The organism is Bacteroides caecigallinarum, from assembly GCF_021531075.1.
In the GTDB taxonomy this organism is placed as follows: Bacteria; Bacteroidota; Bacteroidia; order Bacteroidales; family Bacteroidaceae; genus Phocaeicola; species Phocaeicola caecigallinarum_B.
The window spans coordinates 1-115,343 of the sequence record NZ_JADYTJ010000003.1 but is presented as its reverse complement, the minus strand read 5'-3'; the positions used below and the strand labels follow the sequence as shown (position 1 = coordinate 115,343).

The following is a 115,343-nucleotide window of genomic DNA, read 5'->3' as shown; positions in this document are numbered from 1 at the left end:
ACTGTCTGCCGAATTGAGTTCGCTAACTCTGAAATTCTCGCAAAACCATCTGAAGGAAACAAACAAGTTTGAGTTACATATCACGGACAGCACAGAATTGGAAGGGCTACCGGAAAGTGCTGTAGAAGCAGCCGCTCATACTGCAAAGGAGAAAAACAAGGAAGGATGGATTTTCACTCTTCATGCTCCAAGCTATGTGCCTTTCATGAAATACAGCAATTGCCGCGAACTGAGAAAGCAGATGTATATGGCATACAACACTCAGTGTACACACGGCGACGAGCTGGACAATAAGGAAATTGTGAAGCAACTGGTGAACAAACGCATGGAACTGGCACAACTTCTTGGTTTCGATACATATGCCGATTATGTACTGAAAAAAAGAATGGCAGAAAATAGTGAAAATGTATACAAACTTCTGAATGACCTTCTGGATGCCTATTCGCCTACCGCACACAAGGAAATAGAAGAGATTGAACATCTGGCCAAGGAGACTGAAGGAGACGACTTCATGCTGATGCCCTGGGATTTCTCATATTATGCCGAGAAACTGAAAAACAGGAAATACAGCCTTGACGAAGAAGCTCTGCGCCCATACTTCGAACTTGAGAAGCTTAAGGAAGGAGTGTTCGGACTTGCTACAAGACTGTACGGAATAACATTCCGAGAAAACAAGGACATACCGGTTTATCATCCTGACGTACAGGCTTTCGAGGTGTTTGATATGGATGGAACATTCCTTGCCGTACTTTACACAGATTTCCATCCAAGGGAAGGAAAACGTTCGGGAGCATGGATGACAAGCTACAAGGAGCAATGGATAGATGACGACGGAACGAACAGTCGCCCACACGTATCGGTGACAATGAACTTTACCAAACCTACTGCCGACAAGCCTGCACTGCTTACATTCTCGGAAGTCAACACATTCCTGCATGAATTCGGACATGCATTGCACGGCATTTTTGCAAATACCAGATTCCAGTGCATGAGCGGAACAAACGTGTATTGGGATTTTGTAGAGCTGCCATCGCAAATAATGGAAAACTTTGCTGTGGAAAAGGATTTTCTGAATACTTTTGCACAGCATTACATTACAGGCGAAGCTATTCCTGAAAGCCTTATAAAGAGTATAGTAGACTCGCAAAACTTCAATGTGGCATATGCATGTCTGCGACAGTTAAGTTTCGGTCTGCTGGACATGGCATGGTATACCAGAAAAGAAACGTTCGACAGTGATGTAAAAGAATATGAAAAGAAAGCCTGGGAAAAGACACAGCTTCTGCCACAGGTGGAGGATACTTGCATGAGTGTACAGTTCGGACATATAATGTCGGGCGGATATTCAGCCGGATACTACAGCTATAAATGGGCCGAAGTGCTTGATGCCGATGCTTTTTCCGTTTTCAAGGAAAAAGGGATTTTCAGCCGCGAAGTGGCACAGTCATTCAGAGACAATATACTATCAAAAGGAGGGACAGAGCATCCTATGACTCTGTACAAGCGTTTTCGTGGTCAGGAACCGGGAATAGATGCGTTACTTAGAAGAAACGGTATAAAATAATATATCAAAACTGATGAAGAAGATTATATCATATATATTTGTGCTTATTGCATTGCCACTGGTTTTCTGCGGATGCAATCAGGAAGACGATGTGTTCGAGATTTTTGCTAGCGGGACATGGCGTGTAAACAACTATTACACAGACTGCAACTGGAACAATCTGGCATATAAACCGGGAAATCCGGTTTTCACAAATGAAAATGACCTGAAGATAGTAAACTCTTTCACCGTGGTTTTCGAGAAAGATGGAACTATGAAGGGCGAAATAGACGGAGGAACATTCACAGCCCAATGGCACGCCGAACCTAAAGACAGGAGTTTCAGCATAACTAATATTAATGCCAACATAAATCTGTCCGGAAAGAATGCAGAATTCATCACAAGGCTGAAAAATGTGAAATTCTATCAGGGAGACAGCAAGACAATGCAGCTTGCGCCACAGGAAAAAACTACTTATATACAGTTCAATCACAGATAATTATTATATGGAACAGGAAAACAAACAAGAGATATTAGACATCAGATATATGCGTATGGCGCGTATATGGGCCGAGAACTCATATTGTAAGCGCAGACAGGTTGGTGCACTTATAGTGAAGGACAAGATGATTATATCGGACGGCTACAACGGTACTCCTTCGGGGTTCAGCAATGTATGTGAAGACGAAAACGGACTGACAATTCCATACGTACTACATGCCGAAGCCAATGCCATAACAAAAATAGCACGTTCGAACAACAGTAGCGAAGGGGCAACAATGTATGTCACAACATCGCCATGCATAGAGTGTGCCAAGCTGATAATACAGGCAGGAATAAAAAGACTTGTTTACGGAGAAAAATACAGACTTGAAGACGGTCTTAACCTACTGAGGAAAGCAGGAATAGAAGTGGTATTTCTGGAAATCAAAGAATAAAATCTGTGTAACATAAAATCTATACATATATGGACAATAAGTACAAACGTTTCATGCCGATACTTCTGGCTGTAGGCATAGTAATAGGTATAGCAATAGGAGTTTTCTATACAAACCTTTACTCGGGAAACAAACTTGGGGTTATAAAAGGATCGTCTAACAAAATCAATGCACTGCTAAGAATAGTAAACGACTCTTATGTAGACACCGTAAAAATGACGGACCTGGTAGAAAAAACCATGCCGTTGATACTTTCTGAACTTGACCCTCATTCATCGTATATCCCGGCCAAAAGACTGGAAGAAGTGAATTCCGAACTTAAAGGACACTTCAGCGGAATAGGTATACAGTTCACCATAAAGGACGACACAATACACGTGAACAGCGTCATACCGGGAGGACCATCGGAAAAAGTTGGACTTATGGCAGGCGACCGCATCATAGAGGTGGACGACTCGGCGTTTGTAGGCAAGAAGGTTACAAACAGCGAGGCAATGAAAAGACTGAAAGGAGAAAAAGGAAGTAAGGTTAAACTGGGTATATTCCGTCCGGGAGAAACAGAGACTCTGTATTTTACTATCATAAGAGGTGACATACCGGTTAAAAGTGTTGACGCAGCCTATCTTATCGACGGCAAATGGGGTTACGTAAAGGTGAACAAATTTGGAGAAACCACCTACCCTGAACTGCTCTTTGCCCTTGCCAAACTTAACCAGGAAAATATGCAGGGACTGATAGTTGACCTCAGAGGAAATACCGGAGGATATATGGCAGCTGCCATCCAGATGGTAAACGAATTTCTTCCTGCCAACAAACTGATTGTATATACCGAAGGAAGAAAATATCCTAGAGAAAACTATACATCGAACGGTACTGGAAGCAACCAGAGCCTGCCTATAGTAGTATTGGTGGACGAGGGTTCGGCTTCGGCCAGTGAGATATTTGCCGGCGCCATTCAGGACAATGACAGAGGAACTATCATAGGAAGACGCTCATTTGGAAAGGGACTGGTACAGCAACCAATAGAATTTAGCGACGGTTCGGCCATCAGGCTGACAATAGCCAGATATCACACTCCTTCGGACAGATGTATCCAAAAGCCTTACGAACAGGGTAACGGAGCTGAATACGAAATGGACATTCTGACCAGATATGAACACGGTGAATTCTTCTCGGCCGACAGTATCAAGCAGAATACAGATGAGATATTCTACACCGGACTGGGAAGACCTGTTTATGGAGGAGGAGGTATAATGCCTGACATTTTCGTACCGCACGACACCATAGGAATGACTTCTTACTTCAGAATGGCAGCCAATCAGGGACTGATAATAAGATATGCATTCGACTATACTGACCAGAACAGAAACAAACTAATGGAATACAAGACTGGCGACGAGCTTACGGACTATCTGAAGAAACAGAACCTGCTTGTGAACTTCTCAAGATGGGCAGAAAAGAAAGGGCTGAAGAGAAGAAACAATATGCTTATCACATCGAAAGAACTTTTCGAAATAGGTATATATGGAAACATAGTCTACAACATGCTTGGCATGGAAGAATATATAAAATACCTGAACCACACAGACAAGACTGTAATAAAAGCGGTAGAAGTGCTTGAAAAAGGTGAGTCTGTTCCTAAAGCACCGGAAAATAATCCTGACACAGAAAAGGAAAAAGAAGCATAATGGAAGAAAAGACTGATATAAGAAAACGTATAGCTGACTTAAAAAGACAGCACACTGAGGAGGAACTGAAAACCTTATCATCGGCAGTGATGGGAAAAGTGGAAGAAAACGTAATACTGAAATGCGCAAAAACAGTATTGATGTACTACTCACTGCCAGATGAGGTACATACTCACGACTTTGTGGAAAAGTGGTGCAAGGAGAAAACTATCCTTCTGCCGGTAGTGGTCGGGGACGACCTTGAACTAAGAGTATACTCCGGAAAGGAATGTCTGACTAAAGGAAGTTATGGGATTATGGAACCTCAGGGAGAAGTTTTCAATGACCTTACCTCAATTGATGCTGCAATAATACCGGGAGTATCGTTCGACAGGCACGGAAACAGACTGGGCAGAGGAAAGGGATATTACGACCGATTCCTGAAAAAAATAAATACATTCAAGATTGGCGTCTGTTTTGAGTTCCAGCTAAGCGAAGAAATACCGCATGGAGAACACGACGTGTCAATGGATGAGGTATGGACGGAAAACGGATATGTCAGCAGAAAATAATATCAACAATGACCTGGGCTCCCACACGGGAGTTCAGGTTTTTTATTAATAATTCGCGTCCCATCTGCAATTCCTGACGTATGACCGACGATGACAGCTGTACATACAGAGTCTGATTTTTTATATATATATTTGTGGTATGTCGGAATATAACCGGACCCACCACATCCTTCCACGAATCAATAAGACGGTACTGATTAAGCGGAGTTTCCAGCCCTTCCTGACGTAATAGCTGCTTTATCACATCACCCAGTTTTTCTGTGTTATTCCTCTTCATCTTCTGTCTCCTTTCTCTCTGTTACATTACCGTTTTCTACTTCGAACAGTTTATAGTCGCCGTCTATTTTTTTCAGTATCTTGTCCAGGTGATCGCGATTGGTATCGGTTATGAAAATCTGACCGAAACTGTCGCCTGCCACAAGTTTTACTATCTGCTCTACCCTATGGGCATCAAGCTTGTCGAAAATATCGTCTAGCAATACTATCGGGGTGGTACGGCTGCCGGTACGTTTAAGGAACTCGAATTGCGCCAGTTTCAACGCTATAAGATAAGTTTTGTTCTGACCCTGCGAACCTTCGCGCTTGATAGGGAAATCGCCCAATTTCATTATAAGATCATCCTTATGTATTCCTTTCAGAGAATAGCCCATAATGAGATCGCGCTGACGGCTGTCGCGGATTATACTTAAAAGATCACCCTGCGATGCATGCGACTCGTAATCCAGACTCACTGTCTCCATATCCTCGGATATGAATGAATAATATGACTGGAATACTTTTACAAACTCGTCTATAAACTGACGGCGTTTTCTATACACCACTTCTCCGGTGGAGGCCATCATTTCCTCCCATACATTCATCAGTTCCGGCTCAGGTTCTACATCGGACTTCAACAATGTGTTACGCTGGAGCATTGCCTTGTTGTAGCGTATAAGTGCATCAAGATATTCGCGGTCGAACTGTGATATCACAACATCGATAAACCTGCGCCGTTCCTCACTACCACCTGAAATGAGTACGGAATCGGCAGGAGAAACCATGACAAGTGGTATCAGACCTATGTGGTCCGACAAACGGGTATATTCTTTCTTATTGCGTTTGAACTGTTTCTTCTGTTTGCGTTTCAGACCGCAGTACACTTCTTCCGGTTCGCATGTATCAGTCTGATAAAAACCCTGAACGACAAAAAACTCACGGTCGTGAAGTATGTTCTGTGTGTCAATGGGATTTGTGGCACTCTTGCAGAACGATAAATAATATACAGCATCCATAAGGTTGGTTTTACCCATACCGTTACGGCCTAGTATACAATTCATCTTATGTGAAAAAGAGAGTTCAGCCTGCTCTATGTTTTTGTAATTTAGTATGGAAATGCGTTTGAGCCACATAATTAAGTCCTGTTTTAGGCACAAAATTAACAATAAAAGCATGATTGATAAAAAAAGATGCCGACAAATTTCGTTTATAAACATAAATAAATTACTTTTGCTGTCCGAAATACACATTGAAATAATAATAAAAATAATATAACAATGAGTCAACAAAAAAACACAAATGATTTGCTGAACATGGAAGAAACTATCAGCAATTCTGAAGAATTCCTTATCAAAAACAAGAATTTGTTATTGGGTGCAGTTATTGCCTTGGTAGTTATAGTAGGTGGATACATGGCTTACAAGAAATTTGTATCTGAACCAAAAGAGCTGAAAGCTTCGGAAGCTATATTCAAAGGGGAACAGTATTTCGGTGCAGACAATTATGAAGCTGCATTAAACGGAGACAGCCTTGGATTTGCCGGTTTCGTGAAATTGGCTGACGAATTCAGCGGTACAAAAGCAGAAAACCTTGCAAACGCTTATGCTGGTATATGCTATGCCCAATTAGGAAAATATGAAGATGCTGAGAAATATTTGAGCAAATTCGACGGTGACGATCAGCTTGTAGCTCCTGCAGTTCTTGGTACTATGGGTAACTGCTATGCACAGATGGGACAGTTGGACAAAGCTGCTGCAACTCTTATTAAAGCTGCTAAACGTGCAAACAGCCTTTCATTAAGCCCAATCTACCTGATTCAGGCTGGACAGATTCTGGAAAAGCAAGGCAAGAACTCTGAAGCAGTTGAAGCATATAAGACTGTCAAGAAGGATTATGCCAACTCTTACCAGGCTATGGATATTGACAAATATATAGAACGCGCTTCTATAAAATAATTAATTTATACTGACAGGCACGGAGTTCCGGCATGATATATGCACAAAAAGGAGTTCCGTGCTTGTTTTTTATTTTATAATAACTAAAAATCTGAATTAAAATGGCAACAGCATACCACAACCTATCGGACTATGATTTCAATTCTGTACCAGACGCATCGGCTATGAGATTCGGCATAGTAGTGTCTGAATGGAACAGCAACATTACAGGTGCATTACTTGAAGGTGCAGTTAAAACCCTGAAAAAACACGGTGCTAAAGATGAAAACATACACGTACAAACCGTACCGGGCAGTTTTGAACTTACATATGGGGCTGCACAAATGATAAAGAGCAACAAATTTGATGCTATAATAGCTATTGGATGTGTTGTGAGAGGTGATACTCCTCACTTTGACTATGTTTGCGCCGGAACTACTCAGGGCATAGCACATCTGAATGCAACAACAGATACACCTGTAATCTACGGGCTGATTACTACCAATACAATGGAACAGGCAGAAGACAGAGCAGGAGGAAAATTAGGCAATAAAGGTGATGAATGTGCAATTACAGCAATAAAAATGATCAACTTTTCTTGTGAATTAAAAAAATAGTTGTATCTTTGCATCGCAATTGAAAAAAGCAGCATTACTTGCTGATGAATCAATAGCTAAAGGGCAAATACCAGAGTGGCCAAATGGGGCAGACTGTAAATCTGCTGGCTTACGCCTTCGGTGGTTCGAATCCATCTTTGCCCACAAAAATAGAGATGCGGAAGTAGCTCAGTTGATAGAGCATTAGCCTTCCAAGCTGAGGGTCGCGGGTTTGAGTCCCGTCTTCCGCTCTCATTATTGAAACAGTGTCTCGAAGGGCAAGTACCAGAGTGGCCAAATGGGGCAGACTGTAAATCTGCTGGCTTATGCCTTCGGTGGTTCGAATCCATCCTTGCCCACGAAATAGAGATGCGGAAGTAGCTCAGTTGATAGAGCATTAGCCTTCCAAGCTGAGGGTCGCGGGTTTGAGCCCCGTCTTCCGCTCTCATTATTGAAACAGTGTTTCGAAGGGCAAATACCAGAGTGGCCAAATGGGGCAGACTGTAAATCTGCTGGCTTACGCCTTCGGTGGTTCGAATCCATCTTTGCCCACAAAAAATAAAGATGCGGAAGTAGCTCAGTTGATAGAGCATTAGCCTTCCAAGCTGAGGGTCGCGGGTTTGAGCCCCGTCTTCCGCTCTATAAGAGTCCTGATATCAGGGCTCTTTTTTTATACTCTTCCCCACCCGGTCCATACAAACTGACGGAAATAAAAAAGACCATCCTTAAAAGATGGTCTCTTATATAATATCAGATAATAAACTTATTCTGCCTTTTTTTCTACAAACTCTGTTATACCATTTGATATCAAAAGATTATACCACTGTATGAGTTTCTTAATATCGCTAAGGTGTACTCTGTCTCTGTCATAGTTTGGAAGAACAGCTGCCATAAATTCGCCAAGTTCTTCTGCTGTAGCCTTCTTATAGTCAAGAGATGTTTCTTTTCCTTCTTCTTTTGTCTTTACAGATTCCAATACCTCAGACAATGGAACTTCATCAGCATCGGTATACATTGCAATATCACCCAATGAAATAACTTTATCAGAAGCATATATAGGTGAACGTTTCTTGTCTGCGCTTACAGATTCAACTATAAGCATATTCTTTCCTTGTGAAATCAGCTTATATAATCCTGGTTTTCCGGATATAGCCAAAATTGTTTTCAACATGTTTCTATCGTTTTTTAATTATTAATATTGGACAAAAATACAACTACCAATCGAATTACACAAGATATTGAATATCTTTTATAATCTACAATTCTGAAATAAGCTTGTCTATCTGATCATCAAGCGGCACAAGGCCGTCATTCTCAATTACAAAGTCTGATTTAAGCATTTTCTGGTCATCTGGCATCTGCAACTTGATTCTTTCCATTACTTTGTCTTTTGAAGTATTGTCGCGCGCCATAACCCGGGAAATTCTTATATCCAAAGGAGCATGTATCATCACTACCTTATCGACTATATCATTGAATCCGGCTTCGAACAAAATTGCACTTTCAATGGCCACAATATTGTGCCCCATTGAAAAACATTCGTCCGCCCACTCAAGGAAAGCTTTCTTAACCCTGGGATGAACTATAGAATTGACTTTTAAAGCATTTTCGGGCGAACTGAAAACATAAGAAGCAAGAAGCTGTTTATTCAGGTTTCCGGAAATGTATACCTGTTCTCCAAGCAACTCCTTTAATGAAGAAACTATGTTTTCGTCTTCCAACATTAACTTCTTTGCTTCCGAATCCGAATCATAAACAGGTAGTCCACGCAATCTTAGAGAGGATGAGAAATACGATTTTCCACTTCCTATACCTCCTGTAATGCCTAATGTTACACGAAGTGCTTTCATCTTATAAAATTAATAGTTTCCTCAATCAAATAGTCTACTTTCGAAGGGTTCAGTCTGATATTGGACACCGCCGGATTTGAAGAAGTAACCACCAAATCTATCTGGTCTTTGTCGGAATTAATCAAATCCTTATAATTCACTCCAATGGTAAAATCAGAGGATGTTATTGAAGAATAATCGGACAATCCCACTTTAAAAGTTAGATTAACCTTGGAAGGAAAGGTACGCAGTGTTTTATTAGGAGGAAAATCCAAACCTATAATTGGTACCTCGACTGTTTTCTCCGAATATATATCCACCGATATATCTATATTGCAATATTGCGGTTCATACTTAACACCATCAATTTTTCTTAATGAGGTGCGTAACGAAGTATTTTCTGAAAGATTTTCACATTCTACAGGCATGGTATAGGCTGTCTGCATATTTGATAGAATCTCAGAAGGCGCATATACTATTACAGAATCAGGAGTAACATTTATATTTGAAATATAATATTGCATGGCAGGAGTAATTTTTCCTGATACAGACACAGGTACTTTTTTATATATGCCACGCGAATAAACAAACCCTATGGAATCGGGATATACAGACAATAACTTTGTTGTAGGATTTAATTGAGATGCAATTCTTTTCCGTAATTCCTCTTGAGGCAAGAGTACCTTGGAAGAACTATTGTCATAATCATCAAAATCAATAGATATAGGCAAGAAGGACCTTCCAAGCATATAATTAAGCAAAACAGTACCTCTGTCTTCTACCTTTACCTTTATCTCATCCTGAAGTTCAGAAGTTATTATAACATCCTTTGGAACGGATTTAAGTCTTAGAGGAATACTGAACTCTGTTTGGAAAAGCCCATCCAGAGTCTGCAACATCCAAAAACCGAACGAAATAGCTACGAAAAAAGAAAAAATCAGAAACTCCCTGAACTTTTCTGTAAGCAGGAAGTTTCTGATTTTCTCAAATGTTTCGTTAAAAATATCTTTGATGTTCTTTTTACCGAACAACATATCAAATTATTTTTTATTTGTTTGTCTGAGCCTGAGCATCAGCATAAATTGAATTTCTGTCAACTTTTATTTTTACACTTGGAGCTATTTCTACAATTACTGCGTTATCCTCCAGTTCCTTTACTTTGCCATAGATACCTCCGGCAGTAATAACAGACTGTCCAACTTCAAGATTCTTACGGAAATTAGCTATTTCTTTCTGTTTTTTGTTCTGCGGGCGAATCATGAAAAAATACATAATGGCAAAAATAGCTACCATCATTATCAGGAAAGAATAATCTGCTCCACCCTGAGCCTGCAGCATTACTGTCAATAAATTCATAGTTTCTTGTTTTATTTTGATTAATATTAGTTACGCCAGCAAATATATTATTATTTTGTCAGCTTATTCTCCTTTTTTAATTTGTTAACTATAGCATCCAACGTTCCGTTAATGAAACCACCACTCTTTGGAGTACTATACAATTTGGCTATTTCCACGTATTCATTCAATGAGACATTAACCGGAATGTTCGGGAAACTGAGGATTTCTGCAAGAGCAATCTGCATTATGACAACATCCATCAATGCTACTCTATTCAAATCCCAATTCTTCGATGTTTCACCTATCAGATGACGATAGTATTCCGAATTCATCAATGCGCGACGGAACAAACGGCGTGCAAAATCCTGATCCTCTTCATCCTTAAACTCTGGCAACAATTCCTGTTTTGCTCCATTTTTAGGATCAAAACGTTTTATAGTCTTAAGAACGAATGTATCTACTATTTCTTTATCGTCATTCCAATACAAGCTTTGATCTTCCAGAACTTCGTCAAGCTCAAAATTATTGAAAATTATATTCTTGTAGATTTTTCTCCAGAACTCACGGTCATCATCATACGAGGTAGTTTCTGCAGCCATATATTCTGCATAAATTTCGCTCTGCTGGATTTTTTCATAAAGAGATTTCACAAAATCCTCTTCGTTGTCCCATGTTTTCTTTTGGGCTACAACGAATGCATTAAGTTCATTATTTGTCTCTAGCTGAGCAATGAACTTGTTTTCCACAAACCTCATGTTAGGTGACAAATCTTCTTTTGTAGGTGCCAGTTTGTTCTTTGCTGCATCGATTTTTTTACTTGCATAACGCGTTACAGCAACCATAAGAAGTAAAAGATAATTGTACAAATCGTACGCTTTGGATAGACTGAAGAACAACTCTTTCTCTGCAGTATCCAAGTTTTTTCCGCCATTCTGGTAATAAGCGTAAATAATCTGAACTATTTTCAGACGAATAAGAACTCTGTTTATCATATTAATAAGATGAAATTTCAAGGCACAAAAGTAAGCATTTTATTCTTTTCCGGCAACATAACTACGTATTTTTCTATTTTTTTTCACTTTTCGAATAAATTCTATACATAGTTTCTTTGAACATAAAAAAAAAATATCCAACTTTGGGCACGATTTATTTATTATATATAGTGACTATGGAAGATTTAAAAAAGAAAGCTATGACTGAAACAGACAAAGAAATTGTATTCTCAAAAGCTATTAAAGCAGGAAAAAGAATTTACTACGTTGATGTAAGAAAAAATAAAAAGGACGATATGTTCCTTGCAATAACTGAAAGTAAAAAAGTTGTTTCCGGTGAGGGGAATTCTCCTGTAGTTAACTTTGAAAAACATAAAATATTCTTATACAAAGAGGATTTTGAGAAATTTTTATGTGGACTACAAGAAGCCATTAAATTCATAGACGACAACAATCAGCAAAATAATAATATTTTGCCAGAAAATAATGAAGAAAATAACTCTACAGACTTCAAAATTGATATTGACTTCTGATAGAGCATTTTAATCAAATAAGAACTATATTATATAAATAAAAAAGAAAAGCGGTGCATAATTTGTCTGTTTGGAATAAAAGACATATCTTTGCACCGCTTTTTTAAATTCATCGTGTGTATACCACATCGTGTGATGGCGAATTAAGCAATTTATTATTCAACTTAATTTAGAGTAACACAAAATTTTAAGAAAAATGAAATCAATTGAAATCAAAGGTTCTTTGAGAACTGAAACAGGTAAGAAAGCAACTCGCGAACTTCGTAAGTGCGACAGTGTTCCATGTGTATTGTACGGAATCAACAAAGACGAAAACGGTAATCAGGTAGCAACTCATTTCACTGTTACAAACGACGGTTTACGTAATTTGGTATATACACCACATATTTACGTAGTAGACTTGAACATTGATGGCAAAGTTGTTACTGCTATCATGAAAGATATCCAGTTCCACCCTGTAACAGACAGAATTCTTCACGTAGACTTCTTGCAGATTGACGAAACTAACCCAATTGTTATGGAAGTTCCTGTTAAATTGGAAGGTCTTGCAGAAGGTGTTAAAGCCGGTGGTAAATTGGCATTGCAGGTTCGTAAGCTTAAAGTTAAAGCTTTGTACAACGTTATACCAGAAAGACTTATCGTAGATGTTACTAATTTGGGTCTTGGTAAGACTATCAAAGTTGGTGAGTTGAGCTACGAAGGATTGCAGCTTTTGAACGCAAAAGAAGCAGTTGTATGTGCAGTTAAATTGACTCGTGCAGCTCGTGGTGCTCAGGCAGCAGCAGCTTCTGGTAAGAAATAAGTAATAGTTTAAAAACTAATACAAAACAACAAATCCATATTTAATGAAATATCTGATAGTAGGATTGGGAAATATCGGTGATGAATACCGTAACACCCGTCACAATATAGGATTTATGGTATTGGACGCCCTTGCTAAGGCGTCCAATATTGTTTTTAGCGATAAGCGATATGGAGCTATAGCAAACATGTCTTTGAAAGGACGACAATTGCTCTTGCTAAAACCATCCACATACATGAATTTTAGTGGAAATGCAGTACGATACTGGATGCAACAGGAAAAAATTCCACTTGAGAATGTACTCATAATAGTTGACGATTTGGCACTGCCGTTAGGAACTCTGCGACTGAAAGGAAAAGGAAGTGATGCCGGACATAATGGTTTGAAACACATTGCAGCAACATTGGGTACACAAAACTATTCACGTCTAAGGTTCGGTATAGGCAATGACTTTCCTAAAGGTGGACAAATAGACTTTGTACTTGGCCAGTTTGATGATGAAGCTCAAAAGATTCTTCCTGAAAGGATAGAACTGGCAGGTGAAATCATTAAAAGTTTCTGCCTGGCAGGATTGAACAATACAATGAACCAATATAACAACAAATAAGTATGTCAGAAGCCAGAATCGATAAATGGTTATGGGCCGCAAGGATATTCAAAACCAGAACCATAGCTGCTGATGCTTGTAAAAAAGGCAGAATTAGTATAAACGGTGCTCAAGTAAAACCGTCAAGAATGATTAAACCTGGAGACATTATCAACGTAAAGAAATCTCCAATTACATATTCATTTAAAGTATTGCAAGCCATAGAAAAACGTGTCGGTGCAAAACTTGTACCGGAAATAATGGAGAATGTCACAACACCTGAGCAATACGAACTTCTTGAAATGAGCAAAATAAGCGGATTTATAGATCGGGCAAGAGGTACAGGAAGACCAACCAAAAAAGACAGACGTAGTCTGGATGAATTTTTCACCCCCGAATATTTCGATGATTTTGACTTTGATTTCGAAGACGATGATGAAGGCAATGATCAGGAAGAAAATGATTAACCATAAAATAAACAAAAGCCGTATCAATAATATCCATGAGCTAAGATATTAAGATACGGCTTTCTAGCGATTAAAGATATAGAATGAAAATATATGGGTGTTTTGTGTTGTTTTTTCTTACAATGCAAAGATACATATCTTCTTCTTATCAGGTAAAAAACAAGATGTACAAGAATTAATATCAAACAGTTGATTATCAACATATTGATAATTTACATGATGTACAAATCAGAAAACACCCCCATCAAAAATCAGCAATAAACTCATCAAAACTAACATTCTCAATACCCATTTTTTCTTTTAGTCTCATTTTACGTCTGGAGATGCTGGCCTTTGCAATATGATATATTTCAGAGAGCAAAGACATGGACAATTCCATTTTAACCAGACAGCAGAAGCGGATTTCATCTTCCGTCAGTTGTGGACAATACTCCTTCAGTCTATGCGAAAACATATCAAAACATGCATCAGCATTACCTATAATAATATTCCAGTCGTCATCCGAAAGATGAAGTGCCCCCTGCGCATTTTGCCTTCTCATTATAATGGGCAGAGTTACATTATTCAGCTGCTTGTAATAATCAATATTACGGTTAAGTTTTTCTATTTCCTGCTGTCTTAATTCTTCCTGCTTGCGGGCAAGAGAAATCTCTACATCCCTTCGTTTTATAGTTTCTTCCATTTTAAGGCAAGTCTCTTCCCTCAAACGTTCGGTAAGTTTCCGTTTGTTGGAACGGTAATGATGCAATAATACAGAAAGAATCATTATCAAAATTAAAGCGATAAGAACAAAATTCGAGAACATCAACTGACTGGATGCTGCTTGCATTTCCGCCTTATTAGCACGGTCCTTCTGGATATTATATTCATGAATGCCATGCATCTTTTCCAGAAATTCGTCTCTCCTGTCCAATATTATGGAATCGAGTACATCTTTATATTTTATCAGATATTCATGAGCTTGTGGGAGCATACCAAGCCTGTCATACGTTTCTGATATAGTACGATATGCCCTTACACGAAAAGTCATATCAACATTATATATATTAGGACCGATATAATACTTTGCCGAATCCAAGACACCTTCTTTGGCATAAGCCAGACCTTTCAACATCAGGAATTCATTTTTTAACTTTGGAACAGTACATATCTCTATCCCTTTGTCTGCAAAATATGCTACACTGTCCGAATTGCCTGTTTGCATATATGCACGCGCTAGATGTTTATATATATCGCATTTTGTATTATTATTCTCATGCAGAATCCCCAGGGCCTTCCGTAAGGTAGAAAATACACTAACCATATCTTTTTTATTCAGATAATGTAATGCCTGTTCATGTAAAAACTCTATATTGGCCGACGAATCGTGCAATGAGTTAAGCAGCCGTTCGGCAGAATTCATATATTTCTCTTCCATCTCAAGCCTCATCTTGAAACGGTATATCCTGGCCAGTTCCAGATTTATCTTAAAATGCAACAGACTGTCGGCACCAGCAAATTTACCAGCCATTACGTAACTGTCTATAGCTCTTAACAGATAAAAATTCCTACGCTGAATTTCACCTTGATAGAAATAAGACATTGCAAGACAGGAATCCATTTCTTCTCTGGAAAAGACCTTGATAGAAAAATTCAATATCGAATCATTTTTGGGGAAACTGTCCTTTTCACATAGTTCCTTTACCATAGAAAGTGTTTCTACGGCATGTCTCACTTCTTTATTATTACTATGTGAGCAAGATAATAAGAAAAATACCAAAAGAAAGGGGAATATCAGATATCTGAAAAAACTGTATGACGACATAAAACGTATATAAGGTTAATATTATTACGAAGATACAAAACCGTATCAATATTAATATAATATACAGAATTTTCAGATATCTTTTTTTACTCTTTTAAGGGTTATATACAGGAATAAACTATCAGGAGGCAAATAAGCTATTAAGGGCCGATTCCTCCCCTACCACCCATACTATATCCCCAACATGCAATTCCGCATCCACGTCAGGCTGATGTAAAGAAATATCGTCCGATGACTCCACTCCTACCACAAGGCAGTGATACTTGTTTCTTATTCCACTTTCACGAATAGACTTTCCTGCGAATTTTGAATTTTCAGTTACAACAAACTGTTTGAGCAACATCTCTCTTTTCTCAAAATCGTCGTCAACACAGCCTTCGGATATTGCTTCCGCATGTTCGGCAAAAGCAGACAACTGTGAGTCGGAGCCTATCACCTGGATAGTATCACCCGGGAATATCCTTGTCTGTCCTCCCGGGATATTTATTCTGTGCGTACCTCTGATTATTGATGCCACATGAACTCCGAATCTTTTTCCCAGGTTCAGTTCCATAAGCGTAAGTCCGGCCCATAATGAATCTGCCGAAATCTTTATGTCCGTCAGGTGTATATCTCTGTCAAGCAGTCGTCCTGCATATTCAGGTTTCTTGTTTCCCCTATAAATCATAAACATATCCTTCGACCTCATGTTCTGGACAAAGGTTCTCTCCATCAGGATGGACTGTTTCTTCAGGAAACGCGAGAATATCATAGTAAGGACAACTACTATAGCAACCCCAACAACAATAGCCACAGACGCCTGGAACAAATGATTAATAATGTAGATAACAAATATCACCCCTATCACTATTCTGAGGATAACTACCGAGATAAGCGGAGCATGATTAAACCTGCTGTCTTTCCACAGAGCCTTAAACTCGATTGAATGATTCTTCTTCATAATCATGGCACGCAAGAAAGGAGATATAAGAATTATCGTAATTGCAGCACCAGCCCATCGTCCCCACTTGTCGCCCAGAGCCTCTGTAAGTAAAGGGAGGATAAAACTGAAAGATATAATAATAGCCGCCACCGTCAATACCGAATAAATCACCGTAATTCTTATTATGGCATAAATCAGCGACTTCCAGTTACTCTGGTAATTAGCCGGCTGGCTTGAACCAGAATATCTTTCTATCATATTCCTCCACTTCGGAGGCATACGCTTATCTACGAAATTATATGCCGGTACAGACAGACGTATCATATAAGGTGTCAGGAATGTAGTTATCACAGACACGGCCACAACTATAGGATACAGGAAATTGCTTGTCACGTTCAGACTCACACCCAACGACGCAATGATAAATGCAAACTCACCTATCTGTGTCAAACTGAAACCACACTGCATTGACGTCTTGAGCGACTGTCCGGAAAGCAGCACGCCACCAGTGCCGAATATAGTCTGCCCTAGCAGGATAGCCACTATTATAGCTATAATCGGCCATATATATTCAACTATAAGATTAGGGTCGACCATCATACCTACTGACACGAAGAATATGGCTCCAAACAAGTCTTTCACCGGAGCCACAAGCTTTTCTATACGTTCCGAATCAAGAGTTTCGGCAAGTATGGAACCCATAATGAAAGCCCCAAATGCCGGAGAGAAACCAACCTTGGAGGCAAGAACCACCATTCCGAAACACATTCCAAGAGAGAATATCAGAAGCGTCTCGTCACTCATCAGTTTGCGTGAGCGCTTCAGGAAAGTAGGAATGAGATACATACCAACCACAAACCACAATATGAGGAAGAACACCAGTTTCAGTATACTTCCCACCATCTCCATTCCTTCAAAATTCTTGCTCACAGCCATTGTGGAAAGCATAACCATAAGTACGATGGCAAGAATATCCTCTAAAATAAGAATACTCAGTACAAGCCCCGTAAACTTCTGCTGCCTGATACCCAAATCGTCGAAAGCCTTATATATAATGGTAGTGGACGACATGGCAAGCATACCTCCCAGATAGATGCAGTCCATCTGTTTCCATCCGAATATCCACCCCACAAAAATACCTACAACTATCATACACAGGATGATAGTACATGCCGATATCACCGCCGAACCTCCTACCTTCATCAATTTCTTGAAACTGAAATCCAGTCCAAGAGCAAACAAAAGGAATATCACACCTATATCCGACCACGTTTTAATACTGTCGGCATCTGTTACTGAAGGAGTAAAAGTGAAATGCGGACTGGCCAGAAATCCGGCAACAATATAACCAAGCACCAATGGCTGTTTCAGTTTCTTGAATACAAGAGTCATTATACCGGCACATATCAATATCAAGGCCAAATCGCTTATTAAAGGAGCCAAATGAGACATAATCGTTATAAATAGTTATTACAACTGCAAAATTACTAAATAAAATAATAGCAAAAGCGGAAATCTATGCAAAATATCACATAAACTTCCGCTTTATCATATCAAAAAGACAATACTTTTATTTCCTGAAAGGTGGTTTAACTACTACAGCCTTAAGTTTTCTTCCACGATTGTCCAGACATATTTCCGTTCCCGGTTTGGAGAATTCAGTCTTGACATATCCCATACCTATACCAATCTTGCGTGTAGGCGACATGGTTCCTGAGGTAACGTTTCCTATTACATTTCCATCCATATCAGTAAGAGAATAACCATGCCTTGGAATACCTCTGTCTATCATCTCGAAACCTACAAGTTTGCGTGAAACACCCTCCGCCTTCTGTTTCTCCAGTGCTGCACGGTTAGTAAAGTTCTTACCGTCTACAAACTTGGTTATCCATCCCAGTCCGGCTTCTATAGGCGAAGTAGTATCATCAATATCGTTGCCATACAGGCAGAATCCCATTTCAAGTCGCAGTGTGTCGCGTGCACCCAGTCCTATAGGTTTTATGCCGAACTCCTCGCCTGCCTCGAACACTGCATTCCAGATTTTTTCTGCGTCCTGCGGATAAAAATAAAGTTCAAAACCTCCCGCACCCGTATATCCTGTGTTTGATATAATGACATTCCCTACTCCTGCCAGTTCGCCAACCTTAAAAGTATAGTATGGAATATCAGCCAATGTAACATCTGTAAGTTTCTGAAGCGTGTCAATAGCTTTCGGTCCCTGAATGGCCAACTGCCCGATATTGTCCGACGAATTTTCAAGCTCCGCTCCTACCGTGTTATGAGAAACACACCAGTTCCAGTCTTTCTCTATATTAGCAGCATTCACCACCAGCATATACTTTTCAGGTTCGTACGTATACACCAGCAAATCGTCCACTATCCCGCCATCCTCGTTCGGGAAACAAGTATACTGTATTTTTCCCGGAGTAAGTACCGCCGCATTGTTCGATGTAACCTGCTGAATAAATTCCAGAGCCGACGGACCTTTAACCCAGAACTCTCCCATATGCGAAACATCAAATACACCCACACCCTGACATACAGTGAGATGTTCTTCTATGATTCCGGAATATTCAATAGGCATATTGTAACCTGCAAATTCATGCATCTTAGCTCCGAGTGCTATATGCTTCTCAGTAAATGGAGTAATTTTCATAAGTATAAGTTTTAAGTTTGTGAGTTTTCAGATTTGTGGTTCACGTTATTAATCAGGTTGATAAGGTTTCGTCTTTAATCAGAAACCTTATCAACCAAAAAGAGTTTAATATCTGTTTGCAGTGAGTTCTGCAATCTTTACTATCACCTTTACAGCCTTCTCTATAGACTGGACAGGAACAAACTCATATCTTCCGTGGAAGTTCAATCCTCCTGCAAAGATATTCGGGCAAGGCAATCCCTTGAACGACAGTTGTGCACCGTCAGTACCACCACGAATGGCCTTAACCTTAGGGTCAACTCCGGCCTCCTTCATCGCACCGAAGGCTATATCAATAATATGCATCAGCGGTTCAACTTCCTGACGCATGTTATAATACTGGTCTTTAATTTCCACAGCTACAATTTCACTGCCATATTTAGCATTGATCTTGCTTGCACAATCTGCCACGAAAGCCTTTCTGCTTTCGAATTTATCCCTGTCATGGTCGCGGATGATATATGCAAGTTCCGACTGTTCCACTTCACCCTTCATACCTACCAGGTGATAGAATCCCTCGTATCCTTCTGTAGTGGCAGGAGTTTCATTTGCCGGAAGCATAGACATAAACTCATTGGCTACGAGCATTGAGTTTATCATCTTGTTTTTCGCATATCCCGGATGCACGTTTCTTCCTTTTATCATCACCTTGGCAGCCGCAGCATTGAAATTCTCGAATTCCAGTTCGCCCACTTCGCCACCATCCATAGTATAAGCCCATTTGGCACCAAATTTCTCCACATTGAATTTGTGTGCACCCAGACCGATTTCTTCATCAGGGTTGAAACCAATTCTTATTTTTCCATGCTTTATTTCCGGATGTTCCTTCAGATAAGCCACCGCCGATATTATTTCAGCAATACCCGCCTTATCGTCGGCACCAAGAAGCGTATGTCCATCAGTCACGATAAGATCCTCCCCCTTGTGGTCCAGAAGTTCTGGAAACTGTGAAGGAGAAAAAACAATATTATCCTTGCTGCAAAGAACAATATCCGTACCGTCATAGTTCTCCACTATACGAGGTTTTACATTTGCTCCGCTCATATCCGGACTTGTGTCCATATGTGCTATAAACCCTATCACCGGTACAGGTCTGTCCACATTTGCAGGCAAAGTGGCAAACAGGTAACCGTTCTCATCAAGAGAGATTTCCTCAAGGCCTAGTTCCTGAAGCTCCTGCTGCAAGTATTTTGCAAAAACCATCTGTTTTGCAGTGCTTGGAGTAACGCCTGTATTCTCATCCGATTGGGTATCAAAAGTCACATACTTTAAAAATCTGTCTATTGCTGTCATGTTTTTTATATGTTAATTGTTGATTGACGTAAAGTTAAATAAATGCTTTAAAATAACAAAGTGACATATCTCTTTTTTGTTAATTTTTCAGACTAGGAAACTCATTTAAAAGAAATACATCATAAAAACCCAAAAGTATTATCAAAAGAACACCAAACTATTGAGTAAGTTTCGTACTTTTGTACCAAAATATATATAGGATGAAATTATATACTACATTATTACTAATAGCATGTTTAGTCATGCTTCCGGTGAGAATACTTGGTCAAGAAGCTAAAACCATAAAGCAGGAAGGATCTGCCATAAGCGATACTACAGCCGTTCTCAGCAAAAAAGAACTCAAGAAACAAAAGAAAGCGAGCAGAAACGTACATTACAATATACTTGGAGGTCCCAGTTATACACCGGACTTCGGGTTGCTGGTAGGTGGTAGTGCATTGGTCACCTTCAGTATAAATCCCAAGGACAGTACCATGAAACGTTCTGTAGTACCGGCCTCAATAGCATTGATGTTCAGCGGCGGACTGAATATAGTGGTAAAGCCTCAACTTTTTTTCAAGAACGACAAGTTCCGCATTTTCGGACAATTCATTTACAAGAACACTCAGGAAAACTATTATGGCGTAGGATATACAACCAACAAAAACTATATCCGCGGCAAAGAAACCAGCCAATATAAATATAGCGGAGTACAGATTAACCCGTGGTTCCTTTTCCGGGTAAAAGAAAGCAATTTCTTTGCCGGTCCGCAAATCGACTTGAACTATGACCATATGATGAATGTGGCACCAGGCATAACACAGGACAAGGACTATATAAAGGCAGGAGGTACTGCCGAAGGGTACAGTAATTTCAGTTCCGGCCTTGGTTTCCTGTTAAGCTACGACACACGCGACATCCCAGCCAATCCGTATAAAGGTCTGTATTTCGATTTCCGCGGAATAATGTACCAGAAATGGCTAGGTAGCGACGACAACTATTATCGTCTGGAGTTCGACTACCGCCAGTACAAGTCTGTAGGCAAAAGAAAAGTCCTTGCATGGACAGTGCAGAGCAAGAACGTGTTCGGCAATAATATTCCTTTGAACAAGTATGTGCTTAGTGGTACACCGTTCGACCTCAGAGGGTACTACATGGGGCAGTTCCGAGATAAGTCGTCGCACATTGCAATGCTGGAATACAGGCAGATGTTCAATACCGACAAGAGTAACTGGTGGAAGAAAATAGCCAACCGTTTAGGATATGTGGTATGGGGAGGCGCAGGTTTCATGGGACCTAACCCAGGCAAGATTGAAGGAGTTCTGCCCAACGCCGGAATAGGCCTGCGAGTGGAAGTCCAACCACGTATGAACTTCCGCCTTGACATAGGCAGGGACTTCGTAAACAAGCAGAACCTGTTCTATGTAAATATGACAGAAGCATTCTGATAAAACATTTCATATACACGAAAAAACTCCGCAAGGTACGATGACCTGCGGAGTTTTTTATTTTATATATCTTTCTGTAATTTATCAGAAACAGCTTGAGCCGTCGAAACAGTGTGTACAAACCTTACATTTAGGAAGTCCGATAGCCTCAATAAGAGTTTCAAGAGTATTGAACTTAAGCGAAGTCAGTCCGAAACGCGATCTTATGCGTTCCACCAGCTCCTTGTACTCAGGCGAATCAGTAGTAGCATACTTATCGAGTTTTGCATTCTCGTCGCCTTCTATTTCCTTGATAATACGACGTGTGATAAGCTCCATATCGCTCTTCGACGACGTAAACCCTATGAACGGACATCCGTAGATAAGCGGCGGACAAGCTATACGCATATGTACCTCCTTTGCCCCGTAATCATAAAGGATATTCACATTATCACGAAGCTGAGTACCACGTACTATGGAATCATCACAGAACAGAAGTCTCTTTCCCTGAAGCATAGAGCGGTTAGGGATAAGCTTCATCTTAGCCACCAGCGAACGTATACTCTGATTGCTAGGAGTAAAGCTCCGCGGCCATGTAGGAGTATATTTCGCTATTGCACGATGATAAGGTATACCCTTTCCTTCGGCATAACCCAGCGCCATACCCACACCCGAGTCAGGAATACCGCATGCGCAGTCCACTTCCGAGTCGTCTGTCTGTCCCATCTTGTAGCCTGACATGAATCGCACTTCCTCAACGTTTCTACCCTCGTACGAAGAAACCGGGAAGCCATAGTAAACCCACAAAAAAGAGCAGATCTGCATTTTATCATTAGGTTTGCGCATCTGCTCCAGTCCATCGGCGCGCATACGGATGATTTCTCCCGGGCCGACATATTTTTCTATTTCAAAATCAAGGTTAGGCAAACTGCTCGACTCGCTTGTAGCAGCATATGCCCCGTTCTTCTTACCGATGATAATCGGAGTACGTCCCCATTTGTCGCGTGCAACGATAATACCATCTTCAGTAAGAATAAGCATTGAACAGGAACCTTTTATCTTATTGAATACATTCTCTATACCATCCACGAAATCCTTTCCCTGGACAATAAGCAATGCTACCAGTTCCGTCTGGTTTGTTTTACACATACTCATTTCAGACAGGTGCATGTTCGATGCCAGAAGTTCTTCCACCAACTCCTCTTCATTATTGATTTTTGCCACTGTCACTATAGCAAACTTGCCCAAGTGAGAGTTTATCATTATAGGCTGCGGATCAGTGTCACTTATCACTCCAATACCTGCATTTCCCTTAAATTGTGGTAACTCTGATTCGAACTTGGTGCGGAAATAAGAACTTTCCAAACTGTGTATAGCGCGCATGAACCCCTCACCGGCAGAGTAAGTAGCCATTCCGGCACGTTTAGTACCGAGGTGAGAATTATAGTCTGTGCCGTAAAACAAATCGGTCACACATTCAGCCTTAGAGACTGTACCAAAAAAACCTCCCATTCTTTTTAAGCAATTAAATTAGTTTAAGCGGAACAAAAGTACAAAAAATTCAGAAAATATACATAAGCATGGAGATATAAAGGTTACAAAAAAATCGTTCAAACTACAATCAGAAGACAAAAAAGCAGATTTTACTTTGGATAAAACCCATAAAGCATTACCTTTACACAAAATATAAACTTATTATGCAGAAAACTTACAAGGCTTATCTTTTCGATTTCGACTATACACTGGCCGACTCATCGCGCGGCATAGTGATGTGTTTCAGAAACGTACTCGCCATGCACGGACATGACGGCATCAGTGATGAATCGATAAAGCGTACCATAGGAAAAACTCTTGAAGAATCATTCACCATACTTACCGGCATAGATGATAAAGAAACTTTAGCAGCCTACCGCAAAGAATATGTGGCGCAGGCCGACAGACTTATGACTGCCAACACCGTACTATTTCCGGAAACACTTGATGTACTGTCACGTCTTAAGGAAAGAGGAGCAAGAATAGGGATAATCTCCACAAAGTACAGATACAGAATCATGGAGCTTTTAGGAAAGAAACTTCCCGAAGGATTTCTTGACATAATAGTAGGTGGAGAAGATGTAAAGACCCCTAAGCCATCGCCCGAAGGACTGACGTTTGCCATAAGCCATTTAGGATTAGAAACAGCCGATGTTCTGTATTGCGGCGACAGCACCGTGGATGCGGAAACGGCACGCAACGCCGGAGTCGATTTTGCAGGAGTGCTGCACGGAATGACTACACGCGAGGAACTTGAGGCATATCCTCATGCAGGAATTGTGACTTCACTTGATGGTATACTATAAAGCCTCCGGCAACCGCCGAAGGCTCCTGTTTCTTTATTCTTATATCTCACTTTTCTATAACAATTATCGCTTTATCCAGTTCTCAAAGCCTGATACCAGAGAAGTTCTTGAAGTCATGGACGTTTTCTGTCACCATCACCAAATCGTAAACAATGGCGGTACATCCTATTAGCAGATCGAAATTGTCATCGGCAGGCGTACCCGCCAAACGCAGGCGCGCTTTCTCTTTAGCAAAGAGATCGAGTGTTTCGCCAATTGGCAGCACATGCATTGAATCTATAAATTCTTCCAAGTTCTGCGTTCGGCGTGTCAGCCCTTGTCTGCTCCCCAATTCGGCACCGTATTTTAGTTCGGCCACGGTGATTTCGGAGATATAACAATTCTCAATACCAACTTGGTCTATCTTCTTATCCACATCGTATTTACCACGCAGCAGGAAGATGCAAATGTTTGTGTCAAGCAGATACTTTTCCATATCGTCAGAATGCAGTTATGTCGTCCTTAAACTTCCTATCCATTCTGACTTTTGCCGCCAAACAATCGGCATCCATACTGTCATCATCATTCCACACACCATAAAAACGGCTGGCTGATATATGTTCCGTCTTATTCTTTTTACGCATAGAATTGCTCAACCTTGCAATCAAGTCCAGCTTCATTTCATCGCTCAGATCTTTCAACAGATTCCAGTAACGGTCTGCATTGCCAACAGATAGTTCCATATTATCTTTCAATTAAAGTTCCGAAAGCGAATATAAAAAAAATATCCGATTTGCAGTATGAATTTAACACTTTATTTTAAATTATAAGGTTCATCCACACCTATTTGTTTCATAAAGCACGAAGCCCCCGGCACTGCCGAGGACTCCTATTTTTATTCTCTTATCTCACTTTTTCAATATCCGCCAATCCTACTTCCATAAGTCCATCCTTAAAAATTACCATCCCATGTTTTTTCTGATGTTAGCGCATACCGTATCAAATCTGTCAATAAGCTGCAGCCATCCTGGTACATCCCTGTTCATCCACCCCATTACTACTATCATTTCACGGTGAATATCCTCCACCCGATTCAGATTCCAGCAGATGGATTCATTTCAAAAAATGCTTTGTTATGTTCCATATCTTTTGTACTTTTGTATCGCAGTCCCGGGCGTTCCTCTCCCAGCTTTCAGTTACTGGTGATGAATCCGGTTTTTTTATGCGTGTACGTAAAGATACAATTATTTCTTTTCCCATCAAATTCTTTAGTTTAGCATTTTTGAGTTAATTGCTTTTTTCTATTTCCTAACGCTATATGTGCAAACACACTAAGCCCCCGGCAAAATAAATCTGCCGAAGGCTCCTGTTTTTTTATTCTCTTATCTCGCTTTTCAATAACCTCCAACACAACCTTTCTCACAATCGGCATGTTCCTGACGGAAGCCGGAAGACAAATGGCTGGGCATTGCAGACGGCTTTAATATATGGATAGAAGAAGACCGCGAACAGCTGAAAGGAAAGGGAAAGGATAAGGATATACTGCGAAACCTGCAATTCACCCGGCGGTATATTAAAGGCAAGAATGTTGTCCTGCCGGATGATGTACTCACTACCGGAGAAAGTTTCAGGCAGCTGAAACGAAAAATGGAACAACTGGGAGCATTGTCCGTTGTCGGGGTGTTTCTGGGAAAGACAGTGTAATATTTTGATTCTTTTGTTTATTTCTTGTCTTTTTAGTCTAATGATTGCCCCTTCTTATTCTTCCACTTCACCGGCAACTAACAGAAATCCCATACTTACAGCATATTGTTTTTTTTCAATATGGCACGGGTTATTTTCAATCCAAAAGACCTGTTCCACCTTCCCCTTTTATCAAGAGAAGCGGGACAGGAAACCTTCTATGTAACGTAAGTTACAGCATGGCGGCATACTTGCGTACCTGCTTCAGACGCTCCATAAAAGAGGGATTGGCAGCGACCTGCCACATGTTATATTTCAACTGCAGACGCATTAGTGAATCCGCAGGTACATTCAGAGCTGCCTCGAAGAGCATTGCTGTCTGTGCCGTAACAGGACGACGACAGTTCAGAATGTCATTCAACATTTTATAGGAGATTCCCATCTGCTCTGATAACTTACGCTGCGAAATCTTGCGGTATTCAATCTCTTCTTTCAGGACTTCACCAGGGTGGGTAGGATATGCCGGAGTGAGGTTGTTGGCAATCATCGTAGGATCTATTCCTTGTTTCTCAATCATAAGCCGTCTGTTATTTATAATGGTTCGACAAATCTGTAATATTGCATATCGTTGCGATTGTTTCGCCTTCTCTTGTTCGTTCTTCGAACTCAATGCGGTACTTGTCGTTCACTCGCACGGACGAAAGTCCGGCTTTATCGCCTTTCAGCTTTTCGTAATTCAGCGAGTTGTATCTTTGAAGCCCCTGTACGTTCGAAGTCTCTATCATTATGTCAATGACGCGGATATATTTACGCACCACCTGCTGTTGATATCGGTGTTTCTTATCCGTCTGTCCGGTAACATACATTTCCTTCAAATACTTTTCGTTGAATATGATTTCCATGCAATTCTATATTGTTCACATGCCAAAGATAATAGATTATCCGTAATAATCCACTATATAAGTGGAAGTATTTTATATAACAGCCATCAGTTTCACCAATCATGGATAAATCCACTACCTTTATATATACCTCGTGTACATCCTTGCGGAGACTTCCTATTTTGTAGGTAGTAGCTTCCAATTCCTGTTGTCTGTTCTGTTCATTGAGCCCAATATAGACGATGCCGAAAATGACGAATAGTATCAGCACATATCCTGCCGCTATCTTGATGCGCAGGTGTCTGGTTGCTATTGTTTTCTGTTTCATGCGGTATACCTCATTTTTTATATTATTCTTTTCTCCTTATTAAAATGCAGCCCACTGACCTTGCGGTAGCGGGCTGCGGTGTCTGTATGATGTTACCGGGCAGAATGCTCCCGCCAGGAATGGGAGTTCTTTTCTTTTGGGGTTATACTTCGGTTATCTTCCGTTGCGGGCGGAACTTTTCCCGCCAGACGGTTTACTATTTCTTCAATGTTGGCAATGCTCCGTCGAGTGAGTACTGCCAGCCTGCGCTCTGCAGGGCGGCGTTCATCTGTGTAACGGCATTTGTCCAGTTACCGTCCGTCACTTGGTGGTTTCGATAGTGGTTCCTCCCTGATTGTAGCCGATGCCTGCGTCGGGATTGCTTCCCCAGTAGCAGGCGGTCAGGGTGCAGTTCAGCGAGAGGTCACCCTGTGAGGCTTCGTTCCATGCCAGCAGGCCGTCGGCGTTGTAAACCTCGTAGGTATTGCCATCAGCAGACAGGTTATATCCCTTGTCCTTATTCAGCGTGATGTTGTAGAACTTGCCCACCTCGGGGGTGATGGCGGTAGAGAGGGGGCGTTCTTTGTTGTCGTGATTTGCCATCAGCTTGGTTATCGTGTAGCCGGACACCACGTTCGCCTCCCAGCAGGTGATGGTGGCGCCGTTCTCGGTGTGTTCGCACTGCTTCATCTCTATCCAGACCTCGTTCGTGCCCTGTGCACGACTTTGCCTTTTTCGTAGGTACACTGTGTGTAAGTATAGAGCTGAAGGCTTTGCATCTCGCCGAGTGCATCGTCCGAAGGCGTGATGCATACCTTCGCCAAAGCGTGGGTGAAGTTCAGCGTGACCGGAATCTCATAGTTGCCACTGCCTGTGCTGTACAGCAGATAAGCAAGACTTTGACTCTGGTTACCGAGGTCGATGGTGCCGTCCGTGGCGGGGTACCAAGAATTAACGGTGTTGTCGTTGCGGTCGCTCCAGTATAGGGGCGTTTCGGCTTGACGGTGTTGTCGTCCTGCACGGTGTAGGTGCCGCCCTCTTCCTCGCCGTCAATCTGCACGGCGAACAGGTCGCCTGCGTCGAACACGCTGCCCGTGCCGTCCGCAATCTCGCTGACGCGTGTCTGCGGTGCGCTCCAGGGCTGCGCCTCGCCGCCCTCCACGCTGATGGTGATGCTGGCTATCTCAAGGGGATTTTGTCCTTTGGGCAGACGGTTGCCGTCCGCCAGCTCGTCCATCGTGCAGGCAGCCGTGGCAAGGAGCAGCGCGGCTGCTGCAAGAAGCAGATGGATGGAATGTATTTTTTTCATATCGGGTTGTTTTTTATTTGTTTTCGTTTTGTGCTGCCGCCTGCGAAGGCGGCCGTCGCACCATTCTGTCTATGGACAGCTCCGGCTTGACGCTTGCGCCGGGGCAGCTGTATGTGAAACTTACAGCGTGGTACTTGCATCGTTCGAATCTCCGGATTTCCACGGGGTAATCTCCGATTCTTCCACCGTAATACCCTTGTTATTGAGCGTTATGTCGTAGGTGTAGGCATAGCCTGCGGAGAACTGATTTGCTTCGGGCTTGGATGGATTCGGCAGTGTGGTTGTATAGTCCAGTCCGTTGAAAGACACTTTAAGGTCAAGAGAGGAGGTCACTCCTTGTGGGAGAATAATGACTTGCGAAGTGGTGGCACCGTTAAGCTGCATGGTAATCAGCGATTCGGAGGCTGCGGTTACGGCAGTCGTGCCCGTAGGTTCCGTTTCGCTGAACCTGAGGCCGTCGCCTGCCTTGAATGTGAACTTGATGAGACTCATGCTGTGGTGGAAAGAGTTGTCTGCGCCGCCTTCAGCCGTTTTGTCGGTGAAGCTCACCTTCGGGTTGTGTGTGTCGCCTGTGGATCCCGAGGCAAAGAGGAGGTCGATGCCCGTGCCCTGTTTGTCGGCTGCGGTGCTGACGGTCACCGTTCCGCCGTCAGCCTGATACGGATAGTAGGCATTGAAAGTCTTAGTTTCGTTGTCATTGAAATAGATGGTCGTACCCTCGGGCACGAACAGGCCTCTCTCTCTCACGTAGGGCACGTTGGTAAAGCCTGCGCCGGTGACGCCGATGCGGTCGCCGTCGGTCCAGTCGGTTCCTTCCGAATTGACTCGGGTAGCGGGCGTAATGTCGGCAATAAACTGAGCGGCTACCGGGCCGTCATTCAGGCTCTCGTTGTCGTTGTTACAGGCGGCAAGTGTCAATGCCAGCGCTACGAAAGCAAAAAATCTTGTCTTCATTATATTTATAGTTTTTAATTGTTAAATTGCATAGTTCCCGTTACATTTCCGCACTGGCATCGCCACCTTCCACCGTTTCCCTTCCGGTAATTTTGCCCTTGCCTTCTTCCATGCCGACGAGGGTCTCCAGCGTTCCGGTTATGCGATAGACGGTAATCATGTCACCGTAAAAGTTGGCGAGAGCTTCGGTCAAATCCACCTCGGTGTGTTGTGTGCGTCCGCCATCGGTAAAGACGATGTCCAGCACCAGTGTCTGAACGGCTCCCATCGTACCCAGCAGGTGGGCGTCGGCCGTGAGCTTGCTGCCTTCACGGGTGAAGGAGAAGACCGTGGAGGTCGGTTCGCCGATGGTCTGTCCCTTCTCCATATCAAAAATTCCGGCTATGCCGCTGAGGGTGGCGGTAACGCTCTGTATCAGTTCGGGGCGTCCCTGTGTCACTTCCAGTTCCAGTTGCAGGTCACGTACGCGCTGCTGCGGAACAGGACTGACACGCAGCGTGTCGTCAGCAGTTACGGTTATCTCCTGACTGACGGTCTTCAGATAGCCCGGAAGTGGGATTACGGATGCACCGTCCGCACAGCTCTTGCCATCGGGGGCATTGACCCGTGCCATCCGTCCGTTGAAAGTGAAACCTTCCGCACGGTTATAGATTACCATACTGTGTGTTCCCGGATTGAGCAGGTCAGGATTGGTGAATGGCGAACCTGTAATGTCGGCCACCTTCCCGTCCATGTCGAGTACATAGTTATCGTCTGCCGACAGTCCCGTCAGGCTGATGGTGACAGCTACCTTGTCGGAATGCGGCGTGTCATAAAGCGTATCTTTCACACAAGAGGCAAGCAGCAGTGCAGTCAGCAAGACTGACGCAAATTTGACTTTTTCCCCGAAAAGGTGAAAATTCGTTTTACGAACGACTAATATTCTTGATAAACGATATCTGTATTTTGTCTGTTCCATAAAATTCCTCCTTCCTTAGAATAATTTCCATACCAATGTCACACCGGCATTGATGGGACCCCACCAGTCCTGAGTCCCCGTGCCGCGGCGTACTCGCACACCGTCGATGACCTCATATTTCTCATAGTCGGCATTCAGGTAGCCCAAGCCGAGGTTGAAATCAATAGCCAGTGTCTTGTTCAGCCGCAGCTGGTAGCCGGCGGTAATGCCGCCACCCATCAGGTCGCCTTGCTTGCCTGTTTCGGAGAGTTTGTTGTTGAACTGTCCGGCCTTGAACATTGCGCCTACATACCAGTATTTCTTCTCACCCATGTAGTAACGCACTTCCGGAGCCACTTCCCAGAGTGCATAGCGGCGGTCTTTGTCGTTCCACGTCCAAGAAGTCCACGAGCCGTTTACGGCAATGCCACACGACGGGCAGATGCGCCATTCAAGTCCTAAATCGGGTGTCAGGGTAGCCCAGCGCAACAGGTTGGCACGCAGGGAGAGATGATAATCATTTGTGATTTTGGTTTCTGACGGAGTGTCGGCAAGTGTATTTTGTTGAACCTCTTTCTCGGCTTCCGCTTTTTCAGCGGCAAGTCGGGCTTCTTCCGCCTTGCGCTGCTCTTCGGCAAGACGTTCCTGTTCGGCACGCTTCTCGGCTGCCAGTCGTTAGGCTTCCGCTTTGCGTCGGGCTTCCGCATCCGTATCCATTACGGCTGTCTCTTTTACCTGTACCGTCAGGCGTACGGTGACAAAATCACCCTCAGTTGCATGGTTGCGGGTGATGAAATTCTCCTCTTTTATATCCGCACGTGTAATCAGTTCGGATTTCACACGATTGGCACGGATCTTTGCCGTAGCAAGATTTTCGGCTTCACTGCCCCGCGAGTTGCAGTAGTCATCAACATAAAGCGGCAGCTTGCCGTCAAGAATTGTGGTTTTGTTGCTTTCGATACATTCCAACAGACGGGCAAGTTCCGTGTCATTGCCGTTCCAAGGCACGTAAAACATGTCCTTCTGCGGAACGAAGCGGAAGGTGTAGGTCGTGTCTGCTTTCTGTTGCGCAATGACAGGAAAAGTTACCGTCATCAGCCACAGAAACAGGGTAAGAAAAGTGATTTTTCTACTCATATTTTATATGTATTTGATATTCACAATGAATTACGACATATAAAATAAATTTAAAAATTCCATTAGTATATTATCAGAATCTATAAAAATTGTATTAATTGTCAAAATCGCTTTTTTTGCTGTTTAGACTATTCGTTTTTTGTAGAATAGGATATTTTTATGACAACAGTCTATTGCATCCTTGTTTTCCTCCATCTGGCAGGAGAACACCCCTCTCTTTCCCTGAACAGACGTATGAAATGGCTTGGAGACTGAAAACCTGATTTCGAGGATATATCGGCTATTGTCATCTCCGGATTATTGCCGAGAAAATATTTTGCATACTCTATCCTCATACCGGTAATCCAGTCACGGAAGGAAACGTTATATTTTGATTTGATATATCCGGAAAGATAAGTACGGTTTGTCTGCAAAGTTTCGGAAAGTTCCTTGATTGTAAGTCCGGGACATACATAACCGTCGGCCTGAATCCATGCGGCTATCTTCTCTGATATCTCGGCATAATGAGACGGAGCCCCGACATCTTTTGGCTCTTCCGGAAAGACATCAGTAACGACTACAGAAGACATTTCCGACTCGAATACTCTTTCCACCTGCTCATAAAACAGCAGATAGTTCATATACGAACAGAAAAGATATATATAGAAAGGAACTGACGAGAGAATCCATATAAACACATAATCATCGGGCAGAAAAGTTAACAGGCCACACCCCACACCGAATATAACAGCCCACCATGTGAAAACCGAAAGCCACCTGATATAGGTTCCTATATCGTCGGAATGGGTATCCTCGAACAGAATGACGGCACGTTTATAGGCCTTTATAAGACGCAATGCGAGAACTATGCCATAGACAACAAGCCAAAGAGCCAGACACAAAAGCCCGACATTCTGCATTGTTCCGTCCGGAAGGAAAAGCAATACTACGGATGAAAGGGCTGTAAACAATATCCACAGAAACAGATGGACAGTAAATCTGCGGCGTGTGATATAGAAACGGTCGAGCAAAGTAGTAAGGGCAGAACTGAAGAGCCAGTAGCACAGAAAATATGTGGAAAGGTTCATCGTTATGGCGGCATTAACGTCAAGAAATCTTATTCCGAAAAAGAAATGTACGGAATAATTGACGGCAAGCATAAGAAGAGCTGTACCCATAATGCGACGCGAACGAAGATAATTACCGAAAATAGCTTGTCGGGAGTTCTGCCGAAAAGTAAATAAAAACCGAAGAAAAGCATCAGGGGTAATGCTATGCAAAGTGAATAGCTGTATATAGAATGTTCCATATTCTATTGATTTAAAGTGATTTCACAAACAAATTTAAATATAAATCTTTATTTATGTATAAAACAGCGACAAAAAATTACATCCAGCATACGGAATCACCTGATTTGAGCCGGCAACAGCTTTAAGCGTACATTTTTAGTGTGACACGTTCGTGTAACGCGTGCAACACATTCGTGTGACTCGTGTGACACGTTCGTGCAACGAGCGTAACACGTACGTGTAACGCTAATCTTAACGGCTTGTTTTATTAAACAAACTTGCATACAATTTTCCCTGATAATCAATCATAAGATATACACATTATATATATAGCATGCAAAAGCCTAATAAAGAGGGTAAAAACGCTATATAAAGAAGTCAGTATTACAAAAAGTGTCAAAACAACACTTTTAATGTTGTAAAACATATAAATATTCAAACGAGTTAAGAAAAAAAGTGTTATTTTTACACCGTAAAAAAGAAAACACCATAAATAACATATAATGAGAAACATGAAGAAGTCATTTTTAAGCGTCGGTGCCGCAGTAATCCTGTTAAGCGGATGCGCATCACAAGAGAAAAAAACAGAACTTACACTGTCTGGACTAAATCCTAGTAACTTTGAAACAACAATCGACGGCAGTAAGAAAACAGCTCTTTACAAGCTTACAAACAAAAACGGAATGGAAGTTTGTGTTACAAACTTCGGAGGTAGAATAGTATCTGTAATGGTACCGGACAAAAACGGCAAAATGACAGACGTTGTGCTTGGATTCGACAACATCAATGATTATCAGAATATACCAAGTGATTTCGGAGCAAGCATAGGAAGATACGCCAATCGTATCAATAAAGGAAAGATAAATATCGACGGACAGGAAATACAGCTCCCTACCAACAATTTCGGACACTGTCTGCACGGCGGACCTACAGGATGGCAGTATCAGGTGTACGAAGCTAATCAAACTAACGACAGCACTATCGTTCTTACAATGAAGTCGGCCGACGGCGACAATAATTTTCCGGGAAATGTTACCGCAAATGTTACTTATACATTGACTCCGGACAATGCCATTGACATAAAATATGATGCAACTACTGATAAGACTACAATTATCAACATGACAAACCATTCATATTTTAACCTCAGCGGAGACATGTCTAAACCAGCTACAGACCATATCCTATATGTAGCTTCGGACAGCATCACTCCGGTAGACAGCACTTATATGACAACAGGCGAAATGATGGCCGTTAAAGACACTCCTTTCGACTTCAACACGCCTAAAACAATTGCTCCGGACGTAACAGCTTTTGACAATGAGCAGGTTAAGTTTGGAAACGGTTTCGACCACAACTGGGTATTGTCAACCAAAGGTGACGATACAAAGGTTGCAGCCAAACTTACAAGCCCAACAAGCGGCATAACACTTGAAGTTTATACCAACGAACCGGGAATTCAGGTATACACCGGAAACTTCCTGACAGGCAAGGTAAAAGGCAAACATGGTGTAGCATATCCACAACGTGCTTCAGTATGTCTTGAATCGCAACATTATCCAGACAGTCCTAACAAGACTCAATGGCCTTCTGTAATCCTCAAACCTGGAGAAAAATACTACAGCCACTGCGTTTTCAAATTCGGAGTTGAAAAATAACATATAGTATAATATCATAAAAACACTTTTATCATGAATTGGAGTTCAAAAGAATTTATTTGGTTGGACTGGGCTGTTCTGGTCATAGGTATTTTGGGAGTGGCTTGGGCAGTTTGGCGCGCAGTACGCAAGGACAAACTTGCAATGCAGGGAGCCGACAGTCAGGATTATTTGTTTGGAAAAGGTGAACCTTGGTACGTTATCGGTGCTGCAATCTTTGCAGCCAACATCGGTTCGGAACACTTGGTAGGACTTGCAGGTACAGGAGCAAAAGACGGTGTAGGTATGGCACACTGGGAAATGCAGGGTTGGATGATTCTTATTTTGGGATGGTTGTTTGTTCCATTCTATCAGTTGTTGAACAACAAAATGGGCAAGATTATCACTATGCCTGACTTCCTGAAATACCGTTATACTCAGAGAACAGGCTCATGGTTGAGTATCATCACTCTTATCGCCTATATTCTGACAAAAGTGAGTGTAACAGCATTCACCGGTGGTATCTTCTTCGAATACTTGTTCGGACTTCCATTCTGGTGGGGAGCTCTAGGACTGATTGCAATCACTGCTGTATTTACTGTTTTGGGAGGTATGAAAGGTGTGATGACAATGTCTGCCATACAGACTCCTATATTAATTATTGGTTCGTTCCTGGTACTCTTCCTGGGACTTTCGGCTCTTGGACAGGGAAGCATTGCCGATGGATGGGGCAATATGATGGAATATGCACGTTCTGCCCACGAAGGATATGGTATCAACCATATGTTCCACTGGGACGAAGGAGATCCAATGTACTCTAAGTTCCCTGGATTTGCTGTATTCATCGGTGCTTCTATCATCGGTTTCTGGTATTGGTGTACAGACCAGCATATCGTTCAGCGTGTACTCGGACAGCAAAAAGGCGAATCTGATGATGTAGTAATGAAACGTGCACGCCGCGGTACTATCGCAGCCGGTTATTTCAAGATTCTTCCTGTATTCATGTTCCTTATCCCTGGTATGGTAGCAGTAGCATTGGCACAGGATCCTAACAGCGGTATCGTAATGGATCTTACAAACCAGCATGATACTGACGGCGCTTTCGCCATGATGGTTAAGAACATTCTTCCTGCCGGAGTGAAAGGATTGGTAACAATCGGTTTCATCTGCGCACTGGTAACTTCACTTGCTGCATTCTTCAACAGTTGTGCAACTCTGTTTACAGAAGACTTCTACAAACCTATGCGTCAGGGCAAGAGCGAAGCACACTATGTATTCGTAGGCCGTGTGGCAACGGTGGTGGTCGTTATCCTTGGTTTGCTCTGGTTGCCTATCATGATGAACATGGACAATCTGTACAGCTATCTGCAGGACATCCAGTCACTGTTGGCACCTGCTATGGTAGCGGTATTCACATTGGGTATTTTCTCTAAGAAAATCACTCCAAAGGCAGGCGAATGGGGACTTATCGGTGGTTTCATCATCGGTATGGTAAGACTCGTGACAAACGTAATAACAAAGAGTGGTACAGCCAATATGGAAGGAGCATTCTGGGATGCTACAGCATGGTTCTGGCAGACTAACTGGTTGATTTTCGAAATATGGTTACTTGTATTCCTTATGATAATGATGGCAGTAGTGTCTTGCTTCACTCCGAAACCAACAGCACAACAGATTGAAGCAATCACATTCACCAGCAGCTATAAGGAACTTATCAGAAAGAGCTGGAACAAGTGGGACGTAATTGCAACACTTGGTGTTGTGGTTCTCTGCGGATTATTCTACGCCTATTTCTGGTAAAAAACTTAAATATTGTTCTACATTTGCAACAAAATAATGTAGAACAATATAAAATCTGTATTACATGACAGCATACTACAAACAAAATCCAAAATTCTATGTTGGCATTGACTGTATTATATTCGGTTTCGAAAAAGGCGAACTGAATCTGCTCCTTCTAAAGAGAAATTTTGAACCGGCTAAGGGAAAATGGTCTCTTATGGGAGGATTTATACAAGAAAACGAAAGTGCAGACGATGCAGCAAAACGCGTACTTAGCGAACTGACAGGACTTGAGGACGTATATATGGAACAGATTGGTGCATTTGGTGCCGTAGACAGAGACCCGGGAGAAAGGGTAATCTCGCTGGCATACTACGCACTGATTAACATAAACGAATACGACCGTGAACTGGTTCAGCAGCACAATGCACACTGGGTGAACATAAACGAAGTGCCAGACCTGATTTTCGACCATTCGGAAATGGTTACGAAAGCAAGAGAGATGATGAAGGAAAAGGCATCGAACAAACCTATAGGGTTCAATCTTCTTCCGGAACTGTTCACACTGACACAGGTGCAAAACCTGTACGAAGCTATATACGGAGAAACAATGGACAAAAGAAATTTCCGTAAGCGTATAGCTGAAATGGATTTTATAGAACAAACAGACAAAATAGACAAGACAGGATCAAAAAGAGGTGCACGTCTTTACAAATTCAACGACAAGGTATACGAAAAAGATCCTAAATTCAAAATCTGATTTTTTAAATAACTCGAATATGTTAGAAGCATTAAAAGAAAAAGTATTCCATGCTAATCTGGATCTGGTGAAACATGGACTTGTAATCTTCACATGGGGCAATGTTTCGGCAATAGACCGCGAAACCGGACTTGTAGTGATAAAGCCAAGCGGAGTATCATATGATGAGATGAAAGCTGATGATATGGTGGTAGTAGACCTTGAAGGCAATGTAGTGGAAGGTTCTCTTCGTCCGTCGAGCGACACCCCTACCCATCTGGTACTTTATAAGGCATTCCCTGAAATCGGTGGTGTGGTTCACACTCATTCCACTTATGCCACTGCGTGGGCTCAGGCTGGACTTGACATTCCAAACATAGGAACAACTCATGCGGACTATTTCCACGAAGCTATTCCTTGCACAGCAGATATGACTGAGGCTGAAGTGAAAGGCGAATATGAAAAGGAAACAGGCAACGTGATAGTGAAACGTTTCGAAGGTATGAATCCTGTACACACTCCAGGAGTTTTGGTAAAAAATCATGGTCCTTTCTCATGGGGTAAGGATGCAAACGATGCTGTCCACAATGCAGTGGTTATGGAACAAGTGGCAAAAATGGCAAGCATTGCTTATGCTGCAAATCCTAACCTTACAATGAACCCTCTGCTGGTAGAAAAACATTTCAACCGCAAGCATGGTCCTAACGCCTATTACGGACAGAAAAAATAAATAAATAAGTAAATAAAGGAGGTAGAGGAGATAAAGGAGATAAAGTAGGTAGACAAGATAAAGTAAGAGGCATTACTTCTTAACTTCATTAACTTCTATAAATTCTTAACTTCTATGACTTCATACTTCCACAACTTCCAATAAAATTAATAAACCCTTTAATAAAATCAAAAATTATGAACGCATTCAGTCAGTATGAAGTATGGTTCGTAACCGGAGCTCAGCTCCTTTACGGAGGCGACGCTGTAATAGCAGTCGATGCACACAGTAACGAAATGGTAGCAGGTCTTAACGAAAGTGGAAAACTTCCTGTTAAGGTAGTATATAAAGGCACTGCAAACTCTTCAAAAGAAGTAGAAGCAGTATTCAAAGCAGCAAACAATGATGAAAAATGTGTCGGTGTAATCACATGGATGCACACATTCTCTCCTGCCAAGATGTGGATTCACGGACTTCAGCAGTTGAAGAAACCTTTACTGCATCTTCACACTCAGTTCAACAAGGAAATTCCTTGGGACACTATGGACATGGATTTCATGAACCTGAACCAAAGTGCACACGGCGACCGCGAATTCGGTCATATCTGCACTCGTATGCGTGTACGCCGCAAAGTAGTTGTAGGCTACTGGAAAGATGAAGAAACTCTCAGCAAGATTGCTGTATGGATGAGAGTATGTGCTGCATGGGCTGACTCACAGGATATGCTTATCTTGCGTTTCGGCGACCAGATGAACAATGTAGCCGTAACAGATGGTGACAAGGTAGAAGCTGAACAGCGCATGGGTTACCACGTAGACTACTGCCCGGTAAGCGAACTGATGGAATACCACAAGAATATCAAGGACGAAGAAGTTGAAGCTTTGGTAAAAACTTACTTCAGCGAATACGACCACGATGCAGAACTTGAAGACAAATCTACTGAAGCATACCAGAAAGTATGGAATGCAGCAAAAGCAGAACTTGCTCTTCGCGCTATCCTGAAAGCTAAAGGTGCAAAAGGATTCACTACAAACTTCGATGACCTTGGTCAGACAGACGGTAGCTACTTCGACCAGATTCCTGGACTTGCATCACAGCGCTTGATGGCAGAAGGTTACGGATTTGGCGCTGAAGGTGACTGGAAATCTGCAGCTCTCTACCGTACAGTATGGGTAATGAACCAGGGACTCGCAAACGGTTGCTCATTCCTTGAAGACTATACTTTGAACTTCGACGGAAAGAACAGCTCAATTCTTCAGGCACACATGTTGGAAGTTTGTCCGTTGATCGCTGCCAAGAAACCTCGTCTGGAAGTTCACTTCCTCGGTATCGGTGTACGCAAGAGCCAGACTGCACGCCTTGTATTTACTTCTAAAGTTGGTACAGGATGTACAGCTACTGTTGTTGACCTAGGAAACCGTTTCCGCCTCATCGTAAACGATGTAGAATGTATCGAACCAAAACCATTGCCTAAACTTCCTGTTGCTTCTGCACTTTGGAAACCAATGCCTGACTTCGAGGTTGGTGCAGGTGCATGGATTCTTGCAGGTGGTACTCACCACTCTTGCTTCTCATACGACTTGACAGCTGAATACTGGGAAGACTATGCAGAAATCGCAGGTATCGAAATGGTTCATATCAACAAAGATACTACTATCAGTGAGTTCAAGAAAGAGCTTCGTATGAACGAAGTTTACTACATGCTGAACAAAGCTCTTTGCTAATTCATAAGTTATATATAACCCTAATTAAAAGTGCTCGGCGAGCAATCGTTTGAAGCACTTTTAATTTTTTAAAACTTAAGAGTTCAAAAACTTAGAAACTCGTAAACTTAAAAACTTAAAATCTATGAGTCTTAATGCAAAATCAACAATAGAAAGCGGAAAAGCCATATTAGGTATTGAATTCGGTTCTACAAGAATCAAAGCCGTACTGATTGACGAAGAAAACAAGCCTATCGCCCAAGGAAGCCACACATGGGAAAACCAACTTGAAAACGGTTTGTGGACATACAGCATCGATGCTATCTGGAACGGAGTACAAGATTGTTATGCTGACCTCCGCACAAACGTAAATAAAGAATACGGTATCGAAATTGAAAATCTTGCTGCAATCGGTGTAAGTGCAATGATGCACGGATATATGGCTTTCAACGACAAAGAAGAAATTCTCGTTCCTTTCCGTACATGGAGAAATACTAATACAGGTAAGGCCGCTGCCGAATTGTCTGAACTGTTCGTCTATAATATTCCTTTGAGATGGAGTATCTCGCATCTTTATCAGGCAATACTAAACAAAGAAGAACACGTAAAAGACATAACGTTCCTTACTACACTGGCAGGATATGTTCACTGGCAGATAACAGGAGAAAAGGTTCTTGGTATAGGCGACGCATCTGGTATGCTTCCTATCAATCCGGAAACTAAGAACTATTCTGCAGAAATGGTGAAGAAATTCAATGATCTTGTAGCTCCATACGGATACAGCTGGACACTGGAAGACATTCTTCCTAAGGTTCTTCTGGCTGGCGAAAATGCAGGCTGCCTGACAAAAAAAGGTGCAAAATTGCTCGACGTATCAGGACATCTGAAAGCCGGTGTTCCTGTTTGTCCTCCTGAAGGTGATGCCGGAACAGGTATGGTGGCAACAAATGCTGTAAAACAGCGTACAGGTAATGTATCTGCAGGTACCTCTTCATTCTCAATGATTGTACTGGAAAAAGATTTGTCTAAGCCATACGAAATGATTGATATGGTCACTACCCCTGACGGTAGCCTTGTGGCAATGGTACACTGCAACAACTGTACTTCCGACCTTAACGCATGGGTAAACATATTCAAGGAATATCAGGAACTAATGGGTATGCCTGTAGATATGGATGAAATATTCGGAAAACTTTACAATAATGCATTGAAAGGCGATGCTGACTGCGGCGGACTTATCTCATATAACTACTTCTCAGGTGAACCTGTAACAGGACTTGAAGAAGGACGCCCACTGTTCGTTCGTAATGCAAGCGATAAATTCAACCTTGCAAACTTTATGCGTGCACATCTGTATGCCTCAGTTGGAGTTTTGAAAATAGGTAACGACATCCTATTCAACGAAGAGAAAATCAAGGTAGACAGAATTACAGGACACGGAGGTTTGTTCAGAACTAAAGGTGTAGGACAGAGAGTTCTGGCTGCTGCCATCAACTCACCTATATCAGTAATGGAAACTGCAGGTGAAGGCGGTGCATGGGGAATTGCACTACTCGGCTCATATTTGGTAAACAATGACAAGAATCTGTCGCTTGCCGACTTCCTGGATGAAAAGGTATTTGCCGGAAATACAGGTACAGAAGTATCTCCTACGGCAGAAGATGTAGCCGGATTCAACAAATACATAGAAAACTACAAGGCTTGTATCCCTGTGGAAGAGGCTGCTGTAAAATACAAAAAGTAAAGAGTATTTTTGACAATAAGTATACATGAAACAGCCTGAATATCTGATAATTCTATCAAATTAATGATAAAAAAACCTTTTATTCAGGTTGTGATTTACATATAAATGTTATATTTTTGCTCAAAAATTCAGAAAACGTAAGAAAACGAATAGAAACATTCAACAAAATAATCAATTAATATGAACAGCAAACAAGTAATGAACCATGCTGCCGACAACATTCGTATTCTGGCAGCTTCAATGGTAGAAAAAGCTAAGTCAGGACACCCAGGTGGTGCTATGGGTGGTGCAGACTTTATCAACGTTCTGTATTCAGAATATCTGCAGTACGACCCTAAAAATCCTAAATGGGAAGGAAGAGACCGTTTCTTCCTCGATCCGGGACACATGTCTCCTATGTTGTATTCTCAATTAGCTTTAGCCGGAAAATTCACTATCGACGAATTGAAACAGCTTCGTCAGTGGGGCTCTCCTACTCCAGGACACCCTGAAGTGGACGTAGAACGTGGTATTGAAAACACATCCGGACCACTTGGACAAGGACATACTTTTGCTGTGGGTGCTGCTATTGCTGCAAAATTCCTTGCTGCACGTACAGGTAACCCTACTTTCGCTAAAGAAACTATATACGCATACATCTCTGACGGTGGTATCCAGGAAGAAATCTCTCAGGGTAGCGGACGTATAGCAGGTCACCTGGGACTTGATAACCTTATCATGTTCTACGACTCAAACGACATCCAGCTTTCTACTGAAACTAAAGATGTAATGACAGAAGATACTGCCATGAAATACCGCGCATGGGGATGGAACGTATTGGAAATCAACGGTAATGACTGTGATGAAATCCGTAAGGCTCTTGACGCTGCTAAAGCTGAAACAAAACGCCCAACTCTTATCATCGGTAAATGTATCATGGGTAAGGGTGCACGTAAGGACGATAACTCTTCATACGAACGCAACTGCAAGACTCACGGTGCTCCTCTTGGTGGTGATGCTTACAAGAATACAATGATCAACTTGGGTGCTGACCCTGAAAATCCATTCGTAATCTTCGACGATGTAAAAGAACTTTACGCAAAACGCGCACAGGAACTTGAAACTATCGTTGCTGCAAGATACGAAGAAGAAAAAGCATGGGCTGCTGCAAACCCTGAAAAAGCTGCTCAGCTTAAAGACTGGTTCAATGGTGTTGCTCCTAAAGTAGACTGGGCCGGAATCCAGCAGAAAGCTAACGATGCTACTCGTAATGCATCTGCAACTGTTCTTGGTGCTCTTGCTGAACAGGTTCCTAACATGATCTGTTCTTCTGCCGACCTTTCTAACTCTGACAAGACTGACGGTTTCTTGAAGAAAACTCACGCATTCCAGTCAGGTGACTTCACCGGAGCATTCTTCCAGGCTGGTGTTGCCGAACTTACAATGGCTTGCTGCTGTATAGGTATGGCTCTTCACGGTGGTGTAATCGCTGCATGCGGTACATTCTTCGTATTCTCAGATTATATGAAACCAGCTGTACGTATGGCTGCTTTGATGCAGTTGCCTGTTAAGTTCATCTGGACTCACGATGCATTCCGTGTAGGTGAAGACGGTCCTACTCACGAACCAGTAGAACAGGAAGCCCAGATTCGCCTGATGGAAAAACTGAAAAACCACCACGGAAAGAACTCTATGCTTGTTCTTCGTCCTGCTGACGCTAAAGAAACTACTGAAGCATGGAAACTTGCAATGGAAAACATCGACACTCCATCTGCATTGATACTTTCTCGTCAGAACATTACTGACCTTCCAGAAGGTACTAAATATGCTGAAGCTGCTAAAGGTGGTTACATCGTAACTGACTCTGAAGGTACTCCAGACATTATCATGGTTGCTTCAGGTTCTGAAGTTTCTACATTGGTTGCAGGTGCTGAACTGTTGCACAAAGATGGTATCAAGACTCGTATCGTTTCTGTTCCATCTGAAGGTCTGTTCCGCAGCCAGAGCAAGGAATATCAGGAAAGCATAATCCCAACAGGCGCTAAAGTATTCGGACTCACTGCAGGTCTTCCTGTAAACCTCGAAGGACTTGTAGGTCCTAACGGAAAGGTTTGGGGTCTTGAATCATTCGGTTTCTCTGCACCTTACAAGGTTTTGGACGAAAAATTGGGATTCACAGCAGAAAATGTATATAACCAAGTAAAAGCAATGTTATAATGAAAACAATAGGACTAGCATCCGACCACGCAGGATTCGAACTGAAACAGTATGTTAAGCAATGGTTGGAAGCAAAAGGATTAGAATACAAAGATTTTGGAACTTACTCTACTGACAGTTGCGATTATCCTGACTTCGCACATCCTCTGGCAGAAGCCGTAGAAGCCGGCGAATGTTACCCAGGTATTGCCATCTGTGGTAGTGGTCAAGGTATCGGTATAACTCTTAACAAGCATCAGGGAATACGCGCAGCACTTTGCTGGATTCCTGAAATAGCCAAACTGTCACGCCAGCATAATAATGCAAACGTACTTGTTATGCCAGGCAGATTTATCGATACTGATATGGCAGACAAGATAATGACCGAATTCTTCAATACTGAATTTGAAGGCGGACGTCATCAGAACAGAATAGATAAGATTCCAGTAAAATAATCCTTGTCTTATGACATATTTAAAGTAGGAAGGAAGCTCGTACGAAGCTTTCTTCCTACTTTTTTTATTTCTGCATATCATCTTCCTGCATTATAAATAGGAAAATCTTATCTTTGCAAAAAATTATACCATAGATAATGGCTACTACACAGAAAAGACCCGCACGAACAACAAAGGTAAGTAAGGAAAAGCTTACGGATGAATATGGACACCTTCAGCCTCAGGCTCCGGAGTTGGAGAAGGCTGTGCTTGGTGCACTGATGATTGAAAAGGATGCATACTCGCTTGTCAGTGAGATTCTTAAACCGGAATCTTTCTACGAGCACAGACATCAGCTGATATATGCCGCCATAACAGACCTGGCAATACAGCAGAAACCTATAGACCTGCTTACGGTGACAGAACACCTGCGCTTCAGGGGACACCTTGACGAAGTGGGCGGTCCGTTCTATATCACTCAGCTGAGCGGTATGATGGCATCGTCTGCCCATATCGAATACCACGCACGCATAATCGCACAGAAATATCTGGCAAGAGAGCTCATCACTTTCACCAGCAACATTCAGAAAAAGGCTTTCGACGAGACAGAAGACGTGGACGACATAATGCAGGAAGCTGAAGGACGTCTGTTCGAAATATCACAGCAGAACATGAAGAAGGACTATACGCAGATTAACCCTGTGATACAGGAAGCGTATGAGATGCTTCGTACTGCTGCAGCACGTACAGACGGTTTGAGCGGTCTTGCAAGCGGTTTCCACAAACTAGACAAGATGACTTCCGGATGGCAGAACTCCGACCTTATCATCATTGCAGCACGTCCTGCTATGGGTAAGACTGCATTCGTGCTTTCTATGGCTAAAAACATAGCCGTAAACAACAAGGTGCCGGTAGCATTATTCTCGCTTGAAATGAGTAACGTCCAGTTGGTCAACCGTTTGATAGTAAACGTGTGTGAAATACCGGGCGAGAAAATCAAGAGCGGACAGCTTGCTCCTTATGAATGGGGGCAGCTGGACTATAAGATTAAGGAACTGTATGATGCGCCTCTCTATGTGGACGATACTCCTTCACTGTCGGTATTCGAACTCAGAACAAAGGCACGCCGTCTGGTGAGAGAACATGATGTGAAAATCATCATCATCGACTACTTGCAGCTGATGAATGCCAGCGGTATGTCGTTCGGTAGCCGTCAGGAAGAAGTCAGTACCATATCACGTTCGCTCAAAGGGCTTGCCAAGGAATTGAACATACCTATCATAGCCCTGAGTCAGTTGAACCGTGGTGTGGAAAACCGTGAGGGTGTAGATGGCAAGCGTCCGCAATTGAGCGACCTTCGTGAATCCGGAGCCATCGAGCAGGATGCCGATATGGTTTGCTTCATCCACCGTCCTGAATACTACAAGATATATACCGACGAAAAGGGTAACGACCTTCATGGTATGGCCGAAATCATCATTGCCAAGCACCGTAACGGTGCCGTTGGTGACGTGCTTCTGCGATTCCGCGGAGAGTTTGCACGATTCCAGAACCCGGAAGACGAAATGATAGTGCCATTGCCTACCGAAGAGAATGCTACACCTGTCATCCGTTCGAAGATGAACAAAGGAAGCGGTTCCATACCTCCCCCACCGGCAGATATGGCTCCTGTGCAGGATGGAAATCCGTTTGGCGGACCATTGCCTGACGTACCGTTCTGATTTCGCAAAAAAACTTTTACGCAGTCTTGTAAACCAAATATTTATATTAACTTTGCGCATCATTCATAAAAATACATAAAACTATCAATATATGAATATTTCTTATAACTGGCTGAAAGAATATGTCAATTTCGATTTGACTCCAGATGAAGTAGCAGCCGCACTTACCTCAATCGGTCTCGAAACCGGAGGCGTAGAGGAAGTTCAGACCATAAAGGGGGGCCTCGAAGGACTTGTAGTAGGTGAAGTCCTGACTTGCGAGCCTCATCCAAATTCAGACCATATGCACGTAACTACCGTAAACTTGGGACAGGGTGAGCCTGTACAGATTGTTTGTGGTGCAGCCAACGTAGCAGCAGGTCAGAAAGTAATCGTAGCAACTCTTGGAACAAAACTTTATGATGGCGACGAATGTTTCACCATCAAGAAATCAAAACTCCGTGGTGTAGAATCAAACGGTATGATTTGTGCAGAAGATGAAATCGGTGTGGGAACAAGCCACGACGGTATCATCGTTCTTCCTGCAGATACTGTTCCTGGAACTCCTGCCAAAGAATACTACAACATAAAGAGCGAATACGTACTTGAAGTCGATATCACTCCTAACCGTTCGGATGCATGCTCACACTATGGTGTGGCTCGCGACCTTTATGCATGGTTAATCCAGAATGGCTACAAAGCTGAGTTGAAACGTCCTTCAGTAGATGCATTCAAGGTAGACAGCAATAATCTGAATATCGACATCGAAGTGGAAAATACTGAAGCATGTCCAAGATATGCAGGAGTTGCAATCAAGAATGTGACCGTAAAGGAAAGTCCTGAATGGCTTCAGAACAAACTTCGCCTTATCGGTGTTCGCCCTATCAACAATATCGTCGATATTACAAACTATATACTTCATGCTTACGGACAGCCAATGCACTGTTTCGATGCAAACAAGATTAAAGGTGGTAAAATAGTAGTGAAGACTTGTGCAGAAGGTACTAAGTTCGTTACACTGGACGAAGTGGAACGTACACTTTCTGAACGCGACCTTATGATTTGCAATGCAGAAGAACCGATGTGTATTGCCGGTGTATTCGGTGGTCTTGACTCAGGTACTACTGAAACTACAACTGACGTATTCCTCGAAAGTGCATACTTCAACCCTACATGGGTTCGTAAGACAGCACGCCGTCACGGATTGAGTACAGACTCTTCATTCCGTTTCGAACGCGGTATCGACCCTAATATCACTATCTATGCTCTGAAAGAAGCTGCTATCCTGGTGAAAGAACTTGCCGGTGGTGAAATAGCTTCTGAAATAAAGGACAACTACCCTGCTCCTATCGCTGATTTCGCAGTAGAACTTTCATACGATTATACTAACAAGCTTATCGGAAAGGTTCTTCCGGCAGAAACAATCAAGAGCATTGTAAACAGTCTTGAAATGAAGATTGTTAACGAGACAGCAGAAGGTCTTTCTCTGCTTGTTCCTCCTTACCGTGTAGACGTACAGCGTCCATGCGACGTAGTGGAAGATATCCTCCGTATATATGGATATAACAATGTAGAAATACCTACAAGCCTGAAATCAAGCATCAACGTTAAGGGTGCAGAAGACAAGTCTGTAAAACTTCAGAACATCGTTTCAGAACAGCTCGTAGGATGCGGATTCAACGAGATAATGAACAACTCGCTTACTGCAGCTGCTTATTACGAAGGACTGGAAACTTACAAGCCGGAAAATCTGGTTCGCCTGATGAACCCGTTGAGCAACGACTTGAACGTAATGCGTGCAACTCTGCTCTTCGGTGGTCTGGAAAGTATACAGCACAACGCAAACCGCAAGAATGCTGACCTGAAATTCTTCGAATTAGGTAAGTGTTATCACTTCAACGAAGAAAAGAAAAATCCTGAAAAGATTCTTGCTGCATACTCTGAAGAACTTCACCTCGGTATGTGGGTTACTGGTAAACGCGTAAGCAACTCATGGGCACACGCAGACGAAAATTCTTCTGTTTATGAACTTAAGGCATATGTTCTCAATATATTCCGCCGCCTAGGTGTAAACTTCGATGGTCTTGTATTCGGAAATCTTTCTGACGATATCTACTCTGTAGCAATATCAGTACACACTCGCGGAGGAAAACTGCTGGCTACATTCGGTGTATTGAGCAAGAAGATTCAGAAAGCATTCGATATAGACAATGAAGTTTATTTTGCCGACATCATGTGGAATGAACTGATGAAGTCAATCAAAGGTAACAGAGTTACTTATAAGGAAATTTCCAAGTACCCTGCTGTTAAACGTGACCTTGCATTGCTTATCGACAAGAAAGTACAGTTTGCTGAAATCGAAAAGATAGCTTACGAAACAGACAAGAAACTCTTGAAATCAGTCGAACTGTTCGACGTTTACGAAGGCAAGAACCTCGAAGCAGGCAAGAAGAGCTACGCTGTTAGCTTCATGCTTCAGGATGAAAATGCAACATTGAACGACAAACAGATAGACAAGTTCATGCAGAAACTTATCACAAACCTGCAGAACAAGCTTGATGCTAAATTGAGATAATACAACAATAAAAAATAACATATAAAATTATAAACCAATGGGAAGAGCGTTTGAATATAGAAAAGCTGCCAAATTGAAAAGATGGGGTCACATGGCAAAGACCTTTACACGTCTGGGTAAACAAATTGCTATTGCAGTAAAATCTGGTGGTCCTGAACCAGAAAACAATCCTACACTCCGTTCTATCATCGCTGTCTGCAAGCGTGAAAACATGCCGAAGGACAACATCGAACGTGCAATAAAAAACGCACAGGGTAAAGACCAGAGCGACTACAAGAGCATGACTTACGAAGGATACGGACCTTTCGGTGTTGCAGTATTCGTTGATACTCTTACAGACAATACAACACGTACTGTAGCTGACGTTCGTTCAGTATTCAACAAGTTCTCAGGTAACCTTGGAACAACAGGTTCACTTGCATTCCTTTTCGACCACAAGTGTGTATTCACTTTCAAGAAGAAAGATGGTCTTGACATGGAAGAACTTATCCTCGACCTTATCGACTACAATGTAGAAGATGAATACGACGAAGATACAGAAGAAGGAACAATCACAATCTACGGTGATCCTAAGAGCTACTCTCTTATCCAGAAGCACTTGGAAGAATGTGGTTTCGAAGATGTCGGTGGTGAATTCACATATGTACCAAACGATTTGAAAGAAGTTACTCCAGAACAGCGCGAAACTATCGACAAGATGGTAGAACGTCTTGAAGAGTTCGACGATGTACAGAATGTTTACACTAACATGAAACCGGAAGAAGAGTAATCATTCTTTAATGATAATTACTAAAAACAGATTTCGCATAAAGTTTTCTTCGTGTGAAATCTGTTTTTTTATAATCACTATAATTATAATACAAATGAAAATAAACTACAGAACACAAGGTACATGCAGCTCTTTTATCGAAATTGAAGTGGAAGACAACAAAGTAAAGGAAGTTAGTTTCACTGGCGGATGTAACGGTAATCTTAAGGGTATCTGCTCTCTGGTAAAGGGAATGGATGTCAACGAAGTTATCTCACGACTTGAAGGTATTCATTGCGGAAACAAAAACACTTCGTGCCCTGACCAGCTTTGCAAAGCTTTGAAAACTTTATAAGCTTCATCATTAATATAGCCCATAGTTTCATTACTATACAAAGAAACAATGGGCTATTATTTTTTACAACTTTGAAGCGATACTACTTTTCGGCAAACTCAATAGATTTATTATCCCCCTGCATGGATAGTATGAGATTTTTTCCTTTTCCACGTATATCAATGAAAGGATTTTTATAACCATAGCCCGAAGCTGTAGGATATTGGCGTAAAAGATAATCAACACCTTTATACTTCACTTGAGCCATACCAATAGTGGTAAAAAAAGTAACATCAAGCATATCACCATTATCGCTGGTAAATTCCACAATACGAGTATTATCCATTCCTGTGGTTACAAACTGCAGTTTATTTCTCTTACTCACCAACCATTCGTCATAACACTTTTCAAGCATATAAGTATCGTCATCCTCTACATTCCAAACCGCTGTTCCATCAGGTCTTGTACGCCTGTCAAGAATAACAGTTCCCTCCGGTAGAAACAATTCAACTTTGGAAGAATCCTCTGAGAATATCACATAACCTGCCATGCCAGCATTTGAGTCTGTAGCCGACAATAAACGTTTACCGTCCTCAAATATCCGTATTTTCTTATCAAGTACCTTGGAGTAAGTATATCCCATAGAAGCATCACTTCCTCCAATTACTTGTCTGTCTGCCACTACATTCTTGATATATTGTATCCTATACATGTCACCCTTACCAAGAGTCAAAGTATCTCCGCTAAGAGATATTACATCAAGTGTATCTGAAAACTCTATAGTCTGTCCGTTACCAATACTCTCGCCGGATAATACCAAGCAACATTTACCATCATTCTCCAGCAACTGCCAACCGTTATATTTCAGCGTTGCCATTCCAACAGACGAAGCTTTTCCGTCCTTCTCCAGGACTATTCCCTGAAGGATATGCTTGTTTACAGGCATTATCTCATGCCATTCGCCAAGGAATGATGTTTCATTACATAAACTGCCATTTCCCGTACACGACACCATAATCATTAGTGATGCCGATAATAACATAAATCTATTCTTCATACTATTGATTTTATTGAAACACTCCAGATAATTATCACAGTGGATTTACTGATAAAATTTCCCTTACTAAATAAACTCCAGAATACTCAGCGGCAAAGCCATCATCCCACACACCATTGTACTCCAGTTTCAATGTTGCACGGACTGGTTTGCCATTCTTTTCTCCTTTGGTAACCTTATCATAGGTATCGTTAAGTCTGCCGGTCTTATCAACAATCCAAAACTCTTCATCGCCCCCATCCGGTTTGAAAGAACGGACCTCATGACCGATACACAACGTACCGCTTAATGTGTACAACTCATCAAAAGACTTTTTTGTAGCAGAAGAATCTGTATTATAGAGTTGAATACTTGTTTCATCAAACAAAGGTGCATCCTGTCCTATTTCAACAAAAATGGCTTTCGCCGGATTACTCTCGTACAACTCAAAGTATCTCATTCCACTATTGCCAACTCCCCAACCATTGCAAGTGACAGGAACAGGACTTTCTTTCATTTCTGTTTCTATTTTCTGTGCATACTCACCATCAGGAACCATCAGAAACCTTTTTACACCATTCCTTCCGGATTCGACTTCCTTGAATCGGCATGTCTGATTGTTGTCCCAACCTTCTGATTTCCTCAATACATCTATAACATCATTTATACTCTTGTTTGGCAAATTGAAAGCCTGAATGACTTTATGTGGCGAAGGGTCACCATTTCTTACCACTACTATACCGCGAAGTGAAGAATCGGCTATCAAACGTATGTCATCATTAGCCTGATACCATAATTTCAGTCCGGCACCAGATAATTCTTTCCACTCAAATCCATCGTATGCTTTACGCGATGGTACATAATTCACAGCTATATCCGTTCCAGCAGACTTAGCTTCCTTCCTGCTCCCCGAACATGCACACAAAGTCAGAGATAATAAAAACAATACTTTTTTCATAATACTGAAGATATTTATTGGTTGTTTATGCTATTATACACTACAGACGATATTTCGGTTATTACCCTTTCCGTAGTTTCATAATCCTCGGCAGAGTCTTTTACAAATACAGCTATCAGATATCGACTACCATTAGGCAGATCTATAAATCCGATATCATTTATTCCAATATACCGTCCATCGGAGTTCTTGTCACCGGTTCCTGTCTTATGCCCTATTATGGCACCAGTGTTATTCAGCGGATATGGCAGCCTGGCAGTACCAGTAGTACATTCCGTCATTGTTCTATATATAAAATCATAATATTCACCGGAAACTGCAGCTCCTTCAAGAAATAAATTTATCAGGTGTACGGCTGCCATAGGTGTAGTCCAGTTGCTGTAACAGTTATCAAGATTCTCATGCATGTCGTTTTCATCCATTTCTATTGAAAAATCATCAATACCCAATGAACGGATATATTTGTCAGTATCTTTTACACTGAGAATACGGTTGAACAGAATGTCGCAGGCATTATTGTCACTCATCTGGAGAGTGTATTTCATCAGTTCAGATATGCTTATTCCGAAGTTTCCTTCCGGATATCGGTCGCGCAAAGGACTGTAAGTATTCTCCCTAAGCTCATCTTTTGAGATATTCAGGACTGAATCCAAGGCTATTCCGTTCTTCTGCATGTAGTCACATACAGCTAATGCCTGATGAAACTTGAAGACGCTCATCATGGGATATTTTTCGTGGTTATTTACCGTCATAGTATCAGTATCGTTTATCATAACTGCTACCCCAATCTTAGCATCGTATTTTATGATACTTTGTAGGATTTCATCTCTTAATGAGTTCAAGGAATTGGCATTTGAGACAACAGAGGCAAAAACCAACAATAAAATAGCAACTGATTTTAGTTTCATATATGTTTTTACTTAAAAGGACACAAAAAAATAATTGACAAAATTAAGCATCTGAATGATTAATTCTGCCAATTATTTATATTATAACATTTGTTATGTAAATTTATTATTCAGCCGAATTCTTTTTCAGCCATTCCTGTCTGCGCATATCCGGAAGATGTTTAACTGTAAAGTTCTCGAATTTGGCTTCAAATCCGTTTCCGTCCGGTGATGCAGCCATAATGCCAACCTTCATCGGAACATTGTCCTGCATCCACGCATTGCGCATCATGGTGTATTCCTTGTCATCGAAAGAATAGAACACTTCTACGGCATCAAGTCTTCTCACAGCCTTAATCCAGATATAAGGAACAGGTTTGTCAAGAGTAATGACACTCCAGTCGGATGTCTTATGAGTAACCACTGTACTAAGATTGTACTTGCCATCGACAAATTCTATTCCTGCCTTGATATAATTCTCATGATCTATCCTCAACATTATACCGGCCTGATCAAATCGCGTCTTGTATTCTCCTGACACCTTTACTTTTGCTTCAAACTCACCGCCGTACGTAGCATAATAGAAAGGAGCGTCATCTACTGTAAAACCATAATGAGATATACGCCAATAGTCACTCTGAGGAGTAACGAACATTGTCATGGTTTTACTGTCCTTTATCTCCCAACTTTCCGGTTCATTAAACCAGTTCATTTTCTCCAGACTCTGTGCCGATACCGACGAAAGAGACATCATTCCAAACAAGCTTAAAATCAGTTTCTTCATACTTATAATGCTTTATGTGTTTATTCCATTTTGTATTTGTTTTTATCGTCTTCAGTCAGTTCACGAATAATCATGCAAGGATTACCGGCAGCCAGAACTCCCGAAGGAATGTTTTTCGTAACTACGCTTCCAGCTCCTATCACCGCATCATCTCCTATTGACACTCCTGGCAGGACCGTCACGTTCGCTCCTATCCACACATTGTTACCTACCGTTATAGAAAAAGCATACTCCAGTCCAGCGTTTCTTTTCTCAGCATCAAGAGGATGACCTGCCGAATAGAAGCCACAATTAGGAGCGACAAATACATTGTCACCAAATGTCACCTTTGCACCATCGAGGATGACGCAATTCACATTCATATAGAAGTTCTCACCTATTTCGATATTATAGCCATAGTCGCAATAAAAAGGCTGCTCTATCAGAAAGTTATTTCTCGTTTTTCCGAACAGTCGTCGTATTATTTCAGTACGTTCGGCAATCATTGACGGTCTCAAAGAGTTATATTCATAGCATAAATCTTTACATACTGCCCTCTCACGTAACAGTTCTTCATCGTAATTAGCATCATAGAGCAGCCCTTTATGGCATTTTTCCTTTTCAGTCATTTCTTTAAAAGCTTATATAATTATTAAATACAATATTCATTACTTGAGAGTAATCCATGTAAGTTTCTTCCATATCCACTCCAACGGTCCATTTCTGTGAGATGAAAGCCACCACCTGCTAAATGACAACTGTATCATAAATACAAATATCGCTATAACCAAGCACGAAGTTGCTCCTGTATATTTATATAATCCCAAGCCGAAGCCATAAAATAAAGACACACCTATTATTGACTGCACAATATAGTTTGTCAGACTCATTTTCCCATAAGGGATAAATATACGTTGGAATCTATATCCGTTTCCTGCTCCGAACCACCATATCAAAACAAAGAATGAAACCAGCAATGCCATAAAAAGAAAGTTGCATATAGACGGTACTGCAATATTCAACGGTACCATTAGAGCTTCATTACCGGCTACCATTTCCGGATATGTCATCTTGATTATATTGAAAACTACAAACAGGCTTACAGACCACAACAATACTTTTTTCCATATCATGACAGAATAATCAGATTTCTTGAATAAAGAAAGCCTTCCCGCTGCCATTCCAAACAGAAACAGTCCTCCTATTTGAAAAACACGACCGTTTTCTATCTGCCATAAATTACCATACAACTGCCCGTCGGTGATATTTGACCTCAGAATTTCCAGGAAACTACCGGACTCCATTACAGGCTTTGCCAGATTACCATACACTACCCAGTTATTCCCATATTCCAGAAAAGGAATATCGCATCCGATACAAATCAGCCTTATCCATTCAACAGGCTGCATAATCATAACCGAAGCCAATATAAGCACAGATTTTGTGGAAAGACCTGATACTGATACAAGGAAAATTCCCATAACGGAATACAACAAAAGAATATCCCCGTTATAAAATAAGGAATGAAGCTGAGAAAAAAGCATCAAAAGGATCATTCTCCACACAAATCTCCACCGGAAAGGAAGTCCACGTTTTTTTGCATTATCAAACTGAATAAAAAAGCTAAGTCCAAAAAGAAGAGAAAAAGTGGAAAAGGCTTTTCCTCCAAACAAGAACCATACCGTATCCCAAACCCCTTTATCAAGAGCCGTAAGCCAATGAGGCTGACAATCCGGCATATAATAAAGATTATAATGCTCAAAGCAATGTAAAATCACTATTGCAAACAATGCAACACCTCGTAAGGCATCGACAACTTCTATTCTGTCGCTTTTCAATGTGTTATTCATATCTATAGTTTATGGTTTATTTATTATCATTTTCCTGCAAGTACCGGATGAACATATCTTCCCTTACCCACCGACACCTTGCCAAACTCAATAGCCTTAGCCGGACAACGGTGTATGCATGCCGTACACTGTACACAATCCTTTCCTTGCCATACCGGTTTGCCGTTCTGCATAACTATCGTACCTGTTGGACAGACTTTAGCGCACAGTCCGCAAGAAATACACGCATCAGTACTCCGAAAAGACTGCCTGCCTATAACAAATCTCTTAAATACAGGATAGACCACATAACTCTTCAGCCACGACATTCCTGTACGGAGAATCTGAGATTCAGAATAACTACGTGTATTTATAGCTTTTACAATCTGTTCCATACTACTTGGAGCCATAGCAAGTTTTTCATCCTTCACCGGCTCAGGATCTACACCGAAACCACGCATAAGAATATAGTTATTTGGCATTTTCAGAGAAAAGAAGGCTTCCAGAGGAATACATTTATCTGCAAGTTCCTTACGCACTATCCGGTCTGTATATCCACAATCGTCACCACATGTACCAATGGCGAATACACAGTTTCCTTTCAATCCGGACAACTGTAACTCCCTGATAAAATGCAGCATGACCAATGCCGGTCCCCAGGAATGTACAGGGAATACGAAAAACAACATTTCCGCCTCATCACGCAATGTATATCTCAGACCTTCAGCCGAATGTTTCCGTATAAACCCGGAGACTTCACATAAAGGTTCATTGAAAGCATTGGATATGTATTGTGCAACCCATAAAGAATTGCCTGTAGCTGAAAAATAAAATACCATATTTTAAATTTAATCTTTCGTATTCTCCGTTATAAACAATAATTTGTCACCTACATGCAGTTCCATCTGTCCGTTCGGAATCAGGAACTCGTTTCCGCGTTTGATGAGCATCACTAGCGACCCCTTAGGAATATTCATATCAGCCAGACGGTTACCGTGTACCAACATTTCTTCATTGAGAGTAATATCATGCAGCTGCGAATCTATCTCGTCAGGTAATTCCACTCCAAACTCGTTTCCTTCCTTCTCCAAAGGCAAGTCAAGTTTAAGCCAGCGTGCCACTGAAGATATTGTCATGCCCTGAATAACGAGTGAAAGCAAAGTGATGAAGAACACTATATTGAAAAGCTGGTTCGAACCCTCGATATTCGCAATAACAGGGTATGTGGCAAATATGATAGGCACAGCACCGCGCAATCCTACCCACGACACAAAAAGTTTCGCCTTGGTACTTATTTTTCTGAAAGGAAGCAGGCATGCAAATACACTCAACGGACGCGCAACTACAATCATAAACACACCGATAAGCAATGCAACTACAGCCGTATCAAGCATCTCATGAGGGTTTACCAACAATCCCAAAGTAATGAACATTATAATCTGAAACAGCCATGTGAGACCATTCATAAATGTATTTATCTCCTTTCGATATGACAGTTTCATGTTGCCTACCACAACACCTGCAATGTAAACTGCCAGATAGCCATTTCCTTTCAGCATATCTGTAGCCGTAAAAGTGATGAAAACCATACTGAGAAGAAGTATGGAATAAAGAGATGAATTTGACAGTCCTATCTTATTGGTTAGCCACGACATGAATCGTCCCATGGAATATCCCAAAGCACCACCTATAAGAAACTGCACAAACAAGTCTTTAATCAGAAGACCAATACTGAGAGAACTGCCGCTTGAAATAACCTGAATCAGAACTATAGTAAGCATATATGCCATAGGGTCGTTACTTCCACTTTCCAACTCCAGCATAGGACGAAGGTTTTCCTTTAGATTCATTTTCTGCGAACGAAGAAGACTGAACACAGAGGCTGAATCGGTAGATGACATTGTAGCCGCCAGAAGCAGCGATACCATGAATGTCAGCTCGATATTCGTGCTGTTCCATCCCGAAATATAGAAGATAAACAGTCCGGTAAGTAAAGTCGTCAGAAGAACTCCTACGGTAGAAAGAACTATACCTTCTTTAAGAACAGGCTTAATGTCTGTGAACTTAGTCTCCATACCTCCGGTAAAAAGAATGATACTGAGTGCCATCATTCCTATGAACTGGGCATCTTCGGCACTGTTGAACTGCAACCCTAATCCATCGCTACCGAACAGCATTCCGACAAGGAGGAAAAGCAACAACGTAGGTATTCCGAAACGATAACCAGTCTTGCTTATCAATATACTGGTGAAAATAAGTACCGATCCTATCAAAAGGATATTCTCTGCTGTAAATATCATTGTTATAGTTTTTAATTATGGTTATTATAAAAAATAGGAAAAACAACTGTTCGTTTTTTACGTAAAACTGTAGTGTGCAGTGCGTAAAACTATTGTTTGTAATGCGTAAAACTGTAGTTTGAAGTGCGTAAAACTATAGTTTGAAGCCAGAGACATGAGCACATCAGGTTATGTCAGGTTTGAAACACATCACTCAAATAATGTGCAGACTTCCGCACGGCTCACCTTAATCAAATCTGCAGGAGCTATCTTAACCTGCAATCCGCGTACTCCAGCACTAACATAGATATAATCGAAATCATTACATGTGTGATGGATATATGTAGGGAAATGTTTCTTCATACCTATCGGCGAGCATCCACCGCGAATATATCCCGTAAGCGGAAGAAGTTCTTTCATCGGGATAAGGTCGCATTTCTTGTTTCCGGACAGCTTGGCTGCCAGTTTCAAGTCTATTTCATGTTCTCCCGGAATCACACATACGAAATATCCAGACTTATCGCCATGAAGGACAAGTGTCTTGAATACCTGTTCTATATTCTCACCGAGCGTAGCGGCTACATGCACGCAACTCAAATCATTCTCATCGACCTCGTATGGCACGAGTTCGTATTTTATCTTATCCTTGTCCAACAGTCTTGCCACATTGGTCTTGGATATTTTTTCTTTAGCCATAACTTTATAATGTTATAATTTTAAACAATGTTTAAATGCCGTTTAAAAGCTATTTAAATACTTTTTAAAAGCTGGTTAAACAGCATTCATAATTACGTCTGTATAGATTAAACAATTTATTTCTGATTTAGTTCTTCTTTAAGGAATTTAGGTGTATATCCTTTATCAGACATAGCCACTTCCTCAGGTGTTCCGCACGAAAGCAACTGTCCTCCACCCTTTCCGCCTTCAGGGCCCATGTCGATGATATAGTCAGCCATCTTTATAACATCAAGGTTATGCTCTATCACAAGGACTGTATTTCCTTTGTCCACCAGACGGTTGAGTACGTTCATCAGTACACGGATATCCTCGAAATGCAATCCTGTGGTAGGTTCGTCAAGGATGTAGAAAGTCTTTCCTGTATCTTTCTTCGAGAGTTCGGTAGCAAGTTTCACACGCTGGCTCTCTCCACCGGAAAGAGTGGTTGAGGGCTGTCCCAACTTGATATATCCCAAACCTACTTCCTGAAGTACCTTTATCTTGTTCAGTATCTGAGGGACATTCTCGAAGAACTCAACAGCACGGTTTATGGTCATATCAAGCACATCGGCTATCGACTTGCCTTTGTATCTCACTTCCAGTGTCTCACGGTTATAGCGTTTTCCATGACATACCTCGCAAGGCACAAGCACATCCGGCAGGAAGTTCATTTCTATGGTCTTATATCCGTTTCCTCCGCAAGCCTCACATCGTCCTCCGGCTACATTGAACGAAAAACGTCCAGGCTTGTAACCACGTATCTTTGCTTCCGGCAGACCTACAAACAGGTTTCTTATATCTGAGAACACTCCGGTATATGTAGCAGGATTTGAACGCGGAGTACGTCCAAGCGGCGACTGGTCCACATTCACCACCTTATCTATATTCTCAAGTCCTTCTATACGGTCGTACGGCAAAGGGTCCTGAAGTGAGCGATAGAAATGCTGCGATAGTATAGGCTGGAGAGTATCGTTGATAAGAGTTGACTTACCGCTTCCGGAAACACCGGTCACACAGATAAGTGTTCCCAAAGGAAATTCCACATCCACTCCTTTCAGATTGTTTCCCTTGGCTCCGAACAGAGACAGTTTCTTGCCGTTGCCCGGTCTCCTTCCGGCAGGAACTTCTATCTTCATCTCGCCGTTCAGATACTGCGATGTCATGGTGTGAGTCTTTAACATCTCTTCAGGAGTTCCGGCAAACACCACTTCACCACCAAGTCGTCCGGCCTTCGGTCCCATATCCACTATGTAATCCGATGCAAGCATCATGTCCTTGTCATGCTCTACCACTATCACCGAATTGCCTATATCTCTTAGGCTTTTCAGGGAGTTTATCAGCCGGACATTATCTCTCTGATGAAGTCCGATACTCGGCTCGTCGAGGATATAAAGCACATTTACAAGCTGCGAACCAATCTGTGTGGCAAGTCGGATACGCTGGCTTTCACCACCTGAAAGGCTTACAGATGTTCGGTTTAGAGAAAGATATTCCAGTCCCACATCAAGAAGGAATTTCAGTCGGGTACGTATCTCTTTCAGAATTTCCTGCGCTATTACCCTCTGTTTGCTGTCAAGATGATCCTCCACGCCATGCAACCATTCGTACAGTTCGTTTATATCCATCGAAGCCAAATCATAGATATTCTTGTCGTGCAGACGGAAATGCAGAGCCTCCTTGTTCAGCCTCATCCCTTTACATTCAGGACAGACATCGGTTTTGGCAAACTGTTCAGCCCATTTCTGAGCAGTGGCCGAAGCATCCTTCTCCTGCATCATCTGTATATATTTCACTATACCTTCGTACTCCACAAAATAGTCGGACGAAGTGTGTACAAGAGAACTGTCTATCTTCAGGCGCTCGTCGCAACCGTAGAGAATCTCATTGATGGCATCGTCAGGCAGTTCGCTTACAGGCGTTTTCAGTGTAGCCTCATGACGCTCGAGCAATGCGCTGAGTTGCCAGAAAATCATGGCATTCTTATACTTGCCGAGCGGTGCTATAGCCCCTTCATATACAGAGAGAGAACGGTCCGGTATAACCTTGTCAACATCAATCAGATTGACATATCCAAGTCCCTTGCATCGCGGGCAGGCTCCCTGCGGAGAGTTGAAAGAGAAATTGTGGGGTGCAGGCTCTCTATAAGAAAGTCCGGTCACCGGACACATCAGACGTTTGCTATAGTGGCGAACACTTTCAGTCTGACCATCGAGAATCATTATCAGCCCGTCGCCAAGACGCATGGCTGTGGCCACACTCTGGCGCAGCCTTTTATCTTCTTTCTCTGTCACTATAGTCTTGTCCACCACAACCTCTATATCATGGTTCTTGTATCTGTCAAGCTTCATTCCATGAGTGATTTCCTTCACTTCGCCATCGACCCTTACATAAAGATATCCCTTCTTACGAACCTGTTCGAACAGTTCCTTATAGTGTCCCTTACGGGTACGCACCAGCGGAGAAAGTATAAAGATACGTTTTCCCTTATAATCTCGGTTGATAAGTTCTATAATTTGCTCTTCGGTATATTTCACCATCTTCTCGCCCGAAAGATAGGAATATGCTGTGGCTGCACGTGCATAAAGCAAGCGCAGATAATCGTATATCTCGGTAGTAGTACCAACAGTGGAACGCGGATTCTTGTTTGTAGTCTTCTGCTCGATTGAAATAACCGGACTAAGTCCTGTAATCTTGTCAACATCAGGACGTTCCATTCCACCGAGAAAGTTTCTGGCATAGGCAGAGAATGTCTCTATATACCTGCGCTGTCCCTCGGCAAATATGGTATCGAATGCAAGCGACGACTTACCGCTTCCACTAAGCCCCGTAATGACTGTAAGGCTGTTTCGCGGTATCTCGACATCTATATTTTTCAGATTGTGAACACGTGCTCCCTGCACGCTTATCGTTTCTTTTCCTTCTGTCATATCTTAATATTCAGTGAAACATTGCAAAGATAATGCTTTTTTCGTACTTTTGCCCGTAAATAATCATATAGCTGAAAAATGAAATTTATTCAATCTGTATTTCTTGCATTGGCTATCATGGCCGGAAGCAGCACCAAAGTAATGGCTCAGGCGACAGCCGAGAGCGGATATTTCCTACACACAGTAACAAAAGGCCAAAGCCTATACTCTATATCAAGCATGTACAATGTAAGCATAAACGACATTGTAAGTCTGAACCCTGGCAGCGACAAACAGATTCGAGAGGGAGCTGCACTGAAAATTCCACAGGCTACTACAACCAACTCCGAAAAACCTGTATTTCATACCATACAGGCCGGCGAGACCTTGTATCGTCTATCTGTAAAATACAATATCACGACCCAAGCCATTTGCGAAGCCAATCCAGGGCTAAGCAGTGAGAACTTCCGTAGCGGTCAGGTTATTATAATTCCAGTCCAGCAGGCTTCTAAAGTGGAAAAAGAAACTCCAAAGCCTACTGCCAAAGAAGAGACTACAGTGAAAATGAATGACTGGAAGGACATGCACAAGGTGGAAAGAAAAGAAACTATCTTCAGTATCAGCCGAGAATACGGCATAACCGAAGAAGAACTTATTGCTGCCAATCCGGAACTGAAAAACGGTAAACTGAAAAAAGGCGCATTCTTATTCATTCCATATGGGAAAAATGACATAAAGGCCCAACAGACAGAATCAGAGCCAACAGCAAAAGAACTTACAAATGAAGAGATTTTCAATCAGCTTGAAGATTCCAAGAAAGACATAAAGACTATAAAAGCTGCTATCATGCTTCCGTTTATGGCTGGCACAAGTGCAAACATGGACGAACAGATAAGAATGGTGGAATACTACGAAGGTTTCCTTATGGCTGTAGACAGCCTGAAAAAACAGGGTGTTTCTATAGATCTTTATACTTACGACACAAAGGGAAGAGAGGCAACCCTAAACAGTATACTTGCCAAAAAGGAAATGAAGAATATGGACATCATATTCGGACCGGCAAAAACACAGGACATTAATGCTTTGGCATCTTTTGCCGACAAAAACAATATTCGTCTGGTTATACCGTTTGCTCCAAAAGTAGACCAGGTATTCAATAATCCTCACATCTATCAGGTGAACACTCCTCAGTCATATCTGTACTCTGAAGTGTACGAACATTTCAACCGTAAATTCAGTGGCAGTAACGTGATATTCCTAAATGCAGGCAATGGTGATAGAGAAAAGGATGAATTTATAAAAGGCATGAAAGCTGAGTTAAAAGACAATGGAATAAGTTACCATGACTTTACAGTTACAGATAATTTCTACGAGATAATAACCGTTATGGACACGCTGAAAAATAACGTATTCATACCGACATCAGGAAAAAGCACTGCTTTAGTAAAAATCCTGCCTCAGCTGACACAAATACGCCGGGAAAGGCCTAATTGCCAGATGAATTTATTCGGTTACCCTGAGTGGCAGACATACACAAACGACTATCTGGCAAGTTTCTATGAAATAGATACATACTTCTATTCGTCATTCTATACAAACAATCTATTCCCTGCGGCTGTAAATTTCACTCAAGCGTATCGCCGTTGGTATAGCAAGGACATGGCCAATATCTACCCTAAATACGGAATGCTGGGATATGATACAGGCTACTTCTTCCTTAAAGGTTTGTCGAAATACGGAAACAAAATGGAAGAAAATCTGGGTTCAATACAAGTTACCCCGATACAGACCGGTTTCAAATTCGAACGCGTAAATAACTGGGGAGGATTTATAAACCGTAAGGTATTCTTCGTACACTTCTCAAAGGATTATGAACTGATAAAACTTGACTTTGAATGATTAAAAAAACATACATACTCATATTGCTGAGCATTATATGCTGGTTTAACCTCACTACGGCCAAAGCTCAGTTACAGGAGCAAAAACGAAATTTCTCAATAGGAGTAAGTGGAGGTGTAAACTTCGGTAATGTAGACTTCTCGCCAAGAATAAAGCAGGGATATCTTATAGGTCCGCAGGGAGGATTTACAGCCAGATACATATCCGAGAAATATTTCAGCATGATATGCGGTATTCAAGCAGAAGTAAACTATTCACGCCGTGGATGGAAAGAAGTGATAGAAGACGGTAGCGGTGACAGTTATCACAGATCAATGGACTACATAGAAATTCCGCTTCTGGCTCACATGGCTTTCGGAAAAGAATACGGAAACGGTGCACGTTTCATCCTTAACCTAGGTCCGCAGGTTGGTTTCCTGATAGGTGAAAAGGAAACTCATGCAATGCCCTCAATACTTAAAGAGCAATATGGCAAAGCTGCCGAAAACAGTTTCGACTATGGTCTTATTGGTGGAGGCGGAGTAGAAATAAGGACAGGTATAGGACACTTTCTGCTAGAAGGAAGATATTACTTCGGACTTAGCGATTTCTTTAACACTACAAAGAAAGACTACTTCTCACGTTCGGCACATACTTACATATGTGGGAAAATAACTTATCTTTTTGATATAACAAAGTGATTTGTTAATTGTTAGTTGTTAGTTTTTAGTTGTTAGTTCCTGTCCGCATGGCTCTAACAACTAACAACTAAAAACTGATAACTCGTAACTTTTAATTGTTAATTCTTAATTATTAATTCAATATGCGTCTTATTTCATGGAACGTAAACGGAATCCGCGCATGCTGCGACAAGGGTTTCCGAGATTCATTCAAGGCATTTGATGCCGACTTTTTCTGCCTGCAGGAAACAAAAATGCAGGAAGGACAGTTAGACCTCAGTTTCGAAGGATATACATCATATTGGAACTATGCCGAAAAGAAAGGCTATTCCGGTACAGCTATATTCACACGCCATCAGCCACTGAATGTAACATACGGTCTAGGTATTGACGAACACGATCATGAAGGACGTGTAATCACACTGGAGATGGAAAACTTCTTCCTTGTAACGGTATATACTCCTAACTCACAAGACGGACTTAAACGTCTGGACTACCGTATGACATGGGAAGACGATTTCAGGGCATATCTACAGAAACTTGACAGCAAGAAACCTGTACTGGTTTGCGGCGACCTTAATGTGGCTCATAAAGAAATAGACCTGAAAAATCCTAAAACAAACCGCATGAATGCCGGATTTACCGACCAGGAAAGAGAAAAGTTCCAAACACTGCTTGATGCAGGTTTCATAGACACTTTCCGTTATTTTTATCCTGATATGGAGAATATATACTCGTGGTGGTCATACCGCTTCAAGGCTCGCGAAAAGAATGCAGGGTGGCGTATTGACTACTTCGTAGCATCAGCACGTCTGGCAGACAAGCTTCAGGGAGCAAAAATACATACCGAAATATTAGGTTCGGACCACTGTCCAGTGGAAGTAACCATTGATTTATAAGAAGATGAAGAACGACGGGTTTACACTCAGAAAAAGACTTAGAAGTTTCAAATTTGCCTTTAATGGTATAAAACAGCTTATCGAAAAAGAGCACAACGCATGGATTCACTGCTTTGCGACAGTATGCGTAATAATAGCAGGATTTGTGTTTGGTATTTCCAAAACCGAATGGATAGCCGTTGTGTTTGCCATAGGAACTGTTCTTGCAGCAGAAGCCGTAAACTCGTCCATTGAAGCTATAGCCGACCTCGTTTCGCCCGGATATAACGAAGCTATAAAACGTACCAAAGACCTTGCTGCAGGAGCTGTGCTAATTCTAGCTATAGCCGCAGCAATAGTAGGACTGATAATATTCGTTCCCAAAATCATGGAAACGATATGTTAATTCATAACACGACAAACATCGCTTTTAACAATTGGAACAAACTTATGATTAGAAGAATTACTATATTATTCATGGTGTGTGCATTGGCACTATCAATGAATGCACAGACATTGGAAGTGACCGGCAGCCGTAAAGCAGTACGAACATCGGGAGACGTGGGTGCAGTTCTTCTCCCAGTAGCCGGGCTGACAGCTATTTTGATAAACAAGGACTGGGAAGGACTTAAACAAGGAGTTTTTTCGGGCATCACTACACTTGGAGTGACATACGCACTGAAATATGCCGTAAAGAAAGAACGACCGGACCACAGTAATTTCCACTCCTTCCCTTCTATGCATACATCTGTTTCATTTGCTGCAGCATCTTTCATACAGCGCCGCTATGGCTGGAAATGGGGAGCACCGGCATATGTACTGTCAACGTATGTAGGCTGGAGCCGTGTCTACGGCAAGAAACACGACTGGTGGGATGTTGCAGCCGGTGCAGTTATAGGTACAGCCAGCTCGTATATCTTTACGCGCCCGTTTGCCAAGAAACATAATCTTACTATAAGTCCTGTTGCAGGTGACGGTCATTACGGTGTTTATGCTTCTATGAATTTCTGAAATTACTTATAAATCTTTTCAAAATCACTTTCGAAAGTTTCGAAACCACCGGGATAAGTGCGTGCTATTTTCTCTGATACTTTCGACTTATCCGTATTATCATGTAACAAATCGATTAAATTTACAAAAACCTGACGTGAAACGTTTTCTATCATGAAAGTGACAAGTAAATGTGACAGAATATAGGCATACTGTTCATCTGTTCTCTGCTTTTTCATGAAAAGCCTCCTGTCAGAATCTACGAATTTTCTTAAATCCATCTCGCCCAGCATATACATAGTGCGTATTCTACCCTTTTCGTACGATGTGATAGTATGTTTTATATCCTTTTTGCCAACCTCACAATTCTCGAAATACTCGCTCAGTCCCTCCATAAGCCACATTGGAGGATTTACATTGGTTATCTCTCTTGTAAAATAATGACTCAACTCGTGGTAAATGACAGGAAGCATTCTTTTGCGGTCTTCATCCATACCCAATATTACAGCTTCCTTTCTGTTATGCATATATAAGGCATTTACATTTTTCAACGGATGACGCTTGCTTACTCCTATAGTATCAAGATAGAACATTCCTTCGCTACGCTCATCAAATACCGTCAGCCTTACTCTCAGGCTGTCTTCCAGTCCGAACATGCTGTAAAACTCAATCTGGTAGTCCATCATGCGTTCTATCCGCATACGTTCCTTTTCCGTCAGGGCATCTCCTCCGTAGTCTATGATCAATCTTCCATCGGCAAATGAATACGACCCATATAATATGAACACTAAGAGTAATAATATATGCTTCATTTCCTGTTCTTATTTTTCAGATATCTTTTCTGTTCGCGTTTACTCATATCCTGCATTATCAGTTCATCATCAATTACTGCCGTGTATTTTCTTTTTTCCTCCATCTGTACATCACCTTCATCTGTTCTGAAAACAGGCATAAAATGAGAATATGGATAGCCTGTAGCCTGAAGAGACTCAAACTTATTCTCGTCGAGGAAAAAATATGAAATTGATACTGTCCATCTGCCAGCAATTCCTATAGGCTGACCGGTCATCACTTCCTCACCCGGCACGATAAAATTCTCATCCATACCAAGATAAGCAGCAAAGGTATGGTCGGAATGATATATCAGTAATTGACGAGGATCAGAAGTCTTGCACGCCATTCCACCTCTTGTGGAATACACTGTATCTCCCTGATGCATAAAGAAATTAAGAGTCTTCTTGCTTTCGCGTATATCTGTCTTCCATGCAGTCTTTACACCGTTCTTCACAGGAAGAGCATACGGACGTTTGACATCAAACTTTTCTACAAAGATTCCTCTATAAAACCTATATGACGAAGGATTCTTGAACGGATTATCGAAGTTCGATCCTTTTGGTATTTTAAATATAGTGTTTTTTCCAGGATGTAGTTCGTATGAACGGTCGTCTATACGATAAACGTAATAATCGCAAAAATCATTATTGGTATAAACCAAAGACAAGTCCTGATTTGAATTCCTCTCCCAATCCGATTCTATTATATTAAAAGGCTGCTTCATCATTGACATTAATGATTGAGCTGTGCTATTGCAGGTAAATAAAGAAAACAGCAATAAAATGCATGTTTGTGTTTTTCCATGTTTCATATCAAAAAAATTTATGTAAATTCCAAATTTTAGATTTATGGTTTCAAAGATAATAATATTTTTCAATAAATAATATTCTTTTTTTTTATTTAACATTTCTGTCATTCTCCTATCGTCCCTGTTTCGGAAGAGAAACTTGCACCAATCCTATACATAGCACGTGTATCCGAAGCGTACTCATATGCATAACCTTTTTCTTCTATCTGACGCTGAGCCCCATCTGCCGTTCCGTCAAGCTTGAACTCGAAGATATAAACATATTGAGGCGTTTCTATAACGCAGTCCACACGACCATGACTCTGCTACTCCACATAGACGGTATAGACGCTTATCAGGCGGAGAATCAGGTAGAATGTATATTGGAAATAACGTTCGCGCTCCCTCTCATCATCCTTGCGGCGCATAGTATAGGAGTTCTACAGTTCCCCTGTATCCTTGTTGTTAACCCCGTAACCGAACAATGAGAAATCTCCCATACAAGGGTCGCCGGGAAATATCTCTGCCAAGGCATTTGTTATTCTCTTGGCATTGGTGAGGGAAAATACAGGTTTATCTGTAAGTTCTAGAAGATGTGCCACACGGCACACGTGGGTGTCCAGAGGAATAATCAAGTCGGCTGCATCCATCCTTTTCCACACACCGAAATCTACAGGAGAATTCTGTCGTACCATCCAGCGCAGGAACATATTGAGTTTCTTTTGTGGAGAACGGTCCGACACTTCAAGAAATGCGCAGAGTTTCTGCATCGGTGTTCCTTTATATTCCAAAAGTTTATCCTCCAAAGTTTTTCCTTCCGAGTAAACAGAATATAATTTCTCAAGATAAAAACGAAAATCGGAGTGTGACACCATTCTGTAGAAACTATTCTTGTCATCTGTACGGAAATCATCCTTCCACTTTTCAGAAAGAATATATTTCAGAGGCGAATGTCCCATGATAGTATCAAGTTCGTCTGCCTTACGGAGTATCATCTTGCGGTTACCAAAACTTAGAACCGCTGTAAGCAGGCCTGAAATCTCAATATCACGCTGTTCGGTATATCTGTGAGGAAACTGTACAGGGTCGTCGGGAATAAACGATGTACAATGATAAGTGTATGCCCACTCTTTCAATAGTTTTATAGTTTCTGCTTCCATAATAATCTGTTTTTATACGTTTATAAAAAAACGCTTTGACGTTTTACATAAAATGTCTTGTCGTTTTAGTCAAAATGACTTGACGTTTTCCTTACGAAAATAAAAGGCATAAAAAAAGGGAATCTTCCCAGACTCCCAATCTTCATTAACCTTAAATCTAATACCATGAAAAACACAGTGCAAATATACGGGTTTTATGTTATGTAACACATAAAACATCGAGAAAAATTCGCATATTTAACTTTATTTTACAATACAATATTAAATAAGAAGTAAAATACATATTTATTAACATTATATTTTACCTTCTCTTCTTGATATCTCATCGCGCAACATTGCAGCTCTTTCATAATCTTCATTATTTATTGCCGCCTCCAGATCCATCTTCAACATATCAGTTCCTACTGAATTAAGAGGCATACTGAATCCTGAACCATCGGGAGTGACAGTCCTTATCTTTTCCTTCTCCAACAAATCTTCGAGTACATACACAGGAAAACCTATCTTTTGAGACAGTGACAATGCATCAGTAGGACGCGAATCGACTCTAAAAGTTGTTTTATCCTGACGTATAAAGTAAATATATGAATTGAAGATACCATCATGCACATCATATATCACAGCTTTTTCTACACTGATACCAGCCTCGGATAAAAGTGAAGAAACAAAATCGTAAGTAAGTGGTCGAGGAGACTTGATACCCAACATGCAAGACCTTAAATCAGAGGCCTCCCTGTCGCCAATAATCATTGCCAAACGTCTTTTGGTTTCATAACTGAAAACCTCCTCCAATATCAAAGCATGCGATGTAGAAGGTTTCAAAAGATCAGAAACACCTACTATTCTAATTTCTACTTCATTCATACATAACTAATTTATCATCATACAATACAACAAAATTAATAAAAAATACATACCATACAACATGAATTAAGGAATATAATAAGGAATACACGAAAAAAGTTATACCAAACAAAGTTCTTCTATTGATTATTATTTATACTTTTGTGATTATTTGCAATAATAAGTCTATCGAACTAAACAACATATATAGATGGAGACTGAAAACTGGTATGCGATGTATGTAAAAATGCATCACGAGAAAAAGACAGCAGAAAGACTTAACAGCATGGGGATAAGAAACTTTCTCCCTATACAGGAAACTGTAAAGCAATGGAGTGACAGGAAGAAAAAAGTAAAAGAGGTTGTCATTCCTATGATTATATTCATAAAGTGTGATGAAAAAAACAGAATAGAAGTCCTTAAAAGTTTACCGTCAGTGAACGGCACTATGATAGACAAAGCTACACATAAACCGGCCATTATAAGAGACGAGGAGATGGAAAGATTTATGTTTATGCTGGACTATTCGGAAAATTCTGTATATTTTACTTCTGAACAACTTAAACCGGGCGAGAAAGTGGAAGTAATAAAAGGTCCATTATGCGGACTAAAGGGAGAACTTATCAATATAGACGGAAAGTTTCAAGTTTCCATACGCCTGAATATGCTGGGATGTGCAATGGTAGAAATGCCGGCAGGATACCTCAAAAAGAGAGAGACTACATAACAAATATCAATTTGAAACATTACACTAATTATAAACAGCAAAAAATAGATAGTTTCTTGTATTTATAATGATTTTTTCTAATTTTGCAGTCATTCATGTTTCAATATGAGAACAAGAGCTCATTACGTGGCATATTATAGTGTATATATAAACCTTACAAACAATTATTATAATGGAAAACGACTGCAAATATCTCCATCCAGAGATGGAAACAATGACTAGAGAGGAAATAGAGAAACTACAACTGGAAAGACTGCAGAAGACAGTGAAGCACTGTATGAACTCTCCTTTCTATAAAAAAAGATTTGAAGAACACAATCTGAAACCTGAAGATATAAAATCACTTGAAGATATCAGAAAAATACCGTTTACGACAAAGCAGGACTTGCGTGACAATTATCCTTACGGACTGGCAGCAGTGCCATTGAAGGAGGTGGTAAGACTACACTCTTCAAGTGGTACCACAGGAACACCAACTGTTATACTCCACACACAAAAAGACCTTGACGAATGGGCTAATGCGGTGGCAAGGTGTCTGCACATGGTGGGATTAAGAGCGGGTGACATATTCCAGAACTCATCAGGCTACGGTATGTTCACTGGAGGACTTGGTTTCCAATACGGAGCAGAAAGACTGGGGATGCTTACAGTACCGGCAGCAGCAGGAAATACCAAACGACAGATTAAATTCATTACCGACTTCGGAACAACTGCCCTCCATGCCATTCCAAGTTATGCGGGACGTCTGCATGAAGTTATGGAAGAGATGGGTATAGATCCGGTTAAAGATACAAAACTGAGAACACTGATAATAGGCGCAGAACCACACTCCGATGAACAAAGGAAAAGAATAGAAAAGATGCTAGGAGTGAAAGCATACAACTCGTTCGGCATGTCGGAAATGTGCGGTCCGGGAGTGGCTTTCGAATGCACGGAACAGAACGGTCTACATATATGGGAGGATTACTATATAGTGGAAATAGTAGACCCGGAGACTCTTGAGCCTGTGCCCGACGGTGAAGTGGGTGAACTTGTACTTACCACCATTAACCGTGAAGCTATGCCACTACTGAGATACAGGACAAGAGACCTTACAAGGTTCCTTCCGGGAGATTGCAAATGCGGACGACACCACAGACGCCTGGACCGCATGAAAGGAAGAAGCGACGATATGATCATACTGAAGGGTGTAAACATCTTCCCTATCCAGATAGAAACTATTCTTATGCAGTTCAAGGAACTTGGTTCTGACTATCTGATTACGCTGACAAACCTGGATGCAAACGACGAGATGACGGTGGAGGTGGAACTGAACGAATTTACAGACGACTTCGGCTCACTGCAGAAGCTTACAAAAGAAATTACACGTCAGCTGAAAGATGAAATTCTGATTACACCAATCGTGAAACTCGTACCAAAGGGAAGCCTGCCAAAACAGGAAGGAAAAGCTGTGAGAGTGAAAGATTTACGAAAAACATTAATTTAAAAGACATATATACCATGACAGTACATCAATTATCTGTTTTTGTAGAAAATAAATCGGGAACACTGCTGAAAGTTCTCGAACTGCTGAAAGAAGCTGAAATACAGTTAATAGCTTCAACTATTTCCGATACAGTGGAATACGGAATATACAGAATAATATGCTCTGATCCTGAAAGGGCATTTCAGACACTGAACAAGGCAGGAATATCTGCCAATGTTTCGGAAGTTTTTGCTATAACACTAGACAATTATCCAGGAAGAGCAGCAGATGCCATAAAAAGCTTTACTGATGCAGGCATAGGCATATCATACCTGTATTCATTTCTTCTTGCAGGAAAAGGAATTCTAGTATTCCGTACTGACGACACAGAAAAGACCAGAGATGTAATAACAAAAAACCAGATGAGCTATCTTGAGGATAAGGATTTGAACAATATGGCATAGACAGATGCCATGTTACTCACTTGAAAGTTATCATTTTATTGCTTATAAAGTTTACAGCACCATATACAAAAAGCCCGAGAAACTGAGCCAGATACTCATTAAGGTGAAGAAGTTCCACCAATATAAGAAGGAACACAAACTGGGCGCTGTATGCCATGACAAAAGCTATAAGGAAGAACAGTATCTGACGCTGGATGCTGTTCTTTTTTGTTTCCCTATCAAGAGGAAATATCCAGTATTTGCACCATAGAAAATTGTTTATCTGAGCAGCAGTATAAGCCGTAATATTGGCTATCATATAGTCAATACCGCATATATGCATAAGTACCCACACCACCAATGCAGCAATCATGGCATTTAGGGTACCCACAATGATAAACCTTATGATACGTACTGTTTCTTTCATCAATTAAAATCAAAAATATGGCACGGAAACAGGTATAGCCAAAACACACCTATATCCGTGCCTTTATATGATATAAAAAATTTTATCAGTTCTTTTCCTTGATATCAACTATCAGATTAAGTTCGTCAAGCTGCTTCTGGTCAATAAATCCAGGAGCATCAAGCATAACATCTCTACCAGAGTTGTTCTTAGGGAATGCAATACAGTCGCGGATTGAATCCAAACCGGCAAAGAGTGATACCCAACGGTCAAGACCGTAAGCCAGACCACCGTGAGGAGGTGCACCGAACTTGAATGCATTCATCAGGAAGCCAAACTGTTCCTGTGCCTTTTCTGGAGTAAATCCGAGGATTTCGAACATCTTGGCCTGGAGCTGAGAGTCATGGATACGGATAGAACCACCTCCTACTTCAACACCGTTTATAACCATATCGTATGCATCAGCACGTACTGCAGCAGGATCTGTGTCAAGAAGCGCGATATCTTCATCCTTAGGATGAGTGAATGGATGATGCATAGCCATCAAGCGGCCTTCTTCTTCGCTCCATTCGAACATAGGGAAATCAACCACCCAGAGACAAGCAAACTTGTTCTTATCGCGCAATCCCAACTGATTACCCATTTCAAGACGTAATTCGCAAAGCTGCTTGCGTGTCTTCATCACATCGTCACCGCTAAGGATAAGAATCAAGTCACCCGGTTTAGCTCCGAATGCTTCTTTCATCTTCTGCAGAACTTCCTGTGAATAGAACTTGTCAACGCTTGACTTCACATTGCCGTCAGCCTCAACACGTGCGTAAACCAATCCCTTGGCACCAATCTGAGGGCGTTTCACGAAGTCAGTAAGCTGGTCAAGCTGCTTGCGTGTATATGTAGCAGCACCTTCGGCACAGATACCGCCGATGTATGCAGCATTGTCGAATACTGAGAAACCATAACCTTTCAGAACATCCATCAACTCTACAAACTTCATTCCGAAACGCAAATCAGGCTTATCACTACCGTAGTATTTCATTGCGTCTGCCCAAGGCATACGGATGAAAGGTTCAGTAAGCTCAACACCGCGCAATTCCTTGAACAAATGCTTGGCCATACCTTCGAATGTATTGATGATATCTTCCTGCTCAACGAAACTCATCTCGCAGTCAATCTGGGTAAATTCAGGCTGACGGTCGGCACGAAGGTCTTCATCACGGAAACATTTCACAATCTGGAAATAACGGTCGAAACCAGAAACCATAAGCAGCTGCTTAAGTGTCTGTGGAGACTGTGGAAGTGCATAGAACTGTCCAGGATTCATACGTGATGGAACGACAAAGTCGCGGGCACCTTCAGGAGTAGAACCGATAAGCATAGGAGTTTCCACTTCAAGGAATCCCTTGCTGTCAAGGTAGCGGCGTACTTCCATTGTCATGCGGTGACGCAATTCCAAATTCTTGCGTACAGCTGTACGACGAAGGTCAAGGTAACGGTACTTCATACGAAGGTCGTCACCACCATCAGTATTGTCTTCAATAGTGAAAGGAGGAGTCTGAGCCGAATTCAGAATGTTGAGCTCAGAAACGATGATTTCAATATCACCGGTAGGAATATTATTGTTTTTGCTTGAGCGTTCGTTCACGGTACCTTTTACCTGAATAACGAACTCACGTCCCAGATGATTAGCTTTTTCACAAAGTTCGGCATTAACATCTGTATTGAATACCAACTGTGTGATACCATAACGGTCGCGGAGGTCAACAAATGTCATTCCTCCCATTTTGCGTGTACGCTGAACCCATCCGGAAAGCGTTACATTTTTGCCAGCATCGGCAAGTCTCAACTCGCCACAAGTATGACTTCTAAACATATTATGAATATTTTAATCTTTTGAACGACAAAGTTAGTACATGTTTTTGATTTATGCAATTATATTCAGTTTTGAGTTTCTTCCAGCTTATTCTTAAGACGTTCAAGCAGATAAATAGGTCCCTGCATTTTAGGATTGTCGCAATTTATATCTGCCTGCACAAATAGTTTAGCAAGAGTATCCTTAAGATTAGGAATATATGTTGCTTTATCCAACTGAATAGAATCGGGTATTTTTTTGCCGTTAAACCATTCTTCCAGTTCTTTCAGTTCATCACGTGTATAAATTTTAGAAACAATCTTTGCCATATATCTTTTACAATTCTAAACATATTTAATTAAAACGGATATCCCACAGCGAAATGGAAAGCAAAATCTCTTGACAAATCCGGATTAATAACAGGGAATCTGTAAATTCCTTTACCCATTGGATTTATAGCTTTCATACCACCATCAAATCTTAAAATAAGGAAGTCAAGGTCGAAACGTATTCCCAATCCATAAGAAACGGCTATTTCTTTATAGAAACGGTTGAAAGCAAACTGTCCTGTAGAATCGGAATACCTGCTTTTCAGAGTCCACACATTTCCGGCATCAATAAAAGCTGCCGCGTTCAATTTCCAGAACAAGTGTGTACGATACTCTACATTCAAATCAAGCTTGATGTCTCCTGTGTGATTAACATAATCAAGCGTTCCCGACTTTCCGCTGTATCCCCCCGGGCCTAGAGAACGTACACTCCATCCCCTCACACTGTTTGCACCTCCTGAAAAATAGAGCTTTTCGAAAGGTAAACTCTTAGAGTTTCCATAGGGTATTGCCACACCTGTTCCAATATGGAAAACCAATGAGTTCCTATCATCTATCATGATGTTCTTTGCATAATCCAAGTCTGCCTTAACATATTGGGCAAAACTGATATTACCCATTCTGAAAGATTCTCCGTCGGATGGTTGCTTGTGAATCAACTTCGAGAAACCATAAATGAGATTTCCGGACTCCTCTATATTAAAACGGATGGAATAGGAACTTTTCTTCGCTGTCTGCTGCGTGGAAACTCCTGCACTATTATATGTGTAAGTATATCCCAGTCTGACAATAAACAAATCCTCATAACTGTATCTCAACAATGGATTTATCTCATCCATATAATCGAGATACTCAATAAAAGTCTTCGACCTGTATGGCATATAGATATAGTTTATGTCAAGTACATCAAGTCTGTGGCTGGCCCTTTTTCTGCTATTCCACCTGTAACTCCATGCCGCAGATGCCAGTGTTCTTTCAAACTCAGGTCTGATCTGCCAATTATATTTCGCACTGACCTGCGACCTGGCATTCACACTTTTCTTGAAATCGGACTTTAGGAAAGGAAACATAAACTCAGGAAATTCCAGTCCTGTCTCTATTCCGTATTCTGTATAATTATTATTGGCATATCCTTCAAGCCCGGTAACAGCCTCGTACGCTCCTCTGACCTTGATATTAAAAGTTTCTGAACCTTTAAACAGATTTCGATGTGTATAAGTAACAGATGCAGCCGCCCCCAAATCGCCGGCAGAGTTTGTTCCCTCTACCTGAAAAGAAAGTGTCTTGTTTTTATTCCTTGATAAGGAAACATATGCATCCAGATACGATGTATCATTCTCAAGATGCTCTACAAATCTGATATTGGAATATTTCAGTATACCAAGACGCGATAAAGATGTATAAGTAGACATCACATCACGATTGGAATACAGTTTTCCGGGAATAAGCCTGTTGTGAGAAGAAATAACACCCGGACGAAGGAACAAGTCATCATCGTACAATATATTTATGCCATCGTATTTTATAGTATCAGACATATTGCCTGACTGAACACCAGGAACATTATCAATATCCATAAGATAGTTCACATTCCTAATCATATACTGACGATGTAAAGTACCTTCGTCACCAGTACGTTCTGTATTCAAATCGATATTCATCAGCAAATCTATCAGAAATGTACCGTTTACCGTATCGGCCTGGAAAGTTATATAATCCTTATTGAACCTGTAAAATCCCCTATTGAGAAGATACTGGGTAATTCTGTTTCTCTCCTCTTCCAAAACATTTACATTAAAACGCATACCTTCCTTCAGACCACTGCCGATGGAATCATTCATAAGCAATCCTCTTATGACATAGTCCTGGATATTATAACTTATTTTTGATATATTATACGGTTTACCTGAAGATATTTTATAATTTACCTCCAACTTTTTGTTCTTGATTTTTTCTTCAAGAGTGACCTGTGCACCAAGATAACCCTTGTTTTGAACTGCACTTAGAATTTGCTTGCGTGTTTCCTCTGCCATTTTGGAATCATAAATCCTTGGAGCATCTCCCACCTTACGGAGAATCCGGTTAATCCACTTGGTAGAATCTTTACCGGACGAACAATATATATACATTGGTAATTTTACGAGACTGAACCATTTGGCATTCGGCCGTTGACGTACATACGAATACATCTCGGATGACTTTAACTCTTTATTGTCACTACTGATATGTACTTCATCGAGCATATATTCTCCCTCCGGTATAAATTTGCTTACAGAACATCCACTGAGCACAAATGCCACAGTTACAATATATATATATATGCGAAGCAAATTAACCATCAAGACAAGCAATTTTATTTGCAAATGTACACAAAATTCCACTAACGGCATAAATGAAAATGTAAAATATCCAATTATAAACATCAAGATAACCAATAATTGAAAATATCTTCTTAGATTTGCCAATGAAATAGTTCAAATTCACTATATGATAAGTAAGAATAAAATAAAATTTATACGTTCGCTTGAACAGAAAAAATTCAGAAAAGAGAATGGAGTATTCTTGGCAGAAGGAAACAAATTGGTATCTGATCTTTCTGATTTCTTCAAATGTAAAATACTGGTAGCCACACAACAATGGCTGGATTCTAACAGAAACATTATAGCTGATGAAAAAATATATGTAGAAAAAGACGAGCTTTCACGTGTCAGCCTACTAAAAACGCCTCAAGACGTTTTGGCCGTATTCGAAATTCCGTCATATACATTATCAATGGATTGTCCCAGAAACGAGCTATGTCTGGCTCTGGATGATGTACAGGACCCAGGCAATCTTGGAACAATCATTAGGATAGCGGACTGGTTTGGAATTAAAAATATATATTGTTCGCACGGAACAGCAGATGCATTCAGTCCAAAAACGGTTCAAGCCACTATGGGAGCTCTTGCAAGAGTAAAGCTTCACTACTGTAATATCAAGGAACTTATTTCAAGCCTTAATGATGTGCCTGTTTTCGGAACATTCCTTGATGGTGACAGCATATATAACAACACTCTGTCATCTAATGGACTGATAGTTATGGGAAACGAAGGAAACGGTATAAGCAAAGAAGTTTCGGAGCTTATCAACAGAAGAATCCTTATTCCCAATTATCCTCAAGGCAATGAAACTACAGATTCTCTTAATGTTGCGGTTGCTACAGCCATTGTGTGTTCAGAATTCAGAAGGCGTCAACTTTAAAGCAAAGGCAAAACCCGGCTATCTTCTGCAAAGGAAATCTCAAAAACATTAAATGGAGTTATATAATATGCTTTAAGAATAAGGGGTGTTTTATTATATGCAGACGATAAAACACTCCTTATATTTTTTCCCTCATCAACACTAATTACAGTAGTTTCTGAAGAAATATTCAATTCCTTTTTAAATGATATTACCGGGACATCGCACGATAAAACAATCAAGCCATTTAGCCATTCCGTAAAACTGACTTCTTCAGTAAATGGGAAGTACCTTGTAACGGCACCAGTTATATCGTCAATCTCTACAACATGATTTTTCAACAACAGATTCAAATGTGAGATATACAATCTGTGAGAAGCAAATCTTTTCATGTTATTCTCCTTTAGCCGGTTTCAAAGCTTGAACATTTTCTGTACGAATTTTCCTTTCAGAAATTTTCACCTCTTCCCTTTTCTCTATACTGTTTTTTTCCTTTATACTCTCTTCCGGTTTGTTCTTATTACTGCTTACTGACTGTACAGAAGATGGCAATGAGGATTTAAAACTGTTCTCTCTATAACGTACCAATTTTATATTGTTCAATAACAGAGATACATCAGCACTATCAGGATTATTGAAATAAACAAATCCACTTACACTTTTATACTCATAAGCCGAATCAGATTGCAGAACCAATTGTTCTTTACCGGAACGGTCAATAACTTTAGATATACCTAAAGTGCTGTCGTTCTTGAATGTTATATTAACTGCAACTACTGCTTTAGCTGCATTTTTCTGATAAGACAAGAAGTTATAATCTGCTTCAAAAACCAAAATATCCCTTTCATGGAATGTTGTGTCAGCCTTAAGGTCGAAATTAAGCCTGTTCGTCAAAGGAGAGGTTGTAAGCCAATAAAGATTTCTGTCCGACCATACGTCTACAGAATCCCCTGAAAGTGAAACCGTAATCTGTCCACTGCGTTTATTCAGTTCAGATCTCATTTGTTCTTCCGCCAGTTCGTATCGTTTCTGCAGATTCTTATATATATCAGTCAAAACCGTACTATTTCGTGTATACCAAACCATAGAAGAATCAAATTCAGCTTCAGTAACCCCATGTTTATCGAAAACATAATTCTTATATGATTCACGTTTATACCTGTCGGAATAACTCAAGTCATTGCCCATAGTAAGAGCCAAATGATAATCATACAGAAGTTCTTCCATTTCGGATGGCTGTATAATATCATCAGGTATTTGCTTTCCGCAAGCAACTCCCATAAAAACAGTTCCCAAAAGCAACAAACGTAAATATTTGTTCATAAGATATAAGTGTTATTTCTTTTCGACATGTGATAATGAATTCAAGTATCCGCTATAGAAAATAAGCAAAGCTATTATTCCACAACTTATAGCAGCATCTGCAAAATTGAATATAGGGCTAAAAAATATAAAATGCTCCCCACCAACAAAAGGCATCCATTCAGGCCAATATGTATCAATTATAGGGAAATAAAACATATCAACTACCTTGCCGTGAAGCCAATCAGAATATCCTGTGCCTATTGGGACAAAACTTGCAATCTGTGTTCTTGTACTTTCACTGAAAATCTCACCATAGAACACACAGTCAATAATATTTCCTATTGCTCCGGCCAATACTAATGATAGGCACACAATATACCCATTTTTTACTTTATTAGGCTGTTTCACCAACTTACATATGTACCATGTAATTAATATTACTGCTACAATACGGAATATGGTGAGAAACAGTTTGGCAAAAATCTCCAGTCCAAATGCCATTCCGTTATTTTCAGTAAAATAGATATAAAACCAGTCTGTTATCTTATAATTCTGATGCAAAGCCATAGTTGTCTTTACCCAAATCTTGATAATCTGGTCTATCATCAACACTACAGCCACAATAACGATAGCCATCCTACCTTGAGAAAATTTATTGTTCATACAGAAAAACTATGTATTATTAAAAACTTAATGCACTATGAATTGTATAATTACCCTAAAAAATTGAGAATCGAAAAAATTTCGATTCTCAATTACATAAAACAATAAAAATTACTTCTTTCCTTGTTGTTTTGCTTCAATGCTTAATGTGGCATGTGGTACTGCACGAAGACGTTCCTTAGGTATAAGTTTACCTGTTTCACGGCAAATACCGTATGTTTTGTTTTCTATACGTACCAAAGCTGCCTGCAGGTTCTGAATAAATTTAAGCTGACGAGATGCCAGACGTGTTGTTTCTTCCTTCGACAAAGTGCTGGCACCTTCTTCCAATACTTTATACGTAGGTGATGTATCGTCTGTATCATTACCGTCAGCATTCATAATGCTGCTTTTAAGTTTCTCATAGTCGCGTTCTGCGAGCTGAAGCTTTTCCATTATAATGGCACGGAACTCTTCGAGTTCTGCGTCAGAATACCTTGTTTTCTCAGCCATAGTGTTTAAGTTTTAAAATTAATAATAGTACCTGCCAGATGTTACAACACCCAGCAGATGAGAACATTTATCACTGTTTGGTAACCTTCACAAACAGAGAGAAGTCGTCAAAGTTAAGTTCTGTACCTTCGGCAACTTCATCTGCCAATTCAAGTGAGTTAGCCAAAACTTGGTTGCAAATATAATTATTATATTCATTTACAGCATCATCAGTGTTGGAATTTCTTGATAAAGTGATATTTATTTTATCAGTTATTTCAAATCCGCTACTCTTTCTGATGTTCTGAATACGATTTACAAGTTCACGTGCTATACCTTCGCGTCTGAGTTCTTCAGTTATAGTCACTTCAAGAGCTACAGTCAGACGACCTTCGTTGGCAACAAGCCATCCCGGGATGTCTTCGCTGAAGATTTCAACATCGGCAGTTTCGATAACGGCGTTACCTCCGTCAAGAGCAAATGTGTAAGAACCGTTCTTTTCAAGTTCTGCAATAGCTTCCTGCGACATTTCTGCAACAGCAGCGGCTACAGCTTTCATCTGTTTTCCGAACTTAGGACCAAGTTTCTTGAAATCACACTTAACTTTCTTGACCAATACGCCTGACGCTCCTTCAACGAACTTGATTTCCTTAACGTTTACTTCACTAAGGATCAAATCCTTAACAGCCTCGATATGACGTTTCTGATCTTCGTCAACAACAGGAACCATGATACACTGCAGCGGCTGACGCACCTTGATATTAACCTTACGGCGAAGTGCAAGCACCATTGAAGTGACATCCTGTGCCATCTGCATACGTGCTTCAAGTTCCTTGTTTATCAGACTTTCGTCAGCAACAGGGAATTTAGCAAGGTGAACAGAAACCACATTGTCGCGTCCTGTAACATTTACAAGATCCATATACAGACGGTCTGCATAGAACGGAGCTATAGGAGCCATCAGTTTGGCAACTGTCTCAAGACATACATACAGAGTCTGATAAGCAGAAAGCTTGTCTGTTGACATTGAACTTCCCCAGAAACGCTTACGGTTCAGACGTACATACCAGTTACTCAAATTGTCGTTCACAAAGTCTGTAATCAGACGACCTGCCTTGGTTGGTTCATAATCATTATAGCAAGCATCAACATCCTTAATCAAAGAGTTGAGCAATGACAATATCCATCTGTCGATTTCAGGACGTTCTTCCATCGGTACATCTTTCTCTGCATAGCAGAAACCATCGACATTTGCATAAAGTGCAAAGAATGAATATGTATTGTAAAGTGTTCCGAAGAATTTACGTCTCACTTCGTCCACACCTTCAGTATCGAACTTCAGGTTATCCCATGGAGAAGCATTTGTAATCATGTACCAGCGCAATGGGTCTGAACCGAACTTTTCGATTGTAGCGAACGGATCTACTGCATTACCAAGACGCTTAGACATCTTGTTACCGTTCTTGTCGAGTACAAGACCATTAGAGATAACATTCTTATAAGCCACACTGTCGAACACCATAGTAGCGATTGCATGAAGTGTAAAGAACCATCCACGAGTCTGGTCAACACCTTCAGCAATGAAATCGGCAGGATAGTAAGTACGGTTGTCAACTATTTCCTTGTTTTCGAACGGATAGTGAAGCTGTGCATATGGCATAGCACCAGAGTCGAACCAAACGTCGATAAGGTCTGATTCACGTTTCATCGGCTTGCCGCTTTCAGAAACCAGAATGATATCGTCAACGTAAGGACGGTGCAGATCTATCTTATCGTAGTTTTCCTTGCTGTACTGTCCTGGAACGAAACCAAGTTTCTTATATGGATTTTCTGTCATGAAGCCAGCAGCTACAGACTTTTCTATTTCATTATAAAGTTCTTCTACAGAACCGATACACAATTCTTCGCCTTCATCGTTACGCCAGATAGGAAGCGGAGTACCCCAATAACGGGAACGGCTCAAGTTCCAGTCGTTCAGGTTTTCAAGCCACTTGCCGAAACGTCCTGTACCAGTTGATTCTGGTTTCCAGTTGATAGTCTTGTTCAATTCTATCATACGGTCTTTAGCTGCAGTAGAACGGATAAACCAGCTGTCCAACGGATAGTAAAGCACCGGTTTGTCTGTACGCCAGCAGTGAGGATAGTTGTGTACATGCTTTTCAATCTTGAATGCCTGATTGTTCTGCTTCATCATCATGCAGATATAGATATCAAGCGATTCTGCAGCCTGAGCAGCTTTTTCGTCATATTTGCCGTCAACAGTGAACTGAGGGTCGTATGCATTCTTAACCCAACGTCCCTGATATTCTTTGTAAGCGTCAACATTTACACATTCCTTCACGAAAGCCTCATCAAGTTCGTCCAACAAATAGAACTTACCTGTCAGGTCAACCATAGGACGAGTCTCGCCCTTCTTGTTGATCATGAACAATGAAGGAATTCCTGCGGCACGAGCCACATTGGCGTCATCAGCACCGAATGTAGGAGCGATATGTACGATACCTGTACCGTCTTCTGTTGTTACATAATCACCAGGGATTACGCGGAAAGCCTTAGCAGATGCCTCAACCCATCCATCAGCTGTAGCCTCAACAGGCTTAACCCATGGTATAAGCTGTTCGTATTCCATACCTACAAGGTCAGTACCCTTGTACTCGCCTACCACCTTGAACGGTATAAGTTTGTCGCCCGGCTTATAGTCTTCAAGAGCTATTTCTTCTGCTTTCTTGTTGAAATGAGTATATAGAAGAGCTTTAGCCAGAACCACAGTCATCTTTTCGCCAGTATAACCATTGTAAGTCTGCACAGCTACGTAGTCAATCTTAGGACCAACACAAAGAGCTGTGTTTGAAGGCAAAGTCCAAGGAGTAGTAGTCCAAGCAATGAAGTAAGGGGTACCCCACTGTGCCATTTCAGGTTTAGGATTCTTCATCTTGAACTGTCCGACAACAGTTGTATCCTTCACATCGCGGTAGCAACCAGGCTGGTTTAGCTCGTGCGAGCTAAGTCCTGTACCGGCAGCAGGAGAATATGGCTGTATGGTATATCCTTTGTACAGCAATCCTTTTCCATAAAGCTGTTTCAGAAGCCACCACAAAGTTTCGATGTAACGGTTATCGTATGTGATATAAGGATTTTCAAGGTCTACCCAGTAACCCATCTTGTGAGTAAGGTCAGTCCATTCCTTAGTAAATTTCATGACGTCGGTGCGGCAATGATGATTATATTCTGCCACTGAGATAGTTTTACCAATATCCTCCTTAGTGATTCCAAGAGCCTTTTCCACACCAAGTTCCACAGGAAGTCCGTGAGTATCCCATCCTGCCTTACGCTTTACCTGAAAACCTTTCATGGTTTTGAAACGGCAGAACGTATCCTTAATAGTACGAGCCATAACGTGGTGAATACCCGGCATACCGTTAGCCGATGGAGGTCCTTCATAGAAAACAAACGAAGGATAGCCTTCACGTTCAGTCATACTCTTTGAGAATACATCATTCTCATCCCATTTCTTCAGCACTTCTTTATTCACCTCAGACAGGTTCAGCTGAGAATATTCAGTAAATTTACTACTCATAGTTTTATGTTGTTTTATCTTATTATCTTTTATCCAGGCTACAGCCTTCCCAAATTTAGGCTGCAAATTTATAAGAAAAAAATAGATAATTAAAAGAAAAGTGGATAAGTTTATGATTTTCACATAATTCTTATCCACTTTTCTTTTTTTAAAGAAGATTTTCAAACACTTTGCAAAAAGAATAAAAATTGTGAGTTAATGCTGTTTATCTTTTTTCATATCTGATTTCATATCTGAAACAAAGCGAAAACCGTCTATAAAAAATCATAAGTAAAATTCTTCTTCTCCGACATCTCATTCTGAAACCTGTTTATAAAGTTTTTAAAGAAATTATCGCTTGCACTAGTTTTCGGTGCATCCATTCCGTAAATTTGCAATACTATCAGAAAAAACCGAATTTATGAAGAACAGGATATGTATCTGGCTTGTCAATCTGCTTCTAAGAAGAAAAAGAATGACACTTAATGAAATCCAGGAAGAATGGAGAGCACACAATGCGGACTACGATATTACCTTACACCGCAACACCTTCATGTCGTACAAACGTACAGCCGAAGAGATGTTCGATATCAACATCAATTGCGACCGTAGCACTAACGAATATTATATCGAATATCCGGAAGAAATAAGCAAGTCCCCTATCAACCAGTGGCTGATACAGACGGCATCATCCACTGATGTTATTTCCAGACGTAAACGCCTTGCCGACAGAATCATCCTTGAAAGCACTTTCGGAGGCGAAGAACATCTTGACGCCATAACCGATGCCATGTCGCGCAGCAAATGCATAAACATCACCTATCATTCGTACTGGATGGATGCACAGAATTTCACTGTAGAACCTTACTTTATAAAATTCTTCCGCCAAAGATGGTATCTTATTGGCCATTGCCACGAGAGAAATGCCCTGCGTGTATATTCACTCGACAGGATGGACTGTGCGACAGTCAGCGACAAAAGTTTTACGATGAAAGAAAAGAACTATCCACAGGTATTATATAATGACAATTTCGGGATTATCCATGGCGAAGAAGAAACCAAAGCCCACGATATTCTTTTAAAATTCACAACCAAGCAAGGACAATACATACAGACAAGACCGCTACACCATACACAGGAAGTAATCTCTCACGATGAAAACTTTATTATCTTTAAACTGCACATGAAAGTTACTCTCGATCTGGTTCAGGAGCTATTATCCTACGGCTCCAGCCTTCAGGTCCTCAGTCCGGACTGTCTGATTAAAGAAATCCGCAAGACTATAGGTGAGATGAACGAAATGTACAAATAAAACGGAAAGAAGAAAGACTGATTTACCTGAAACCAATCTTTCTTCTTTCCGTTTTTCCTATATGCATAATTTCCGATTCGCAATGATCTTTCAGCTTTTCAAAATCCAGATTTTCGCTTCCCCATAAAATAGAATCTATAGTTCTTTTCCTACAGATATTCTCAATCTGCCCTCCACTGAAATCATATCTCGATGCCAGACATTCAGCCTCATCCTCATTAAGTTCAGGTATCATCGACTTCCATATAGCACACTTCGCCTGAATATCCGGTCTTTCGAACTCAATCTTGTATAAAAACCTCCTTTCAAAAGCCTTATCCAGATTTCCCGCTATATTCGTGGTAGCAATCAGAATACCCTCCATATTCTCTATTTCTTGCAGGATGATATTCTGGATTGAGTTCTCCATCCTGTCCACGGCACGCTCAGCCCCCTCCATTCTCTTTCCAAGAATAGCGTCAGCCTCGTTGAACAACAGAATAGGAGCCACCTCCGATCTCTCCACAAGATACCTGTACTTATTGAATACATTCTTTATATTCTTCTCGCTTTCGCCCACCCAGCTACTCTTAATCTCAGAGATATTCACACGCATGATGTTTCTTCCCGTCCGTCTCGCCAGCTGATAAACCGTCTCCGTCTTTCCCGTTCCCGGAGCGCCGTAGAAAAGACATGCAAAACCACTGCGAAGCCCCTTTTCCTTCAAACGTCCGCAAATGTCAGAAAAATTGTTCTGTTCCAGCAGACCTGCCAGCTGGTTTATCGAATCAGTCACCCTTCTGTTATAGAACAGCTCCTTTGCGGGCAAAGACCTGCAGTCCATAAGTAAAGAGGAGAAATTTCCGGATGAGTTGTCCGAGCCACCGGCCTTCACTCCGAACAGAAAAGTTCTCTTCGTATCCTCAGTAAGCTTATATTCCTCCCTGTTCACCATCCCGTCCTCATTGCAGAACTCTATCAGATTCAACTTCTGAAGACAGTGCTTACCCTCCATCAGCAGATTGCAGACAGACTTGAAATGATATTTGTTACAACACATATCAGCAAGGTCCTGCTGCCTTACATTTTCCTCTCTGTTCTGAATAAATGCGTCACATATAAAAAGGAAGAGAGCCAGATTATTGACGTCAAGTTCCAAAGCCTTAGTCCTGCTTGCAAAATCCAGATGCAGATTGTTCTCAATCAACTCCACCACATCGTTCTGAAAGCCTTCTATACTGCACTCTTCATTTACTCGGCAATCAATATACTCGTTTAGTTTACCGAAAAACTCGCTTGTTGTCAAACTCTTAGGCACCTCATACTTATACGCCTTGTTATTCTTGAGATGCTCTATTACCACAGGAGGTACCCTGTAAGTAAGATTATCATCCCTTCTTCCCCTTGTACAGGCAATAAGATGAGATTTCACAAGCCCCTCCACATCGGCCGAGTACTTGAGCATCTTTATATACTTACAGTTCAGATAGTCCGACAAATCATTAAGTTCAATCCTTGTATCAAAACTTCTGTTCACCATCAGAGCCAGCACAACAGCCTGTATTCTGTTGATACCCAACTTGCGCGATACATATCCAATCTGTCCTTCAACCTCATTGAAGAACTCATCACTCAGATGTGAATTCTCAGCCTTATCGGCAATCACCTCTATACACTCCAAAAGATTCATACGCTTTGTGCTCATGATTATAAGTATTAATGTTATTTACTTCCTTGATTATGACACAAAGGTACAGCGGGCTTGCACATACATCATGTGCATAAGAGATAAAAAACGCAAATCAGATATCTTTCTTCGATATCTAAATTGTTTATTACATTTCTTTAGCAAGTGACATCATCAGAGGATTTATTCTGATAACGCTTATGCTCCGCTTTTTCATACGCAACAGCAAAACAGAAGAACATAAACTCTATTGTCATTAAATTGTAGAACTCCCATGAAGTCATATTTTTTATAATACCATCGTAGCCGGATGAACCACCTGTTGTTACAACCAATATGTATGCCATAAACATTACAAATACTCCTAATACAAATCTGGAAACGAGGAAAGCAGTCTTACCTTTATTTATATACCTCACATATAGCTCTATAAGTGTCTGCACTGTAATGAGGCTTAATAATATTCCAATCACCTGAAACAACGAAAGTGATTTTAAGAAAACATCCATACCGTCTATAACCTTTCCCATCACCAACAAGATGTAACAGTTGATAGTAGCGATACATCCCAAAACGATAAGGTCAGAATGGAGGAATTTGTCATTTACATATTTCATAGCGTCGCAAAATTCATTTACATTCAAAAATCTCCTTCAAAATCAGAAAGAATATAACTCCAAAGTTCATAATCATCCACCATCCCCTTATACTTCATAACAAGCGAAGTCCAATTACTCTCCAGAACAAGGAAATTATCCCCTTCAGGCTTAAAAATAAGATTTTTACCGATTATCAGAATTTTACCGTTAGAAATTTCATAATCATAATAATCCAATCCCCCTTCAGTCGCCAGCAATACAGTATTTTCATCTATAAAGCACATATACATATTACCGTCATCGCCCTTCGACTCATAAGATTTACCTCCATACTTACCCACAGGCTTTATATCCTTAAAACGCTTGTCCGGTCTGTAAACATCAGCCTTATACCTGATACCCCCATCCTTCTGAACAATAATCTTATCAAAAACTTCATACTCATTCTTTATGTTAATAATACTGTCTATCCTACTATAAGAAGCCCCGATAATATTTTTACCTTTATACATATAAATCTCATCCTTGTCTTCAACATCCCATTTTGTAAATTTATTAATAAGCACCTTGCCTCCTTTATAAAGACGGATGACAGTAACATCACCATTCGACTTGTTGGTATAGCTATAAGCCATATCCTTCAGTTCACTCTCGCAAGCAGTTGTCATAATAACACATACCACGACAAACAAAAAATTAATCAGTTTCTTCATATTAACATAGTTTTAGTTCGATGAAGCAAAGGTATGTGTGGCTTGCACCTGTTTCGTTGGCAAGCGAAAAGATAATTATCAGAATGCACTTCTTTATTCTATGCTTTCTACCTTCCGTTATTATACCAGATGTTTTCTGTTCCAAGTATATGAGCCACCGGTATGCGAACATGCCGTATGCAACTTTTCATCCACAAGTTGCATAATTGGACTTTCTCCATCCAATTCCTCGTAATGGTGCCAAATTAATCCGGAAATCTTTTCTTTCTCAGCTTCAATATCCTTAATTTGTTCAACAGAGAAACGATCTCTTATTTCAGATTTAACTTTCATTAGCTGCTTTAGCTTTTTCGTAGCCAATCTCATCGTTCCATGGTAAAACGAATAATCTGTGTTACCTAATTCCTTATAGAGTGAATCAACAGTACCGTCTAACGTCACTTTTATTCCCTCAAACACAGGGAATACACCACAAACTTGTATTCCGTAAAGAGTGAAACACTTCTTTATGTATGGAACACCATTGCTTGTGGTATTGACCAGATTTTGATTTTTGGTTTTAAGTTGTATCATAGTTATGAGTTATAAATCATGATTACTTGCGATCAGTTTTTCCAAAGCCTCCTTTGCTTTTTACAACCGTTTCCAGCTGCCATCTTATACCATTCTATACTACTACGTGATAACTTCCAGTACCAAGTCCACGTAAATGAAGCGATGCATAATAAAGCGGTGCATCAATCACTCCTTGTTCAGCTAGAGAACGGAACATAATAAACTTCTTTTCGAATTGACTGAATTAAATATATTCGCAACCGTCCTCCAAAAATTTTGGTATTATATTTTCTTTATTCATGGTCAATCTTGAAATCCTTAAATATAATCAAGTTTTATTTTTCTCCATTTGTTCCCAGATCTTTTTATATGAGGACTTAAACAAAAAGCTTGACAATGGATATGTTCTTATACTTCCACAACGCTTGCAGGGTTGAGGCATAGAAAAAATTGTTGCATTTAGTTCTATATCTGGTGCAGAAAATATTTTTCCACACTTAGTACATCGGAAAAGTGTAATACCTCTAATCATAATGTTTTGAATTATATAATATTCTCATAATCGGAATTATTGTATAACAAATTTTATTTCTCACTCCAAGAATGAGAACATCTAGGACAATTGAAATATATTTTACCAACCTCCTCTACCCCATTACTAGAGTCATCATTAACTACATTGTCTACAACATTTCCAACTGAAATAAAAGTAGGATTTCCAGTAGTTACGGTTAACACAGCACCTGCAATCTTTCCTTTATTCTTTATAATTTTATCAACAATCTTATTTTTATAAACATTTCTCTCACACATTACCCAACGGCCGCAGTTAGGACAACGCATTATTATGTCAGTAGAAGACTCTTCTCCCGCCTTAATCATACAAGAATCCGTATCAATTTGTTCTTTTCTTACTCCTCTTAGAAGCAAACCTACGTTATCTCCCGCTTCACCTCTATCCAATAACATTCTGAACATTTCCACTCCTACTACAGTAGAAACAATGCTATTATTCAGATTCTGAATAATCACAGTATCACCAACATTAATTTCACCAGTTTCTATTCTACCGGTTACAACAACACCTCTACCTGTGATTTCAAATTTATCTTCTATAGACATGAAGAAATCTCTATCTATATCCCTATTATTTCCCATATTCAACAGTTCTAATATTAAACTATATCTTTTTAAAATCAAAATAAGCACCGCTTAGAATACTCTCATGACCAGAAATGTCTATTCCTCTTGCCAACAAGCAATTCTTAACCATATTCTTAGATGATATAGAATCAAAAGGAAGATGATTTGTTGGAATCTCTACAATAAACGGCAGAGTTCCTTTCTCTATTTTCATTCCATGACTGAGAGGAATGTTACATTTAGGAGTTAATATAAATGTTGCCATATTATAATTCTATTTTATTCCTCTATTAATACTTCTAATTGCATTTTCTGGTTCTTTAATCAACCAATCCATTGTCAATAAAGCAGCAGGATAAGTCATATCAAATTTAAGTTTTAATTCTAATAAGCTAAATCCCTCTACATGGTAATCATTTTCTTCTTCAGAAACCAACCATTTATTTAGAAGTGGCTTTAAGCTATCATCTATATCATGCAATTCAGCAGCTACCTTAGCTGATTGTTTCTCAGAATAGCCACGTTTTTGTAATATATTCGAAATATTTTCCATCATACCCTATTCTTAAAAAATTCATTCAATACATCTTCAGCAAAAGCCCTTGCGTCAGCTTCCAAAGGTTGCAATGCATAAGCTCTGAATCCATAATGCCCAACATCCTGATAACCATAACTAAATTCATTCAATTTCCAGTTGGATATCTCTCCTCCTCTTGGATGCACTTCCCTTTCATATAAATTATAGTTTTGGTAAGCATGACGTCCTTCATGAACTAAAGTATCCAATGTTTCTCTATAATCATTAAAAGAGTTAGACTTTATAACATCGCTATTTATAACTATCAGATTACTATTCTTTGAATAATATCCAAAATGTCCGTTACCCAAATCTTTAGCAACCAACTCACAAAAAGGCCTATGAGCAATCACAGATATTTGTTCTTCCAATTTTTGCAAAACACTCATCCGTTCATCAAAAGATAATTCTTTCCAATCATTAAAATCCAATCCTTCTATGGTTTTCATTTCTTCCGAAATATCTTTTATTTGAATACAATCCTGTGGAGCTTCTAAATAAATTGGCGAAATATCTTCACCTGCGCTCTTCAGCAAAGAAGCTATTTCCTTATTAAAGTCAATAGCTTTTGGAGGAACATCAGTCGATAGTTCATCAATTCTCGCTACAATGGCAGTACTATCTTTTGTTCCTAACACTTCAGAAATATATGCTTTTTCAGCCTTTGTTACAAAAGTCTTTTTTTCTATACCTTCTGAAAATTCATTAGATTCCAATCCATTATAATATTCCATCATAGACATGTCATTTAACCTTATCAACTTTCACCCAATAAGCTTCTGTATTCAGAGAACTTGAAACGATGCATTGTCCTGTAAGCAATTTTGAAATCACTTTACGCTGATCATCATTCAATCCCATAGCTTCACCGATAGCCTTACAATCATCCTCAGCCACCAAACGATGTGTTATCTTCAAGTTCGTATTTTTAATAGCATCCGGTATCAGTCTTGTTGGAACCTGATCAACCAAAAGCATACCTTCTCCGTACGCACGAATTTCGGATAACATATTACTAAACATCATAGCCGATTTGTATTGTGGCAACTCCTGATTATCACATTTAGCCATGACTCTATGCGCTTCCTCTATAATAGTCAAATGACGACAGCTATTATCGTTAAAGTCAATTCTTTGCGTTTCAGCTAACGCCGTACAATATTCATATAAGAACTGAAGAATTAATGCCATGAAAAACGATTTATCCACATCATCACCCACATACGACAAGTTTATGATACAAGGCTTTTGGAAAAGTTCATTCCAAGGTGTTGAATGGACAGTATTAAGCATTTCTCCTTTCCAACCACGTTTTAGGCTGTCAATACGAGTATGAAAACAAGCCTTCATATTTCGTTCAATCCTTTCCTCATATTGCCTGTTCGCTATTACCTTATCTACACTGACGCTCATACTATTCAACGTAGGTGGCAATGTACTTCCCAAAACAGGTTCTTGAGTAAGCCAATCTGTAGACTTATTCTGATAAACTGTATAAATCAAATCCTCCATTAGAACCGGAAGAATGTCGTACATAGGGAAAGCGGCAGCAAAGGTAGATTTTAACCTGTCTATATGACTAAGCACATTAGGCTCTTGTTCTTTATCCAGCCATACTAATTCAAACGGATTCAATTTCAATTGTTTTGGAACAAACCCTGTTTTATATTTCTTACAACCTGGAATATAAATATCTATTGGAGTGTCTGGATGCTCATTGTTGTATTGAATTGCCCAGTCCACATATTCAGTTTTAGCAGGTTCTATAACAAGGAATGGAAGTTTTCCATTAATTCCATTTAATATAGCCTGAACAGTATTAGTCTTTCCACTTCCATTTATTCCTGATAATAACGTATGTTTAACTAAAGAATCTATAGGAATTGAATAACATAAATCTGTTTTTGATCCTCCATACAATAAACGTCCTAATGCAAAACAAGATTCATTAACAACTTCTATATTCAAACTAAAATCAGGCGTACTGTCAATAACACTGATACCTGGAACTGAGCGTAATGGGAAATTAATAAGGTAGGATAATTCTTTTGTTGTAAGAACTGTTTTAAGTTCTTTATAAGAATCCCCCAATGGATGATTAAAAGGTTTACCATTTAATACACTATCAATACGTATTACAGGAGAAACAAACTGTGCTAATGATTTTGAAGACTCAATAACATTTGTAATGTCAGTTATTCTAATCGGTTCAAATATAGATTCCTGTCCACTTAGTATTGAACGCAATTGCATTGCCCCACCTTTTATATCAGATTCCTTTTCTGCCAATAAATAAGTACCAACTTTCCACATTCCTATAGCCTTACCTGTTTCAAACCGCTTGGAATGGTAGAACAAATGTTCAGATACAGACTCAATATGTTTATTTACGATATTTCGGCTTAGACTTTGAGATTTACTTTCATTTGTAGAATAAGTATTACTCTCAGAATGATTTGTACCACTTGTAGTAGAAGTTGATTTTGTTGGTGTCAAAGAAGCAACTATAGAATTCACAGCTCCTATTCCCAATAAACTCGCAGCACCAGCAATCAACTCTCCTCCCACATCTACAGCCCCTTCCATTACCGATTTTGCAGCAGGAAAAAATGAAGCAGCAAATGCTAAGCCTGTCCCTTGTACAGCCAGTTTCCCTAATTTAGAATAGTCCCTTTTTGTAACAGATTCACTCGTTGAAGAGTTGTATCCATCTGTAACAGAATGAGAATTACTTGTTCCATAAGTCTCCCCCTCAGTTACATTAAAAGACTTTAAAGATTCTGCCTGACCATTCATTTCCCTGCATTGAAACAACATGCTATCTACCTCATTTGTTTCTATAGGATCAGCAACAACAAGATAAGCATAATTCCTTTGACTCATTCCTGCCATCAATTTATCAATCGTAGCAGGATAAATGGATTTATATTGGCTTTCCATAGAAGGAATACCTGTCAATGCATATACATATTCTAGAGTTTCATTATTAACCTTTTCAGTTAAATCCTTTAAATTACCATCTGTTGAATCATCTTTAATAATCTTAGTCTGTAATCCAGGCCATACACCTTTTATAAACTCATTTAAATATTTTACTATATTCTTCTTTATAGAAGCCCCCATTGCCCGTACTCCTAAATACATTTTATTCTGTTTCTTGTTTCCTATTATTAGAAATAGCAACTGTGTTTCCTTAGGCATAAAACAAGAATATAATATTTTCTGCATTGCTGTAAAACAATCTTCTGCACTATCTGATAAAGGTTTGCCTACCTGAACGACTTCAATCCATGAAACACTATTTTTAGTTGTAGTTTCAATTTCGCGTAATGAGAATAAAGGATTCAGATTAGTATCACCAATACCATTAAGATACTTTCTTTCCATACAGAAAGATAAAGATTGTGAAACAGAAGTTGCAGCCATTACTTTAGCTGCAACTTCAGGTATATTTGAATTAAGTGTTTCCATGTTATTCAATCATTAATCTCATTTGGGAAATGCATTCCTTAGTATAACTCGTTATAATTTCTTTACTCTGACTGTTTATCAATTCTTTAAGATTGTCATTACCTTTTATAGCATCATATACAGAATCATAAATATTTTTCTCTATGTCAGACCAATTCGCTTCGAAATGATTATATACTTTCTGACGAGCATCACTATCCAACTCCTTCATACGAGCTTTCCTTCGTTTTTCTTCCTCTGAATCATTATCGCCAAACAACCAATTAGCGAGTAAAGCTCCACCACCAATCAACCAAGTAATCGGTCCTCCTAACAACATAGCAACAGCACCTCCAATAGCCGCACCTGCTACTCCTGCTACTATACCTTCCATAAAATTTGAATCAGTTAAAGTAGAGGAAAGTTCTCGCATCTGTTCGGAAACAACACTCATATCTATATTATTAATAGAATTTATCGAAACATACCCCTGCTTCATTTGAACACTTTTTTGAGTATAATTGCCTACCATTTTATCGAGTTTTTCTCTTATCTCTGCCGTTTTTTGTTCAAAAGCAGACTGATAACATTCCATCGCCCATTCACTAACATGGCTCATATCGTTCTCAATATTATCATTAATAAAAACTTCCAAATCATTAATTGATACATCATTATCTGTATCCCTAAATTGAGTAACGCATGATGCAATTGTACTTGTTACTTCATCTACAACCTTATCTACTAAAGAATCAGAGAATACAGAATACACATCACAATCTGATACCAATTTATTCAATAATTCTTTAGGATTGCCCATACTACCAGAACGGATATCAGCTCTTGCAACCTCAGCTACACCACGAGAAATTGTCAAAGAAGGATCTTGATCCCTATAAATCATATCATCAGTAAGATTCCAACATTGTTTTACTAACAAACGTATAAAATCCATTCTTGAAGCTCCACCCGTTAAGAAAGCCACATATATTGGAGCATTATGAATGTGATTGCATTTAAAATCAATCATCGCTTGCCCTATCTTATCTATATAGCCTGCAGCTTTCAAAGAATTATTCAACTCTCCAGGTTGGAAAATAAATTTTAATTTTCCATCTTCCAAATCATCATCATCAATTATATCTTCAAAATTAATAGTTTTCTTGAAACGAGACTCTGGGTGAAAATAAACTTCTTCTTTAGCACATCTTGCTTCAAATAATAGTTTTGAAATTAACTTAGGATAACGATTCTCAAAAAGAGATACATACTCATTCTCTTTTTTTCTGTCATTGTAAATCCACTTTTCTACATAAGAAGCACCACAATCATATCCAAAATCTATAACTGTATCATTATTTAAATATGTAAAATCCAAAGTACTTGAACCCATATCGAACACAATGGCACCTTTATCTATATATTGAGGTAAACCTGAATCTGGTCTATTTTGTCCTCTAACAAAAGCTGCACGAGATTCAGAAGTTATCCCTGCAATTGGCAACCCAGCCTTTTGGGCCATTCTGCCATATAAATCCTTTGCTGTATTATCCCAACCTGAAGGAGTTGCAATATAAACTAAGTGATTACCATCTGTAAATAAAGCCGGATTTTTCTCTCTAATCCTCTTATAGACCTCACTCATGTACCTAATCATCAACTTTTCTTTCTCTCCATTTATATTAACTGGTCTTTGTTTAAAACAAACTTCAACTTCTGACTCTTTTAATATATCAGGAATAAAAGCCTCAGTTCCTATATAAGCTTTGTCATCTGATGTTATACAAATAGCTGAAGGAACAACTTTCTTATTGCTTCCAAACTCTATATCTTCAGCATCTTTAAGTTCACCACTGGGAATACCCCAACTAATAGAACAATATGCCGCTGATGTTTCACCATGACCAAAGTCTATACCTATCACATATTCATGTTTATTCTTGTCTGGAACAATTGCCCAATCTTTAACTTCCAACATATTCTTTTATTCTTTTACAAATACTTTTCCTTTTCTTATTACTTCCCCATTTTTTACAATAGCAGGACATATCATTGTTGGTTCTGAAACCTTATTTGAAGTTAGACATTCAAACCACATACTATTTTCTACCGCATATTTCACAACCTCCAATCCATAATTTTCCAAAGATTCAGCCAATTGTTCCAAGCGATCGTCAATCTTTGCAAGCCTTTTTTCACTATCGATATTTGAATATGCCACTCCTAATACAGACTGAATGGAATCCAATAGCGAGCCATAAGTTTTTTCCAATGTAGGTTTTTCCTGTCGTTCATATTTGTCAACAACAAGTCCGATTTGAGCACGGAAAGTTTTAATCAAGTTATCCACATTCTCACAAATACGCCTTACAATATCCAAAAACTTTTCTGTATCAATTATCATTTTTACAGGCTCTTCCTTCTTAACTGATACTGTATCTTTGGGTAGTGACTTAACCTTCCTCTTCATAAATTTAGGTGGATAATAAGCACAATAAAGTACAAGTGCGGTACCAGCTATAGCTCCACCTAATGCCCACCATGTACCGCCAATAGTACCAACCAAACCACCTATTGTAGTTCCTGCCATTAATCCAAGAGGAGATGGAGACGAGCAAACAGCTTTATCAGACACTGATTCAAGTTTTAATTTTTCCTCTTTCTTCTTTTCCTGCGGCTTCTTTACAATGATCTGTTTAGCCATTTCTTCTTGAACTCTTAAAAGTTCCAAAGCAGAATTTAAAATATAATCTTCAGACTTGCTCAAACCTTGTCTAAAAGTCCCATCTTCATCAAAAATTGATTTAAAGTAACCACTCACTATATTTTGGACTTTACTTGTTTCTGTAAGTAAATCCAGTCCTGACAGCTGTTTTACCAACTCTTCTTTATTCTGTTCAAATAAAGAAACTAAAGAATAACGTGCTTCCATATTTTCCTATACTTAAATCATTAGTGTTCATTAATAAAGAGTTCTTCCCATTCTTCTGATGAATGATTCACTTGTTTTATGAAATAATTTATAACAATTAAATAACAACCTCCTAATACAAGTAATATCATAAAAATAAAAGGCTTCCAGTTGAAAGAGAACCATCCACTAGGCTCAACATAGTTTACGTATTTAAATAAAGTAAATATCAACACAGGAACCCAAAACAATGATTTAAGGAAAAAAGAGTTCCTTGCTTCAGACACTTTAACCGATTTAAATTTAGCTACTTCTCCATCTATTGTGTTACGTAACTCATTCTCATAAAATGTTTTCCCTAACAAAGAAAAATACAATCCTTTCAAGTTTATTAAAGCCTTTATAGCAATTGAAGAGGATGTGTCAGTCTTCAATTTATTTTCCAACACAGCTAACAAAAGATTAAACTCAGATTCTGTAGAATCATTATTAACAGCCTTTATAGCATAGTCATATGACAACGAAGTTTCCTCCACTGCATAATAACAAACTGAAATTAGGAAATACACTTTAGCTTTTATCTTGCTACTTGTAATTTTGACATTTGATAATTCTGATATAAAATTCTCTGCTTTATCTTTATTTGAAAATATATCATCCTTATTTTGTTTAAAGTAATCCAAATATTCTTGAAATACTCTCTCGTCATTACGTTGAACCTCATTCGCCATACCAGAATGAATGGAACCAACCAACTTTTTTCCTTTAGGTTCTTTATTACCTAAATCCGATGATGATAACTGTGATAACGTTCCCATAATTTATTCTTTTATTTTTAAGATTTTCCCTTCTACATTCGAATACATTTTATTCCTAACACAGAAATATAAAAGGATAAGAAGAAATAAAGATATTAAAATACAACAACATGCACAACAACAATTTTTAATACATCCAACAATAAAAGCAATACATGAGAACCACCCTATTATAATCGACCAAATAAAAATTTTTGTTATTGTATGAGTAGAATAGGCTTTGAATTTATCTCCTTTTTCCAATACTTTACCATACTTATTTAATCCATCATAACATTCATGGTCATTATAATCCTTCTTTAATGAAAAATCGTTTTGCCCACTTATTATCAGTCTATATAGAGGAACCACCTCAAAACTTTCAATTAAATTCATCCAATTCTCTTCCCATTTTTCATGTCCACAAATTGAAGCTAACCATGCAAAAGAAGAAACTAAGCCTATAATACAAACAGTAAGCTGTAAGAAAGTATAATTGTTTTCTAAATTCCATTGACTTACGCTATTAACTTTTATTGTAGTAGTAGCAGTAAGCAAAGTACAAAATCCGACAAAAAGAGCTCCATTGAATAAAGCATAATAATTCATCCAAGTATGGTATCTGTTTACATGATTCCAATAGGCATCTATAGCCTTTTGATAAAGAGAATCCTTACAATTATTACTCATAGCATAATTGAAAATGCCCGCTATCCCCAGAAAAGGCATTATGTTTTCATTAGTATATAAAAAGAAAGGCGTGAGGACTTGTCCGCTTCACTCATCGAAATAGGGCATCGCCAAACGCCTCGTAGAAATGAATAAAGAAACAATAAACCCACGCCGTTTGTGATATGTAGTAACAGTGTACAACATCGGCTGTACACACATACATATACAAAACAGATGAGCGTCATATTGTCTCTATCCCTCTACTAAAATTTGGCGATTTCTATTTCAGGATAAAGCAAAAAACGCTTTCTTATGTAAACACCGGACCATTTCTCCGGTCGGTGTATTGCAAAGATACATTTTTTGTTCAATATGACGCTCTTTTTATGGGTTTAATCTTCGCAAAGCTTTTGCAATTGTTTTGCAAACACTATTTAAATACCATTTAAACACTGTTTAAACACCATTTAAAGAATGGATACTTAACCAAAAAACATATTCTTTATTCATATCTGTAATATTTCTAAACCATAATAATGAAGTGTTTTTCCGCTTATAAGTCCTCTGAATTCAGCATTACACAAAAACAAAAAGGCGTGAGGACTTGTTTTCACTCATCAAGAAACAGGCATCGCCAAACACCCTACAAGCAACAAGCGAAAACAGTAATCCCACGCCGTATGGTTATACAAACGGATACAACATTGGCTGTACACGAGTATATACAATACAGATGAGCGTCATGTTCTCCTACCCTGCTTGTTGCTGAAATTGGCGATTTCGTTTCTTAGGATAAAAGTTAAGAACGCATTACAAAGATACGTTTTTTATAATACACGACACCTGTTCGTGGGATTTTTTTGTTACCTTTACACTAAAGGCGATACAAATTTAAAGTTCTCGGATTTTATCATATAAAATATCTTTGTGTAAAAAAAGGAAAATGTATTTTTGTATCAGAACTATTGATTATTGATACAAAACAGTCAGAAATCTTATATTTTGATGCGATTAAAAGTCTTAGAGTTAAGATTAATCCTTCAAACATCCTATAGGTACAACATAAACTCCATCAGTTCTTTTATAAGCAAAATCGCCTACACCCGTCAGTACCATACAAAAAGAAGGAGCTTTCATTCGTGAAGTATCTATAATATTTGAAAGAGCTTTTAAAGTCTTTGCGCCATCCTCTATCAGTTTTTCTCCTCCTAATTTTATTTCAATAAGACCATAAGAACCATTACGCAGATGTACTACAGCATCACACTCCAATCCATTCTTGTCTCTATAATGGTAAACAGATCCATCCAAAGCATCGGCATAGACACGAAGGTCTCTGATACACATCGTTTCAAAAAACAACCCGAACGTATTCAAATCGTTAATCAAATCATTAGGACCAAGACCAAGAGCGGCAACACCCACTGAAGGATCAACATAATATCTCGTGTCCGATGTGCGAACAGCGGTTTTACTTCTCAAATTAGGATTCCATGCCGGCATATCTTCAATCACAAATATTTTACGCAATGCAGTAAGATATGACCCAACAGTCTCATCGCTGACGTTTTCCGGTTCGTTTGTCGATATATCAGAAAGAATAGTAGCTATACTCGCTTGAGAGCCTTGATGTCTGGCGTATGAACGCATAATCCTTTTTGCACGTTCCGCATCACGTCTCACGTTGTCCACACGTGATATGTCGCTGTTTGTTATGGCTTTATAATATTCTGTCGCCTGCAATAGTGCTGCCTTTTCTGTTTTCTTCTGTATCGCTTTTGGCCATCCACCACGACAAACAACAAATGCAAGCATAGGCAATGTAAGTTTATTCAATGCCCCTATAGTGTCAGGAGCAAGGAACAAGTCTCTCAAACTTACTCCACCTGTAGATTCTCCTGATTCCCACAGACTCATAGGACGCATTGTGAGCCATCCGTATCTCCCCGTACCGGTATGATGAATATCTTTTGCATCGACAGGTACAGCAGAACCGGTAAGCATAAACTGACCATCTTCACCCCTATGGTCAACTTCAAAGCGTATAGCATCCCAAAACTGGGGTACTTCCTGCCATTCATCAATCAGGCGAGGGGTTTCTCCTTCAAGTAAAAGTCGTATATTGGTCTGTGCCATCTGTTTGTATTGTCCTTGTCTATTTGGGTCATCCATATATATAACACTTTTGGCTTGTTGTTCAGCCGTAGTCGTTTTACCACATGCTTTAGGACCTTCAATTAAAACAGCTCCCATAGCATCTAATTTATCACGAAGTAATTGATCTGCTATACGTTTTCTATATTCCATAAAATTAGTTTTCCACAAAGTTAATTTATTTATTTGTAAATCAATACTTTTCAAACAATTATTTGGCAATTTGGAGGATTTTTGTTTGGAAATTTGGCTTATTTTTGTTTGGTAATATGGACATTGAAGATACTATTCTACCTTATGTAATGCCATTTACAAGATTATTTATTACCTTTACATCAAATGCGATACAATATATATGGACACTAATAAAGAACTTCTTACATATCTCATCGACAACAGGATTTTCGAATCTTCAGCCTCTGCGCTTGCAAGCCGCCTCGGATATAAAGGGAGGATGGCTTTCTCAAGACTGAAAGAAGGGAATATACGGACTTCTACGGTGGACAATATCGTTGATGATATTTGCACACATTTCGATTTGGATTATTCGGACCTGATTGACATTACTGAGATGTTCAGGATAGGCAGGATTCTATATGATGCTATAAATGACGGGGATGTTTATGGCGATGAATCTTCACGACCGGACAGGATTCTGACGGACTTTGTGACACGCAGCTTCAAAGATTATCCCGATGATTTCAGTCCTTATATACCGCAACTTGAAGAAGTGCATAAAGACAGACCTTACGTGTACTTCGGTACTGTAATGGTGCTGTATATCAAGATGAAAAAGATTGATCCGTATGCGGGAAACGAGACACAGTTCCACTGTCTTCTGAAAGAACATACCTCACACATCTGTTCCGTCCTCAAACAGCACATCCCTGAAAATGCTATAGGACATTCCACTTCATTGGCCTATCTTTCGGACAATATTATCAGAAATGTTCCCCAGTGCATTTGGGGGCTGATGGTGAACAATATTCATATTTTGAGATATTTTGCCGACCCGGACTATATCAACAGCATCCTTGAACTTGGAGCGGCCTTCTCCGAATGGAGTGACTTCAGCTATTGGCATGAAACTGATGTGGCTTATTCTAAAGGGGAAAGGCTCTGGACTCTGTTCTTCCGCGAGTCCAACTCACCACTGCACGGCATGTATATCGGTCAGACTTTCGAAGCCGGAAAAGACAATGAGACTTTCATTCCGAAAGAAAACTTCTCACTAATATTCTGGAACAAGGAAAGCGATGACGATGAATTTGCCACGATACAAGCATGCAACATTATTAATTCTGCCACCGAGGACTATACCGTGTATTACGGACTGTATAAATACGACGACATCAGCAACGAGATTATAATTAAATGGAATGATGGGAATGAGAATTTTCTGAACATACCGTCAAAGCTAAAAAGAATTACGAGAGAGAAACCATCCGAAAGGGACGAGCAGGTTTGGTGGAACATTATCCGCAAGTTCGATGACAATGATTCTATGAAATTATTTACAGAAACACTGCTCAACAGGCTTAACACGGAATACCTTGACGATGACTATGCCATTCAGGACGTAACAATCAGTCGCAAGCCCTTTACTCTTACTATTGAAACAACCGACGGAATAAAGGAATATTCAATCCCGATTGAGGCATATCCTTTCCTGAAAAACTTAAAGGTATTCGATGAGGTTACTATCAAGAAAGATACGCGCACTGAAGAACTCTTCGTTAGCTGGCCGTGGGAGGGATATGAGATACCTTTGAGCGAATTCAATACAGAAATCAGTTCAGTAACCTAAAACGGTCACTGAACTAAAATCAATATTTTATCATAAATCTTTCTCCCTGCACATGATGAAGAAATAATCCAACATAAACCGACCATTCTTCCTAACCAGCTCTTTACCGTATTCCAGTCCTTTAGTGCTATTCAAAGCTGCATCCTTCAGGTAGCCTCTATCAAGAAGTTCGCACGCTGTTTCATATGGTATCAATTGTCTATTTGTCAAGAAATTAAATGCATTCTTTTCTGCCTTTTCCTTATTATAATATGGATTGTCAGGCGAAGCGATACATTCACAATAGTTACGCACAACAGATATTCCTTGTTTAAGAGTAACACACAACAGCAATACGTCATTTCCTGTATCAGGAATTTTCAGTCCTTGAGCTATTTTATATTTCATCCTATTATGAATGAAATCGCTCATCTCTTCTTTTCCTCTCAGAAATACAAAGTGTTTTCCTTCTGTTGCCGCAAGGAAGTCATCGTATGCTGCCTTTTTGTTAGCATTCGAGAATTCATTCTTGATGTCATCAAGTTCCGGAAAATCTTTAATGCTATAGATATTCATAATACCATTGTGTTGCCAATACTTTCCAAACTTGAACAGAATTGATGTAACTACAGTATCACCCGGAATCAGCTTTGGAGCGTTAAGTTCAATAGAATCTTTTATTACTTTATAAGTATCCTCCTTGTCTGAAACCTCTTTGAACAAATAATAATCTTCTGTCTCATCCGTCACCAAATATAATGCTTCCATCCTGCTGTCCACGTTCATATATGGTGCATCTACAGGATTCACAGTCTGTTCCTCAAGAAGAAGTTTCAGATATTCAGGAGCGGTAATGGCAAGAAGAGGTGTTCTACCCGACAACACGTTATTTATCTTAAAGGAATATATCATCAAATCCATCGTACGTGCATCAAGGTCCTCACGTTTCTCTAATTCCTCCATATACTCGGAAAGGCTATCCAAATAACATTCATAACAGCCCATGTTGATATATGAATTAAAATAGAACCACTCCACTATACATCTGTATTCAAGGAAGTCATCCTCAGTCAAATAAGAGAAATCAAAGAAATCCTGAAGCCTTTCATTTACTGGGGCTGTTTCGAACTCCTCGTCAAAGATATCGTATATTTCATTTGCCAATGCCAGAATACCGGTGTTTTCCGGATTATAGATTTTCTTCCCTATTTTATCTCTCTGAAAGCAATGCCAAAGAATGAAGCGTACATCTTCCACGTTTATCTCGTCTGGATAATAATCTTCGCCGGGTTCATAGAAAGGCAACCGGCTGCCATACCGTTTTTCGCACTGCGAAGTGAACACCTGCCAAACGCCGGTCTGCGAAATGATATCTTCGAACCATCCGACAAGAAATATCGCCGTATCTTCGTAAATCTCGTCTTCAGGCTCAATTTCCCCTTCCATTATATCATAATCATATAGTACGTCAATTATTCTGTTTACCAATCTACAGTAATAATTATCTGTAGCACCTGTTTTAGTATATGGATGCATAGACACCCATTCTTTAGGATAAATTTTTCTCATTTTATTAATTACACTTTAAATCAAATTAAACTCTTTGTGAACTGGCCATTGGCATGATATGAGATGCCATTGGGTAAAATCAGAACAAACATCTGATCGTTCTCACTATTTTTTGTCTTAACCATGATTATACAAATACATTTACTTGTACATGAATAAAATTTATTGTAACACATAAATAGGCATCCGCATTGTACCGATATTTTTCAACATACCTTCTTCAACAAGCAACTTTAATGTCCTTATTGATTTGGACTTGTTGAAACCTGTCAGCTTCTCGAAATCAGGACGTCGCAGGATCTGATTGTCTGTAAAATATTTTTCAATCTTTTCAGTAATTTCAGAAAGGTTCATTTTACTGGAATGACGACCGCTGTTTTTCATATGTACAAATTCCACGTTAGATAATCTTCTTGACAATTCCTTATCTGGTTGAAAACGTATTCCTTTGACTTTTATATCAGAAGATGATATATTATTAAGATTTATATCGGGAGAACATTTCAGACTAAGACTGAAATAACCTATTCCGTGCAAGTAAACAGAATAACCATTACTAAAGGCTTCAAACATTTCATCACCCAACGCTGTAAGCACAGCCTCAACGTCAGATGCCGTGACAGTACATTTTTTCTGGATACTCTCACGTAGAGTTCTTGTCGTCTCAAGTCCTTTAGTTATAACTTTAGCATGAAACTCAGGAACTTCAACACCTTCTCTTTCAGGATTTTCAAACAAATCAAACTTTATTGGCATAGTATATTATATTAGGGTTATTATTACAAATCAATAAAACATATATAACTTTAAACCGTGACACGTTCGTGTGACGACAGTTACACGAACGTGTGACTATAGTGACACCAACGTGAAACGACAGTGACACGAACGTGTGACAATAAAGATAGGATTTTTTTTGATCTAAAAAAAGAAAATCCATAAAAAAAGCACCGGCACACCTGTCGGAAACGACAAGCACACCGGTGCTCCATAAATACACCTTTTATAACCTTTTATTACTTATTTCTAGCTTCTGCTATATAGCCGAGAGCTTCAGCACATTTGTCTGTTACGTAAGCCCAGTCTTCTGCTGCAACTTTATCTTTAGGGAACAACTTAGAACCCATACCTACGCAGAATACGCCAGCCTTGATCCATGCTGTAAGGTTTTCCTTAGATGGTTCTACACCACCAGTTACCATAAGCTTAGACCATGGCATCGGAGCCATCATACCCTTAACGAAGTTAGGACCGTAAACATCGCCTGGGAATACCTTGCACAAGTCGCAACCAAGTTCCTGAGCGAAACCTACTTCAGATACAGTACCGCAACCTGGAGTGTAAGCTACAAGACGACGGTTACATACCTTAGCAATTTCAGGGTTGAACAATGGGCCTACAACAAAGCAAGCACCAAGCTGAATGTAAAGAGCTGCAGTAGCAGGATCAACTACTGAACCAACACCCATTGCCATTTCTGGACATTCTTTTGCTGCGTATTTCACTACTTCAGCGAATACTTCGTGAGCAAAGTCGCCACGGTTTGTAAATTCGAATGCACGAACACCACCGTCATAGCAAGCCTTTACAACTTTCTTTGCAACTTCTGCATCTTTGTGATAGAATACAGGAACCATACCGGTTGAACCAATCTTGTTCAATACCGCAACTTTATCGAATTTTGCCATTTTGAATATTCTTTTTAAATGATTAGACTATTAACGCTGTACACGACCGCTTGCGTCACCACCTGCAAGAGCTTCAACTTCTTCAGCAGAAACAAGGTTGAAGTCGCCGTTGATAGTATGCTTCAATGCAGAAGCAGCAACTGCGAATTCAAGAGCAGCACCCTGGTTAGGCTTAGTAAGCAATCCGTGGATAATACCACCTGAGAATGAGTCACCACCACCTACACGGTCGATGATAGGATCGATGTCGTAACGTTTTGAAGTATAGAATTCTTCGCCGTTGTAAATCATAGCTTTCCAACCGTTGTGAGTTGCAGAGAATGATTCGCGGAGAGTAGAGATTACATATTTGAATCCGAATTCCTTAGCCATTGCAGTGAAGATACCTTTGTAGCCTTCTGCATCTGTCTTACCGCCTTCTACGTCAGCGTCTGGTTTGAAACCAAGGCAAAGTTCAGCATCTTCTTCGTTACCGATACATACGTCAACATACTGCATCAAAGGACGCATAATAGACTGAGCTTTTTCCTTTGTCCAAAGTTTCTTACGGAAGTTAAGGTCAACAGAAACTGTTACACCGTGACGTTTAGCAGCCTCGCAAGCAAGTTTTGTAAGTTCGGCAGCCTTGTCAGAGATAGCAGGAGTGATACCAGACCAGTGGAACCAGTCAGCACCTTCCATGATAGCATCGAAGTCGAAATCACATGGATCAGCTTCAGCAATAGCAGAATGAGCACGGTCATAGATAACCTTACTTGGACGCATAGAAGCACCAGTTTCAAGATAGTAGATACCTACACGGTCGCCACCACGAGCGATGAAGTCTGTCTTAACACCATATTTGCGAAGTGCGTTTACAGCAGACTGTCCGATTTCGTGTTTAGGAAGTTTAGTTACGAAGTATGCATCGTGACCATAATTTGCACAGCTTACAGCTACGTTAGCTTCGCCACCACCATAAACTACATCAAATGAATCTGACTGAACGAAACGAGTATTACCCGGAGTGGATAATCTCAACATAATTTCTCCAAGTGTAACAATTTTTGCCATAATAAAATATTTTTATTGAAATAGGTTTATTTATTCTTACATATAATAAATCAAACAAATACACGCAATTGATATTGATTAAGAAATCAATTCGTGTGCGCACACAAAGGTACAACATATTTTCATAATACCAAAAAAAGTTGTAGTTTTGTATCGAAAAAATTTTATTTCAGTAATTATTCATCCCACACATATATAATATAAGGTGTAATATGCGAGAAAACAAGTCTGAAAGGATACGTATTAAAGACATAGCAATAAAGGCCGGGGTATCGGTTGGAACAGTCGACAGAGTGATTCATGGCAGGTCAGGGGTGTCGGAATCAAGCAAGAAAAAAGTTGAAGAAATCCTGAAACAGATGAACTACCAGCCTAATATGTATGCCAGTGCACTGGCTTCAAACAAGAAATATAATCTGGCTTGTCTTCTGCCGATACATACTCAGGAAGATTACTGGATAGATATTGAAGCAGGTATGGAACATGCCGTAAGTACATATAAAGATTTCAACATCAGACTAAACATTATGTACTACGACCAATATGAACCAGGTGCATTTGCCGAAGCAGGCAAAAAAATGCTTGAATCAAATCCTGATGGAGTTATTATGGCGCCAAGTTCTGAGGATGAAACAAAATCGACTACAAAGCAGTTACAGGAAAGAAACATACCTTTCATATTTATAGACTCCAACATTAAATCACTTAATCCTTTAAGTTTCTACGGACAGAGTTCGCACAGCAGTGGATATTTTGCTGCAAGAATTCTAAGTCTTATGGCAGAGCACAATGAATCTGTCGTGATTTTCCGACTTATATACGAGGGAAGACTTGGCTCAAACCAGCAAAGAAACCGCGAAAAAGGGTTTCGCGAATACATAAAGAACAATTGTCCGGGGATAAAACTTTACGAGCTTAACTTTTACGTAAAGAATCCGGAGAACAACGAGAAGATTATGGAAGAGTTCTTTGCAGAACATCCTGAGATAAACTGCGGAATAACATTCAACTCTAAAGCGTATATTATAGGCGAATATATGCAGAAAATAAACCGTAAAGGTTTTAAACTGATGGGATACGACCTTCTGAGAAGAAATGTAAAATGTCTGAAAGCAGGAACCATAGACTTCATAATAGCCCAGCAACCTACAGAACAGGGACAAAGCTGTATAGAGTGCCTGTTCGAGCATCTCATCCTTAAGAAAGAAGTAAAGCCATATAACTATATGCCGATAACACTCATCTCAAAGGAAAATATTGATTTTTATCTTGACGCACACGTCAGGACAAACAACATCTGATATATAATGAATTTAAACAGACTTACACCTATTATAAACAAACCAAGTGGAGCCGCACTTATGCCTCTTGCTGTATTTTTGTGTCTCTACCTTGTTACATCTATAATAGTGAACGACTTCTACAAGGTGCCCATCACAGTGGCATTCCTTGTTGCATCTATCTATGCAGTGGCAACAACCAAAGGGCTCAGCTTAAACGACAGGATTATACAATATTCAGCCGGAGCTGCCAACAAGAACATCATGATGATGATATGGATATTCATACTGGCAGGAGCTTTTGCCCAATCTGCCAAAGCTATGGGTGCTATAGATGCTACTGTAAATCTCACACTTCACCTTCTGCCAGACAGTCTTCTGCTTGCAGGCGTGTTTCTGGCCTCATGCTTCATCTCGCTGTCCATAGGTACTTCGGTGGGAACAATCGTAGCACTTGTTCCTGTAGCTGTAGGAATAGCAGCCAAGACAGATGTAGGAATTCCATTCATGACGGCTCTTGTAATTGGAGGAGCTTTCTTCGGCGATAATCTGTCATTCATATCAGACACCACTATAGCGGCAACAAGGACCCAGGGTTGCCAGATGAAAGACAAGTTCAAGATGAATATGCTGATAGCACTTCCTGCAGCTGTCCTGGTTTTTGCCTACTATATTTTTTATGGCAGTAATGTTGAAACCATTACTCCTGCCGCAAATATAGAATGGGGTAAAGTTATACCTTATATAATAGTGTTGGTTACAGCCGTGGCCGGAGTAAATGTCATGCTTGTACTGCTGCTTGGTATTATATCTACCGGAATAACCGGTATGGCATATGGGGCATTCGATTTCTTCGGATGGTTCGGCTCTATGGGACAGGGAATAACAGGTATGGGCGAACTTATCATCATCACATTAATGGCTGGAGGAATGCTGGAACTGATTCGTTTCAACGGAGGTGTGGACTATATACTACATAAGCTCACAAAGAAAGTCAGTGGAAAACGTGGTGCCGAATTCAGTATTGCAGCACTGGTGAGCCTGGCAAATATGTGTACCGCAAACAACACCATAGCCATAATCACCGTAGGACCGTTGGCGGCCGAGATAGCCGATGAATACAGGATTGACAAAAGAAGAAGTGCAAGTATACTTGACATTTTCTCATGCGTAATACAGGGAATAATCCCCTACGGCGCACAAATGCTGATTGCAGCCGAACTGGCATCCGTATCACCACTGAATATCATGGAATTCCTGTATTATCCTATTGTGCTATGCGTATTTGCAATACTGAGCATTATCCTGAGAATTCCCAAAACAGTGTAACACGAAAAAGGACAAAGCAGCATAGTCTGGAAGAAAACTCGGACAAAACGGCAAAAAAGAAATATAAAAAACTTGTATAATTAAAAAATAACATCTACCTTTGCACCGCAATTAAGGATGGTTCCGTAGCTCAGCTGGATAGAGCAACGCCCTTCTAAGGCGTGGGTCCTGCGTTCGAATCGCAGCGGAATCACTTAATAGCAGAAATACTACAAGGATGGTTCCGTAGCTCAGCTGGATAGAGCAACAGCCTTCTAAGCTGTGGGTCCCGCGTTCGAATCGCGGCGGAATCACGAAAAAAGAGAAAATCAAAAGGCATTGCCAACTGATTTTCTCTTTTTCGTTTTTATCACACAGTCATCATTTCATATTGTCGCGGATGAATTTCTCTATCTTGTCGAAAGGTATCACAGACATATTATCATACAAATCCACATGACTTGCTCCAGGAACAATGAGTAACTCCTTATTCTCACCCTTTAGTTTTTTGAAAGCATCTTCAGAGAAATAACGCGAATGAGCTTTCTCGCCGTGAACCAACAGTGCCGCACTTCGTATCTCACTGCTATAAGTCAGTAGCGGAGTATTAATGAATGATAACGACGAAGTAACGTTCCATCCGTTATTTGAATTAAGCGAACGTGGATGATAGCCGCGTGGAGTCTTGTAGTAAGCATAGTAATCCTTGACGAACTGAGGTGCATCTTCAGGCAACGGGTCAACCACACCACCGGCCAGGGCATATGTTCCGTTCTTGGCATCGGCAGTACGCTGTTCGTTAAGTTTCTTGCGAAGTTCATAGCGTGCATCCTCGTCCATAGAGTCGAAATATCCGTTTGCATTCACACGACTCATGTCGTACATCGTAACAGCTACCGTAGCCTTGATTCTGGTATCAATGGCAGCCGCATTCAGGGCAAATCCTCCCCATCCGCATATACCTATTATGCCCACCTTATCAGAATCGACATCCTGACGCGTCATCAGATAATCCACTGCTGCACTGAAATCCTCTGTATTGATATCAGGCGATGCCACATAACGTGGTTCTCCCCCACTCTCGCCGGTAAACGATGGGTCGAAAGCTATTGTCAGAAATCCGCGTTCTGCCATAGTCTGTGCATAAAGTCCTGACGACTGTTCCTTTACTGCACCGAAAGGACCGCTAACAGCCAATGCCGGCAGTGGAGCTTCAGCATTTTTAGGACGGTAAAGATCAGCCACAAGAGTAATGCCGAAACGGTTCTTGAACGATACACGTTCTGTTATGACTTTATCGCTTGCTGCGAAAGTCTTCTTGTCTTGAGCATTTAGATTTGTCATAGCACTTATTATTAGAATTTGAACAATTAAAAATAACTTTATCTTCATACTAACATTATTTTTAGGTTTACTTAAAACAAAATCTCACTAATTTTCAAAAAATGACAGTTTAAGATTAGCGTCACACGTTCGTGTTACACGCGTTACACCAAGGTGTTACTATAGTTACACGAACGTGTCACTATCGTTACACGAACGTGTAACGGTAATTCAGTACAAGTTTTATATTTTCTTTATGAAACGTGCAGGCACCCCACCAACTATAGTTCCCGGTTCAACATCGCTTGTCACTACTGCACCTGCAGCTATCACGGCATTATCGCCTATAGTTACACCTTGTAGAATAGTGGAGTTCGAACCTACCCATACATTCTTTCCGAGAACTATAGGAGCCGGATATGTTATTCCGCGTTCTTCAGGCTGTAACCCATGATTAAGAGTTGCAAACACCACATTATGCCCTATCTGACAACCGTCGCCAAGAGTTACCCCTCCATGATCCTGAAAATGACAGCAGGCATTTATGAAAACATTTTCTCCCACATGTATATTCTTCCCGAAATCAGAATAGAAAGGAGGAAAAACGCGCAGTGTCTCCGGCACAGCATATCCAAATAATTCTGACAATAATCCTCTTACCTCATCCGGAGAGTTATATGATGAATTAAGACGAAATGTCACACGGCGAGCCTCTTCGCTCATCTCGCCCATAAGAACACGAATTTCATCAGAATCCAATGCCTTACCGGTCTTTACATAAGATAAAAATTCATTTAAAAGCATATCGATATAATGTATATTAATTCATGATACAAAAGTACAACACACAATATTCAAAGTCTGTATACGGATTACCGCTCTTTGTACCAATATTACTGAATGTTGCTTATACGGATAATATGTATTAAATTTGCTACGAAACACTAATAATCCGCACAAATGAAACAGGAAGTTATCAAACTGGAGGAGGTCAATAGATTCAATGATATATTCGGACTAGAACAGCTGCACCCGATGGTGAGTGTGGTAGACTTGTCCAAAGCTAAAAAATGGCCTGAAACCCTCACTATAAACTATGGTGTATATGCAGTTTATCTGAAAAAAACGAAGTGTGGCGATTTGACATACGGAATGCAGGAATACGACTATGACGAAGGGACTATAGTCTGTTTTGCACCTGGACAGGTGGTTACATCGTACATGAATGCAGACACCAAGCCGGAGGGGTACGGAATACTGTTTCATCCGGACTTCATACATGGCACAACGCTGGGCAAAGACATAAAAAGGTATTCATTCTTTGCATACGACTCGAAAGAAGCTCTACATCTGTCCGAGGAAGAAAAGAAAATAATAATGGAGTGTTTCGGCAATATAGAAAGAGAAATAAGGAATAGCGAGGACAAGCACAGCCGAAGAATAATAACTGCAAACATAGGACTGATGCTTGACTACTGTCTGCGTTTCTACGACAGACAATTCCAGACAAGAGAAGTTTCTAACAAAAACGTAATAGTTCAGTTCGAACGTCTGCTTGACGATTACTTTGACAGTGAGGCTCCTGCAGAAAACGGATTGCCTACGGTGAGATACTTTGCCGAAAAGGTATTCCTTTCGCCCAACTATTTCGGCGACATGATAAGCAGGCAGACCGGAAAAACCGCATCGGAATATATACACGGCAAGGTGGTGAACAAGGCAAAGGAAAAACTGCTGTCCACACAGATGACCATGACAGAAATAGCCTACGAACTGGGGTTTCAGTATCCGCAACACCTGAGCCGATTGTTCAAAAAAGAAGTTGGATGCACGCCAAACGAATACAGAACACAAAGGTTATGAGTTTTTTTATTACTTTTGGACACGAAACGGAATAATATTAACAATATAATAACATAATCGAACATGAAAACAGAACAAGAAAAGCCGGCGGGACTACCTGAGAACGCGTTCCGTCCGCTTAAACCGGGCGAGAAATATGAACCACTCATGTCGCCCTCTAAAAATTATCCTGAAGTAAACCTATGGTCAGTTACATGGGGTATAGTAATGGCTGTTATTTTCTCGGCCGCAGCAGCCTATCTGGGACTAAAGGTAGGTCAGGTATTCGAAGCTGCAATTCCTATTGCCATCATTGCAGTAGGCGTGTCAAGCGCAACGAAACGTAAAAACGCACTGGGCGAAAACGTAATGATACAGTCTATCGGAGCATGCTCCGGAGTAATCGTTGCAGGTGCTATATTCACTCTGCCTGCACTCTATATCCTTCAGGAGAAATATCCGGAAATGACAGTGAACTTCATGCAGATGTTCATCAGTTCTCTGCTTGGAGGTGTATTGGGAATCCTTTTCCTAATTCCATTCCGTAAATATTTCGTAAAAGACAAACATGGCGAATATCCTTTCCCTGAAGCAACAGCCAGCACACAGGTTCTTGTGTCGGGCGAGAAAGGTGGCGACCAGGCTAAACCTCTTCTCATGGCAGGACTTATCGGAGGACTGTACGACTTCATAGTCGGTACCTTCGGATGGTGGAGCGAAAATTTCACAAGCCGCATCTGCAGTGCAGGAGAAATGGTGGCTGAAAAGTTCAAGCTTGTATTCAAAATCAATACCGGAGCGGCCGTACTGGGTTTGGGATATATCGTAGGTCTGAAATATGCAGCAATAATATGTGCAGGTTCGCTGGTGGTATGGTTCGTTATCGTACCGGGATTTGCACTGGTATTCGGCGATCAGGTTCTCAACACTTGGAATCCGAACATAGCTACAGCAGTCAAGGACATGTCGCCTGAAATGATATTCAGCGAATATGCCAAGAGTATAGGTATCGGTGGTATCGCAATGGCCGGTATCATAGGTATAGTACGTTCATGGGGTATAATAAAGGGTGCCGTAAGTCTTGCTGCAAAAGAAATGGGTGGCAAGAAAGCCGAAGGCAATGTGGAACGTACACAGAAAGATATCTCAATGAAGATTATAGCATTCGGCTCTATCTTTACATTGCTGCTCGTTCTGCTATTCTTTTACTTCGACGTTATGCAGGGTAATGTGCTTCACACTGTAGTTGCACTTCTGCTCGTAGCAGGTATTGCATTCCTCTTCACTACAGTAGCTGCAAATGCTATAGCCATTGTAGGAACAAACCCTGTTTCAGGTATGACGCTCATGACTCTTATCCTTGCATCGGTAATCATGGTAGCCGTAGGTCTGAACGGAGCTACAGGTATGGTTGCAGCACTTGTTATGGGTGGTGTGGTATGTACGGCTCTGTCAATGGCAGGTGGTTTTATCACCGACCTCAAGATAGGTTACTGGCTCGGTAGCACACCTAAAAAACAGGAGACATGGAAATTCCTCGGAACACTGGTTTCCGCTGCTACAGTGGGCGGCGTAATCATGGTGCTGAATGATTCATACGGATTTACAAGCGGACAGCTAGCCGCACCTCAAGCAAACGCAATGGCTGCTGTTATCGACCCTCTCATGAACGGTGTAGGCGCTCCTTGGGCACTTTACGGAGCAGGCGCTGTCTTGGCAATTGTTCTTACATACTTCAAGGTTCCTGCACTGGCATTCGCTTTGGGTATGTTCATACCATTGGAACTTAACCTTCCTCTTCTTGTGGGTGGTGCAATAAACTGGTACGTGACAACAAGAAGCAAAGACGAATCTATCAATCAGGAACGCGGCGAAAAAGGAACATTGCTTGCTTCGGGTTTCATTGCCGGAGGTGCACTGATGGGAGTAGTAAGCGCAGTGATGAGATATTGCGATATCAACCTTATCAACGAATCATGGCTGGCTAATCCTATGAGCCAGGTTGTTGCACTCGTTGCATACGCACTCCTTATTATATATCTGGTGAAAGCAAGTATGTCAATCAAAAAATAAACGGTTATGAAAAGAAATATATTTATTATGAGTTTCATAATGCTGACATCAATATTATGCGCACAGAAGCCAATCGAAATCAAGCTTTGGCCTAATGGTGCTCCAAACGATAATGGAATAAAGGAACAGAAGGAAAACGGACCTGTATATGTGGCAGAACCGACTCTTTATGTTTATCCGGCTGAAAATCCTAATGGAATGGCTATCGTGGCATGTCCGGGTGGAGGATACTACCATCTTGCCACTGCACACGAGGGACATGATATGGCAGCCTGGTTCAACAGTCTTGGAATAACCTATTCCGTTCTTATCTACCGTATGCCTAACGGCAACAACGAAGTTCCTCTGAGCGATGCCCATCAGGCTATCAGAATAATGCGCGAAAATGCAGAGAAATGGAATTTCTCGAAACTAGGTATCATGGGTTCTTCTGCCGGAGGACATCTCGCCAGCACCGTAGCAACTCATTTCGATGAGGCTACAAGACCTGACTTCCAGATACTATTCTATCCTGTAATCACTATGGACAAGAGATATACTCACATGGGGTCAAGAAATAATCTGTTAGGAAACAATCCAGATGAAAAGCTTGTAGAACTGTACTGCAATGAAAAACAGGTTACCGCACAAACTCCGCCGGCATTCATCATGCACAGCAGCGACGACAAGACAGTGCCTGTGGAAAACAGTATCAACTACTATATGTCGCTTGTAAAGAACGGAGTTTCTGCCTCGCTCCATACATATCCTATAGGAGGACACGGATGGGGATTTCGCGACAACTTCATCTATAAGAGACAATGGACTGGAGAACTTGAAAAATGGTTGAGAGAATTAAACAAATAAATATACAGAAAATTATCCCAACTATTTGTAAAACAAAAGAAAAGCAGTATCTTTGCAGCCGCTATTACGAGATAATAGCATAATTCAAATCATTAACATTAAAAATTTAACGTTTAAAAAATGGCAACTAAAATCAGATTGCAGAGAAACGGACGCAAAGGTTATGCGTTCTATTCAATTGTTATTGCAGACGCAAGAGCACCACGTGATGGTAGATTTACTGAGAAAATTGGTACTTACAACCCAAATACCAATCCTGCCACAGTAGATTTGAATTTTGAACGTGCATTGCACTGGGTATTGGTAGGTGCACAGCCTACAGACACAGTTCGCAACATCCTTTCTAAAGAAGGTGTTTACATGAAGAAACACTTACTTGGTGGCGTTGCAAAAGGTGCATTCGATGAAGCTCAGGCTGAAGCTAAGTTCAACGCTTGGAAAGAAAACAAGCAGAACGGTCTTGCTGCTTTGAAAGCAAAACAGGAAGAAGCTAAGAAAGCTGAAGCAAAAGCACGTCTTGAAGCTGAAAAGAAAGTAAACGAAGAAATCGCTAAGAAAGTAGCTGAAAAGAAAGCTGCTGAAGCTGCTGCTAAAGCTGAAGCTGAAGCTGCTACAGAAGAACCAGCTGCTGAAGCAACTGAAGCTCCTGCAGAAGCTTAATTCTTACTTTTTTAAGGAATTAAATAGAGACTATCTTAATTTTATTGAGATGGTCTCTATTTTTTTTCATTCCATACTGAATTTTCTATCATTATCAGTTAACTGAAATCACAGAACAACATAGCAGTATCTATCTTTAAAGACAATTCTGAGATATCAATCTATCATAGAAATATCCATCCTCTATCTTTCATACCCAACCTAAGAGCTTTCTATTCATAACAAACAGACTCCTTAAACAATATTATTTCAAGTGTAAATT

At 40.4% G+C, this 115,343-nt stretch carries 106 protein-coding genes, 8 tRNA genes and 3 pseudogenes (1 of these 117 running past the window's edge); 50 read left to right on the top strand and 67 right to left on the bottom strand.

Translation table 11 applies throughout. The features are described from left to right. The 5 genes in view from I6E11_RS01820 to I6E11_RS01800 are tightly spaced (at most 29 nt apart) and all read left to right on the top strand, a layout consistent with a single transcriptional unit that may run on beyond the window. Positions 1–1,564 carry the 3' portion of a M3 family metallopeptidase gene (locus I6E11_RS01820; RefSeq protein WP_235336119.1) on the top strand. It extends 473 nt beyond the left edge of the window, so the window shows 1,564 of its 2,037 coding nt (coding positions 474–2,037); its start codon lies beyond the left edge, outside the window; the stop codon is at positions 1,562–1,564. Positions 1,565–1,577: 13 nt separating this feature from the next. Continuing rightward, complete coding sequence (locus I6E11_RS01815) at positions 1,578–2,042, top strand: DUF4847 family protein (protein ID WP_235336118.1); 465 nt, start codon at positions 1,578–1,580, stop codon at positions 2,040–2,042. 7 nt (positions 2,043–2,049) lie between these two features. Continuing rightward, entirely contained in the window at positions 2,050–2,481 is a 432-nt protein-coding gene (locus I6E11_RS01810; protein ID WP_235336117.1) for a deoxycytidylate deaminase, read from the top strand. A gap of 29 nt (positions 2,482–2,510) precedes the next feature. Next, positions 2,511–4,169: a S41 family peptidase gene (locus I6E11_RS01805; protein ID WP_235336116.1), complete on the top strand. Its 1,659-nt coding sequence runs from the start codon at positions 2,511–2,513 to the stop codon at positions 4,167–4,169. Beyond that, positions 4,169–4,720: a 5-formyltetrahydrofolate cyclo-ligase gene (locus tag I6E11_RS01800; RefSeq protein WP_235336115.1), complete on the top strand. Its 552-nt coding sequence runs from the start codon at positions 4,169–4,171 to the stop codon at positions 4,718–4,720. The genes I6E11_RS01805 and I6E11_RS01800 overlap by 1 nt, the downstream gene beginning before the upstream one ends. Here the strand turns inward: I6E11_RS01800 and I6E11_RS01795 are convergent. Both I6E11_RS01795 and recF read right to left on the bottom strand, forming a co-directional pair. Then, entirely contained in the window at positions 4,707–4,997 is a 291-nt protein-coding gene (locus I6E11_RS01795; RefSeq protein WP_235336114.1) for a DciA family protein, read from the bottom strand. The genes I6E11_RS01800 and I6E11_RS01795 overlap by 14 nt on opposite strands. Next, complete coding sequence (gene recF, locus I6E11_RS01790) at positions 4,984–6,108, bottom strand: DNA replication/repair protein RecF (protein WP_235336113.1); 1,125 nt, start codon at positions 6,106–6,108, stop codon at positions 4,984–4,986. Before recF ends, I6E11_RS01795 begins: the two co-directional genes overlap by 14 nt. Before the next feature lie 144 nt (positions 6,109–6,252). Between recF and I6E11_RS01785 the strand changes: the two genes are divergently transcribed. From I6E11_RS01785 to I6E11_RS01750, 8 genes are all read left to right on the top strand, one after another. Next, positions 6,253–6,930: a tetratricopeptide repeat protein gene (locus tag I6E11_RS01785; protein WP_235336112.1), complete on the top strand. Its 678-nt coding sequence runs from the start codon at positions 6,253–6,255 to the stop codon at positions 6,928–6,930. A 101-nt stretch (positions 6,931–7,031) separates the two neighbouring features. Next, positions 7,032–7,526: a 6,7-dimethyl-8-ribityllumazine synthase gene (gene ribH, locus I6E11_RS01780; RefSeq protein WP_235336111.1), complete on the top strand. Its 495-nt coding sequence runs from the start codon at positions 7,032–7,034 to the stop codon at positions 7,524–7,526. Positions 7,527–7,587: 61 nt separating this feature from the next. After that, a tRNA-Tyr gene (locus I6E11_RS01775) sits at positions 7,588–7,670 on the top strand. Between the two features lie 13 nt (positions 7,671–7,683). Beyond that, a tRNA-Gly gene (locus tag I6E11_RS01770) sits at positions 7,684–7,756 on the top strand. A 25-nt stretch (positions 7,757–7,781) separates the two neighbouring features. After that, positions 7,782–7,864 (top strand) — tRNA-Tyr (locus I6E11_RS01765). 12 nt (positions 7,865–7,876) lie between these two features. Then, a tRNA-Gly gene (locus I6E11_RS01760) sits at positions 7,877–7,949 on the top strand. A 25-nt stretch (positions 7,950–7,974) separates the two neighbouring features. Then, a tRNA-Tyr gene (locus I6E11_RS01755) sits at positions 7,975–8,057 on the top strand. A gap of 14 nt (positions 8,058–8,071) precedes the next feature. Beyond that, a tRNA-Gly gene (locus tag I6E11_RS01750) sits at positions 8,072–8,144 on the top strand. 124 nt (positions 8,145–8,268) lie between these two features. Here the strand turns inward: I6E11_RS01750 and I6E11_RS01745 are convergent. From I6E11_RS01745 to nusB, 5 genes are all read right to left on the bottom strand, one after another. Next, positions 8,269–8,676 (bottom strand): DUF5606 family protein, encoded by a 408-nt coding sequence (locus I6E11_RS01745; protein ID WP_235336110.1) that lies wholly within the window; start codon positions 8,674–8,676, stop codon positions 8,269–8,271. A gap of 85 nt (positions 8,677–8,761) precedes the next feature. Next, on the bottom strand, positions 8,762–9,355 hold the full coding sequence (coaE, locus tag I6E11_RS01740) for a dephospho-CoA kinase (protein ID WP_235336109.1): 594 nt from the start codon (positions 9,353–9,355) through the stop codon (positions 8,762–8,764). Beyond that, on the bottom strand, positions 9,352–10,368 hold the full coding sequence (locus I6E11_RS01735) for a CdaR family protein (protein WP_317221507.1): 1,017 nt from the start codon (positions 10,366–10,368) through the stop codon (positions 9,352–9,354). Before I6E11_RS01735 ends, coaE begins: the two co-directional genes overlap by 4 nt. A gap of 13 nt (positions 10,369–10,381) precedes the next feature. Next, positions 10,382–10,690, bottom strand: coding sequence for a preprotein translocase subunit YajC (gene yajC / locus I6E11_RS01730; protein ID WP_235336108.1), 309 nt, complete (start codon positions 10,688–10,690; stop codon positions 10,382–10,384). A gap of 50 nt (positions 10,691–10,740) precedes the next feature. Then, on the bottom strand, positions 10,741–11,664 hold the full coding sequence (gene nusB / locus I6E11_RS01725) for a transcription antitermination factor NusB (protein WP_235336107.1): 924 nt from the start codon (positions 11,662–11,664) through the stop codon (positions 10,741–10,743). Positions 11,665–11,840: 176 nt separating this feature from the next. Here nusB and I6E11_RS01720 point away from each other — a divergent pair, with 176 nt between their 5' ends. From I6E11_RS01720 to I6E11_RS01705, 4 genes are all read left to right on the top strand, one after another. Next, positions 11,841–12,197: a DUF3276 family protein gene (locus I6E11_RS01720; RefSeq protein WP_317221506.1), complete on the top strand. Its 357-nt coding sequence runs from the start codon at positions 11,841–11,843 to the stop codon at positions 12,195–12,197. Positions 12,198–12,393: 196 nt separating this feature from the next. Continuing rightward, positions 12,394–12,999, top strand: a complete 606-nt coding sequence (locus I6E11_RS01715; RefSeq protein WP_235336106.1) for a 50S ribosomal protein L25/general stress protein Ctc — start codon at positions 12,394–12,396, stop codon at positions 12,997–12,999. Between the two features lie 43 nt (positions 13,000–13,042). Further along, positions 13,043–13,606 carry an aminoacyl-tRNA hydrolase gene (gene pth / locus I6E11_RS01710; protein WP_235336105.1) on the top strand — a complete coding sequence of 188 codons (564 nt, stop codon included), beginning with the start codon at positions 13,043–13,045 and terminating at the stop codon, positions 13,604–13,606. A 2-nt stretch (positions 13,607–13,608) separates the two neighbouring features. Beyond that, positions 13,609–14,052 carry an RNA-binding S4 domain-containing protein gene (locus I6E11_RS01705; RefSeq protein ID WP_235336104.1) on the top strand — a complete coding sequence of 148 codons (444 nt, stop codon included), beginning with the start codon at positions 13,609–13,611 and terminating at the stop codon, positions 14,050–14,052. A gap of 244 nt (positions 14,053–14,296) precedes the next feature. Here I6E11_RS01705 and I6E11_RS01700 read toward each other — a convergent pair whose 3' ends face one another. From I6E11_RS01700 to pepT, 4 genes are all read right to left on the bottom strand, one after another. Continuing rightward, on the bottom strand, positions 14,297–15,766 hold the full coding sequence (locus tag I6E11_RS01700; RefSeq protein ID WP_235336103.1) for a tetratricopeptide repeat protein: 1,470 nt from the start codon (positions 15,764–15,766) through the stop codon (positions 14,297–14,299). Positions 15,767–15,977: 211 nt separating this feature from the next. After that, a complete protein-coding gene (locus I6E11_RS01695) occupies positions 15,978–18,230 on the bottom strand; it encodes a cation:proton antiporter (protein ID WP_235336102.1) in 2,253 nt (750 codons plus the stop codon). Positions 18,231–18,348: 118 nt separating this feature from the next. Beyond that, positions 18,349–19,434 carry a glycine cleavage system aminomethyltransferase GcvT gene (gene gcvT / locus I6E11_RS01690; RefSeq protein ID WP_235336101.1) on the bottom strand — a complete coding sequence of 362 codons (1,086 nt, stop codon included), beginning with the start codon at positions 19,432–19,434 and terminating at the stop codon, positions 18,349–18,351. Between the two features lie 105 nt (positions 19,435–19,539). Continuing rightward, on the bottom strand, positions 19,540–20,766 hold the full coding sequence (pepT, locus tag I6E11_RS01685; RefSeq protein ID WP_235336100.1) for a peptidase T: 1,227 nt from the start codon (positions 20,764–20,766) through the stop codon (positions 19,540–19,542). Between the two features lie 200 nt (positions 20,767–20,966). Here pepT and I6E11_RS01680 point away from each other — a divergent pair, with 200 nt between their 5' ends. After that, positions 20,967–22,193: a BamA/TamA family outer membrane protein gene (locus I6E11_RS01680; RefSeq protein WP_235336099.1), complete on the top strand. Its 1,227-nt coding sequence runs from the start codon at positions 20,967–20,969 to the stop codon at positions 22,191–22,193. Between the two features lie 84 nt (positions 22,194–22,277). Here the strand turns inward: I6E11_RS01680 and I6E11_RS01675 are convergent, their stop codons facing one another. Continuing rightward, entirely contained in the window at positions 22,278–23,684 is a 1,407-nt protein-coding gene (locus I6E11_RS01675; RefSeq protein ID WP_235336098.1) for an amidophosphoribosyltransferase, read from the bottom strand. Positions 23,685–23,869: 185 nt separating this feature from the next. Here I6E11_RS01675 and I6E11_RS01670 point away from each other — a divergent pair, with 185 nt between their 5' ends. After that, positions 23,870–24,511 carry an HAD family hydrolase gene (locus tag I6E11_RS01670; protein WP_235336097.1) on the top strand — a complete coding sequence of 214 codons (642 nt, stop codon included), beginning with the start codon at positions 23,870–23,872 and terminating at the stop codon, positions 24,509–24,511. A gap of 82 nt (positions 24,512–24,593) precedes the next feature. On the opposite strand, the gene I6E11_RS01665 is transcribed toward I6E11_RS01670, so the two are convergent. The 11 genes and pseudogenes from I6E11_RS01665 to I6E11_RS01615 all read right to left on the bottom strand — a co-directional run bounded on the left by I6E11_RS01665 (position 24,594) and on the right by I6E11_RS01615 (position 32,986). Next, on the bottom strand, positions 24,594–24,986 hold the full coding sequence (locus I6E11_RS01665; protein ID WP_235336096.1) for a type II toxin-antitoxin system VapC family toxin: 393 nt from the start codon (positions 24,984–24,986) through the stop codon (positions 24,594–24,596). A 4-nt stretch (positions 24,987–24,990) separates the two neighbouring features. Next, entirely contained in the window at positions 24,991–25,233 is a 243-nt protein-coding gene (locus tag I6E11_RS01660; RefSeq protein ID WP_235336095.1) for a hypothetical protein, read from the bottom strand. A gap of 1,172 nt (positions 25,234–26,405) precedes the next feature. Beyond that, on the bottom strand, positions 26,406–26,750 hold the full coding sequence (locus tag I6E11_RS01655; RefSeq protein ID WP_235336094.1) for a HigA family addiction module antitoxin: 345 nt from the start codon (positions 26,748–26,750) through the stop codon (positions 26,406–26,408). Between the two features lie 10 nt (positions 26,751–26,760). After that, positions 26,761–27,039, bottom strand: coding sequence for a type II toxin-antitoxin system RelE/ParE family toxin (locus tag I6E11_RS01650; RefSeq protein WP_317221505.1), 279 nt, complete (start codon positions 27,037–27,039; stop codon positions 26,761–26,763). Continuing rightward, positions 27,014–27,382: a hypothetical protein gene (locus I6E11_RS01645; protein WP_235336092.1), complete on the bottom strand. Its 369-nt coding sequence runs from the start codon at positions 27,380–27,382 to the stop codon at positions 27,014–27,016. Before I6E11_RS01645 ends, I6E11_RS01650 begins: the two co-directional genes overlap by 26 nt. A 300-nt stretch (positions 27,383–27,682) precedes the next feature. Continuing rightward, on the bottom strand, positions 27,683–28,051 hold the full coding sequence (locus I6E11_RS15315; RefSeq protein ID WP_394800087.1) for a hypothetical protein: 369 nt from the start codon (positions 28,049–28,051) through the stop codon (positions 27,683–27,685). Between the two features lie 148 nt (positions 28,052–28,199). Beyond that, complete coding sequence (locus tag I6E11_RS01635; protein WP_235336091.1) at positions 28,200–28,670, bottom strand: hypothetical protein; 471 nt, start codon at positions 28,668–28,670, stop codon at positions 28,200–28,202. A 120-nt stretch (positions 28,671–28,790) separates the two neighbouring features. Continuing rightward, positions 28,791–29,624 carry a fimbrillin family protein gene (locus I6E11_RS01630; protein WP_235336090.1) on the bottom strand — a complete coding sequence of 278 codons (834 nt, stop codon included), beginning with the start codon at positions 29,622–29,624 and terminating at the stop codon, positions 28,791–28,793. 40 nt (positions 29,625–29,664) lie between these two features. Continuing rightward, positions 29,665–30,582 (bottom strand): dolichyl-diphosphooligosaccharide--protein glycosyltransferase subunit 2, encoded by a 918-nt coding sequence (locus I6E11_RS01625; RefSeq protein WP_235336089.1) that lies wholly within the window; start codon positions 30,580–30,582, stop codon positions 29,665–29,667. 15 nt (positions 30,583–30,597) lie between these two features. Beyond that, a pseudogene (locus I6E11_RS01620) lies at positions 30,598–31,698 on the bottom strand (DUF3575 domain-containing protein). A gap of 170 nt (positions 31,699–31,868) precedes the next feature. After that, positions 31,869–32,986 (bottom strand): annotated as a pseudogene (locus tag I6E11_RS01615) (helix-turn-helix domain-containing protein). Positions 32,987–33,478: 492 nt separating this feature from the next. On the opposite strand from I6E11_RS01615, the gene I6E11_RS01610 reads away from it, so the two are divergent. The 12 genes from I6E11_RS01610 to I6E11_RS01555 all read left to right on the top strand — a co-directional run bounded on the left by I6E11_RS01610 (position 33,479) and on the right by I6E11_RS01555 (position 49,267). After that, positions 33,479–34,624 carry an aldose epimerase family protein gene (locus I6E11_RS01610; RefSeq protein WP_394800086.1) on the top strand — a complete coding sequence of 382 codons (1,146 nt, stop codon included), beginning with the start codon at positions 33,479–33,481 and terminating at the stop codon, positions 34,622–34,624. 33 nt (positions 34,625–34,657) lie between these two features. Then, positions 34,658–36,403 carry a sodium:solute symporter gene (locus I6E11_RS01605; RefSeq protein ID WP_235336087.1) on the top strand — a complete coding sequence of 582 codons (1,746 nt, stop codon included), beginning with the start codon at positions 34,658–34,660 and terminating at the stop codon, positions 36,401–36,403. Between the two features lie 64 nt (positions 36,404–36,467). Continuing rightward, entirely contained in the window at positions 36,468–37,145 is a 678-nt protein-coding gene (locus I6E11_RS01600) for an NUDIX hydrolase (protein WP_235336086.1), read from the top strand. A 19-nt stretch (positions 37,146–37,164) separates the two neighbouring features. Next, positions 37,165–37,854: an L-ribulose-5-phosphate 4-epimerase gene (locus I6E11_RS01595; RefSeq protein WP_235336085.1), complete on the top strand. Its 690-nt coding sequence runs from the start codon at positions 37,165–37,167 to the stop codon at positions 37,852–37,854. A gap of 176 nt (positions 37,855–38,030) precedes the next feature. After that, positions 38,031–39,557, top strand: a complete 1,527-nt coding sequence (araA, locus tag I6E11_RS01590) for an L-arabinose isomerase (protein WP_235336084.1) — start codon at positions 38,031–38,033, stop codon at positions 39,555–39,557. Positions 39,558–39,681: 124 nt separating this feature from the next. Further along, positions 39,682–41,280: a xylulokinase gene (locus I6E11_RS01585; protein ID WP_235336083.1), complete on the top strand. Its 1,599-nt coding sequence runs from the start codon at positions 39,682–39,684 to the stop codon at positions 41,278–41,280. Between the two features lie 180 nt (positions 41,281–41,460). Next, complete coding sequence (locus tag I6E11_RS01580) at positions 41,461–43,476, top strand: transketolase family protein (protein WP_235336082.1); 2,016 nt, start codon at positions 41,461–41,463, stop codon at positions 43,474–43,476. After that, complete coding sequence (rpiB, locus tag I6E11_RS01575) at positions 43,476–43,910, top strand: ribose 5-phosphate isomerase B (RefSeq protein ID WP_235336081.1); 435 nt, start codon at positions 43,476–43,478, stop codon at positions 43,908–43,910. Before I6E11_RS01580 ends, rpiB begins: the two co-directional genes overlap by 1 nt. Positions 43,911–44,047: 137 nt before the next feature. Beyond that, complete coding sequence (dnaB, locus tag I6E11_RS01570) at positions 44,048–45,610, top strand: replicative DNA helicase (protein WP_235336080.1); 1,563 nt, start codon at positions 44,048–44,050, stop codon at positions 45,608–45,610. A gap of 91 nt (positions 45,611–45,701) precedes the next feature. After that, positions 45,702–48,164 carry a phenylalanine--tRNA ligase subunit beta gene (pheT, locus tag I6E11_RS01565; protein ID WP_235336079.1) on the top strand — a complete coding sequence of 821 codons (2,463 nt, stop codon included), beginning with the start codon at positions 45,702–45,704 and terminating at the stop codon, positions 48,162–48,164. Positions 48,165–48,201: 37 nt separating this feature from the next. Next, positions 48,202–48,933, top strand: coding sequence for a YebC/PmpR family DNA-binding transcriptional regulator (locus I6E11_RS01560; RefSeq protein ID WP_235336078.1), 732 nt, complete (start codon positions 48,202–48,204; stop codon positions 48,931–48,933). A gap of 94 nt (positions 48,934–49,027) precedes the next feature. Beyond that, a complete protein-coding gene (locus I6E11_RS01555; RefSeq protein WP_235336077.1) occupies positions 49,028–49,267 on the top strand; it encodes a TIGR03905 family TSCPD domain-containing protein in 240 nt (79 codons plus the stop codon). Positions 49,268–49,349: 82 nt separating this feature from the next. Here the strand turns inward: I6E11_RS01555 and I6E11_RS01550 are convergent, their stop codons facing one another. The 10 genes from I6E11_RS01550 to uvrA all read right to left on the bottom strand — a co-directional run bounded on the left by I6E11_RS01550 (position 49,350) and on the right by uvrA (position 60,642). Then, entirely contained in the window at positions 49,350–50,303 is a 954-nt protein-coding gene (locus I6E11_RS01550; RefSeq protein ID WP_235336076.1) for a lipocalin family protein, read from the bottom strand. A 34-nt stretch (positions 50,304–50,337) separates the two neighbouring features. After that, positions 50,338–51,240 (bottom strand): hypothetical protein, encoded by a 903-nt coding sequence (locus I6E11_RS01545; protein WP_235336075.1) that lies wholly within the window; start codon positions 51,238–51,240, stop codon positions 50,338–50,340. A 14-nt stretch (positions 51,241–51,254) separates the two neighbouring features. Further along, entirely contained in the window at positions 51,255–52,148 is an 894-nt protein-coding gene (gene bla, locus I6E11_RS01540; RefSeq protein ID WP_235336074.1) for a class A beta-lactamase, subclass A2, read from the bottom strand. A 106-nt stretch (positions 52,149–52,254) separates the two neighbouring features. After that, positions 52,255–52,911, bottom strand: coding sequence for a DUF1349 domain-containing protein (locus tag I6E11_RS01535; protein WP_235336073.1), 657 nt, complete (start codon positions 52,909–52,911; stop codon positions 52,255–52,257). A gap of 20 nt (positions 52,912–52,931) precedes the next feature. Then, the gene (locus I6E11_RS01530; protein WP_235336072.1) at positions 52,932–53,519 is read right to left on the bottom strand and encodes a sugar O-acetyltransferase; all 588 of its coding nucleotides are present in this window, start codon (positions 53,517–53,519) and stop codon (positions 52,932–52,934) included. Between the two features lie 39 nt (positions 53,520–53,558). Further along, complete coding sequence (locus I6E11_RS01525) at positions 53,559–54,740, bottom strand: DUF418 domain-containing protein (RefSeq protein ID WP_235336071.1); 1,182 nt, start codon at positions 54,738–54,740, stop codon at positions 53,559–53,561. 26 nt (positions 54,741–54,766) lie between these two features. Continuing rightward, positions 54,767–55,558, bottom strand: a complete 792-nt coding sequence (locus tag I6E11_RS01520; RefSeq protein WP_235336070.1) for an EFR1 family ferrodoxin — start codon at positions 55,556–55,558, stop codon at positions 54,767–54,769. Positions 55,559–55,567: 9 nt separating this feature from the next. Then, positions 55,568–57,019 (bottom strand): potassium/proton antiporter, encoded by a 1,452-nt coding sequence (locus tag I6E11_RS01515; protein ID WP_154044088.1) that lies wholly within the window; start codon positions 57,017–57,019, stop codon positions 55,568–55,570. 189 nt (positions 57,020–57,208) lie between these two features. After that, positions 57,209–57,694: a Cys-tRNA(Pro) deacylase gene (gene ybaK, locus I6E11_RS01510; protein ID WP_154044089.1), complete on the bottom strand. Its 486-nt coding sequence runs from the start codon at positions 57,692–57,694 to the stop codon at positions 57,209–57,211. 116 nt (positions 57,695–57,810) lie between these two features. After that, positions 57,811–60,642, bottom strand: coding sequence for an excinuclease ABC subunit UvrA (gene uvrA, locus I6E11_RS01505; protein ID WP_235336069.1), 2,832 nt, complete (start codon positions 60,640–60,642; stop codon positions 57,811–57,813). Between the two features lie 78 nt (positions 60,643–60,720). Between uvrA and I6E11_RS01500 the strand changes: the two genes are divergently transcribed. The 5 genes from I6E11_RS01500 to I6E11_RS01480 all read left to right on the top strand — a co-directional run bounded on the left by I6E11_RS01500 (position 60,721) and on the right by I6E11_RS01480 (position 65,068). Then, positions 60,721–62,520, top strand: coding sequence for a PBP1 and LysM peptidoglycan-binding domain-containing protein (locus tag I6E11_RS01500; protein WP_235336068.1), 1,800 nt, complete (start codon positions 60,721–60,723; stop codon positions 62,518–62,520). Continuing rightward, the gene (locus I6E11_RS01495) at positions 62,517–63,200 is read left to right on the top strand and encodes a porin family protein (protein ID WP_235336067.1); all 684 of its coding nucleotides are present in this window, start codon (positions 62,517–62,519) and stop codon (positions 63,198–63,200) included. Before I6E11_RS01500 ends, I6E11_RS01495 begins: the two co-directional genes overlap by 4 nt. 122 nt (positions 63,201–63,322) lie before the next feature. Continuing rightward, positions 63,323–64,078: an exodeoxyribonuclease III gene (locus I6E11_RS01490; protein WP_235336066.1), complete on the top strand. Its 756-nt coding sequence runs from the start codon at positions 63,323–63,325 to the stop codon at positions 64,076–64,078. Between the two features lie 4 nt (positions 64,079–64,082). Beyond that, positions 64,083–64,463, top strand: a complete 381-nt coding sequence (locus I6E11_RS01485) for a diacylglycerol kinase family protein (protein WP_235336065.1) — start codon at positions 64,083–64,085, stop codon at positions 64,461–64,463. Between the two features lie 44 nt (positions 64,464–64,507). Further along, on the top strand, positions 64,508–65,068 hold the full coding sequence (locus tag I6E11_RS01480) for a phosphatase PAP2 family protein (RefSeq protein WP_235336064.1): 561 nt from the start codon (positions 64,508–64,510) through the stop codon (positions 65,066–65,068). A gap of 2 nt (positions 65,069–65,070) precedes the next feature. Here I6E11_RS01480 and I6E11_RS01475 read toward each other — a convergent pair whose 3' ends face one another. The 5 genes and pseudogenes from I6E11_RS01475 to I6E11_RS01455 form a co-directional block, all read right to left on the bottom strand. Continuing rightward, positions 65,071–65,859 carry a DUF1570 domain-containing protein gene (locus I6E11_RS01475; RefSeq protein WP_235336063.1) on the bottom strand — a complete coding sequence of 263 codons (789 nt, stop codon included), beginning with the start codon at positions 65,857–65,859 and terminating at the stop codon, positions 65,071–65,073. Then, a complete protein-coding gene (locus I6E11_RS01470; RefSeq protein WP_235336062.1) occupies positions 65,856–66,692 on the bottom strand; it encodes a M23 family metallopeptidase in 837 nt (278 codons plus the stop codon). The genes I6E11_RS01475 and I6E11_RS01470 overlap by 4 nt, the downstream gene beginning before the upstream one ends. A gap of 101 nt (positions 66,693–66,793) precedes the next feature. Then, positions 66,794–67,102: pseudogene (locus tag I6E11_RS01465) on the bottom strand (PD-(D/E)XK nuclease domain-containing protein); the annotation flags it as partial. A gap of 6 nt (positions 67,103–67,108) precedes the next feature. Then, positions 67,109–67,828 carry a TIGR02757 family protein gene (locus I6E11_RS01460; RefSeq protein ID WP_235336061.1) on the bottom strand — a complete coding sequence of 240 codons (720 nt, stop codon included), beginning with the start codon at positions 67,826–67,828 and terminating at the stop codon, positions 67,109–67,111. A 294-nt stretch (positions 67,829–68,122) separates the two neighbouring features. After that, positions 68,123–68,692, bottom strand: a complete 570-nt coding sequence (locus I6E11_RS01455; RefSeq protein ID WP_235336060.1) for a bifunctional nuclease family protein — start codon at positions 68,690–68,692, stop codon at positions 68,123–68,125. Positions 68,693–68,882: 190 nt separating this feature from the next. Here I6E11_RS01455 and I6E11_RS01450 point away from each other — a divergent pair, with 190 nt between their 5' ends. The 3 genes from I6E11_RS01450 to I6E11_RS01440 all read left to right on the top strand — a co-directional run bounded on the left by I6E11_RS01450 (position 68,883) and on the right by I6E11_RS01440 (position 71,327). Beyond that, entirely contained in the window at positions 68,883–69,398 is a 516-nt protein-coding gene (locus tag I6E11_RS01450) for a UpxY family transcription antiterminator (RefSeq protein WP_235336059.1), read from the top strand. 172 nt (positions 69,399–69,570) lie between these two features. Next, positions 69,571–70,884 (top strand): phenylacetate--CoA ligase family protein, encoded by a 1,314-nt coding sequence (locus tag I6E11_RS01445; RefSeq protein WP_235336058.1) that lies wholly within the window; start codon positions 69,571–69,573, stop codon positions 70,882–70,884. A gap of 14 nt (positions 70,885–70,898) precedes the next feature. Continuing rightward, positions 70,899–71,327, top strand: coding sequence for an ACT domain-containing protein (locus I6E11_RS01440; protein WP_235336057.1), 429 nt, complete (start codon positions 70,899–70,901; stop codon positions 71,325–71,327). Between the two features lie 16 nt (positions 71,328–71,343). Here I6E11_RS01440 and I6E11_RS01435 read toward each other — a convergent pair whose 3' ends face one another. From I6E11_RS01435 to tamL, 4 genes are all read right to left on the bottom strand, one after another. Beyond that, positions 71,344–71,733, bottom strand: a complete 390-nt coding sequence (locus I6E11_RS01435; RefSeq protein WP_235336056.1) for a GtrA family protein — start codon at positions 71,731–71,733, stop codon at positions 71,344–71,346. Positions 71,734–71,818: 85 nt separating this feature from the next. Then, the gene (aspS, locus tag I6E11_RS01430) at positions 71,819–73,582 is read right to left on the bottom strand and encodes an aspartate--tRNA ligase (RefSeq protein ID WP_235336055.1); all 1,764 of its coding nucleotides are present in this window, start codon (positions 73,580–73,582) and stop codon (positions 71,819–71,821) included. Between the two features lie 65 nt (positions 73,583–73,647). Beyond that, a complete protein-coding gene (locus I6E11_RS01425; protein ID WP_235336054.1) occupies positions 73,648–73,890 on the bottom strand; it encodes a DUF6965 family protein in 243 nt (80 codons plus the stop codon). 29 nt (positions 73,891–73,919) lie between these two features. Continuing rightward, positions 73,920–76,229 (bottom strand): translocation and assembly module lipoprotein TamL, encoded by a 2,310-nt coding sequence (gene tamL / locus I6E11_RS01420; protein WP_235336053.1) that lies wholly within the window; start codon positions 76,227–76,229, stop codon positions 73,920–73,922. A gap of 148 nt (positions 76,230–76,377) precedes the next feature. Between tamL and I6E11_RS01415 the strand changes: the two genes are divergently transcribed. Continuing rightward, entirely contained in the window at positions 76,378–77,130 is a 753-nt protein-coding gene (locus I6E11_RS01415) for a TrmH family RNA methyltransferase (protein WP_235336052.1), read from the top strand. Here I6E11_RS01415 and I6E11_RS01410 read toward each other — a convergent pair. The 5 genes from I6E11_RS01410 to ileS all read right to left on the bottom strand — a co-directional run bounded on the left by I6E11_RS01410 (position 77,127) and on the right by ileS (position 83,125). After that, positions 77,127–77,501 (bottom strand): hypothetical protein, encoded by a 375-nt coding sequence (locus I6E11_RS01410; protein ID WP_235336051.1) that lies wholly within the window; start codon positions 77,499–77,501, stop codon positions 77,127–77,129. The two genes, I6E11_RS01415 and I6E11_RS01410, sit on opposite strands and share 4 nt — an antisense overlap. Position 77,502: 1 nt before the next feature. After that, positions 77,503–78,432, bottom strand: a complete 930-nt coding sequence (locus I6E11_RS01405; RefSeq protein ID WP_235336050.1) for a DUF4296 domain-containing protein — start codon at positions 78,430–78,432, stop codon at positions 77,503–77,505. 12 nt (positions 78,433–78,444) lie between these two features. Next, the gene (locus tag I6E11_RS01400) at positions 78,445–79,077 is read right to left on the bottom strand and encodes a lipoprotein signal peptidase (protein ID WP_235336049.1); all 633 of its coding nucleotides are present in this window, start codon (positions 79,075–79,077) and stop codon (positions 78,445–78,447) included. A 111-nt stretch (positions 79,078–79,188) separates the two neighbouring features. Further along, positions 79,189–79,569 carry a TraR/DksA family transcriptional regulator gene (locus tag I6E11_RS01395; protein WP_204393956.1) on the bottom strand — a complete coding sequence of 127 codons (381 nt, stop codon included), beginning with the start codon at positions 79,567–79,569 and terminating at the stop codon, positions 79,189–79,191. 70 nt (positions 79,570–79,639) lie between these two features. Then, complete coding sequence (gene ileS, locus I6E11_RS01390; RefSeq protein WP_235336048.1) at positions 79,640–83,125, bottom strand: isoleucine--tRNA ligase; 3,486 nt, start codon at positions 83,123–83,125, stop codon at positions 79,640–79,642. A 400-nt stretch (positions 83,126–83,525) separates the two neighbouring features. Here ileS and I6E11_RS01385 point away from each other — a divergent pair, with 400 nt between their 5' ends. Further along, the gene (locus I6E11_RS01385) at positions 83,526–84,416 is read left to right on the top strand and encodes a WYL domain-containing protein (protein WP_235336047.1); all 891 of its coding nucleotides are present in this window, start codon (positions 83,526–83,528) and stop codon (positions 84,414–84,416) included. A 22-nt stretch (positions 84,417–84,438) separates the two neighbouring features. Here the strand turns inward: I6E11_RS01385 and I6E11_RS01380 are convergent, their stop codons facing one another. The 14 genes from I6E11_RS01380 to I6E11_RS01315 form a co-directional block, all read right to left on the bottom strand. Beyond that, positions 84,439–86,100: an ATP-binding protein gene (locus I6E11_RS01380; RefSeq protein ID WP_235336046.1), complete on the bottom strand. Its 1,662-nt coding sequence runs from the start codon at positions 86,098–86,100 to the stop codon at positions 84,439–84,441. A gap of 140 nt (positions 86,101–86,240) precedes the next feature. Then, the gene (locus I6E11_RS01375; RefSeq protein ID WP_235336045.1) at positions 86,241–86,699 is read right to left on the bottom strand and encodes a hypothetical protein; all 459 of its coding nucleotides are present in this window, start codon (positions 86,697–86,699) and stop codon (positions 86,241–86,243) included. A 23-nt stretch (positions 86,700–86,722) separates the two neighbouring features. Next, a complete protein-coding gene (locus I6E11_RS01370; RefSeq protein ID WP_235336044.1) occupies positions 86,723–87,394 on the bottom strand; it encodes a hypothetical protein in 672 nt (223 codons plus the stop codon). 120 nt (positions 87,395–87,514) lie between these two features. Further along, positions 87,515–87,967, bottom strand: coding sequence for an HNH endonuclease (locus I6E11_RS01365; RefSeq protein WP_235336043.1), 453 nt, complete (start codon positions 87,965–87,967; stop codon positions 87,515–87,517). A 567-nt stretch (positions 87,968–88,534) separates the two neighbouring features. Then, a complete protein-coding gene (locus tag I6E11_RS15310; protein ID WP_394800085.1) occupies positions 88,535–89,149 on the bottom strand; it encodes an EF-Tu/IF-2/RF-3 family GTPase in 615 nt (204 codons plus the stop codon). Then, positions 89,130–89,357, bottom strand: coding sequence for a hypothetical protein (locus tag I6E11_RS01355; protein ID WP_204394555.1), 228 nt, complete (start codon positions 89,355–89,357; stop codon positions 89,130–89,132). The genes I6E11_RS15310 and I6E11_RS01355 overlap by 20 nt, the downstream gene beginning before the upstream one ends. A 9-nt stretch (positions 89,358–89,366) precedes the next feature. After that, the gene (locus I6E11_RS01350) at positions 89,367–89,648 is read right to left on the bottom strand and encodes a hypothetical protein (RefSeq protein WP_204394554.1); all 282 of its coding nucleotides are present in this window, start codon (positions 89,646–89,648) and stop codon (positions 89,367–89,369) included. After that, positions 89,645–90,406, bottom strand: a complete 762-nt coding sequence (locus I6E11_RS01345; RefSeq protein WP_235336042.1) for a hypothetical protein — start codon at positions 90,404–90,406, stop codon at positions 89,645–89,647. The genes I6E11_RS01350 and I6E11_RS01345 overlap by 4 nt, the downstream gene beginning before the upstream one ends. Before the next feature lie 7 nt (positions 90,407–90,413). Continuing rightward, positions 90,414–93,140 carry an ATP-binding protein gene (locus I6E11_RS01340; RefSeq protein ID WP_235336041.1) on the bottom strand — a complete coding sequence of 909 codons (2,727 nt, stop codon included), beginning with the start codon at positions 93,138–93,140 and terminating at the stop codon, positions 90,414–90,416. 1 nt (position 93,141) lies between these two features. Continuing rightward, positions 93,142–95,097 carry an Hsp70 family protein gene (locus I6E11_RS01335; protein ID WP_235336040.1) on the bottom strand — a complete coding sequence of 652 codons (1,956 nt, stop codon included), beginning with the start codon at positions 95,095–95,097 and terminating at the stop codon, positions 93,142–93,144. A 6-nt stretch (positions 95,098–95,103) separates the two neighbouring features. Beyond that, the gene (locus I6E11_RS01330; protein ID WP_235336039.1) at positions 95,104–96,051 is read right to left on the bottom strand and encodes a hypothetical protein; all 948 of its coding nucleotides are present in this window, start codon (positions 96,049–96,051) and stop codon (positions 95,104–95,106) included. Between the two features lie 20 nt (positions 96,052–96,071). Next, on the bottom strand, positions 96,072–96,848 hold the full coding sequence (locus I6E11_RS01325; protein ID WP_235336038.1) for a hypothetical protein: 777 nt from the start codon (positions 96,846–96,848) through the stop codon (positions 96,072–96,074). Between the two features lie 3 nt (positions 96,849–96,851). After that, positions 96,852–97,517: a RipA family octameric membrane protein gene (locus I6E11_RS01320; RefSeq protein WP_235336037.1), complete on the bottom strand. Its 666-nt coding sequence runs from the start codon at positions 97,515–97,517 to the stop codon at positions 96,852–96,854. Positions 97,518–98,531: 1,014 nt separating this feature from the next. Further along, positions 98,532–99,806 (bottom strand): ATP-binding protein, encoded by a 1,275-nt coding sequence (locus I6E11_RS01315; protein WP_204394501.1) that lies wholly within the window; start codon positions 99,804–99,806, stop codon positions 98,532–98,534. A 202-nt stretch (positions 99,807–100,008) separates the two neighbouring features. Between I6E11_RS01315 and I6E11_RS01310 the strand changes: the two genes are divergently transcribed. Beyond that, entirely contained in the window at positions 100,009–101,460 is a 1,452-nt protein-coding gene (locus tag I6E11_RS01310) for a hypothetical protein (protein WP_235336036.1), read from the top strand. 30 nt (positions 101,461–101,490) lie between these two features. Here the strand turns inward: I6E11_RS01310 and I6E11_RS01305 are convergent, their stop codons facing one another. From I6E11_RS01305 to I6E11_RS01290, 4 genes are all read right to left on the bottom strand, one after another. After that, entirely contained in the window at positions 101,491–103,008 is a 1,518-nt protein-coding gene (locus I6E11_RS01305; RefSeq protein ID WP_235336035.1) for a DUF3843 family protein, read from the bottom strand. A gap of 162 nt (positions 103,009–103,170) precedes the next feature. Next, a complete protein-coding gene (locus I6E11_RS01300) occupies positions 103,171–103,764 on the bottom strand; it encodes an HU family DNA-binding protein (RefSeq protein WP_235336034.1) in 594 nt (197 codons plus the stop codon). A gap of 260 nt (positions 103,765–104,024) precedes the next feature. After that, the gene (locus I6E11_RS01295) at positions 104,025–104,696 is read right to left on the bottom strand and encodes a bifunctional 4-hydroxy-2-oxoglutarate aldolase/2-dehydro-3-deoxy-phosphogluconate aldolase (RefSeq protein WP_154043867.1); all 672 of its coding nucleotides are present in this window, start codon (positions 104,694–104,696) and stop codon (positions 104,025–104,027) included. A 30-nt stretch (positions 104,697–104,726) separates the two neighbouring features. Next, on the bottom strand, positions 104,727–105,749 hold the full coding sequence (locus I6E11_RS01290; RefSeq protein WP_239469235.1) for a sugar kinase: 1,023 nt from the start codon (positions 105,747–105,749) through the stop codon (positions 104,727–104,729). Between the two features lie 212 nt (positions 105,750–105,961). On the opposite strand from I6E11_RS01290, the gene I6E11_RS01285 reads away from it, so the two are divergent. The 4 genes from I6E11_RS01285 to I6E11_RS01270 all read left to right on the top strand — a co-directional run bounded on the left by I6E11_RS01285 (position 105,962) and on the right by I6E11_RS01270 (position 108,651). After that, complete coding sequence (locus I6E11_RS01285) at positions 105,962–107,050, top strand: LacI family DNA-binding transcriptional regulator (RefSeq protein ID WP_235336033.1); 1,089 nt, start codon at positions 105,962–105,964, stop codon at positions 107,048–107,050. A gap of 6 nt (positions 107,051–107,056) precedes the next feature. Further along, on the top strand, positions 107,057–108,358 hold the full coding sequence (locus I6E11_RS01280) for a Na+/H+ antiporter NhaC family protein (RefSeq protein ID WP_235336032.1): 1,302 nt from the start codon (positions 107,057–107,059) through the stop codon (positions 108,356–108,358). Positions 108,359–108,477: 119 nt separating this feature from the next. After that, positions 108,478–108,551, top strand: a tRNA-Arg gene (locus I6E11_RS01275). Positions 108,552–108,577: 26 nt separating this feature from the next. Further along, positions 108,578–108,651 (top strand) — tRNA-Arg (locus I6E11_RS01270). Positions 108,652–108,718: 67 nt separating this feature from the next. Here the strand turns inward: I6E11_RS01270 and I6E11_RS01265 are convergent. Together I6E11_RS01265 and I6E11_RS01260 are read right to left on the bottom strand one after the other, a co-directional pair. Beyond that, positions 108,719–109,681: an alpha/beta hydrolase gene (locus tag I6E11_RS01265; protein ID WP_235336031.1), complete on the bottom strand. Its 963-nt coding sequence runs from the start codon at positions 109,679–109,681 to the stop codon at positions 108,719–108,721. 222 nt (positions 109,682–109,903) lie between these two features. Beyond that, positions 109,904–110,464, bottom strand: coding sequence for a sugar O-acetyltransferase (locus tag I6E11_RS01260; RefSeq protein ID WP_235336030.1), 561 nt, complete (start codon positions 110,462–110,464; stop codon positions 109,904–109,906). A 156-nt stretch (positions 110,465–110,620) separates the two neighbouring features. Between I6E11_RS01260 and I6E11_RS01255 the strand changes: the two genes are divergently transcribed. From I6E11_RS01255 to I6E11_RS01240, 4 genes are all read left to right on the top strand, one after another. Then, a complete protein-coding gene (locus I6E11_RS01255; protein WP_235336029.1) occupies positions 110,621–111,523 on the top strand; it encodes a helix-turn-helix domain-containing protein in 903 nt (300 codons plus the stop codon). A 63-nt stretch (positions 111,524–111,586) separates the two neighbouring features. Continuing rightward, complete coding sequence (locus I6E11_RS01250) at positions 111,587–113,575, top strand: OPT family oligopeptide transporter (protein ID WP_235336028.1); 1,989 nt, start codon at positions 111,587–111,589, stop codon at positions 113,573–113,575. A gap of 6 nt (positions 113,576–113,581) precedes the next feature. Then, complete coding sequence (locus tag I6E11_RS01245; protein WP_235336027.1) at positions 113,582–114,421, top strand: alpha/beta hydrolase; 840 nt, start codon at positions 113,582–113,584, stop codon at positions 114,419–114,421. Positions 114,422–114,541: 120 nt separating this feature from the next. Further along, on the top strand, positions 114,542–115,081 hold the full coding sequence (locus tag I6E11_RS01240; RefSeq protein ID WP_204401251.1) for a 30S ribosomal protein S16: 540 nt from the start codon (positions 114,542–114,544) through the stop codon (positions 115,079–115,081). Positions 115,082–115,343 lie beyond the last annotated feature (262 nt).

Coding starts and splice junctions, on each gene's coding strand:
- I6E11_RS01785 (WP_235336112.1), top strand. CDS start 6,253: ATGAGTCAACAAAAAAACACAAATGATTTGCTGAACATGGAAGAAACT.
- I6E11_RS01245 (WP_235336027.1), top strand. CDS start 113,582: ATGAAAAGAAATATATTTATTATGAGTTTCATAATGCTGACATCAATA.
- I6E11_RS01665 (WP_235336096.1), bottom strand. CDS start 24,986: ATGGAAAAGTATCTGCTTGACACAAACATTTGCATCTTCCTGCTGCGT.
- I6E11_RS01545 (WP_235336075.1), bottom strand. CDS start 51,240: ATGAAAAAAGTATTGTTTTTATTATCTCTGACTTTGTGTGCATGTTCG.
- I6E11_RS01500 (WP_235336068.1), top strand. CDS start 60,721: ATGAAATTTATTCAATCTGTATTTCTTGCATTGGCTATCATGGCCGGA.
- I6E11_RS01365 (WP_235336043.1), bottom strand. CDS start 87,967: ATGATACAACTTAAAACCAAAAATCAAAATCTGGTCAATACCACAAGC.
- I6E11_RS01805 (WP_235336116.1), top strand. CDS start 2,511: ATGGACAATAAGTACAAACGTTTCATGCCGATACTTCTGGCTGTAGGC.
- I6E11_RS01260 (WP_235336030.1), bottom strand. CDS start 110,464: ATGCTTTTAAATGAATTTTTATCTTATGTAAAGACCGGTAAGGCATTG.
- I6E11_RS01385 (WP_235336047.1), top strand. CDS start 83,526: ATGAAGAACAGGATATGTATCTGGCTTGTCAATCTGCTTCTAAGAAGA.
- I6E11_RS15315 (WP_394800087.1), bottom strand. CDS start 28,051: ATGAAGCAGTGCGAACACACCGAGAACGGCGCCACCATCACCTGCTGG.
- I6E11_RS01355 (WP_204394555.1), bottom strand. CDS start 89,357: ATGGCAACATTTATATTAACTCCTAAATGTAACATTCCTCTCAGTCAT.
- I6E11_RS01375 (WP_235336045.1), bottom strand. CDS start 86,699: ATGAAATATGTAAATGACAAATTCCTCCATTCTGACCTTATCGTTTTG.
- I6E11_RS01370 (WP_235336044.1), bottom strand. CDS start 87,394: ATGAAGAAACTGATTAATTTTTTGTTTGTCGTGGTATGTGTTATTATG.
- I6E11_RS01460 (WP_235336061.1), bottom strand. CDS start 67,828: ATGGAAGCAGAAACTATAAAACTATTGAAAGAGTGGGCATACACTTAT.
- I6E11_RS01810 (WP_235336117.1), top strand. CDS start 2,050: ATGGAACAGGAAAACAAACAAGAGATATTAGACATCAGATATATGCGT.
- I6E11_RS01455 (WP_235336060.1), bottom strand. CDS start 68,692: ATGAATGAAGTAGAAATTAGAATAGTAGGTGTTTCTGATCTTTTGAAA.
- rpiB (WP_235336081.1), top strand. CDS start 43,476: ATGAAAACAATAGGACTAGCATCCGACCACGCAGGATTCGAACTGAAA.
- I6E11_RS01585 (WP_235336083.1), top strand. CDS start 39,682: ATGAGTCTTAATGCAAAATCAACAATAGAAAGCGGAAAAGCCATATTA.
- I6E11_RS01295 (WP_154043867.1), bottom strand. CDS start 104,696: ATGGCAAAATTCGATAAAGTTGCGGTATTGAACAAGATTGGTTCAACC.
- gcvT (WP_235336101.1), bottom strand. CDS start 19,434: ATGAAAATTACTCCATTTACTGAGAAGCATATAGCACTCGGAGCTAAG.
- I6E11_RS01610 (WP_394800086.1), top strand. CDS start 33,479: ATGAAGAAGTCATTTTTAAGCGTCGGTGCCGCAGTAATCCTGTTAAGC.
- I6E11_RS01300 (WP_235336034.1), bottom strand. CDS start 103,764: ATGCCAATAAAGTTTGATTTGTTTGAAAATCCTGAAAGAGAAGGTGTT.
- I6E11_RS01290 (WP_239469235.1), bottom strand. CDS start 105,749: ATGGCAAAAATTGTTACACTTGGAGAAATTATGTTGAGATTATCCACT.
- I6E11_RS01635 (WP_235336091.1), bottom strand. CDS start 28,670: ATGAAAAAAATACATTCCATCCATCTGCTTCTTGCAGCAGCCGCGCTG.
- I6E11_RS01425 (WP_235336054.1), bottom strand. CDS start 73,890: ATGGCAAAGATTGTTTCTAAAATTTATACACGTGATGAACTGAAAGAA.
- I6E11_RS01310 (WP_235336036.1), top strand. CDS start 100,009: ATGGACACTAATAAAGAACTTCTTACATATCTCATCGACAACAGGATT.
- I6E11_RS01265 (WP_235336031.1), bottom strand. CDS start 109,681: ATGACAAATCTAAATGCTCAAGACAAGAAGACTTTCGCAGCAAGCGAT.
- tamL (WP_235336053.1), bottom strand. CDS start 76,229: ATGGTTAATTTGCTTCGCATATATATATATATTGTAACTGTGGCATTT.
- I6E11_RS01580 (WP_235336082.1), top strand. CDS start 41,461: ATGAACAGCAAACAAGTAATGAACCATGCTGCCGACAACATTCGTATT.
- I6E11_RS01660 (WP_235336095.1), bottom strand. CDS start 25,233: ATGGAACTATCTGTTGGCAATGCAGACCGTTACTGGAATCTGTTGAAA.
- I6E11_RS01680 (WP_235336099.1), top strand. CDS start 20,967: ATGAAATTATATACTACATTATTACTAATAGCATGTTTAGTCATGCTT.
- I6E11_RS01625 (WP_235336089.1), bottom strand. CDS start 30,582: ATGGAACAGACAAAATACAGATATCGTTTATCAAGAATATTAGTCGTT.
- I6E11_RS01240 (WP_204401251.1), top strand. CDS start 114,542: ATGGCAACTAAAATCAGATTGCAGAGAAACGGACGCAAAGGTTATGCG.
- I6E11_RS01315 (WP_204394501.1), bottom strand. CDS start 99,806: ATGGAATATAGAAAACGTATAGCAGATCAATTACTTCGTGATAAATTA.
- I6E11_RS01630 (WP_235336090.1), bottom strand. CDS start 29,624: ATGAAGACAAGATTTTTTGCTTTCGTAGCGCTGGCATTGACACTTGCC.
- ileS (WP_235336048.1), bottom strand. CDS start 83,125: ATGAGTAGTAAATTTACTGAATATTCTCAGCTGAACCTGTCTGAGGTG.
- I6E11_RS01395 (WP_204393956.1), bottom strand. CDS start 79,569: ATGGCTGAGAAAACAAGGTATTCTGACGCAGAACTCGAAGAGTTCCGT.
- I6E11_RS01330 (WP_235336039.1), bottom strand. CDS start 96,051: ATGGAAGCACGTTATTCTTTAGTTTCTTTATTTGAACAGAATAAAGAA.
- I6E11_RS01530 (WP_235336072.1), bottom strand. CDS start 53,519: ATGACTGAAAAGGAAAAATGCCATAAAGGGCTGCTCTATGATGCTAAT.
- I6E11_RS01495 (WP_235336067.1), top strand. CDS start 62,517: ATGATTAAAAAAACATACATACTCATATTGCTGAGCATTATATGCTGG.
- I6E11_RS01305 (WP_235336035.1), bottom strand. CDS start 103,008: ATGAGAAAAATTTATCCTAAAGAATGGGTGTCTATGCATCCATATACT.
- I6E11_RS01520 (WP_235336070.1), bottom strand. CDS start 55,558: ATGGTATTTTATTTTTCAGCTACAGGCAATTCTTTATGGGTTGCACAA.
- I6E11_RS01745 (WP_235336110.1), bottom strand. CDS start 8,676: ATGTTGAAAACAATTTTGGCTATATCCGGAAAACCAGGATTATATAAG.
- pepT (WP_235336100.1), bottom strand. CDS start 20,766: ATGACAGCAATAGACAGATTTTTAAAGTATGTGACTTTTGATACCCAA.
- I6E11_RS01550 (WP_235336076.1), bottom strand. CDS start 50,303: ATGAAGAATAGATTTATGTTATTATCGGCATCACTAATGATTATGGTG.
- I6E11_RS01535 (WP_235336073.1), bottom strand. CDS start 52,911: ATGAAGAAACTGATTTTAAGCTTGTTTGGAATGATGTCTCTTTCGTCG.
- I6E11_RS01400 (WP_235336049.1), bottom strand. CDS start 79,077: ATGAACAATAAATTTTCTCAAGGTAGGATGGCTATCGTTATTGTGGCT.
- ribH (WP_235336111.1), top strand. CDS start 7,032: ATGGCAACAGCATACCACAACCTATCGGACTATGATTTCAATTCTGTA.
- I6E11_RS01350 (WP_204394554.1), bottom strand. CDS start 89,648: ATGATGGAAAATATTTCGAATATATTACAAAAACGTGGCTATTCTGAG.
- I6E11_RS01485 (WP_235336065.1), top strand. CDS start 64,083: ATGAAGAACGACGGGTTTACACTCAGAAAAAGACTTAGAAGTTTCAAA.
- I6E11_RS01480 (WP_235336064.1), top strand. CDS start 64,508: ATGATTAGAAGAATTACTATATTATTCATGGTGTGTGCATTGGCACTA.
- I6E11_RS01705 (WP_235336104.1), top strand. CDS start 13,609: ATGTCAGAAGCCAGAATCGATAAATGGTTATGGGCCGCAAGGATATTC.
- I6E11_RS01560 (WP_235336078.1), top strand. CDS start 48,202: ATGGGAAGAGCGTTTGAATATAGAAAAGCTGCCAAATTGAAAAGATGG.
- pth (WP_235336105.1), top strand. CDS start 13,043: ATGAAATATCTGATAGTAGGATTGGGAAATATCGGTGATGAATACCGT.
- I6E11_RS01405 (WP_235336050.1), bottom strand. CDS start 78,432: ATGAACAAATATTTACGTTTGTTGCTTTTGGGAACTGTTTTTATGGGA.
- I6E11_RS01645 (WP_235336092.1), bottom strand. CDS start 27,382: ATGAAACAGAAAACAATAGCAACCAGACACCTGCGCATCAAGATAGCG.
- I6E11_RS01475 (WP_235336063.1), bottom strand. CDS start 65,859: ATGAAGCATATATTATTACTCTTAGTGTTCATATTATATGGGTCGTAT.
- nusB (WP_235336107.1), bottom strand. CDS start 11,664: ATGATAAACAGAGTTCTTATTCGTCTGAAAATAGTTCAGATTATTTAC.
- I6E11_RS01435 (WP_235336056.1), bottom strand. CDS start 71,733: ATGAAAGAAACAGTACGTATCATAAGGTTTATCATTGTGGGTACCCTA.
- I6E11_RS01555 (WP_235336077.1), top strand. CDS start 49,028: ATGAAAATAAACTACAGAACACAAGGTACATGCAGCTCTTTTATCGAA.
- I6E11_RS01250 (WP_235336028.1), top strand. CDS start 111,587: ATGAAAACAGAACAAGAAAAGCCGGCGGGACTACCTGAGAACGCGTTC.
- I6E11_RS01345 (WP_235336042.1), bottom strand. CDS start 90,406: ATGATGGAATATTATAATGGATTGGAATCTAATGAATTTTCAGAAGGT.
- pheT (WP_235336079.1), top strand. CDS start 45,702: ATGAATATTTCTTATAACTGGCTGAAAGAATATGTCAATTTCGATTTG.
- coaE (WP_235336109.1), bottom strand. CDS start 9,355: ATGAAAGCACTTCGTGTAACATTAGGCATTACAGGAGGTATAGGAAGT.
- I6E11_RS01695 (WP_235336102.1), bottom strand. CDS start 18,230: ATGTCTCATTTGGCTCCTTTAATAAGCGATTTGGCCTTGATATTGATA.
- I6E11_RS01715 (WP_235336106.1), top strand. CDS start 12,394: ATGAAATCAATTGAAATCAAAGGTTCTTTGAGAACTGAAACAGGTAAG.
- I6E11_RS01255 (WP_235336029.1), top strand. CDS start 110,621: ATGAAACAGGAAGTTATCAAACTGGAGGAGGTCAATAGATTCAATGAT.
- I6E11_RS01795 (WP_235336114.1), bottom strand. CDS start 4,997: ATGAAGAGGAATAACACAGAAAAACTGGGTGATGTGATAAAGCAGCTA.
- I6E11_RS01515 (WP_154044088.1), bottom strand. CDS start 57,019: ATGATATTTACAGCAGAGAATATCCTTTTGATAGGATCGGTACTTATT.
- I6E11_RS01675 (WP_235336098.1), bottom strand. CDS start 23,684: ATGGGAGGTTTTTTTGGTACAGTCTCTAAGGCTGAATGTGTGACCGAT.
- uvrA (WP_235336069.1), bottom strand. CDS start 60,642: ATGACAGAAGGAAAAGAAACGATAAGCGTGCAGGGAGCACGTGTTCAC.
- I6E11_RS01600 (WP_235336086.1), top strand. CDS start 36,468: ATGACAGCATACTACAAACAAAATCCAAAATTCTATGTTGGCATTGAC.
- I6E11_RS01650 (WP_317221505.1), bottom strand. CDS start 27,039: ATGTATGTTACCGGACAGACGGATAAGAAACACCGATATCAACAGCAG.
- araA (WP_235336084.1), top strand. CDS start 38,031: ATGAACGCATTCAGTCAGTATGAAGTATGGTTCGTAACCGGAGCTCAG.
- I6E11_RS01415 (WP_235336052.1), top strand. CDS start 76,378: ATGATAAGTAAGAATAAAATAAAATTTATACGTTCGCTTGAACAGAAA.
- I6E11_RS01440 (WP_235336057.1), top strand. CDS start 70,899: ATGACAGTACATCAATTATCTGTTTTTGTAGAAAATAAATCGGGAACA.
- I6E11_RS01605 (WP_235336087.1), top strand. CDS start 34,658: ATGAATTGGAGTTCAAAAGAATTTATTTGGTTGGACTGGGCTGTTCTG.
- I6E11_RS01285 (WP_235336033.1), top strand. CDS start 105,962: ATGCGAGAAAACAAGTCTGAAAGGATACGTATTAAAGACATAGCAATA.
- I6E11_RS01470 (WP_235336062.1), bottom strand. CDS start 66,692: ATGAAACATGGAAAAACACAAACATGCATTTTATTGCTGTTTTCTTTA.
- I6E11_RS01380 (WP_235336046.1), bottom strand. CDS start 86,100: ATGAGCACAAAGCGTATGAATCTTTTGGAGTGTATAGAGGTGATTGCC.
- I6E11_RS01595 (WP_235336085.1), top strand. CDS start 37,165: ATGTTAGAAGCATTAAAAGAAAAAGTATTCCATGCTAATCTGGATCTG.
- I6E11_RS01815 (WP_235336118.1), top strand. CDS start 1,578: ATGAAGAAGATTATATCATATATATTTGTGCTTATTGCATTGCCACTG.
- I6E11_RS01450 (WP_235336059.1), top strand. CDS start 68,883: ATGGAGACTGAAAACTGGTATGCGATGTATGTAAAAATGCATCACGAG.
- I6E11_RS01490 (WP_235336066.1), top strand. CDS start 63,323: ATGCGTCTTATTTCATGGAACGTAAACGGAATCCGCGCATGCTGCGAC.
- I6E11_RS01325 (WP_235336038.1), bottom strand. CDS start 96,848: ATGGGAACGTTATCACAGTTATCATCATCGGATTTAGGTAATAAAGAA.
- I6E11_RS01320 (WP_235336037.1), bottom strand. CDS start 97,517: ATGAGTAATAATTGTAAGGATTCTCTTTATCAAAAGGCTATAGATGCC.
- I6E11_RS01720 (WP_317221506.1), top strand. CDS start 11,841: ATGGAAGATTTAAAAAAGAAAGCTATGACTGAAACAGACAAAGAAATT.
- I6E11_RS01335 (WP_235336040.1), bottom strand. CDS start 95,097: ATGTTGGAAGTTAAAGATTGGGCAATTGTTCCAGACAAGAATAAACAT.
- I6E11_RS01655 (WP_235336094.1), bottom strand. CDS start 26,750: ATGATTGAGAAACAAGGAATAGATCCTACGATGATTGCCAACAACCTC.
- I6E11_RS01735 (WP_317221507.1), bottom strand. CDS start 10,368: ATGTTGTTCGGTAAAAAGAACATCAAAGATATTTTTAACGAAACATTT.
- I6E11_RS01280 (WP_235336032.1), top strand. CDS start 107,057: ATGAATTTAAACAGACTTACACCTATTATAAACAAACCAAGTGGAGCC.
- ybaK (WP_154044089.1), bottom strand. CDS start 57,694: ATGGCTAAAGAAAAAATATCCAAGACCAATGTGGCAAGACTGTTGGAC.
- I6E11_RS01340 (WP_235336041.1), bottom strand. CDS start 93,140: ATGGAAACACTTAATTCAAATATACCTGAAGTTGCAGCTAAAGTAATG.
- I6E11_RS01445 (WP_235336058.1), top strand. CDS start 69,571: ATGGAAAACGACTGCAAATATCTCCATCCAGAGATGGAAACAATGACT.
- I6E11_RS01670 (WP_235336097.1), top strand. CDS start 23,870: ATGCAGAAAACTTACAAGGCTTATCTTTTCGATTTCGACTATACACTG.
- I6E11_RS01525 (WP_235336071.1), bottom strand. CDS start 54,740: ATGAATAACACATTGAAAAGCGACAGAATAGAAGTTGTCGATGCCTTA.
- bla (WP_235336074.1), bottom strand. CDS start 52,148: ATGAAACTAAAATCAGTTGCTATTTTATTGTTGGTTTTTGCCTCTGTT.
- dnaB (WP_235336080.1), top strand. CDS start 44,048: ATGGCTACTACACAGAAAAGACCCGCACGAACAACAAAGGTAAGTAAG.
- aspS (WP_235336055.1), bottom strand. CDS start 73,582: ATGTTTAGAAGTCATACTTGTGGCGAGTTGAGACTTGCCGATGCTGGC.
- recF (WP_235336113.1), bottom strand. CDS start 6,108: ATGTGGCTCAAACGCATTTCCATACTAAATTACAAAAACATAGAGCAG.
- yajC (WP_235336108.1), bottom strand. CDS start 10,690: ATGAATTTATTGACAGTAATGCTGCAGGCTCAGGGTGGAGCAGATTAT.
- I6E11_RS01800 (WP_235336115.1), top strand. CDS start 4,169: ATGGAAGAAAAGACTGATATAAGAAAACGTATAGCTGACTTAAAAAGA.
- I6E11_RS01410 (WP_235336051.1), bottom strand. CDS start 77,501: ATGAAAAGATTTGCTTCTCACAGATTGTATATCTCACATTTGAATCTG.